Source organism: Paenibacillus monticola (assembly GCF_009664975.1).
Lineage (GTDB): Bacteria > Bacillota > Bacilli > Paenibacillales > Paenibacillaceae > Paenibacillus_AQ > Paenibacillus_AQ monticola.
This window is the reverse complement of record NZ_WJXB01000008.1, coordinates 57,672-173,014: the sequence shown is the minus strand read 5'-3', so window position 1 is coordinate 173,014 and position 115,343 is coordinate 57,672. Positions and strand designations below refer to the sequence as shown.

The 115,343-nt window shown below is 47.3% G+C and carries 101 protein-coding genes and 3 riboswitches (2 of these 104 cut by a window edge); of the genes, 38 read left to right on the top strand and 63 right to left on the bottom strand.

Annotated features, from left to right (window positions below):
* The 8 genes from GJB61_RS20630 to GJB61_RS20595 all read right to left on the bottom strand — a co-directional run.
* Positions 1–660, bottom strand: partial view of a cache domain-containing sensor histidine kinase gene (locus tag GJB61_RS20630; RefSeq protein WP_154120905.1) — the 5' end (the start) only. It extends 1,239 nt beyond the left edge of the window; only the first 660 of its 1,899 coding nucleotides appear in the window; its start codon is at positions 658–660; its stop codon lies off the left edge, out of view.
* A 94-nt stretch (positions 661–754) separates the two neighbouring features.
* Positions 755–2,440, bottom strand: coding sequence for a type 2 periplasmic-binding domain-containing protein (locus tag GJB61_RS20625; RefSeq protein ID WP_154120904.1), 1,686 nt, complete (start codon positions 2,438–2,440; stop codon positions 755–757).
* Between the two features lie 113 nt (positions 2,441–2,553).
* Positions 2,554–3,444 carry a carbohydrate ABC transporter permease gene (locus tag GJB61_RS20620; RefSeq protein ID WP_154120903.1) on the bottom strand — a complete coding sequence of 297 codons (891 nt, stop codon included), beginning with the start codon at positions 3,442–3,444 and terminating at the stop codon, positions 2,554–2,556.
* A gap of 18 nt (positions 3,445–3,462) precedes the next feature.
* Complete coding sequence (locus GJB61_RS20615) at positions 3,463–4,428, bottom strand: ABC transporter permease (RefSeq protein WP_154120961.1); 966 nt, start codon at positions 4,426–4,428, stop codon at positions 3,463–3,465.
* A 210-nt stretch (positions 4,429–4,638) separates the two neighbouring features.
* Positions 4,639–7,881 carry a cellobiose phosphorylase gene (locus tag GJB61_RS20610; protein WP_338115989.1) on the bottom strand — a complete coding sequence of 1,081 codons (3,243 nt, stop codon included), beginning with the start codon at positions 7,879–7,881 and terminating at the stop codon, positions 4,639–4,641.
* Between the two features lie 22 nt (positions 7,882–7,903).
* The gene (locus tag GJB61_RS20605; RefSeq protein ID WP_154120902.1) at positions 7,904–9,244 is read right to left on the bottom strand and encodes a glycoside hydrolase family 30 protein; all 1,341 of its coding nucleotides are present in this window, start codon (positions 9,242–9,244) and stop codon (positions 7,904–7,906) included.
* 416 nt (positions 9,245–9,660) lie between these two features.
* Positions 9,661–10,680 (bottom strand): LacI family DNA-binding transcriptional regulator, encoded by a 1,020-nt coding sequence (locus tag GJB61_RS20600; RefSeq protein ID WP_338115988.1) that lies wholly within the window; start codon positions 10,678–10,680, stop codon positions 9,661–9,663.
* A gap of 48 nt (positions 10,681–10,728) precedes the next feature.
* The gene (locus GJB61_RS20595; protein ID WP_229522112.1) at positions 10,729–11,211 is read right to left on the bottom strand and encodes a hypothetical protein; all 483 of its coding nucleotides are present in this window, start codon (positions 11,209–11,211) and stop codon (positions 10,729–10,731) included.
* Positions 11,212–11,476: 265 nt separating this feature from the next.
* Here GJB61_RS20595 and GJB61_RS20590 point away from each other — a divergent pair, with 265 nt between their 5' ends.
* A complete protein-coding gene (locus GJB61_RS20590; protein WP_154120901.1) occupies positions 11,477–12,268 on the top strand; it encodes an HNH endonuclease in 792 nt (263 codons plus the stop codon).
* A 171-nt stretch (positions 12,269–12,439) separates the two neighbouring features.
* On the opposite strand, the gene GJB61_RS20585 is transcribed toward GJB61_RS20590, so the two are convergent.
* The gene (locus GJB61_RS20585) at positions 12,440–12,634 is read right to left on the bottom strand and encodes a YwbE family protein (RefSeq protein WP_154120900.1); all 195 of its coding nucleotides are present in this window, start codon (positions 12,632–12,634) and stop codon (positions 12,440–12,442) included.
* Between the two features lie 96 nt (positions 12,635–12,730).
* Between GJB61_RS20585 and GJB61_RS20580 the strand changes: the two genes are divergently transcribed.
* A complete protein-coding gene (locus tag GJB61_RS20580) occupies positions 12,731–13,033 on the top strand; it encodes a hypothetical protein (RefSeq protein WP_154120899.1) in 303 nt (100 codons plus the stop codon).
* A gap of 5 nt (positions 13,034–13,038) precedes the next feature.
* Here GJB61_RS20580 and sdaAA read toward each other — a convergent pair whose 3' ends face one another.
* From sdaAA to GJB61_RS20555, 5 genes are all read right to left on the bottom strand, one after another.
* A complete protein-coding gene (gene sdaAA, locus GJB61_RS20575) occupies positions 13,039–13,917 on the bottom strand; it encodes an L-serine ammonia-lyase, iron-sulfur-dependent, subunit alpha (protein ID WP_154120898.1) in 879 nt (292 codons plus the stop codon).
* On the bottom strand, positions 13,914–14,624 hold the full coding sequence (gene sdaAB, locus GJB61_RS20570) for an L-serine ammonia-lyase, iron-sulfur-dependent subunit beta (RefSeq protein WP_154120897.1): 711 nt from the start codon (positions 14,622–14,624) through the stop codon (positions 13,914–13,916). The genes sdaAA and sdaAB overlap by 4 nt, the downstream gene beginning before the upstream one ends.
* Positions 14,625–14,727: 103 nt before the next feature.
* A complete protein-coding gene (locus tag GJB61_RS20565; RefSeq protein ID WP_154120896.1) occupies positions 14,728–15,150 on the bottom strand; it encodes a GNAT family N-acetyltransferase in 423 nt (140 codons plus the stop codon).
* A gap of 16 nt (positions 15,151–15,166) precedes the next feature.
* Entirely contained in the window at positions 15,167–15,751 is a 585-nt protein-coding gene (locus GJB61_RS20560) for a DUF4269 domain-containing protein (protein ID WP_154120895.1), read from the bottom strand.
* A gap of 336 nt (positions 15,752–16,087) precedes the next feature.
* The gene (locus GJB61_RS20555; protein WP_195724418.1) at positions 16,088–16,696 is read right to left on the bottom strand and encodes a TetR/AcrR family transcriptional regulator; all 609 of its coding nucleotides are present in this window, start codon (positions 16,694–16,696) and stop codon (positions 16,088–16,090) included.
* 223 nt (positions 16,697–16,919) lie between these two features.
* Between GJB61_RS20555 and GJB61_RS20550 the strand changes: the two genes are divergently transcribed.
* On the top strand, positions 16,920–17,471 hold the full coding sequence (locus GJB61_RS20550) for a hypothetical protein (protein ID WP_195724417.1): 552 nt from the start codon (positions 16,920–16,922) through the stop codon (positions 17,469–17,471).
* Between the two features lie 6 nt (positions 17,472–17,477).
* Here the strand turns inward: GJB61_RS20550 and GJB61_RS20545 are convergent, their stop codons facing one another.
* The 3 genes from GJB61_RS20545 to GJB61_RS20535 all read right to left on the bottom strand — a co-directional run bounded on the left by GJB61_RS20545 (position 17,478) and on the right by GJB61_RS20535 (position 20,614).
* The gene (locus tag GJB61_RS20545; protein WP_154120892.1) at positions 17,478–19,181 is read right to left on the bottom strand and encodes an NAD(P)H-hydrate dehydratase; all 1,704 of its coding nucleotides are present in this window, start codon (positions 19,179–19,181) and stop codon (positions 17,478–17,480) included.
* Positions 19,182–19,485: 304 nt separating this feature from the next.
* Entirely contained in the window at positions 19,486–20,118 is a 633-nt protein-coding gene (locus tag GJB61_RS20540; protein ID WP_154120891.1) for an NAD(P)-dependent oxidoreductase, read from the bottom strand.
* A 91-nt stretch (positions 20,119–20,209) separates the two neighbouring features.
* The gene (locus GJB61_RS20535) at positions 20,210–20,614 is read right to left on the bottom strand and encodes a GNAT family N-acetyltransferase (RefSeq protein ID WP_154120890.1); all 405 of its coding nucleotides are present in this window, start codon (positions 20,612–20,614) and stop codon (positions 20,210–20,212) included.
* A 224-nt stretch (positions 20,615–20,838) separates the two neighbouring features.
* Here GJB61_RS20535 and GJB61_RS20530 point away from each other — a divergent pair, with 224 nt between their 5' ends.
* Complete coding sequence (locus GJB61_RS20530) at positions 20,839–21,147, top strand: hypothetical protein (RefSeq protein WP_154120889.1); 309 nt, start codon at positions 20,839–20,841, stop codon at positions 21,145–21,147.
* A gap of 100 nt (positions 21,148–21,247) precedes the next feature.
* On the opposite strand, the gene GJB61_RS20525 is transcribed toward GJB61_RS20530, so the two are convergent.
* The 4 genes from GJB61_RS20525 to GJB61_RS20510 all read right to left on the bottom strand — a co-directional run bounded on the left by GJB61_RS20525 (position 21,248) and on the right by GJB61_RS20510 (position 24,525).
* Positions 21,248–21,487, bottom strand: coding sequence for a YezD family protein (locus tag GJB61_RS20525; protein WP_154120888.1), 240 nt, complete (start codon positions 21,485–21,487; stop codon positions 21,248–21,250).
* Between the two features lie 107 nt (positions 21,488–21,594).
* Complete coding sequence (gene cysW / locus GJB61_RS20520) at positions 21,595–22,458, bottom strand: sulfate ABC transporter permease subunit CysW (protein WP_154120887.1); 864 nt, start codon at positions 22,456–22,458, stop codon at positions 21,595–21,597.
* 81 nt (positions 22,459–22,539) lie between these two features.
* Positions 22,540–23,379, bottom strand: coding sequence for a sulfate ABC transporter permease subunit CysT (gene cysT, locus GJB61_RS20515; protein ID WP_154120886.1), 840 nt, complete (start codon positions 23,377–23,379; stop codon positions 22,540–22,542).
* Positions 23,380–23,418: 39 nt separating this feature from the next.
* Complete coding sequence (locus tag GJB61_RS20510) at positions 23,419–24,525, bottom strand: sulfate ABC transporter substrate-binding protein (RefSeq protein ID WP_154120885.1); 1,107 nt, start codon at positions 24,523–24,525, stop codon at positions 23,419–23,421.
* 399 nt (positions 24,526–24,924) lie between these two features.
* Between GJB61_RS20510 and GJB61_RS20505 the strand changes: the two genes are divergently transcribed.
* A complete protein-coding gene (locus tag GJB61_RS20505; RefSeq protein ID WP_195724416.1) occupies positions 24,925–27,219 on the top strand; it encodes an alpha/beta hydrolase family protein in 2,295 nt (764 codons plus the stop codon).
* Positions 27,220–27,310: 91 nt separating this feature from the next.
* Here GJB61_RS20505 and GJB61_RS20500 read toward each other — a convergent pair whose 3' ends face one another.
* Complete coding sequence (locus GJB61_RS20500; protein WP_154120883.1) at positions 27,311–28,360, bottom strand: lactonase family protein; 1,050 nt, start codon at positions 28,358–28,360, stop codon at positions 27,311–27,313.
* Positions 28,361–28,626: 266 nt separating this feature from the next.
* On the opposite strand from GJB61_RS20500, the gene GJB61_RS20495 reads away from it, so the two are divergent.
* Both GJB61_RS20495 and GJB61_RS20490 read left to right on the top strand, forming a co-directional pair.
* Complete coding sequence (locus GJB61_RS20495; RefSeq protein ID WP_154120882.1) at positions 28,627–28,887, top strand: GlsB/YeaQ/YmgE family stress response membrane protein; 261 nt, start codon at positions 28,627–28,629, stop codon at positions 28,885–28,887.
* Between the two features lie 184 nt (positions 28,888–29,071).
* Complete coding sequence (locus GJB61_RS20490) at positions 29,072–29,578, top strand: CcdC family protein (RefSeq protein WP_154120881.1); 507 nt, start codon at positions 29,072–29,074, stop codon at positions 29,576–29,578.
* Between the two features lie 63 nt (positions 29,579–29,641).
* Here GJB61_RS20490 and GJB61_RS32235 read toward each other — a convergent pair whose 3' ends face one another.
* Positions 29,642–29,731: a hypothetical protein gene (locus GJB61_RS32235; RefSeq protein ID WP_267490833.1), complete on the bottom strand. Its 90-nt coding sequence runs from the start codon at positions 29,729–29,731 to the stop codon at positions 29,642–29,644.
* A 180-nt stretch (positions 29,732–29,911) separates the two neighbouring features.
* Between GJB61_RS32235 and GJB61_RS20480 the strand changes: the two genes are divergently transcribed.
* Positions 29,912–30,874: an L-lactate dehydrogenase gene (locus GJB61_RS20480; RefSeq protein WP_154120880.1), complete on the top strand. Its 963-nt coding sequence runs from the start codon at positions 29,912–29,914 to the stop codon at positions 30,872–30,874.
* A 97-nt stretch (positions 30,875–30,971) separates the two neighbouring features.
* On the opposite strand, the gene GJB61_RS20475 is transcribed toward GJB61_RS20480, so the two are convergent.
* Together GJB61_RS20475 and GJB61_RS20470 are read right to left on the bottom strand one after the other, a co-directional pair.
* Complete coding sequence (locus tag GJB61_RS20475) at positions 30,972–32,999, bottom strand: methyl-accepting chemotaxis protein (protein WP_154120879.1); 2,028 nt, start codon at positions 32,997–32,999, stop codon at positions 30,972–30,974.
* A 195-nt stretch (positions 33,000–33,194) separates the two neighbouring features.
* Positions 33,195–35,426, bottom strand: coding sequence for a heavy metal translocating P-type ATPase (locus tag GJB61_RS20470; RefSeq protein WP_154120958.1), 2,232 nt, complete (start codon positions 35,424–35,426; stop codon positions 33,195–33,197).
* Positions 35,427–35,776: 350 nt separating this feature from the next.
* On the opposite strand from GJB61_RS20470, the gene GJB61_RS20465 reads away from it, so the two are divergent.
* The gene (locus GJB61_RS20465) at positions 35,777–36,754 is read left to right on the top strand and encodes a cation diffusion facilitator family transporter (protein ID WP_154120878.1); all 978 of its coding nucleotides are present in this window, start codon (positions 35,777–35,779) and stop codon (positions 36,752–36,754) included.
* A gap of 120 nt (positions 36,755–36,874) precedes the next feature.
* Here GJB61_RS20465 and GJB61_RS20460 read toward each other — a convergent pair whose 3' ends face one another.
* The 8 genes from GJB61_RS20460 to GJB61_RS20425 all read right to left on the bottom strand — a co-directional run bounded on the left by GJB61_RS20460 (position 36,875) and on the right by GJB61_RS20425 (position 43,612).
* Positions 36,875–37,240 (bottom strand): ArsR/SmtB family transcription factor, encoded by a 366-nt coding sequence (locus tag GJB61_RS20460; RefSeq protein ID WP_154120877.1) that lies wholly within the window; start codon positions 37,238–37,240, stop codon positions 36,875–36,877.
* 130 nt (positions 37,241–37,370) lie between these two features.
* A complete protein-coding gene (locus GJB61_RS20455; protein WP_154120876.1) occupies positions 37,371–38,105 on the bottom strand; it encodes an ABC transporter permease in 735 nt (244 codons plus the stop codon).
* 2 nt (positions 38,106–38,107) lie between these two features.
* Entirely contained in the window at positions 38,108–38,824 is a 717-nt protein-coding gene (locus GJB61_RS20450) for an ABC transporter permease (protein WP_154120957.1), read from the bottom strand.
* Complete coding sequence (locus tag GJB61_RS20445) at positions 38,824–39,735, bottom strand: ABC transporter ATP-binding protein (RefSeq protein ID WP_154120956.1); 912 nt, start codon at positions 39,733–39,735, stop codon at positions 38,824–38,826. The genes GJB61_RS20450 and GJB61_RS20445 overlap by 1 nt, the downstream gene beginning before the upstream one ends.
* Before the next feature lie 79 nt (positions 39,736–39,814).
* Positions 39,815–41,239, bottom strand: a complete 1,425-nt coding sequence (locus tag GJB61_RS20440; protein WP_154120875.1) for a sensor histidine kinase — start codon at positions 41,237–41,239, stop codon at positions 39,815–39,817.
* Positions 41,236–41,910, bottom strand: coding sequence for a response regulator transcription factor (locus tag GJB61_RS20435; protein ID WP_154120874.1), 675 nt, complete (start codon positions 41,908–41,910; stop codon positions 41,236–41,238). The genes GJB61_RS20440 and GJB61_RS20435 overlap by 4 nt, the downstream gene beginning before the upstream one ends.
* Positions 41,911–42,005: 95 nt before the next feature.
* Complete coding sequence (locus tag GJB61_RS20430; RefSeq protein WP_154120873.1) at positions 42,006–43,043, bottom strand: EAL domain-containing protein; 1,038 nt, start codon at positions 43,041–43,043, stop codon at positions 42,006–42,008.
* A gap of 128 nt (positions 43,044–43,171) precedes the next feature.
* Positions 43,172–43,612 (bottom strand): pyridoxamine 5'-phosphate oxidase family protein, encoded by a 441-nt coding sequence (locus GJB61_RS20425; protein WP_154120872.1) that lies wholly within the window; start codon positions 43,610–43,612, stop codon positions 43,172–43,174.
* A gap of 159 nt (positions 43,613–43,771) precedes the next feature.
* Here GJB61_RS20425 and GJB61_RS20420 point away from each other — a divergent pair, with 159 nt between their 5' ends.
* Both GJB61_RS20420 and GJB61_RS20415 read left to right on the top strand, forming a co-directional pair.
* The gene (locus GJB61_RS20420; RefSeq protein WP_338115985.1) at positions 43,772–44,959 is read left to right on the top strand and encodes an MFS transporter; all 1,188 of its coding nucleotides are present in this window, start codon (positions 43,772–43,774) and stop codon (positions 44,957–44,959) included.
* A gap of 40 nt (positions 44,960–44,999) precedes the next feature.
* Positions 45,000–46,454 (top strand): hypothetical protein, encoded by a 1,455-nt coding sequence (locus tag GJB61_RS20415; protein ID WP_154120871.1) that lies wholly within the window; start codon positions 45,000–45,002, stop codon positions 46,452–46,454.
* An 18-nt stretch (positions 46,455–46,472) separates the two neighbouring features.
* Here the strand turns inward: GJB61_RS20415 and GJB61_RS20410 are convergent, their stop codons facing one another.
* The gene (locus GJB61_RS20410; RefSeq protein ID WP_154120870.1) at positions 46,473–46,832 is read right to left on the bottom strand and encodes an Hpt domain-containing protein; all 360 of its coding nucleotides are present in this window, start codon (positions 46,830–46,832) and stop codon (positions 46,473–46,475) included.
* Positions 46,833–46,992: 160 nt separating this feature from the next.
* Positions 46,993–47,104: riboswitch (TPP riboswitch) on the top strand.
* Positions 47,105–47,229: 125 nt separating this feature from the next.
* On the opposite strand from GJB61_RS20410, the gene GJB61_RS20405 reads away from it, so the two are divergent.
* The 7 genes from GJB61_RS20405 to GJB61_RS20375 all read left to right on the top strand — a co-directional run bounded on the left by GJB61_RS20405 (position 47,230) and on the right by GJB61_RS20375 (position 55,489).
* A complete protein-coding gene (locus GJB61_RS20405) occupies positions 47,230–48,291 on the top strand; it encodes an ABC transporter substrate-binding protein (RefSeq protein WP_154120869.1) in 1,062 nt (353 codons plus the stop codon).
* A 37-nt stretch (positions 48,292–48,328) separates the two neighbouring features.
* Positions 48,329–48,622: a thiamine-binding protein gene (locus GJB61_RS20400; protein WP_154120868.1), complete on the top strand. Its 294-nt coding sequence runs from the start codon at positions 48,329–48,331 to the stop codon at positions 48,620–48,622.
* A complete protein-coding gene (locus tag GJB61_RS20395) occupies positions 48,619–49,380 on the top strand; it encodes an ABC transporter permease (protein ID WP_338115984.1) in 762 nt (253 codons plus the stop codon). Before GJB61_RS20400 ends, GJB61_RS20395 begins: the two co-directional genes overlap by 4 nt.
* Before the next feature lie 17 nt (positions 49,381–49,397).
* Positions 49,398–50,249, top strand: a complete 852-nt coding sequence (locus GJB61_RS20390) for an ABC transporter ATP-binding protein (RefSeq protein WP_154120867.1) — start codon at positions 49,398–49,400, stop codon at positions 50,247–50,249.
* Positions 50,250–50,408: 159 nt separating this feature from the next.
* Positions 50,409–53,792: an S-layer homology domain-containing protein gene (locus GJB61_RS20385; RefSeq protein ID WP_195724415.1), complete on the top strand. Its 3,384-nt coding sequence runs from the start codon at positions 50,409–50,411 to the stop codon at positions 53,790–53,792.
* Between the two features lie 228 nt (positions 53,793–54,020).
* Positions 54,021–54,515, top strand: a complete 495-nt coding sequence (locus GJB61_RS20380) for an RNA polymerase sigma factor (RefSeq protein ID WP_154120865.1) — start codon at positions 54,021–54,023, stop codon at positions 54,513–54,515.
* A complete protein-coding gene (locus GJB61_RS20375; protein ID WP_154120864.1) occupies positions 54,512–55,489 on the top strand; it encodes a hypothetical protein in 978 nt (325 codons plus the stop codon). The genes GJB61_RS20380 and GJB61_RS20375 overlap by 4 nt, the downstream gene beginning before the upstream one ends.
* Positions 55,490–55,561: 72 nt before the next feature.
* Here the strand turns inward: GJB61_RS20375 and GJB61_RS20370 are convergent, their stop codons facing one another.
* A complete protein-coding gene (locus GJB61_RS20370) occupies positions 55,562–57,547 on the bottom strand; it encodes a GTP-binding protein (protein WP_154120863.1) in 1,986 nt (661 codons plus the stop codon).
* Between the two features lie 384 nt (positions 57,548–57,931).
* On the opposite strand from GJB61_RS20370, the gene GJB61_RS20365 reads away from it, so the two are divergent.
* Positions 57,932–58,945 carry a LacI family DNA-binding transcriptional regulator gene (locus tag GJB61_RS20365; RefSeq protein WP_154120862.1) on the top strand — a complete coding sequence of 338 codons (1,014 nt, stop codon included), beginning with the start codon at positions 57,932–57,934 and terminating at the stop codon, positions 58,943–58,945.
* A gap of 159 nt (positions 58,946–59,104) precedes the next feature.
* Complete coding sequence (locus GJB61_RS20360; RefSeq protein WP_154120861.1) at positions 59,105–60,601, top strand: glycoside hydrolase family 30 protein; 1,497 nt, start codon at positions 59,105–59,107, stop codon at positions 60,599–60,601.
* 133 nt (positions 60,602–60,734) lie between these two features.
* On the opposite strand, the gene GJB61_RS20355 is transcribed toward GJB61_RS20360, so the two are convergent.
* The 12 genes from GJB61_RS20355 to GJB61_RS20305 all read right to left on the bottom strand — a co-directional run bounded on the left by GJB61_RS20355 (position 60,735) and on the right by GJB61_RS20305 (position 74,279).
* Positions 60,735–63,809 (bottom strand): VanZ family protein, encoded by a 3,075-nt coding sequence (locus GJB61_RS20355; protein ID WP_154120860.1) that lies wholly within the window; start codon positions 63,807–63,809, stop codon positions 60,735–60,737.
* A gap of 145 nt (positions 63,810–63,954) precedes the next feature.
* Positions 63,955–65,052: a HAMP domain-containing sensor histidine kinase gene (locus GJB61_RS20350; protein ID WP_154120859.1), complete on the bottom strand. Its 1,098-nt coding sequence runs from the start codon at positions 65,050–65,052 to the stop codon at positions 63,955–63,957.
* Positions 65,045–65,740, bottom strand: a complete 696-nt coding sequence (locus tag GJB61_RS20345; RefSeq protein ID WP_154120858.1) for a response regulator transcription factor — start codon at positions 65,738–65,740, stop codon at positions 65,045–65,047. Before GJB61_RS20345 ends, GJB61_RS20350 begins: the two co-directional genes overlap by 8 nt.
* A 70-nt stretch (positions 65,741–65,810) precedes the next feature.
* Positions 65,811–66,077 (bottom strand): hypothetical protein, encoded by a 267-nt coding sequence (locus GJB61_RS32410; protein WP_338115983.1) that lies wholly within the window; start codon positions 66,075–66,077, stop codon positions 65,811–65,813.
* 21 nt (positions 66,078–66,098) lie between these two features.
* A complete protein-coding gene (locus GJB61_RS20340) occupies positions 66,099–67,115 on the bottom strand; it encodes an ABC transporter substrate-binding protein (RefSeq protein ID WP_338115982.1) in 1,017 nt (338 codons plus the stop codon).
* A 38-nt stretch (positions 67,116–67,153) separates the two neighbouring features.
* Entirely contained in the window at positions 67,154–68,314 is a 1,161-nt protein-coding gene (locus GJB61_RS20335; RefSeq protein ID WP_154120857.1) for an efflux RND transporter periplasmic adaptor subunit, read from the bottom strand.
* Between the two features lie 78 nt (positions 68,315–68,392).
* Positions 68,393–69,250: a carbohydrate ABC transporter permease gene (locus GJB61_RS20330; RefSeq protein ID WP_154120953.1), complete on the bottom strand. Its 858-nt coding sequence runs from the start codon at positions 69,248–69,250 to the stop codon at positions 68,393–68,395.
* 42 nt (positions 69,251–69,292) lie between these two features.
* Positions 69,293–70,159: a carbohydrate ABC transporter permease gene (locus tag GJB61_RS20325; protein WP_154120952.1), complete on the bottom strand. Its 867-nt coding sequence runs from the start codon at positions 70,157–70,159 to the stop codon at positions 69,293–69,295.
* Positions 70,160–70,390: 231 nt separating this feature from the next.
* Positions 70,391–71,137 (bottom strand): oxygen-insensitive NADPH nitroreductase, encoded by a 747-nt coding sequence (gene nfsA, locus GJB61_RS20320; RefSeq protein WP_154120856.1) that lies wholly within the window; start codon positions 71,135–71,137, stop codon positions 70,391–70,393.
* 22 nt (positions 71,138–71,159) lie between these two features.
* Positions 71,160–73,616: a heavy metal translocating P-type ATPase gene (locus tag GJB61_RS20315; protein WP_154120855.1), complete on the bottom strand. Its 2,457-nt coding sequence runs from the start codon at positions 73,614–73,616 to the stop codon at positions 71,160–71,162.
* Positions 73,617–73,732: 116 nt separating this feature from the next.
* Positions 73,733–73,933, bottom strand: a complete 201-nt coding sequence (locus GJB61_RS20310; RefSeq protein ID WP_154120951.1) for a copper ion binding protein — start codon at positions 73,931–73,933, stop codon at positions 73,733–73,735.
* Positions 73,934–73,943: 10 nt separating this feature from the next.
* On the bottom strand, positions 73,944–74,279 hold the full coding sequence (locus tag GJB61_RS20305; protein ID WP_154120854.1) for a metal-sensitive transcriptional regulator: 336 nt from the start codon (positions 74,277–74,279) through the stop codon (positions 73,944–73,946).
* A 180-nt stretch (positions 74,280–74,459) separates the two neighbouring features.
* On the opposite strand from GJB61_RS20305, the gene GJB61_RS20300 reads away from it, so the two are divergent.
* The 9 genes from GJB61_RS20300 to GJB61_RS20260 all read left to right on the top strand — a co-directional run bounded on the left by GJB61_RS20300 (position 74,460) and on the right by GJB61_RS20260 (position 83,848).
* Complete coding sequence (locus GJB61_RS20300; RefSeq protein WP_154120853.1) at positions 74,460–75,047, top strand: DUF5317 domain-containing protein; 588 nt, start codon at positions 74,460–74,462, stop codon at positions 75,045–75,047.
* Between the two features lie 265 nt (positions 75,048–75,312).
* On the top strand, positions 75,313–77,151 hold the full coding sequence (locus tag GJB61_RS20295; protein ID WP_154120852.1) for a bifunctional diguanylate cyclase/phosphohydrolase: 1,839 nt from the start codon (positions 75,313–75,315) through the stop codon (positions 77,149–77,151).
* Between the two features lie 207 nt (positions 77,152–77,358).
* Positions 77,359–78,882 carry an MDR family MFS transporter gene (locus GJB61_RS20290; RefSeq protein WP_154120851.1) on the top strand — a complete coding sequence of 508 codons (1,524 nt, stop codon included), beginning with the start codon at positions 77,359–77,361 and terminating at the stop codon, positions 78,880–78,882.
* A gap of 2 nt (positions 78,883–78,884) precedes the next feature.
* On the top strand, positions 78,885–79,451 hold the full coding sequence (locus tag GJB61_RS20285; RefSeq protein WP_154120850.1) for a PadR family transcriptional regulator: 567 nt from the start codon (positions 78,885–78,887) through the stop codon (positions 79,449–79,451).
* A 91-nt stretch (positions 79,452–79,542) separates the two neighbouring features.
* A complete protein-coding gene (locus GJB61_RS20280) occupies positions 79,543–80,520 on the top strand; it encodes an aldo/keto reductase (RefSeq protein WP_420819761.1) in 978 nt (325 codons plus the stop codon).
* Positions 80,521–80,888: 368 nt separating this feature from the next.
* Positions 80,889–82,046, top strand: coding sequence for a hypothetical protein (locus GJB61_RS20275; RefSeq protein WP_154120848.1), 1,158 nt, complete (start codon positions 80,889–80,891; stop codon positions 82,044–82,046).
* A 1-nt stretch (position 82,047) separates the two neighbouring features.
* A complete protein-coding gene (gene sipW, locus GJB61_RS20270; protein ID WP_154120847.1) occupies positions 82,048–82,635 on the top strand; it encodes a signal peptidase I SipW in 588 nt (195 codons plus the stop codon).
* 88 nt (positions 82,636–82,723) lie between these two features.
* Entirely contained in the window at positions 82,724–83,338 is a 615-nt protein-coding gene (locus GJB61_RS20265; RefSeq protein WP_154120846.1) for a TasA family protein, read from the top strand.
* Positions 83,339–83,518: 180 nt separating this feature from the next.
* Positions 83,519–83,848, top strand: a complete 330-nt coding sequence (locus GJB61_RS20260; protein WP_154120950.1) for a helix-turn-helix domain-containing protein — start codon at positions 83,519–83,521, stop codon at positions 83,846–83,848.
* A gap of 109 nt (positions 83,849–83,957) precedes the next feature.
* On the opposite strand, the gene GJB61_RS20255 is transcribed toward GJB61_RS20260, so the two are convergent.
* Positions 83,958–84,113, bottom strand: a complete 156-nt coding sequence (locus GJB61_RS20255) for an anti-repressor SinI family protein (RefSeq protein WP_229522110.1) — start codon at positions 84,111–84,113, stop codon at positions 83,958–83,960.
* Positions 84,114–84,140: 27 nt separating this feature from the next.
* Positions 84,141–84,225, bottom strand: a riboswitch (cyclic di-GMP riboswitch).
* Between the two features lie 396 nt (positions 84,226–84,621).
* Here GJB61_RS20255 and GJB61_RS20250 point away from each other — a divergent pair.
* Complete coding sequence (locus GJB61_RS20250; RefSeq protein WP_154120845.1) at positions 84,622–87,495, top strand: 2-oxoglutarate dehydrogenase E1 component; 2,874 nt, start codon at positions 84,622–84,624, stop codon at positions 87,493–87,495.
* Between the two features lie 53 nt (positions 87,496–87,548).
* Complete coding sequence (odhB, locus tag GJB61_RS20245; RefSeq protein ID WP_338115981.1) at positions 87,549–88,847, top strand: 2-oxoglutarate dehydrogenase complex dihydrolipoyllysine-residue succinyltransferase; 1,299 nt, start codon at positions 87,549–87,551, stop codon at positions 88,845–88,847.
* A 170-nt stretch (positions 88,848–89,017) separates the two neighbouring features.
* On the opposite strand, the gene GJB61_RS20240 is transcribed toward odhB, so the two are convergent.
* Positions 89,018–91,738, bottom strand: a complete 2,721-nt coding sequence (locus GJB61_RS20240) for a YDG domain-containing protein (protein ID WP_229522131.1) — start codon at positions 91,736–91,738, stop codon at positions 89,018–89,020.
* A 234-nt stretch (positions 91,739–91,972) separates the two neighbouring features.
* Here GJB61_RS20240 and GJB61_RS20235 point away from each other — a divergent pair, with 234 nt between their 5' ends.
* The 3 genes from GJB61_RS20235 (at position 91,973) to GJB61_RS20225 (ending at position 94,245) form a co-directional block, all read left to right on the top strand.
* Positions 91,973–92,701 carry an SDR family oxidoreductase gene (locus GJB61_RS20235; RefSeq protein WP_154120843.1) on the top strand — a complete coding sequence of 243 codons (729 nt, stop codon included), beginning with the start codon at positions 91,973–91,975 and terminating at the stop codon, positions 92,699–92,701.
* A gap of 26 nt (positions 92,702–92,727) precedes the next feature.
* Positions 92,728–93,174: a MerR family transcriptional regulator gene (locus GJB61_RS20230; protein ID WP_154120842.1), complete on the top strand. Its 447-nt coding sequence runs from the start codon at positions 92,728–92,730 to the stop codon at positions 93,172–93,174.
* Positions 93,175–93,267: 93 nt separating this feature from the next.
* The gene (locus tag GJB61_RS20225) at positions 93,268–94,245 is read left to right on the top strand and encodes an aldo/keto reductase (RefSeq protein WP_154120841.1); all 978 of its coding nucleotides are present in this window, start codon (positions 93,268–93,270) and stop codon (positions 94,243–94,245) included.
* A 108-nt stretch (positions 94,246–94,353) separates the two neighbouring features.
* Here the strand turns inward: GJB61_RS20225 and GJB61_RS20220 are convergent, their stop codons facing one another.
* From GJB61_RS20220 to GJB61_RS20195, 6 genes are all read right to left on the bottom strand, one after another.
* Positions 94,354–95,628 (bottom strand): L-lactate MFS transporter, encoded by a 1,275-nt coding sequence (locus tag GJB61_RS20220; protein WP_229522108.1) that lies wholly within the window; start codon positions 95,626–95,628, stop codon positions 94,354–94,356.
* A gap of 123 nt (positions 95,629–95,751) precedes the next feature.
* Entirely contained in the window at positions 95,752–96,480 is a 729-nt protein-coding gene (locus tag GJB61_RS20215) for a LytR/AlgR family response regulator transcription factor (RefSeq protein WP_154120840.1), read from the bottom strand.
* A complete protein-coding gene (locus GJB61_RS20210; protein ID WP_154120839.1) occupies positions 96,477–98,138 on the bottom strand; it encodes a sensor histidine kinase in 1,662 nt (553 codons plus the stop codon). The genes GJB61_RS20215 and GJB61_RS20210 overlap by 4 nt, the downstream gene beginning before the upstream one ends.
* 294 nt (positions 98,139–98,432) lie before the next feature.
* The gene (locus GJB61_RS20205; RefSeq protein WP_229522106.1) at positions 98,433–98,645 is read right to left on the bottom strand and encodes a PDC sensor domain-containing protein; all 213 of its coding nucleotides are present in this window, start codon (positions 98,643–98,645) and stop codon (positions 98,433–98,435) included.
* 135 nt (positions 98,646–98,780) lie between these two features.
* Complete coding sequence (locus GJB61_RS20200) at positions 98,781–98,924, bottom strand: hypothetical protein (protein WP_154120837.1); 144 nt, start codon at positions 98,922–98,924, stop codon at positions 98,781–98,783.
* 74 nt (positions 98,925–98,998) lie between these two features.
* Positions 98,999–100,432: an NAD(P)/FAD-dependent oxidoreductase gene (locus tag GJB61_RS20195; RefSeq protein WP_154120946.1), complete on the bottom strand. Its 1,434-nt coding sequence runs from the start codon at positions 100,430–100,432 to the stop codon at positions 98,999–99,001.
* Positions 100,433–100,501: 69 nt separating this feature from the next.
* Positions 100,502–100,601: riboswitch (purine riboswitch) on the bottom strand.
* A 210-nt stretch (positions 100,602–100,811) separates the two neighbouring features.
* Between GJB61_RS20195 and GJB61_RS20190 the strand changes: the two genes are divergently transcribed.
* Entirely contained in the window at positions 100,812–101,906 is a 1,095-nt protein-coding gene (locus tag GJB61_RS20190; RefSeq protein ID WP_154120836.1) for a GGDEF domain-containing protein, read from the top strand.
* Between the two features lie 106 nt (positions 101,907–102,012).
* On the opposite strand, the gene GJB61_RS20185 is transcribed toward GJB61_RS20190, so the two are convergent.
* Positions 102,013–105,141, bottom strand: a complete 3,129-nt coding sequence (locus tag GJB61_RS20185) for an EAL domain-containing protein (protein ID WP_154120835.1) — start codon at positions 105,139–105,141, stop codon at positions 102,013–102,015.
* Between the two features lie 270 nt (positions 105,142–105,411).
* Here GJB61_RS20185 and GJB61_RS31305 point away from each other — a divergent pair, with 270 nt between their 5' ends.
* On the top strand, positions 105,412–105,555 hold the full coding sequence (locus GJB61_RS31305) for a hypothetical protein (RefSeq protein WP_195724413.1): 144 nt from the start codon (positions 105,412–105,414) through the stop codon (positions 105,553–105,555).
* Between the two features lie 165 nt (positions 105,556–105,720).
* Positions 105,721–108,045, top strand: a complete 2,325-nt coding sequence (locus tag GJB61_RS20180) for a TPM domain-containing protein (RefSeq protein WP_154120834.1) — start codon at positions 105,721–105,723, stop codon at positions 108,043–108,045.
* 4 nt (positions 108,046–108,049) lie between these two features.
* Here GJB61_RS20180 and GJB61_RS20175 read toward each other — a convergent pair whose 3' ends face one another.
* Positions 108,050–108,922 carry a LysR family transcriptional regulator gene (locus GJB61_RS20175; RefSeq protein WP_154120833.1) on the bottom strand — a complete coding sequence of 291 codons (873 nt, stop codon included), beginning with the start codon at positions 108,920–108,922 and terminating at the stop codon, positions 108,050–108,052.
* A 122-nt stretch (positions 108,923–109,044) separates the two neighbouring features.
* Between GJB61_RS20175 and GJB61_RS20170 the strand changes: the two genes are divergently transcribed.
* On the top strand, positions 109,045–109,485 hold the full coding sequence (locus GJB61_RS20170; protein ID WP_154120832.1) for a rhodanese-like domain-containing protein: 441 nt from the start codon (positions 109,045–109,047) through the stop codon (positions 109,483–109,485).
* A gap of 164 nt (positions 109,486–109,649) precedes the next feature.
* Here GJB61_RS20170 and GJB61_RS20165 read toward each other — a convergent pair whose 3' ends face one another.
* The 6 genes from GJB61_RS20165 to GJB61_RS20140 form a co-directional block, all read right to left on the bottom strand.
* Positions 109,650–110,438 carry a formate/nitrite transporter family protein gene (locus tag GJB61_RS20165; protein WP_154120831.1) on the bottom strand — a complete coding sequence of 263 codons (789 nt, stop codon included), beginning with the start codon at positions 110,436–110,438 and terminating at the stop codon, positions 109,650–109,652.
* Positions 110,439–110,763: 325 nt separating this feature from the next.
* Entirely contained in the window at positions 110,764–111,864 is a 1,101-nt protein-coding gene (locus tag GJB61_RS20160) for a toxic anion resistance protein (RefSeq protein ID WP_154120830.1), read from the bottom strand.
* 12 nt (positions 111,865–111,876) lie between these two features.
* On the bottom strand, positions 111,877–112,584 hold the full coding sequence (locus GJB61_RS20155) for a hypothetical protein (RefSeq protein ID WP_338115996.1): 708 nt from the start codon (positions 112,582–112,584) through the stop codon (positions 111,877–111,879).
* A gap of 34 nt (positions 112,585–112,618) precedes the next feature.
* Positions 112,619–113,674: an ATP-grasp domain-containing protein gene (locus GJB61_RS20150; RefSeq protein WP_154120829.1), complete on the bottom strand. Its 1,056-nt coding sequence runs from the start codon at positions 113,672–113,674 to the stop codon at positions 112,619–112,621.
* A complete protein-coding gene (locus GJB61_RS20145; protein WP_154120828.1) occupies positions 113,671–114,504 on the bottom strand; it encodes an HAD family hydrolase in 834 nt (277 codons plus the stop codon). The genes GJB61_RS20150 and GJB61_RS20145 overlap by 4 nt, the downstream gene beginning before the upstream one ends.
* On the bottom strand, positions 114,501–115,343 hold the 3' portion of the coding sequence (locus GJB61_RS20140; RefSeq protein WP_154120827.1) for a cysteine protease StiP family protein. It continues 309 nt past the right edge of the window; the window shows 843 of its 1,152 coding nt (coding positions 310–1,152); its start codon lies off the right edge, out of view; its stop codon occupies positions 114,501–114,503. Before GJB61_RS20140 ends, GJB61_RS20145 begins: the two co-directional genes overlap by 4 nt.

Below are 115,343 nucleotides of genomic sequence, written 5' to 3'. Positions count from 1 at the left end.
CCGCTCCAGCAGCATATCGACTTGAACCATCCCGATGTGGTTATTTGTCGGAACGCTCATTTCACGTAAGAGGGAGACCTTCGGTACAAGCTTCGGAGTCTGTCCGGCGAAACGATTCATCAGCTCAGTGTCATTATTCAGAAAAGACCAGGACAACTGCCCTTTCAGCTTCAGTGCTTTCTGATACCACGGCTCAGTGGATACACGGACCTCACGGAAAAAAATCGGCCAAATCTCATGGACATTGCTGTTCGAATACAAGCGTAAATGTTCAAGGTTAGGATTGTTGTACTGGATGCGCGTCATATTAATAAACACATCGGTATTAAACTCGACCAACTCACTCAAATCTGGCTCTTTCGTATAAGCGAGATATTCCCTCACTTCTTTATCTTCATAAGCCATTTGAACAGCCCGTTCCATCGATTCAATCTGATTATTAATATACAGCTTCTCCATCTGCAGCAGATAGCTGTTTTTATCAATGGCATCACTGACGTACGTATTATTAATAGCTCCATATGAATAAAAGGACACCATTAAACAGGGGCCCAATATAATAAAAATATAAGCGGCAATCAGGCGGCTTTGAAGTGAGCGGCGCCCAAACCAATAGGTGAACGAATCCCATAAACCTGCTGTACGCTTGCCTAATTCCAAATCTATTGTCCACCTCGCTGATAAAACGTCTAAAAATCACCCAAAGCCCGCGGTCAGCGGGCATTTAGGCAATCTAATAGTACATAATTATATATTACATACCAAGCTTTTTCTTGTTTTCTTCATATTTCACTTGTTGGAAGGCTTGGAATTTATCAAGACCAATTTCCTTTTGTTTGTTGATATACTCCGTCCAAATTTTATCAAATTCTGCATCGGAAGGAGCCATCAGCAGCTTAGGAAAGGTTTTGCCGCGCAGTTCTTTAATCTTACTACCGATAATACCTTCTGGAGAGTTACCCAGTGGATCGATTTGGTCAAATTCAGAGTTACTGAATGCTTTTCCTCTCGTCCAATCTTCCAGCTGTTTGTAAGGCTCAACCGATTTAGGGGCCCATTGGTCGGTGATATTTGTATTCTGCATCATCCAGAAAGTGAATGAAGAACCGTATTTCTTATCAAACGCCGAACGGTCTTTATTCATCAGATCAAATACTTCAGGCTTAAATTGATCTTTTCCGTCAATAGTATCATAGCTGACACCTTTTTCACCTAAGAATAGATCTTTATTGCCTTCTTCACTGTTCAGGTAGCTGAGGAACTTGATAGCACGAGCTTTATCCTTTACATCTTTGGAGATCAGGGTTACTGTCCAACCGGAAATACCAGGGCCGTTCAGACGTGGTGCATCCAGGTTAGTGTTAGCAGGTCCATCCACAGCGATATAAATTTTGTTCGGATCTTGCTGATACAGCGTACCTAGCTGTGCTGCGAAGTCAGTACGTTGATATAGCATTGCGAAATATCGGCCTTGAGTAATCTTTTCTTCCATCTGCGGACGTTTGTCGATGAAAATATCCTTAGCAAGCAGTCCGTCTTGGTTGGCTTGGCGGAGTGTCTTCATCCAGCGGATATATTCAGGGTCAGTTTCACGGTTATACAGCTTGCCGTCTTTTTCCCGTGGAATCGCCAAGAAGTTCTGAATGTAACCTTCCAAGGAATCGTTACCGGTTGCGGTAAACTCGTGCAGACCGAGTGGGATTAGCGGTTGACCATTGATATCAGGGAATTTCTCTTTAGCCATCTTGAGAGCGTTCAGGAAACCTTCTGGTGTCCGCATATCAGGACTGCCAATGGCTTCGTACATATCCTTGCGTACAACAAACACTTGGTTCGAAACATAGTTGTCGCCATACTTTTCATAGTCAGCCGGGGAGGAAGAAGAGTTCGGATAGCCATAGACATTACCGTCCTCTTGCGTGTTCCATCCGAGCTTATCAGCATCGGAAACTTTGAAGAAGTACGGATCGTATTCTTCAGCCAGCTTGTTGAGCGGAAGCACCAGATCGCCTTCAATCATTTTCTTGACAGCGTCTTCCCAGAATCCCAGCGTAATGAAATCGGGCATCTTACCTGAAGCAATCAGGGTATTCAGCTTTTCATTCTCATTACCTGCAGGAACGATGAAGTTAAGATTAACACCGGTTTTCTTAGTAACATATTGGGAGGTTGGATCAACGCCCCATTTATTAGGGAACCAAGCAAAATTCAGGTACCAGTCAAACGTAATTGGCGAAGTATCTGATTTCCATCCTGGTTCATCCGCCGATACTGCAGCAGCAGTTGGTTCTGTTGTAGCAGCAACATTTGTTGTATTTCCGTTGTTTGCTGTTGTTTCGTTGTTCTTGTTAGCGTTGCTAGAACATCCTACTGTGGTCAATGTCATAACCAGTGCCAGTAACAGCACCATCATTTTCCCTGGTTTGCGTGTTATGCCCATACTTTCTTGCCCCTTTTCTGATAATTGTTTAGTTATAATTGATAACTCCAGAACCGCTGTAAGGCGGCTGGAGATGTTACCTTGGGTCATGCAGAGCAGAGTTCCTTCGGAACTCAACCTTTAATGGAGCCAATCATCATTCCTTTGACAAAATAACGTTGCAGGAACGGGTAGACGAACACGATTGGAAGTGTAGTAACTACCATTGTGGCCAGTTTGATGGACTGTGAGGTTACCGTTCTGTTCGCGGCGTTGCCCTGCACGGCCACCATCATCTGACTTGAACTGGACTGGGCCACAACACGGAACAGGTACGTCTGAATCGGCTGCAGCGTCTCGCTATTGATATAGATCATCCCTGTAAAATAATCATTCCATTGATATACGCCATGGAATAGCGCAATGGTAGCGATAACAGGCATGGATACCGGCAATATGATCCGCATGAAGATAGTCCAGTCATTTGCCCCGTCAATATGTGCTGCTTCCTCTAAACCCTCGGGAATCTCCCGAAAGAAGGTCATGAAGATAATGAGATCGAAAAAGCTGAACATAACCGGAATAATGTAAACTAGGAAATTCTCCAGAAGATGAAGATCCTTAATTAACAGATAAGTCGGGATGAGTCCACCGCCGAAGAAAAGCGTAACCGTACCCATCAGAATATAAAACTTGCCACCAATCAAATCTTTACGGGAAAGAGCATAGGCAACCATAGCTGTAAAGAATACATGCAGGCCCACACCAAGTAGCGTTTTGGCAACGGTGATCCACATGGACTGCATAATGCCTGGACTGGCGAGCACTGCCTTGTAATTTTCCAGAGTAAACTCGCGTGGCCACCAGTAAATGTTGCCCAGCATGGCGTCTTTGCCATCGTTAAAGGCGTTTATCAATACGTACCAGATGGGGTACAGGGTAAGAAAACATACACACAACATAATGAGATTATTGGCTAGATCGAAGAGGGCTTCGCTCTTCGTTTTGCGGTTTAGAGCAAACATGTGCAGGTCCTCCTTGGCCTAAAACAACGATGTGTCGTTGATTTTTTTGGATACTTGGTTGGCAATCAACAGCAATATGAGAGCGATAACCGATTTGAACAGTCCGACCGCAGCAGAATATGAGAAACGGCCTGAAAGAAGTCCTGTATAGTAAACGTAATAGTCAATTACGTTACTGGCGCTGTCATTAAGCGAGTTGCGCAGAACCAGGATTTGGTCGAAGTTAGAGTTCAGCACACCGCTGACCGAAAGAATAAACAGAATACTGATCGTTGATTTGATCGCCGGCAGAGTAACGAACCACATCTTCTGAAAACGACCAGCTCCGTCAATGGTCGCCGCCTCATACATCTCGGGAGATACTCCCGCAATAGCGGCCAGATAGATGATGGCTGACCAGCCCAGCTCTTTCCAAATATCCGAGGTGATGATGATCGTCCAGAAGTACTTAGGCTCGGCCAAATATGAAATCGGTTGATCAATCATATGAAGAGCCATTAAAATATGGTTAATGATCCCCACATCCGACAGCCATGTAGCTAGAATCCCACCAAGCACAACCCAAGAGAGAAAATGCGGCAAATATGAAATCGTCTGAATAGTTTTCTTGAATCGGATCGAACGAATCTCGTTCAGGAATAGCGCGAATATGATGGGCAGTGGAAATCCGATAACTAACTTGATTAAACTGATTCCCAAGGTGTTTTTGATGACACTTGCTAAATTGTCGTCATCCAGAAACTCCCTAAAATGTGCAAGTCCTACCCATGGGGCCTCCGAAATCGACTTGACGATGTTGTATTCCTTGAAGGCAATAATAATGCCATACATCGGAATGTAGTTGAATATAATCATCCAGACTACGCCTAGTAGAGCCATTGTTTGCAGATGCCTTTGGACGACAAGTCTTTTCCACAGCTTACGGTAAGGGCTCACAACTTCTTTCTGAACCGGCGGTATCCCGAGAGGGGCCATCGTTTCCATGGGTACTGTTGTCATTTCATTTCTTTTGTTTTTCATCTTACGGTCCTCCAGGCTCCAGCTAGATCTCTATTTTTAAAAGCGCTTACAGGGTATAGATCAATTTTATTAGTTTTTGCCCAGGACCGTAAGGTTTCATATTTTGGATAAGGGGTTCCATATTTCGGATTGAGTCACATTCTCTACGAAAAATGGAACCCCCAACTTCATACGTTACGTAAGTACCACCTGAATCTCGGTAATTTCACCGCGCCGCAAAGCCTCCGCATGCTCCCCGCGCAACAATGCCCCGGAGATCTCGATTACTGTTCCCTCCCGATAGACAAGCTGAAGACTCTTAATGACTGTCCCCTGCTCTCCGAAAGTATCCACTCGACGTGGATTATAGTAGGTCACTCCTGTACTTCCAAGGAAGGTGAAGGAAAGATAGCCTTGCTCATCGAATAGCCATCCCGGCAGTGCCGGTGCCAGCGTCAAGGCAAGCTCTCCATCCACGACCGAGAATACCTTCTTACCCGCCATCATTACTCTCCACATACTGAGAAATTCTGCTGTCGATCCGCTCAGCCTAGCGACGAACCCTCTGCCATGCACACCGGGATCAGGATTGCCGCCCGTAGCAATAAAGGATGAATTCTCTAATGTGCTCCGTCCATATACAGCGGGGTCCAGGAACGGAACAAGTGAAGTTGTTAATTCTCCATAAAACTCTTCATATAGTCCGGCCTTCAACAGCTCCAGCAAATATTTGTAGGACATATGCAGGAAGTTTGACTCTCGTTCCAGCCAGCCCGGCGTAAAAGCTCGCATACGGCCAATTTCATTAGATTCCCCGTCAAGGCTGACCGAGGTTTGATACATGGAGGTAGTAGGATCATACAGCTCTGTTTTTTTGATGAAATGGTAGACGCTCTTTGCCTGTTCAGGATCTTTCAGCGTCTTTAGCCAGCGTGTTGGACCTTCCAGGAAATAAGGGAGTGCATAGACTTCAAATGCCTCAACTACAGCCTTAGGTAGTCCATACGCACTGATTACTGGGTTCCCCTCATGATCCTTCACCGGATGAAACTGAGTCGCCTCAAAACGGAAATAGGTCGGAACTAGACCGTTCCCCAATTCAACTGCCTGGCGGATACCCTCGTCCAGCTTGGTAAGGAATTTGGTGAGTACTTCCCGGATAAACCCAAGTGAAATTCCAGACTGCAGGCCGCTGATTCCAAAACGAACCGCTTCCCGGTAAGCCTCACGAGCTGATGCTACAGTATCCCAATAACGGAACTGCGTAAGCTCGTGAGACAGCACGGAAGTAACCGCAAGTTCTACCTGCTCCAGAAATTGGGCCATTTCCACCGGCAGTTCCATGTTTAGTTCCTCATTAGCCTCGTTCTTAAGCACATCCAGCAAAAAGACAACATTCCGCTTCAGTTCAAACGTCTCACTCATCCCTGAGCCAAACAATCCCGGCAGCCCGTTCATGGCATCATTCCAGCCCGGCTTATTGCCCTCCATCTCCACACCTAATCCGTAAGGGTCAAGGGTGGCGAATTTATTGAGCGTCAGAGATAACATCTTCACGAACAGGCTGCTGCGATAAATAGAGCCATGTCCGCCGTCCACGCGCAGCCAGTGGGTATCTCCGGCCTTCCGTTTCAGCTTGTGCAGCTTCTCCTCATCCTCTAGCAGCGCCCCATATTGCCGCACTTTGCCGTCGCTAATGACATACTTCTCACTGCGGGGCTGAACATACGCCGGACTATCGTAAAATGCGTAGTCCTCGTCCCCAAACAGCAGCTCTTGTCTTTTATCTGGAAAAATATCAAGGTAACCCTCTACCAGATCCAGGTTATAGGTCCAGTGATCAGACCAGAAGCCTTCCCCGAAAGCAGCCTCTATGTTCTGCTGGGACATGGAGAGTATGGACGATAAGAACTCCTCTTCACTCACCGTCAAGGCAATGTTATGGTCGGCAATGTAGTTGATCAGTCGTCCTGGTGTAAACTTTCCACGGCACAGTATGTCTAACCCCTCATCATGACCGGGTGCAACCTCCCCAAGCCATTGACCAAGCTGCTCCTTATGATCGGCGGTCACTTCGAAGCTCGTTCCCTGCACACTCAGTGGGTTGTTGCCATCTGCTTGAATCAGGCTGTAAAACATTTTGATATTGAAGCTGCCTACTTTCGGATTAAAAAAAACATCATTGCGCCGGTTCTGATTCATGTCCCGAAAATTCCCGTTGCCTTGCGAATAATATTCCGGTGCGAGCGAGAAGAAGTTATAGTCGCGCTCCATATCGCCGTGCTTGCGTGAGTATAGATGGACGACATAACCGTCTTTGCCATTATCGAATATAAAAGGATATCCTCCGCGCAGGAAGTTATCGAGATAAGACTGCCGGCAGTAGGCATCGAATAAGGCAGAGGAAGTATGGGTAGAAATGTCTGCCGTCAACTCCTCCGTGAGGCTGGCCGCTTCCTGAGCCTTGCGGGTAATATAATCGTCACTGCATAGCTGCTGCGCTTTCCGATTGATTTTGTCGATATCGTTCACATGTCCGATTAGAGTATTCAGGATCAGAGTGGCCCCTGGAGCAAGATTCCGCTCCACACCACTGAACCCGCAAGGCACCTTGTTGACCGGATATTGGGGCAACTTGACAAGCTCCGCAAGCGGCAGTTCCGCGAAACGGTCAGGGTAGGCCAGCGACGTATTGCTGCCAAACACAACCTCAAAATCAACGATTGGTGCAAGTTGTTCCCCTTCTCCGGTAAAGGACAAGTAGAAATGACCATTGGTAATTTCACTGACCTGCGCATCATCATTTGTGCTGGAGCGCAGCTTATAGAACGGAATGCCCTGCTCCAGATTATAGACTTCCATCCAGCTGCGCAGCAGGTTGCCGATATCTTTGTAGCCACTGTTCTCTATCCCGTAAGGCAGAATTTCCGGCAGACCATCGAGTAGCTCGAATTCAACCGCCGTGTCACTGATATTCTCAATCTCCACTCTACGTACCAATGCTGCATAGTCATCATTTGGCAGATTGAAATAATGTACAGTCGTCTTCAATCCATGCCCACCATGAATTTCCTCGATGGTAAGTCCGTTAGGCAGAATCGTCATGATCCGCTTGGCTGCGGAATCGGGACGCGCCGATTGAAAAGGCTCATAGATTTCTGAATCGCCTTTGATTTTGATAAAAGTCCGGAAGCCGGATAAGGCTACATTCTTATAGGAAATATTGGCCGGAGAGAATTCCATGATCGGTGAATTCTTATCCCGTACCCCGAAGCTGCATACTCCTTGTCCCCTGTTCACATAGAAGGTCCACATCGGGATTCCTTTTAATCCGGCCAGCCCGGGCAGAAAGCTGGCGAACGGCTTCCCCTCATGAAATTGTTCCATCACAAATGTTCCTGACTCTTGTTTCCCTGACTCAAAATAATAATTGCTCACGCCTACGCCTCCTTAGAGTTAATTAAAGTGAAATTAGTTGCGTTGTGATCGAATGTGCAGCCAGCTCGCAAGTGGCTATTTCTCCGCCCAGACCCAGGCTCACCGTACGCGCAGCTTCGCCTTCATTCATCAGCACAACAGCTATGCTGCCATCCGGATTGCGGAATGCCGTGGATAGGATTCCTTCCACTCCGGACTCAAGTCCAATCCGTACCGCGCCTGCTGCAATATATTTACTGAAATGCCCAATGTAATAATAAGAACTGTTGTAATGAATCTCGTCGGTTGTCGTATCTGCAATAATAGGCGCATCACAGAGATTCCCCACATGATTGGGTCCTCCAGTCTCATCCAGCACCAGATTCCAGTCCAGATAACCCTCTGTCCAGGCATTGAGATCGCCAATCATGTTCCGGCCGTAACGTTCACCCGTGAACCATTCACCCAATTTGACTCCGCCTTCCTGACAGCCCTCGGTGAACAGCAGATGCTTATCCGGAAACAAGTCATGAACCTTCTCCACCTTGTCGAATTCCTCGCCGCCATACCAGTGAATACCGGTTCCCCACACATACTGTGCAGCTTCAGGATCGGACAAGACCACTGAGGCACGTTCGACCATAATATCGCGGTTATGATCCCAGATCACAATGTTCACATCACTAAGGCCTGCTTCGTGCATAACCGGACCGAGATGATTTTTCACAAAATCCCGTTCCTCCTCAGCACTGTAAATACAGGAGTCCCAGACCTGAACCGCTGCAGGTTCGTTCTGCACGGAGACCGCCCAGATTGGAACTCCTTCCTTGCCATAGGCTTCGATAAATTTGGCATAATAACGCGCCCATAGCCCAGCGTATTCCGGCTTCAATGAGCCTCCGTTATTCATTTCACCGTTAGTCTTCATCCATGCCGGTGGACTCCACGGGGATGCAAGCATCGTAAAGGCTCCACCTTTTACTTCCATGGCATCCTTAATAAGTGGCAACACCCACTTGTAGTCATGGGATATATCAAAGCTAGCCAGCTCCGTGTCGTTATCCTGCACATACGTGTAGTTGCCGAGGGCGAAATCACAGCTATGAATATGGACGCGGCCCATGTTGTAACCCAGTCCATCTACCGGATGGAAGTACCGCTGGATGACTTCAGCCCGCTTCTCCGTGCTCATTCGTGACAAGGTATAGGCCGCCGCTTCCGTAAAAGCACCCCCAAAACCAAGCATCTTCTGAAACTCCAGCTCCGGCTTCAGTTCCACATCAGCTGCCTCGCTCCCAGCTCTTAATTTAAAGGCCAAACCTTCCTTGCGACTCAAACGTTCTCCCGTTTCCTTAGCCGTTACTATAGTGTGAACTATTGTCATTGCATCCATCTCCTTAGATTGATTGATTAATTAGATTGGTAGGATTATTAATTGATTTTAACATCTGTTTAGGTAAATCGAAACCGGTTTCGATTTACCTAAAAAAAAATCACTTCACTTATTGTCCAATTTAGCTGTTAATTATGCTGTTAAATTTCTCGAATCAGTCAATTTTTCCTTTATAACAGCAAATTATGCCGTTATTTTCATCCCATTCTACCTTGTAGGCTGCTATTCGCCGAATTAGAGGCATAAATGCACGTTAATCGATTATTAAGCGATATATACGCCATATTAGCAGCATAAATTCACGTTAATATAAACTCACTTCAGTTGGTGCCTATCGACTCTGTCAAATGCATCAATCAACTCCATTCTAAATTCCATCGCAGTGCACCTCCACATGCCAATGTCTCCTATTCCACACTTCTCGGAGGGGCGCAGGAATCTCTGACAATCAATTCTACAGGAAGCTGTAACGCCTCCATGCCTTCGTGTTCTTTGTCGATGGTGGAGAACAGAAGATCTGCCGCCTGGCTTCCAAGTAGAACCGTATCCTGCCGGATGGTCGTCAAAGCAGGTGTGACATACTTGGCCAGATCGATATCATCATACCCGATGACCGAGATGTCAGTCGGAACGGAAAATCCGCTGTCTTTTGCCGCCATGACTGCCCCTAATGCCAACAAGTCTCCTGAAGCAAAGACTGCAGTTGGTCGGTCTGGTAGCTGAAGAAGCCCTTTCATCGCGCTATAGCCGTTCTCTAAGGAATAATACGGACCAGGTACGATATAAGAGTCGGGCAATTCCAAACCCAATTGCTTCATTGAAGCCTTATAGCCCCGCTCTCGTTCGCTTCCTGGGAACGTGCTCACCCCTCCAGAAATATGAGCGATTTTGCGATGCCCCAAGGAAGCCAGATGATCTACCGCCAGTATCGCACCAGCCATATTGTTGGAACATACCGTATGCGACTTTGGAGTCTCAAAATCCAGAATTACTGTAGGGATAGCGCTGTCCAGCAGTTCTTGGAAATACGGGTCCTCATAATCCGACAAGAAGACAACAACCCCATCGACACCACGAATCCGACAATTCTCCAAATACCCACTCTGCTTGCCCCCGACATCTTTGGAGATAAACATTAAGGCATAACCTTTGGAGACAGCTACCTGCTTAAAGCTCTCAATGACGCTGCTAAAAAAAGGATGTCGAATACCGACTCCCGTGCTCTCGATGAATAATACGCCGATCGTCCATGATTTCTTGGTGGTCAGCGTACGGGCATGGGAGTTCGGAACATACCCCATTTCCTGAGCTGTCCGGATGATATCCTGGCGCGTCTTCTCCCGCACATCAGAGTAATTATTAAAGGCCTTGGATACGGTTGTTGGAGAGTAACCGGTTCTTTTGGCAATATCGTATATAGTAGTCACTCCGATTCACTCCCGTCCAAATGTAAGCCCTTTCTGTTCAATGACATTTTAACTTCTTTCCCCACGGCCGTCCAGCACAAAAAATTTTTGCACAGAGGGTAGCAGCGTAATGGCTTGAATCAGCAGGCCTAAGCATGTATAGAAAACATGAACTATCGATACTGCATTCATCATATAGGTCTGTACCATAATCCAGATAATTTGCCCAAATCCGATATAAAGTGACAAGGCCCATGAACTGTGCAACTCTTTAAAAGGATTCAGCCTATCCGCCCATTTCCACTGCGGTCTTTTGATCAAACTATACAGGATCAACAGAGGCAGCAGACCAAACACGACTAGCAATAGAATGCCAGGAATCAGAAAATCAGGAAATATCGTGCTTTCCAGCACCGAAGAGGGTATACCCATCATATCTCCACTCGGATCGACCAAAAGGGCCAGTCCTCCGCCTATCGCACCCACGCTCAAAAAAGCCTGCAGAATATAAAGAAATGTTACTGTAAACGGCCTTTCTTGTCTGTGTATCATTATAGCATCCTCATTTCCGCATCTTGAATTAGATCTGTTCTTATGGTCATAAAATTGCCTCAAACTAATATTACAAGATTTCCCTCCCGTTGACCGAGATACATATCACAACCTGGTTCTACGATACGGACTTCTGGGGTATTCGGTGTGAATTACTGCTCTTTGCGCTATACTAAAGTTACAATAGGAAAAAGGATTGATTTCATCATCCTAAAAAACGAGGAGATAGGAATGACGCAAATCATGCGCTCTTCCAAATATACTTATGACGGATACCAATCTACCTTTATCTAAAGAGTGCATTTACTGCCATCAGAATAAACCACTATCTGAATTCCGCAGGCGTACAGGCAAACGATCCAAGGGCCAATCACGCCGTGGGGCCTGCCGGGAATGCCGTAAACAACGGGAAACTGCGGAGACAAAAAATCTACCTCAGGTTGCGCCAATAACGCGACTCTCTGATTCCCGCTCCCTGTCCGCAGCACCGCAACCGATATCCGCAGCCGTCCCAGCCCTCCTGTCGGCCAAGCCTGCTGCGGTTAAGGCCCATCAGCACTCTTTGCCGGAACGCTCCAGAGAAGGGAAGTCACTTCCCCCTTCTTCGGTAGCCAAGGCTAAAGCCCGTACACGTGGAGCCGAACAACCGCGGATTCATCCGCACCTGCGTGGCCCGAAACCGGAGCCACAGGATACATCGGCACTGATTCCATCTGCCAAAGGGCTGATTCTGATGCGCGGGCACAGCGATAAGGGCCGCCGATGGCATCAGGAGATTGATTTTGAGCTTGCAGTCACTTTGGTCAACGAACGGGCCGCCGTGGTCATCAACCGCCGTACCATCCGCCGAATCTACAGCAATAAGGATTTTCGTGCGATGATATTGACCAGAGACAACTATACCTGTCATTTCTGCGGATTATACGGAGATACGATTGACCATCTGCTGCCACGTGCCAAAGGTGGACATACTACCCCCGAGAACTGCGTCTGTGCCTGCAATCTGTGCAATCAGACCAAGGCTGACCAATATGTAGAGGAATTTATGGGCCGCTAAGGACCATTCCGCATGACGTCACGGTAAGTATTGAATAGCAATTACAAAGACAATAAGCGCCCTTATCCCAGGTCAATTGATGTTCAAATGAACATCAGCCTGAAACACAGAGCGCTTCTTTGTATTATTATGATATTAAACTTTGTTACGCTATAAATTACTCAGGTCAGTCTATCCGGTAATATTCTTCACTCGTCCAACCTGTCCATCCGTCAAGCGCACCTTGATTCCATGCGGATGCCGGGGTGAATTCGTCAGAATATCCTTGACTGATCCGTGCGTAAGCTTGCCTGTAGGCTGATCCTGCTTCAATACAATATCCACTTCAAGCCCAGCGCGGATATCCGCTCTTACCTGTCCGTTCATGATGTGATCTCCTTTCGTGTTACCCTTGTTATTATATCAAAAGATTGTAAAGAGTTATAATGGAGCCAACTACTATAGATAAGGATGAGGACAGCTATGGCCTTCGGAATTAACAGAGATGAATTAACCCGCTGGAAAAAAGCGGTCTCTGCAGGAGAGATCGCTTTCTTGACTCATTATTGGATTGATCGGCGTTTTCCCGGCATTACTACCGTTACCAAAGTTGGCTGCAGCGACCTGGCCCGGTTGACAAGCTGGTGTGAGCACAATGGCTTGCCAGCCAAATATATTCATAACCGCTCACCATTTCCCCATTTCGACCTAATCGGCCCGCAGCAACCGGAAATTCTCCGACGGGAAGGGTTATGGGAACAGCTGGAGCGCTTCAAAATGCTCTGATTCAATTACTTCTTGCTGCGTAGATCCTTCATGATTTTGCGGCCGGTGGGTGTCTGTGCCAGGCCACCCCCTGCTGTCTCGCGGTGTTTCTCCGGCATCGCTGAACCTACCTCCAGCATCACCTGAATTACTTCATCAGACGGAATAACGCTCCGAACACCAGCTAGCGCCATATCCGCGGCTGCTAATGCAGTCACTGCGCCAAAACCGTTTCTAACGATACAAGGAATCTCGACCAGCCCCCCGACCGGATCACAGATAAGACCCAGCGAGTTCTTCAGCGCCAAACCCACAGCATGTACTGCTTGTGCAGGTGTTCCGCCACGCAGTTCGGTCAGCGCGCCCGCCGCCATTCCAATGGCTGAACCAACTTCGGCCTGACAACCACCTTCAGCACCGGAGACAAATGAATTGTTGGCGATGACATAACCAATCGCACCCGCGGCGAACAAGCCGGATACCATATAGTCGTCACTCCAACCAAAACGCTCCTGACAGCTGAGGAATACACCCGGGATAATCCCGCAGGAACCTGCTGTGGGCGTAGCAATAATACGTCCCATTGATGCATTCACTTCAGATACAGCCAATGCGTAAGCCATCGCTTGACCCGCTGATTCGCCAAGACACGGCTCATTCGCTGTGTTATATGCACCGACACGCTGAGCGTCCATCCCCGTAAGTCCACTACGTGAAGTGGTATCTTCAGTCATGCCCCGATGAACCGCTTCTTTCATCACTCCATAATATTGGCTCATCGTAGCGAACTCCTGTTCACTTGGACGTCCGGATTCTGCACTTTGCTCTTCTAACATCAGAGCTCCGATGCCTAAACCGCGTTCCTCACATAATATGGCCAACTCACTCAATGTTTGAAAATTCATGATGTACTTTCCTTCCCTTTCTCTTCCTGTGTACCTTCATTTAAGTTGACCAGCTTTACTGATTTCACAGCAGGCAAAGCCTCTAAATCATGGATCAGCTCAGGTGTAGCGGATTCGTCCAGCTCAAGCACCGTCAAGGCTGCTCCGCTGCGATTTTTCCGATCCAAAGACATATGTCCGATATTAAAATGGCCTCTGCGCATCACATCCGTAACACTGGCCAGAACACCTAAATAGTCCATATGATCAATCAGAACCGTTGGATACATGCCTGTGAGCTTCACTCCAAAGCCATTGATATCCACGATCTCTATATTGCCGCCACCGATCGATATTCCCGTCAGCGTCAACTCACTTCCCGTATCCCGACCGGTTAAATGCAGGCGAACCGTATTGGGATGAGGAAATAATCCGGTTCCCTGCCGGAAGGAAATTTCCATCCCGGCCTCAGCCGCAAGCTCTAAAGAATCGGGCAGCCGAGGGTCATCAGTAGTGAAGTCCAACAGTCCGCCAGCTATTGCCCGATCTGTACCATGCCCCTGATAGGTAGCCGAGAAAGAACCAAAGAACGTCACTTCTGCCACACTCGGCAGCTCACCCAGCACCTGCCGGGCAGCTCTCCCGATTCGCGCAGCTCCTGCTGTATGCGAACTGGAAGGCCCGACCATTGCCGGACCAATAATTGAGAATACATCTTTAAAACGCATACTCAGGCCTCCCGCGATTAGAATTTGACTCTTCTATTATGCTTTTATATTATACTGCACAAGTTGCTGGACTTCACTGTTACATTCACTGTTATATACTCCACTATATACAGGTGTCTTGGGAATACAGCTCGATTCCATCTCTGTACTGCCAGCCAAGACTTTCCCAGAAGCGGCGCCCCAGCACATTGCTCTCGATAACCATCAGATGGCATTTAGCGATGCCGTTTGCCCGCAGCTTGTCCAGACAACGGGACACCAGTTCACGGCCCACTCCCAATCCACGACTATCACTGCTAACCGCAACATGATACATATAACCTCTGCGCCCATCATGTCCGCAGAGCGCTGTCCCAGCAAGAGTACCATCCTCATGCATGCAGATTTGGCTGAAGCCACGATTGCGTTCCAAATAACCTACGATCTCAGCCCGCGAATCCGCTCCACTGAGCCCCATACCCTCCGTATTCTCCCACAGCTTATAAGCCGCCTCATAATCCTCCGCAACCATGTCTCTGTAAATCATTGCTATTCCTCCACTTTCATGTATTTAAATATGACTTCTTGCATAGAGAATCCAGAGCCTCTAGCTCCAGCTCCCCTAACGCCAACAACGCCTCGTAGGGATCACCGTTCAGGCTCAAAACATGTGCAAAAGCTGGCTCCGTCTTCATACCGCCTGATTTCAGGTCTATAATATGTTCGCGGAATTCATTGCCCAGCAAATCTAATATATGTGCTTCGACAATCATATGCAGGCAGCCATTTTGCTGTCCCGTACCCAGAGGCTGAGCGAATAATTCTATAGGCCATCTACCTGCTCGGAAGTTAATCTTGCAGCGAGGCATTCCATTAACCATTCGCGTTACAATGCAGAAATCATCCATTTTGCCAAAATAGCGGCGGACTGTCGCCGTATACTTCTCTTGATCATAAACCTCGCAAATAATATCCAGATCACTACTCTCTACCTGAAGCCCCAGCGGTACAGTACCCACCAGCATCGGTTCATATTCAGCCAGTACATTCATGATATCCAACTGCAGAAGCAGATCGTAGACCTCCTTCTGCACCGTTGAGCCACGCAGCAAATAGGCAAGATTACGCCAATCTCTAGTTCCCGACATGCTTACCTCCAATAATTAATAATTCCGAAATATCTACCTTCAGCTTAACGCAGTAGAATATGTATAAGTAATTATAATATAAAATAACAGTCGCGTGTGTCCCTCTTAAGTGAATACAAAATGCCCTCATCTTAGCCAAAACGGCAAGTAGAGGGCATTTACTATTTTATTGGCCAACACTATCCAACACTCATTCTTAGGAGTTTTAATACTAGTTTTGAGCTGCCAATGTCTTCTTCAAAGGTTCCTTACGTTTGATGAAAAAGGCTAGAACCAATGCAATAACGGCAGCTCCCACCGTTACCAAACGTTTGTTGAGTCAAACAGACAAAAAAATTAACCTGACCACAAACTCACGTAATGATCAACGATCCGCTCCAGCCATTGGCTATCTGTATCTACATCAAAAAACATTTTGCGGAAAATAATTACGGCGATTTGAGAAGTGAATTGGCTCACCGCGATAGGAAAATCCATAGCCCGGACTTCACCTAGTGCAGCACGATCTGCCAAAAAATTAGCCATTGCCTCTAACGGTTGCAGGGTTAGCTCGTTTATGAGCGACAATTGTTCGTTATTCAATAGATTTTTTTCTCTGAATAATATCTGAAAATATTCTTTGTCATCCATAAATTGCTCAGTCAATCTATGGGCAAACGTCAGGAGAGATTTCCTTAGGGGCATATCCTCACCGAGAAATTCCATGGAACCCATGATTGATTTTATTCTTTTTTCTTGTGCGGCTTGAAGAACGGCGTTGAGAATTTCCAGCTTGCCACCAGGAAAGTGGTGATAGGTCAAAGCTTCGCCCATTCCGAGTCCTTTGTTCAATTCCCGCATGGAAGTTGCGTGATATCCATTCTCCGCGAACAAACGCTTAGCGACATCCAGAATTTGTTGCTTCCTCTCTGCTGCTTGGATGTCCCTGCTTGTTTTCTTTTTCATTTGGGTGACTTGAGACATGAGTACTCCACCCTCTCATAGATTATATTAACAGACCAAACACTCGTTGAATGAATTCAAATCAATAATCTCGAACCTGTCAAGTTTATTTTTTATCCGAGAATTGAAGACATTAGACGCGATAACGGCGCACCCATTTCTAGGCATACGCATAGAAATATACGGAAAGAGGGAACGCAAAGAGGAATATTAAGAACGGAAAACCATGTCAACGGAGGGGATATGGTTACAAGCTGAGAACTACCGGATTCATCTCCAGTCCGGCAGTCACATCCACTCTCCTTGGAAAGGACAGCTGCTTATGAACAAAATGAATGACTACGATATCCCGTCGGTCCGGTTAACAGCTGGCTTATACGCCTTAAGTAAATTGGCCTGTGCCGGATTAAACTTTCTGCTCATTTCTCTGCTTCTGCTTGGATTTCCGCAAAACGACGGTATCCCGAAGGGTTGGCCGATTTCTTTACCGTATGCCATCTACGCCTATGGATTACCTACCGCTCTGGTAGCTGATGCTCTTCTACGCATACTGCGCTCCACTTCCCAGATCCTGGCCCTGTTCATATACGCTGCTGCAGGGTTCGGTGCAGGCTTCTGGCTGGTCGCAGAGCAGGGTGGAGATTCAATGCTGTGGGGTATTGGCGGGATTGCCGGACTTTTGCTGTTCCGGATAGCGCAGCTGGTGGTGGAAAGATTCCCGCTGTTACTCCCTATATTTGCGCTGTTCGTGCCGCTTTTGTGTCTGCTCCTGCTCTGACAGGGGTCAGAGTTCTTCTATAATGTCCCCGGCGATTAAGGACGCCGGATTATGACGCCGATAAGCAGCTCGCTCTCCAGCCAACCCGTGCAGGTATACACCAAAGGCAGCCGCCTGCACGGCTTTTAGCCCCTGAGCCAGCAGTCCGGAAATAACGCCTGTCAGCACATCACCCGCTCCGCCGGTACCCATACCTGGATGACCGGTGGTGTTTACATAAGCTTGACCTTCTGGAGTGGCAATTACGGTATGCGCTCCCTTCAGGACAAGGATAACGCCATGCTCCTGCGCGTAGGCCAACGCGAGGCCGATACGGTCATGCTGCACTTCGGCCGTAGATAATCCCGCAAGCCGGGCCATTTCTCCGGGGTGAGGGGTAAGAATGACTGGCTGGCGCCGGTTATTCCAGCTGCTATAATCCTGCTCCGCCAATATATTCAGAGCATCTGCATCTATAACGAGAGGACAAGCCGTCTCCTCCCACAGTCTGCGGAGCCAGTCATTATCTCCCGTAAACCGGCCGAGGCCTGGACCCACGGCCATAACATCTCGCTCAACACTTAGTTTCAGCAGTTCTGCAGCCGTTCCGGCCTCCCAGCTCCCATCTGGGCTGCTGCCAACTGCCGCCAGCATCAGCTCGGGTGCAGCGCCAATAACAAAAGGCAGCAGCTTCTGCGGCAGCGCCCAAGTCACCAGACCGCAGCCTGAGCGCAGCGCGGCACGGGCAGATAGCAGCCCGGCGCCGCTCATGGGCATTGTGCCCGCCGCCACCAGTACATGCCCATATGTGCCCTTATGGCCTTCGGGCGACCGGCAGCGGGACAGGTCCACATCCAGGCGTGTGCGCAGCACTTCCGGTGTCAGCAGGTAGGTCGTCACGCCCGCTTCCCGAGCCAGGGAAGCAGGGATGCCGATCGACCGAACTACCACATGCCCGGCTGCTGCCGCACCGGGATATTGCAGCAGCCCGCGTTTGAGAAACGCGAGGCATACTGTTACAGACGCATGAATGCACGGCTCATGCGTCTCCCCCGTGTCCGCGTTCAGACCACTAGGGATGTCCGCGGACACAATGGCTTTGCCGCTGCTATTCGCCGCGGCAATCAGCTCCGCATAGGCGCCGCGCGGGGCTCCCGCGGCGCCGGTGCCGAGCAGCGCATCCAGGATGCCGCTGCATTCGGCAAAGTCCAGCCTGTCCCGGCCGTATACTACGGCGGACAGGCCCATGGCTGCAGCGGCATCGCGCTGCAGGGCGGCCTCGCCGGTCAGCGACTCCGGCGGCACTGCATAGACCAGCGTGACGGCGACGCCGGCCTCGCTGAGGTACCTTGCGGCGGCGAGGCCATCGCCGCCGTTGTTGCCTTTGCCGACGAGGATCAGCCAGTGTTCGGCGGCGGCAGAGTCCAAGGTCAGCGCCACATCGTCGCTGACCATGAACCCCTTCCACGCGGCGTCCACTCCGCCGCTTCCACTCGCTTTAGCATGCCCGTCCGCTATGCTATACTCGCCCACTACACTATACCCACCCGCTTCATAGCTTCCAGCCGAAGCGGGTGCTGCGCTTCCTCTCCCCCGCCGCCGGCAGAGGGCGATGATCTCTTCCGCAATAGCCCGACCGGCATTCTCCATCAGCGCAATCGCCGGAATTCCCAGCCGCTCAATCGTCTCGCGGTCCAATTCCCGCATTTGCTGCGCAGTCACCAGATACATGTAGTTCAGCCCCCTTCTACCCTTCTACCCTTCTAGCCTACTTCTAACACCATCTACTCTATACTATCAATCAGCCCGGCAATACGACAAAGACTTCCCCTTAACCGGACTACAGATCCGTTATTCTCGGGAATATGGCCTAATCGGGAGCAGCAGCGGACAGAGAATCCGCTATTCATGAATACAGAGTCTTATTTCACATTTTCAGGTGCAATAACGGAATCTCAGTCCGCCAGCAATGAAAGGAGGCCTATTTCAAGGAAATAACGTCTCCTGTGTCCGTTTAGCTACCCAATCCACATCATTAATACGCAACCGTAAATCGGGTCCGGCTGAAATTCCCTTCTTCCAGCTCGTCAATCATAGCCACTGCAAAATCCTCGACGCTGATGATACTGTCACCGTTCTCATCCAGCACAAGTCGGTCCAATCCGATGCGGAAATGTCCTGTTCGCCGCCCTGACTGGATCAAGGCAGCCGGAGTTGCATACGTATAGTCGAGCTCAGAGCTTCTATAGATCTCATAGGCATCTGCATGCGCAGCGGCCAGTGGTCTAATCTCTTCAGGAAAATCCGGTGTATCCATGAGCCATTCCCCGGATTCTGTCTTGAGGCTACCTGCACCGCCAACAATAAGTAACCGGGCTACTCCCGCTGTCTGCAGGCCTTGTACCAGAGAAGCTGCCGCAGTGAGCAGATCAAGCTCGTGCCCTTTTTCCGGCCCGTAAGCGCTAATCACCTCTTCATGCCCACGGACTGCAGCCGCTACTGAAGCGGGGTCCAAGACATCAACCGTTACAATTTGCAGACGCTCATGCTCTATGATTAAAGACTCTGGTCTGCGCACAGCTGCTGTCACCTGATGTTTTCTTTTCAACGCCTCCTGTACAATCGCTTTCCCAATCGTTCCTGATGCACCTATCACTACAACATCCATCTTCTACTTCCTCACTTTCTCCGATAAGGCCCTTACGCGCCTTTCTGATATTCTTCCCTCTATAGCCTTCAATCATTATTAATCCCTTAACCTAACGCCGTAGGAACATCCCCTGTGATTGCGGCATAACTGGCACAAAACCATATTGCTCATAAAGTTTTGCTGCTTCCCCGTCTGCAATCAAACTTACGTATGCCTTATCAGGTACCGTATCAAGATAAGCAGCTATTTCACGCATAATTATTTTTCCGAGACCACGTCCTTGGTGGGAGGGAGTTACCGCTATATCAGTTATTTGGAAGAAACAACCCCCGTCCCCAACCACACGTCCCATAGCAATAAGTTGATCTTCTTCATATAATGTCACAGCAAAAGAAGAGCGCGGCAGTCCGATCCCGGCTCCCTCCACACTCATTGGACTAAGTCCAGCGTCATGGCGCAGCTTCAAATACTGCTCAATTGAAGGTGCTTCATGGCGGATAACCAGCTTCTCCATACTCTAGATCCCCCTGCTTCTTTCGCTCTCTTGTGCGATTTAGTGACCCTACTGCATACTGTTACCAATATATACGACAGCGTTGCTCACAACAAGGGTAACCAGTGTACCACAACTTTGAAACGACAGCTCTTTTCCTACGTAATACAACTTATGAAATAGTGGATAACAACACTGCCTTATCTATCCATTTACAATAATTCTAATTAGGATGGTGAAGTATAATGTCTCCTTTAGCAAAACTCCTAAAATGGGGAACTTTCGCGTATGAAGCCTTTTTGGCCCTGCCGTTTATCGGTGGACTCTTTGTAGTAGCTAATGGTTGGACCCCGCTTGGCATAGCCTTTTTACTGCATGCTGTTGCTGTTATTGTACTGCTAAAAGAACGTGGACCTTTTATCGGAAATATTCTCGGAATAGTCACTTCAATTGTAGCGCTAATTCCTTTCGTTGGCTGGATTATGCACGGTATCACTGCTATTGTGCTGCTGGTAGAAGGTGTCTCCACCTCACGGCGGACCCCACGCTATTAATCAGAGCGCATACTGCCGCTCACTGAAAAGACCCGCTCCTCAAATTCATTGAGAGTAGCGGGTCTTTTTTGATAACAATTTATAAGTGCAATAGTAGCTTCTATCCTCGTCCTACAGAACGGGAATCGGTCCGCCGGCTTCCGGTCTCTCCACTATAACGTGTATTTGCATTTGGGGTTGCATTTGCATTTCCGTTCTCAAAACGCTTGCGTTCCGTTCGCTCCATCTGGACAATCTGCCCTTCATGCACCACTATATGCAATGAGCCGAATTCCATTTCATCCAGAAGTCCTGCAATCCGCTCCAACCATATCTCATCCACCTTCAGCGGTTTAGCCATTCTCCAGCCTCCCTTTCCCCGGGTCGGGATCATCTCCCGCCGAACTAAATTCCGTAATTACCCAGCTGTATACTAAGAATTAACTTAGCACGGAATCAAAAGTGCTGTCAATGAGCATTTTTGCGTGAGAGCCAGCTTTTAATGATCATCGTCACTAACGCCAGCAGCAGCAATAATGATGCTACGGCAAAAGACGCCGAAAATTGATATTCGTTATACAAAATCTCCACATGCAATGGTAGGGTATTCGTCTCCCCGCGGATATGTCCGGATACGACAGACACCGCACCGAATTCACCCATGGCCCGCGCATTACACAGAATAATACCGTACAATAGGCCCCATTTAATATTGGGCAAGGTTACCCGGAAAAAGACCTGCCAACCGCGTGCCCCCAATGTAATGGCCGCCTCCTCTTCCTGTGTGCCCTGATCCTCCATCAGCGGTATAAGCTCGCGCGCCACAAAAGGAAAGGTCACAAAAAGCGTTGCCAGTACGATCCCCGGAAGCGCAAACACAATCTTGATATCATGGGCGCTCAGCCAGGAACCAAACCAGCCGTGTGCGCCGAACACCAGAACAAAGATAAGTCCGCCAATGACCGGCGATACAGCAAAAGGCAGATCAATTAATGTGATGAGAAAGCCTTTGCCGCGGAAACGAAATTTGGTCACCGCCCAAGCCGCCGTTACCCCAAAAATGGTGTTGAGGGGTACCGTGATCGCTGCAACAAGCAGTGTCAGCCGTAAGGCTGACGCGGCATCGGGATCTGTCAGCGCAGCCACATATACGCCCCAGCCTTTTTTCAATGACTCGGTCAGCACAACGATCAGTGGCAGAGCAATCAGCCAGAACAAGACCAAGCCAGCGGCGACAATCAGCACCCATTTTACAGCAGTGGATTCCCTCGTCGCGGGCGAAGACACACTCTTCTTCAGCCGAGGTACGTTGAGGGGGACAGTGCCCGCCATAATTATTCCTCCCAAAAGTTTTGTTAGCATTGACTTCATGAGTTACTTCGTACAAAACTTGCTTCGTAAGCACACTACATTCTACCGAGACGTTTTACGAGCCCAACGCTGAAGCGAATTGATAACTAGCAGCATAAGAAAAGAAATCAGGAGCAGAAGCAGCGCCACAGCTGTAGCTCCGGCATAATCGTATTGCTCCAGCTTCGACATGATGAGCAGCGGAGCTATCTCCGTCCGCATCGGCATGTTGCCGGAGATGAATACGACAGAGCCAAATTCACCGATACCACGGGCAAAAGCCAGCGCGAAGCCGGTCAGTAGCGGAGGAATCAACTCCGGCAGCACGACCGAACGAAAAGTCCGGAAGCGGCCTGCACCGAGCGTCGCAGAAGCTTCCTCCATATCGCAGTCCAGATCTTCAAGCACAGGCTGAACCGTTCGAACCACAAACGGAATACCGATGAACATCAGAGCGAGTGTAATCCCGAGCGGTGTGAAGGCGACCTTAAGTCCCAGCGGCTCCAGCCAAGAGCCAATCCACCCGTTTGTAGAGTACAGTGCTGTCAGTGAGACACCTGCTACGGCCGTTGGCAGTGCAAACGGAAGATCGATCAGAGCATCGAACATTCTTTTGCCCGGAAACTCGTAGCGCACTAACACCCAGGCCAGCAACAGACCTAGAAAAGCATCTACAAAAGCAGCAGCCCCAGCCGTAGTCAGACTGACACGATAGGAAGCCAGCACCCTTGCATCCGTGGCTACATCCCAGAATTTCACCCAGCTGAGACCCGTCGAATTAAAGAGCAGCGCTGAGAGCGGGATCAGAACAACGAGGCTCAAGTAAAGTACGCTGAAGCCCATCGTGAGCCCAAAGCCAGGCAACACCTTGCGTCGTGCTGCAGCTGTAGTGGTGACATTCATGCCTTATTCATCCTTTCTTGCCTTCGGCTTGCTTGCCGATCAGCTGCCCGGTACATAGATCTTGTCAAAGATCCCGCCGTCATTAAAGTGCTTCTCCTGTGTTTCTTTCCATGTTCCGAACTTATCAGCAAGCGTGAACAGCTTGATATCCGGGAACTTATCCTTGTACTCCGCTTTAACACTTTCCAGTGTAGGACGGTAGTAGTTCTCAGCCGCGATTTTTTGTCCTTCTTCAGAATAAAGATACTTCAGATAAGCTTCTGCAACCTCACGTGTTCCTCTTTTATCCACTACCTTATCCACTACAGCAACCGGAGGTTCAGCCAGAATGCTCTCGGAAGGATTAATAATCTCAAACTTGTCGGGTCCCAACTCTTTTACCGACAGATAAGCTTCATTCTCCCAAGCAATCAGTACATCGCCAATTCCCCGCTCTACAAAAGTTGTTGTTGAACCACGTGCACCAGTATCCAGTACAGGAACATGTGTAAACAATTCTTTTACAAATTCCTGCGCTTTGGCCTCATCGTTATTGTTATGATCCAGTGCATAACCCCAAGCTGCTAGATAATTCCAGCGCGCACCACCTGAAGTCTTAGGATTTGGAGTAATAACCTCTACATCTTTCTTCAATAAATCCGGCCAGTCCTTGATGCCCTTCGGATTGCCTTTGCGTACAAGGAATACGATAGTGGAAGTGTATGGGGAGCTGTTAAGATCAAATTTCTTGGCCCAGCCTTCATTAATAAGTCCTTTTTCTTGCAGTGCATCAATATCATAACCAAGTGCCAGTGTCACTACGTCCGCTTCCAGACCGTCAAGCACGGCTCGGCTCTGCGCACCCGATCCTCCATGCGATTGTTTAATCGTTACCTTCTGGCCGGTTTCCTGCTCCCAATGAGCCGAAAATGCATTGTTATAATTCTCATAAAGTTCGCGAGTAGGGTCATAGGAAACGTTAAGCAGTTCTACCGGATCTTTAGCTGGTGCCTTCGTCGCTTCGGCAGTTGCGGTGGCATTACCAGAATTGGTCGCTGGTGCATCCGTCGCAGCATTTGTATTATTATTGCTGCCGCAAGCAGCGAGCCCTACCGTTAACAGTAATGAAAAGCCAACCAGAAGCCCTTTTTTATTCCTTTTCTTCATTTCGAACCACTCCCCCATGTTTTTGATATTTTATCTAGCAATACCTCCGGTGAATACAATGTTGAGGTTGATTAAAAAAAGAACGGAGGAAGGCCCACTTAGGGTAGGTCAAACCGGTCCCTATAGGACACGTGTCTGCTTAGCCATATTGCGGGCGCTCCTCCGTTCGTACGGTAAGAACATCTAATTAATTATTCCTACCTTTTTAGTAGGTTATAAGGACATAATACTGAAACCCATCTACCCTGTCAAACCTTTTTTTCTTAATGGGCACCGGTATAGTTAAACATGCTGGCAGTTGTTCCTGTAAGACCCACTTGTTATTGATGCTATAAAGTAATATTATTGCTACATCTTAAGGGGAAACGAAATTTAACGCGAATGTCAGGGGAGTCAATTATGGGCATGGATTTGGAGTATGGACCTGCGTATGGTCCAGCACCTGCACCGCTGAGGCCACGGTTGTACAGGCGTATATTGGTAGAGATGGGACGAAGAATTGGAGAAACGTACCGTTATGATACCGCCTTGTGGAGGACAGCACTCTCCGGTCTATGGTTGATCGGGTTTTTAGCTTTTACCGTCTCCATTCTGGGTATACCCACCGGATTCGGAGTAGCGACCGACATCTTGCTGGCTGCAGGTGCCGGGACCATCGTGCTGGCCATTGCCGGCAATGTTGTAGCTATACTGCTGGCATTGACCGGAATGCGCATTCCACGCTTATTTGCGGGTTTTTTGTTGAGCGATATGGGAGTAATTCTACTAATACTCTATTACGCTGATTTAGAGATTGAAGCTGCGGCTGTCATTGCTGTCCTCGTAACTCTGCTAGGCGGTCTGGCCGGTCTGGCGGTGGGTCTCCTGCGTAGCGGAAAGGTAGCACGGCGGGTCACGGGAATAATTCTACTGGTAGCGCTGAGCTTGTTCCCCCTTACTCTAGTAAACGGGGGGCAAGGGAACCCTCTGCAGGGATCGGTGGATACAGATGTTGTACCGCTAAGCGCTGCAGATCCCGGAGTGCCCGGTAATTATAGCTGGCACAGGTTCACCTATGCCAGCGGCAAAGATTTACATCGTACAGAGTACGGCGCAGACGCAAGTCTTATCTCTGCTGAAGTAGATGCCTCTGCTTATATTAAGGATTGGTCAGAGCTACGGACCTTATTCTGGGGCTTCGGTTACAAGTCACTTCCCCTAAACGCACAGGTCTGGATGCCTGAGGGTGAAGGGCCTTACCCGCTTGTCTTAATGGTGCATGGCAATCATATGATGGAGGATTATTCTGAAGGGGGTTATGCTTATCTGGGCGAGCTGTTGGCAAGCCGGGGTTTCATTGCAATATCTCTGGACGAGAACTTCTTAAACTACTCCGCATGGTCCGGTATCCCGGACAATGATTTCAAAGTCCGGACCTGGATGATTCTGAAGCATTTGGAGCAAATCGCAACATTCTCGAAAGAGTCCGGCAATCCTTTTTATCAAAAAATCGATTTCGCACAAACGGCTTTACTCGGGCATAGCCGTGGAGGTCAGGCGGTGGCTATGGCTGCAGATGCTGGTCGCTGGTTCAAAAGTGATCCTGTACTTGCCGCAACGGATGCCTTCCATATTGCTTCAGTCATCGCTTTGGCTCCTACAGACAAGGCGATAGACGGTCAGCAGGCGAGGCTCAATGATGTTAATTACCTGACACTCCAGGGTGCCCGCGATGGGGATGTACATGATTTCTACGGTGACCGGCAATACATTCGTACATCCTATTCACGTAACTCGAATGCTTTTAAGAGCTCGCTCTATATTGCCGATGCTAATCATAGCCAATTTAATAGTGATTGGGGTCTTACGGATCAGGCACTACCTGCGGGTCTGTTTCTAAGCCGCAGCCAGATTATGGACGGCAATGACCAGAGGCAGATCGCCAAAGTTTATGTATCTGCCTTTCTGGAGAGCACACTACATGGAAAGAAAGAATATCAGGACTTATTCCATGATTACCGCAGTGGCCTGCAGTGGCTACCGGAGACCACCTACTATAACCGTTTCCAGAGTGGCGGGTTTCGGCCAATAGTGACCTTTGATGAGGATCGCAACAAAAACACAGCAGGGAATGGAACTGCAGAAGCAACGGGATTACTCTGGACTGAAGAGCTCGCCAAGGACCGCGAATCCAAGAGCAAAGCGACTTACGGTGTCGTTCTGGAGCACACAGCCAAAGAGAGCGAGGTTGCCTCTTATAGCATTACTCTTAAGAGTGGGGTAGTCACTGAACTAAGCCTGGAGGGTGCACAGGGGCTAAGCTTCTCCCTGGCAAACCACGACGCTGACAAGGTAAAAGACAACCAGGAAACTCCGCTATCCCCGGATGTGGAAATTGAGCTGACAGACGAAAAGGGGACCAGTGCACGACTTCCATTGAACGAGTTACGGAAGATTCTACCCCTGCCGCAGACTCAGTTCACCTGGACTCCTTGGTTAGAGGAACGGATGAGCGATGGCAAATACGGCGATCTCTCGGAGGCGATTTTCCAGACTTATGAATTGCCGTTCGAAGAGTTTCAGAAGGAAGAGCCTTCACTAGACCCCGAGAAGCTGACCACAATCACCTTCTATCTCCAAGAGAAAGGTGACAAGATTATGCTCGATGATATTGGATTCTATGATGGAGGAACCGGAACAACAACAGTTAAGTAAACAAACTGCCATTATACAAAGGGCCTCCCCTGCCGCGCTAATCCGCAGCAGAGGAGGCCCTTTGTATTGTTACATACCTTAATTATTCGTCTCACACCGCTGTAATGCAGACCGGAGAAGCTAGCTCCAGTATATTGCCTGTGGGAATCAATCTGCCTGTGTCACCGTCGATAGTGAACGTGGTGATATTGCCGCTATTCTGGTTAGCGGCAAGCAGGAACCCGCCCATGATAGCGAAGTTGCGCGGTGTACGTCCACCAGATTTCTGCCAGTCTGCTGCCTCAAGCAGACCTGTGGAAGCATGAATATGAAACAGGACAATGCTGTCATGTCCCCGGTTTGAAGCATACAGAAAACGTCCGCATGGTGAAATATGAATGTCGGCGGCAGTATCATTGCTACCCGCACTATAGGATTCTGGAAGCGTGCTGATGTGCTGCAATATTGTGAGTTCTCCAAGCTGCTCATCGCTCTCAAATACAGTGACCGTACTGTTCAGCTCATTGATTAGATAGACCCATTGTCCCGAAGGGTGAACAGCCAAATGGCGTGGCCCTGAACCGGGTGGCAGTTTCATCTCATGATGCTTTATCAGCTTGCCTTCTTCAGACTGGTAGAACACAATTTGATCCAGACCCAGATCACAGACGAGTATTCGTCTACCGCTGCTGTCCGGAATCACGGAATGGGGATGCGGCGCCTCTTGGCGGTCTTGGCGAAGCCCCGAACCCTGATGTCTAACCTGGTCAGACATTACTTGAAGTGATCCATCTTCATTCACGGGGAATACATTGACATTTCCTCCCATATAATTGGAGACGAATATGTAATCATCCTTCGGGCTTATCGAAACATAACAAGGAGATCCTCCTTCTGTCTGCTGGCTCCCGAGTGGCGATAACTCTCTGGTGTGGGCGTCAATGGAAAAGGCATGAATCTCACCCTTCTCCTGCTCACTAACCGCATACAATACACTTTTCGTCCTATTTACAGCTAAATATGACGGACTCTCAATACCTGAGATACCTGCCAGATTTCTAATCTCCCCAGAGATCAAATTCAAAGAGCATAAGAGAATGGCCTTCTCTCCTTTAGGCTTATAGGTTCCAACATAAAACAACATTTCATCGTAACGTTCCATGACAGCGACTCCTCCTAGAGTAATTAGCAGCCTTTACAGTTTTGAAAAAAATATACATCAGAGCACAGTGACAAACTGATCTATATTGCCATTATCTGTACATTTTTTCACTATAGCATGTTTGCGTTTGCAATACATCAGTGAATTAAAGTATTCAATCTGGGCAAACTATAAAGATGCCTCCAATTTTTTACACATGATTTAAACTATCTACAAGCGGTTAATAGTAAACATCGAAGATAACATTATTAAGGAGATGAAGTAACATGGGTTTTTTATGGATGTTGATTGTTGGTGGAGTCATTGGCTGGTTGGCGGGTCTGATCATGGGCAGAGATATTCCAGGAGGTGTTATCGGTAATATTATTGCCGGTATTCTGGGTTCATGGCTTGGCGGAATGCTGCTGGGAAGCTGGGGACCTAAAGTAAGTGATTTCTACGTCTTCCCATCTTTGGTCGGAGCTATCGTGCTGATCTTTATTATCAGCCTAATTCTCCGTTCTGTTGGCGGACGCAGCCGTTCATAAACCTGATTATACTATAATAGTTTGTAAAAAATAATTGTAAAGAAGCCCACCAGAGTATGCTCTGGTGGGCTTCTTATATGTGATTACCATTCCAGAGCTATACGCTACCCGTTCAATGTTTTGCCATCGTATTTCTGTTATAATAATGAAACTAGTGACTCAAATCACAGAGAGGTTGTGAATCATGGGCAATATAAACCCCTCGCTTCTACATATCGGCTCCACTCTGGGGGCCGTGTTCATGGCGCTGATGGTTATTGTTATTCGTCTGAAAGCAAGCTCCCGTCCGGTTACCATCCGTAAAATATGGATTCCTCCACTCGGCATGTCGACTGGCTTTGCCATGTTCGTCGTACCTGAAGTAAGGTTTCCCCTATGGTGGGCGGCAATCGCCTTCTTGACCGGCTGGTTCATCTTTGCGTATCCACTGATCCGCAGTACTATCTTTGAGCAACGAGACGGGCAGATCTTCGCTCAGCGCTCCAAGAGCTTCGCCTTTATTCTGCTCGGACTGCTTCTGGTCCGTACGCTGCTACATGAACTTATCAATCAGTATGTTTCCGTTCCGCAGTCCGGAGGACTCTTCTTCATTCTGGCCTTCGGCATGATTGTCCACTGGAGACTGTTCATGTATAGACGTTACAACGTGCTCGCCCCGCCGGAGACTCGTCTTTCTGAGCCACGGGCATAAGTATTCTCTGTTAACGAGTTGATCCACACCTCCTAGCCGGTGGCTCTTTCATGCAGCCACCGGCTATTCCGTATTCATTCTCCCGCGCATATATGGATCTACTGCTACATACAATGTCTTCACCAGTACCTTACCGGCACTCGGAACAGCCAGCTAATCCTCATCCATTCTTTAGGGTTACAATTTTTCGAAGCGATGTCAGGTAACTTACGACCGGATACGTTAGAATATAAGCATACTTAACGTCAGGCTCCCAAAACAGGCTTTGCTGAGAACAGTAAGGACATGTTGCGTGAGGTTTTGTATAACTTTTAGAGAGTGGGGACAAGGCAATTGAAAAGTAAATCAAGAAAAGTGGCGATAGTCGGCTCCGGCATGGTCGGTTCCAGCTGTGCCTATTCCATGGTTAATCAGGCTATTTGCGATGAGATCATGATGATTGACCGCACCTATGACCGGGCCATGGCACAAGCGCTTGACCTCTCGCACTGCATGGATTTCACAGGCACACGGACAAAAGTATATGCTGGCACCTCTAATGATTGCGCCGGCATGGATGTTGTGATCCTGACCGCAGGAGCAAATCCCAAGCCAGGACAGACACGGCTTGATGTTCTGGATGACGCTGCCGTGATTACCAAAGAAATTGTAACCAACATAATGGCTGGCGGCTTTGACGGGATCTTCGTGATCGCCGCTAACCCGGTCGATATTGTCACCTATATGGTATGGAAAATATCCGGTCTGCCCCGTCACCGAATTATCGGCACAGGTACCTCTATCGACTCCTCGCGTCTAAAGACATTGCTGTCTGATGTGTTCTCCATTGATCCCCGCAGCGTTAACGGCTACGCGCTCGGAGAGCACGGCGAATCGCAATTTGTGGCCTGGTCTCATGTAACTATCGGTGGTAAACCAATTCTGCAGATTATGGAGCAGCACCGTGAACGCTTCAGCCAGCTGGATCTGGAGGATATTGCCCGCAAGACGAAGGATGCCGGGTGGGAGATCTTTACACGCAAGGGTTCCACGCATTTTGGCATCGGCAGTGCTCTAGCCTATATCACCCGTTCTATTCTGAATGACGAACATAAGATCATTGCTGTCTCAGCCATTCTCGATGGCGAGTATGGGCTAAGTGAGGTATGTGCAGGTGTTCCCGCTATTATTGGACGTGACGGAATCAAGGAACTGCTGGAACTGAATTTAAGCAGTGAAGAATTCGAGAAATTCAATGCTTCCTGCGGGATCATCCGTACTGGAATCGAGAGCCTACACCTGGAGGATCGAGTATAATATAACTCCTTAACAACAGCAAAAGCCACCGATTCTGCACGTTGATGTGCAGAGCCGGTGGCTTTTTTGAGATATAATAAGGTATTTGTTTCACAATTTATTCTCTGAACTTCTCAATCTCATCCTTTAGCTCAGACATCATATGATTCAATGAATCTGCCGAGGATACAATGTTCTTCATGATTTCTGTCTGCTCCGTGGAAGCGTAGGCTACCGCTTGGGCATTTTCAGCCGAATCCTTGGCGATAGTCAACATATCGGTAACAGAAGCTGTTATTTCTTCTGTCCCTGCGGACATTTCCTCGTTGATAGCCGACACTTCTTGAATCTGTAAAGAAACCTCATGGATAGAAGAACGGATATGTTCGAAAGCAGTACCCACATTTTTCATTTTGTTCATGCCCGCGTCAATTTCAACAATGCTTTTCTTCATGGACTGGCCTGCGCTAGTGGTCGAGGATTGAATTCTTGCGATCAGCTCCACAATATTGACTACAGAGATATTCGTCCGCTCAGCCAACTTCTTCACTTCGTTCGCCACTACCCCAAAGCCCCGACCATGCTCGCCCGCTCGAGCGGCTTCAATCGAAGCATTTAAGGACAGCAGTCCCGTCTGGTTAGCAATCTCCGAAATGACATCTACAATTTGCCCAATCTGTACAGATTGCTCCGTTAACGCCCCGATTAATTCCGCTGTTTGGTTAGCCGTAGTGATGATAATCGTCATTTGTTGCAGCGTAGATTGAATCTCGAGGTAACCGGCCTGTACCTCGGAGTTGACTGTCTCCGCCTGATCAGACACAGCCACCGATGATTCCGCAATTCTCTGCAGGCCAATGGCCAACTCTTCCGTCGCTCTGGCGGATTGCTCAGAACCTTTAAACTGATCCACCATCCCCTGTGCCACCTCTTGAATAACTGTAGCAATCTCTGCTGAGGTGCTAGAAGATAATTGCGCCGATTCCAGCAGCCCTTCCGACGAAGCCGCGACCTGCACAACGGTTGTATCAATCTTGCTGACAATAGCGGATAAAGACTCTATCATATTATTGATATCCTGGCTCATCTGGCCAATCTCATCCTCAGAACGAACCCTTACCCGCTCGCTTAATCTGCCCTCTGTTACCTTTTTCATAACGTTTGAGATAGCCACAATCGGCTTAACAATACGATGGGTAAGGGATAGGGAGATAAGGACGACTAGCACGATAATGCCCAGTAGAAAGAGTATGACTAATCTTTGAGCCGAAGTAACCTTAGCCGTAATTTCGCTCTTTGGCACTGTTATAAGCAGCTTCCAGTCTGTCCCCGTAATTGTCTTAAAGTAGGTTATAACTTCCTGTCCATCCTCACCCTTGTAAGTTTGGGAGCCGCTTTCCTGGCTCAGAATGTTTGTGACAGCCTGCTTCATGCTAGCTTCCTTGGCATAATCTGCAAGCTTTTTGCCAATCCGTTTCGGTTCGGTTGATGTATAATATTCACCCGCGCCTGAGATCACATATCCATATCCGGTTTCAGCTATATGGATGGTCTTGCTCATGTCTGTTAGAATGTCGGGAGTTACTGAAAAAGCAATACCTCCGGCAAATTGATCGTCCTTGTCAACCATCGGAACGATGATCGGGATTATGTATTTTTTGAGTGGCTCCAGATACGTCATCCCTGCAACTACAGGTTTATGCGTTTCTTTGGCTTTTAGAAAATAATCAGCTTTACTGCTATCAGCAGTCATCTTAATCATATTGCTTAAAAGGCCGCTCCTATTGATAACACTGTAGCCTTCAGATTGGGTATCACTGTCATCTAGCACTTTAATTATGGGAAAGATACTCTCCAGCTTATCCGTATCGAATTCCTTATGCTGAGCAACAAGCTCCTCTACCGCGGAGGTCTTCGACTGCAGCCATTCATCAATTCGCGTGGTGTTCATCTCCAGGATCTTCTGCGTCAATTGCTCCGTATCATCTCGTGTAACACCTCCGAAATAATTCAATAGAAATAACGTAGCCGCGAGCAAGGGAACAATGGCAATAGCAAGAATTACAAGTGACCATTTTGTTCGAATGGATGCCGCCTTTCTTTTCCTTACATTCATTTTCATTTTTCCCCAAACGTTTCCACTCATTCCTTAATCCCCCCACCATAAATGGTTTTCATTTACATATGCTGTAAATATATAATCATATATCGGCAGAAATAGACAAATTCTTTTGCTTTATAAACAAAAAATAAGCCTTTAGACCCAATAACTGGGATTCCAAAGACTTATATCGACAGAAAGTGCATATTGATGATAAGGAGGAATAGCCTTTATTTAGGCTTATTTCAGCACCTTTAAAGCCCGAACGCTATTAAGCACCGCAAGTATGGTTACACCTACATCCGAGAAAACGGCCTCCCACATGGTGGCAATTCCAAACGCGCCCAGAACTAGAAAGACGACTTTAACTCCTAGTGCAAAAATAATATTCTGCCAGACGATAGCGCGTGTACGCTTGGCAATCCCAATCGCAACAGCTATCTTAGACGGCTCATCGGTCATAATTACAATATCCGCTGCCTCGATAGCAGCATCTGAGCCCAGTCCACCCATGGCAATCCCGATGTCAGCTCTCGCCAGTACAGGGGTATCATTGATGCCGTCTCCTACAAAAACGATCTTTTCCTTAGCTGATTTCTGGCCTTCCAGTCTTTCGATGGCCTCCACTTTATGCTGTGGCAGAAGCTCTGCATGAACTTCATCTACCCCCAGCTGTTTCCCTACCGCTTCCGCCACCGATGCCGCGTCGCCTGTCAGCATGACCGTTCTGCGAATACCCAGCGCTTTAAGTGCCTGAATGGCTCGGAGTGAATCGTCCTTCACCTCATCGGCGATCACCAGATAACCTCCGTACTGCTTATCAATAGCTATATGAACCACCGTTCCACTCTGCCCCGGCACTTTGTAGGAGATACCCTCCCGTTCCATCAGCCGCGCATTCCCTGCCAGCACAGCTTTACCATCCACCGTAACCGCAATCCCATGACCAGAAATTTCGTTATAGTCCAAAATTCCTTCCTTAGCAATACTCTCACCGTAAGCTGCACGAATCGACTCGGCAATCGGATGATTGGAATGGCTCTCCGCATAGGCGGCAACCCGCAGCAGTTCGCTCTCTGACTTACCTTCTGCTGGATAAATACCCGTTACATTAAACTGACCTTTAGTCAGCGTCCCCGTCTTATCGAAGACTACAACCTTGACATCGTTCAATGCCTCCAGGAAGTTGCTACCTTTGATAAGAATGCCGCTCTTGGAAGCGGCACCGATGCCTCCGAAGAACCCAAGCGGGATCGAAACTACCAGCGCACAAGGGCAGGAAATCACGAGGAACACCAGTGCACGGTAAATCCAATCTGTGAACGTAGCACCACTTATAAATAGTGGCGGAAGAGTAGCCAGCAGCAAAGCTGTGATGACAACCACAGGCGTGTAGCCCCGTGCGAACTTGGTAATGAAATTCTCCGTCTTCGCTTTATTGCTGGAGGCGTTCTGTACCAGCTCCAGTATTTTGGAGACTGCCGATTCACCAAAAGTTTGCGTGACTTCAATGGTGATCACACCGTTGCGGTTGATGAACCCGCTTAACACTGCACTGCCCGGTCCCGCCGAACGCGGCACAGATTCACCGGTAAGCGCCGAAGTATCCATCATGGCACTACCCTGTAGAATAGTTCCGTCAAGCGGCACCTTCTCACCAGGCTTTACCACGATAATGTCTCCAATGCTTACGTCCTCCGGTGAGACCTTCTTCAATTCTTCCCCGATCTTAAGAAAGGCAAATTCAGGGCGGATATCCATCAGCGCCGTGATTGATCTGCGTGATTTATTAACTGCCAGTCCCTGGAACAGCTCTCCGATCTGGTAAAAGAGCATTACGGCAACACCTTCAGGATATTCTCCAATCGCAAAGGCACCGATTGTCGCTACCGCCATCAGGAAATTCTCATCGAACACCTGACCCCGAACGATATTCCGAGCGGCCCGCCAGACTACTTCGCCACCCACGATAAGATAAGCGGCCAGGAAGATCAGCAGTTCTAGTAATCCGCTAAGCTGCAATAGCATTCCGGCAGCAGCCAGAATACCTCCGCCCCCCAGACGCAGCAGGATGCGGCGGGTGTTCCCTTCCCCATGCTCATGACTGTGACCGTGTCCATCAGCATCTGCCTGCTCATGAGTATGACTGTGCTCATCAGCCTCAGGTTGTCCATGCTCATGTCCCTCCGCGTGTGTATGACTGCTGTTAGGAGATGGCTTCTGCTTACCCTTAGCTATAATTTCCTGCAGCTTCACATTAGGTTCCAGTGCCTTGACCGCTCTCTCTGCCTCCAACAAGGCTGATTCCATATACGCTTCTTCTGTCTCCATCGTTAACGTCTTCATGGCGAAATTAACAGAACAAGCTGACACACCTTCAATCTTTTTCACTTTGTCTTCAATCTTCATGGCACAGTTGGCACAATGCAGTCCTTCTAGTGTCCACTGACGTTTCACACTGCCTTGGATCATATTCAAATGACTCAGCTCCTCCGGCTAATCTATATATGAGCACTTATTCATATGTTATCTTTAACCATATTATATTCCCTTAGGTTTCGGAGTGTCAATGTATTGTTAGGAGTAACTGCCACTTTTTTCTGAAACAAGATGCATGGGTTTCGCCGTCCTTCAAAGTCAAATCCAACTTTTAGTTACTGCGGTCCCTTTGCCCGCATGGAATACTGTATTTCATACAACAATATACCTGTAAGCGATTATTCAGCTACAGATTCTTTCGTAAGTGACTTGATATTTCAATTCACACTTGTTAATATTAACATATGAGCACTTATTCATATATAAGAAAAGGGGTACATCTTATGAGCAATCATCAGCACACAGATAGCCATAATCAAACGAACCATTCACAGCCACACTTGCATAAAGATCACGATCATCATGGACATAGCCATTCCGGACATTCCCATGCGCCCAACAATAAAAAGGGTTTACTTATCGCCTTGCTTATCACCGGGGGCATTATGTTCCTCGAATTTTTCGGAGGCCTGTTTACCAATAGTTTGGCCCTACTCTCTGATTCTGGTCATATGCTCAGTGATACCGCTTCGCTTGCGCTCAGTCTGGTCGCCATGATATTCGCGGTGAAGCCGCCTTCCCTGAAGAATTCCTACGGATTTTATAGATTCGAGGTTATGGCTGCATTATTTAACGGTGTCACTTTGTTTGTTATTGCCGGATTTATTATGTGGGAGGCTTATCATCGTTTCTTTGCACCGCCTACAGTAAACAGTGGCTCCATGATGATCATCGCTTCTGTTGGACTGCTTGCCAACCTGATCAGCGCCTGGATGTTAATGCGGAAAAGTGATGTAAAAGAGAACCTCAATATACGCAGCGCCTACCTGCATATTCTGAGTGATGCCTTAGGCTCGGTTGGAGCTATTATTGCCGGACTGATCATGAGTCTATTCTCTTGGTATGCTGCGGATCCGATCATTAGTGTCTTGGTCGCTCTTCTTATCCTGAAGGGAGCTTGGGGAGTCATTAAACAGGCCTTTCACATCCTGATGGAGGGAACTCCTAGTGCTGTTAATACCGATCAAGTCAAAAATACATTAATGCATATTGATGGCGTGATCAATGTTCATGATTTGCATATCTGGACCATCACTTCAGGACTCGATTCTCTCAGCTGCCACCTGCTTATCAAAGACGACATGGACCCTCAGACCATCCTGCAGCAGGCCGTCGCGCTTATGGAGGAGAAGTTCAATATTCAGCATTCCACAATACAAGTTGAAAATTCCCAATTACAGCATGGTGATCTAAAAGTCTAAATCAACCGCTTCCTTCGAGAAATATAAGGATAAGTTTCATCTGAAACCTATAAATTCTTATCTTTTTAAAAAAAAGAGCGCCACATTGGGCGCTCTTTTTTCCTGCTATATTCAGCTAAGCTACTCGTGGCGGATATGTTCATGCGTCTGCAAAAAGATCTGCTCTACATGCGCATCATTTAACGAGTAATACACGGTCTTTCCTTCTTTGCGGCGCTTCACAATCCGCAGATTCCGCAGATAGCGGAGCTGATGGGATACTGCCGATTGCCCCATATCCAGGATCGTAGACAAATCGTGTACACATAGCTCTCGTTGGGATAGGGCGTAGATGAGCCGTACTCTTGTCGGATCACCCAACGCTTTGAACATCTCGGCCATTTTATCCGTTGTCTCCCGTTCAGGCAGGATCAACGCCATAGATTCCGGTTCCAGCTCCGAACCCTTGCATGTATCGTCACATTCTTCTAGTGCTGCTGGCTCCATGCTTCGCCCTCCCCTATAAGCTAATCCGGCTCAACCGGTTGCCATTAACATCATGTTCTTTTAATTATAGAAAGAACTGCTCCGAATGTCCATGGAGAGGGATTCTCACTTAAACATAGACCACTGCAGCTTACACCGCCTTGCGCCAAAAGAAAAATAGACCTGCCACCAAAAATACAATCAGACTGCCGAGTACCACGATCATTAAGCTGTCTAGAGGTAAATTGAAAGCACCAAATCCGTCTTGCCCATTGGGTGTCATGGCCAACGAGGGCTGTACCCAAGGATAATAAGGCCCGTATGTTGCGGAATTCGCGATTAGTATATTGGGTATGGTCAAGCTCACATTCAGTGCCAGCGGCGCGCCAAAGCTGCTCCAGCCTTGAGAAACTGCCAGCTGCAGAGCAGCCAGAGGCAGACAGGCAATCCAGCCGCCAAATACGCTGAACAGCAGGATGGACCAGGGCACCGGAGCAGCGGCGTCGCGAATCCAACCCATTCCGAGTAAGCACACAAGGAACAGCAGCTGTACCACACCTAGCAAAGCGATGATCATAACATATTTGGATAGATATACTTTCATCCTTGTTACAGGAAGGGAAAGCAGCAGCTTCCAGCCTCCATCCTGATGCTCATACCGACAGATCAGCGCTGCGAAAATACCTGAGAGCACCGGCAGAAACAGCAGGCCGTGAACCACAGACATCACAGAGAGCAGCAGCCCCCAAGTGACCTCTTCTCCATCCCGGATGGATAGCGCACCAGGCAGTATGGCAATTGCCGGACTTAAAATCACAAGCAGCCAAATGTACGACTTGGACATCTTCAACCGTTCAGAGGCGCATATTCGCCAAAAGGAACCCATACTCATTCCACATCCTTTCGTGCGAAGTGTACAATACCCGGCAACAGCACCAACAGACCAAGCAGTAAGCCCCCACTGCTGTACAGTACATGATGCGGAGTTCCCCACACCAGATATGGCCAAGACAAGGGAATCCATTCCGCGAGGAACATGGCAAACAATGAGGTGAGCGACAGCGTCAGCCCCAGCGCAACCGGAAATGTCTGATTGCGGAAGGACAAAGAAAGCCATAGCTGCAAGACAATCACCGGGAGTGCTGCCAGATAAGACAACAAACCGATCCGAAACACATCCGCGTACGGAATAAGCTCGCGCTTAAAGCCCAAGGCCAATCCAAGACCAACTGCGCCTGCGGAGAGCAGCAGACAAGAGAAAGCTACAAGTAGCAGACAGAGCAGCAGCTTAGCCATAAATACGGATGTGCGGGAGATGGGCAGAGCCAGAAGCTGCTTCCAGGAGCTCGTCTGATGCTCGATATTTGCTATCAGTGAGCAGACTAGCGTACCGCCCAAATAGAGAGCTACTGGCACAAAGTCAGACAGATTACTCAGCAGCCCCCCCCATAAATCAGCACTATACTGCTTGGTCAGATAATCATAACGAAGTCCGAAGTTCAGTCCCTGCATAGCGACTAATCCGAGAGGACCAAGAAACACCAGAAACCACAGTCCCCTACCGCGAATCTTTAGCCAGTCCGCTGACAGTGCCCGCCAGACCATCATGCTTCCCCTCCCCCAATAACCTGCAGGAAGAAGTCCTCAAGCGATTGTCTATGCTCCTCCACTCGGTAAACAGAGTGGCCATTCTCGACCAATTCCTTCACCAGCAGTGCTACTCTGGCATCGTTCATGCGGGAGAAGATCAGCTTGTCTTCCCGAAGTGCTCCATCATAGCCACAATGTCCGGCCAAATTCAAAGCCACTATGGGATCAGATACATGCAGCCGCATTTCTCCTGCTGCCTGCTGCTGTAGATTAGTGATCGTGTCCTGATAGATCAGTTGCCCTTGCCGGATAATACCTACGGTATCCGCCATTTGTTCAATCTCGCTTAGCAGGTGACTGGATACAAGAACAGTAATTCCCTGCTCCAGCGGCAGCCGCTTAATCAAGCTGCGAATTTCCTGAATGCCTGAAGGGTCAAGGCCGTTGGTCGGCTCGTCGAGAATAAGTAGCTCCGGACTGCCTAGTAGCGCAGCGGCAATGCCTAGCCGCTGCTTCATACCCAGTGAGAAGCCTTTTACCGGTCGCTTCTCTTCACCTGTTAAAGAGACAATATCCAGCACCTCGGGAATTCTTGACTTGGAAACATCAAGGATACGGCGAATAACCTCAAGATTGTCTACAGCGCTCAGATGTCCGTAATAGGACGGCGACTCGACCAACGACCCTATCTTACGCAAGATCTGCAGCTTATTCTTGCGCAAATCCTGGCCGAATATTTCAATGCTGCCCGATGTGGGAGTTATTAGTCCGAGCAGCATACGGATTGTTGTGGTCTTCCCCGCTCCATTCGGCCCCAGAAAGCCATAGATTTCTCCTTTGCTGATATTCAGATTCAAATTCTCCACCGCAGCCCGGCCACGGTATTTCTTCCACAAATCCTTGGTTTCTATAACAGTATTCTTCATGTCCTTCATGTTCTTCACCTCGGTATTCAGCATAACGCTCCAAGGTTAAAACCAAAGTTGCACGAAGTTTAAGTTTTGTTTAAATTTCCTGCTGCTGATTAAAGATCACTATCGAGGTGCCTTGTTGCGTACTGTCCATTGTCCAGTCCAGCTCCATAGCTTTAAGCAGCAAATCCACGATAGTAAGTCCCAATCCTGCCCCCTTGGATGTCGAATCGCTCTCCAGACCCTGGCCATGATCGGCGATCAGAATGACACGTAACCCTGCCCGAACTTCGGTGGAGATCCCCACATAACAACCACTACGTGCATGCCGTACAATATTCTGATACAGATTATCAAGAATACGCCGGAACCAGATCTCATCGACGTTCCAATACAAAGGTTTGTCCGAGAGGTCAATATCGACCTCAAAGCCTTCCTTCTCCCATAGAGGATACCAAGCTGCGGCACTTTCCCGCAGCAACCTGAAGACATCCTTGCGCTCGCGATTCAGGATTACCCGACCACTGTTCAGCAAGTTATAAGAGAGCAGATTCTCAATCAGTACACCAAGATCGGCAATACGCTCATCCATCAGCTTCAGGGATGCTTGTCCCTGAGGCGTTATCTTCTCCTTGGTCAGCACATGCAAATGGCTGCGGATAATGGTCAGCGGTGTACGGAGATCATGGGACAAATCGGATACAAGCCGCTTGCGCAAGCCCTCCTCCTCCGACTCTCTTCTTCGGCTGCTGGCAAGCTCTGCCACCATCGTATTAAAGGCCTCCTCCAAGCGGCCGATTTCATCCGGCTTCCCCGAAGCAATCGCCCCTGGCATTCCGTCCGGACCGATGATGGTCATCGCGGTTTGAAGACGCAGCAGGCGTTTGCGTATGCCAATGAAGAATAACCAGGAGACCACTGCGAAGGCTATAAAAAGCACCAATAATACTAGGCCATACCATATGCTGATACTCTTCCCTAAGACAACGTTCAATACAGCCTCGGGTATCTGCATGACCATGAAACCTTCCCCGGCCTCAGCTTTGTCACCCACAAAAGCAACGATGGTCAAGGGTTCACGCTTCATGCTCTGTTTCATAAAGGCAATCGCCTCAGCCGCCGTCCAGTGAACAGGTAAGGGGCCTCCAACTCCCTGTACTTCCTGAACGGACTGAGCTGGCCCAAGCGTTAGCCGAGTCATCCCTTGACCATCTACCCAGAACACGGTAGCCCTGCTATATTTGCCGCTCAGTTCATGCAGCCGTTGATTGATAACCTCTGGCGGTGCACCTTGCAGCAGCAGCGCTTCATTATGCCATAACTTCTCCAGCTCCTTAATATTGGAATAGAGTGCGGCATCCTTAGGCTGCTCCTCTGCATCCACTCGGTTGAACAAATCATAAACAATAGTGGTTAAGGGCAATACCACCGGAAGGAATAGCAACGCAGCTATAATAATCAGCAAATAACGTGATAGAAGAGAACTACGCAGCTTAGAAAAACGTTCTGCCCCCCTCATGCTCTTACCCGGTACCCGATTCCACGCACAGTTTCAATAATCTGCGGTACCGCGGGGTCAAGCTCCAGCTTTTCGCGTAAATAACGAATATGGACCATCAGTGTCTTATCCCCTTCCATATAGGCTTCACCCCAGACCGCTTCGTAAATCTGCTCCTTAGTCATAATCTGACCGAGATGGCGCAGTAAATAGGAGAAGATCTGGTGCTGCTTGCCTGTAAGCCTAATTTCGTGGCCCGTATCAGCCTGGACAACCCGGTTATCACTCTCGTATACAATAAGATGCTTCAGAGCCAGCGGCTCAGAAACGGCTGTGCCTGCCCGTCTTAGCAGCACCTCGATGCGGGCAGCCAGTTCATCCGGATGAAAGGGCTTCGTCAAATAATCATCGGCGAATTCCAATCCCTGCAGCTTGTCATCAATAGAGCTCCGGGCAGAGAGCATCAGGATTGGAAGCTGGGGATAGGCTCGCTTCAGCCGCTGTCCAACGGTGAATCCATCCAGTCCAGGCAGCATAACATCGAGAATAACCAATTGGCTGTCGGCTGCCGCCTCTAAAGCTCCTTCCCCGCTTTGCAGCCACCGAACCCCATACTCACGTTCACGCAGATCACTGGATACAACATGGCCGATCTCTCGGTCATCCTCAATATACAGCAGAGTAACACTCATTTGACTTCAATCCTTTCCCACTATGTATAAAGCAAAAACCCCCGAAAGCCGCGATAGCAAGCTGGTACTGGGGATGCGATTGTCTTCATATTTTATCAAACACTGTAAATAAAATGGGCCGGTGGCAATTCTTCCGGCTTCCCAAAGAGGTAGCCTTGAGCCAAATCCATACCTATATCGCGGCAAAAAAGAAATTCCTCCCGTCGCTCGATGCCTTCAGCCAGCACTTTGGCACCAAATTCAGCCGCCCGGTCCATAATATTCAGGATCGCACTTTGCTTCACTGCGTCTTCATCGCAGTTACTGATTAATTCACGGTCAATCTTCACATAATCCGGCTTCAAACTGCACATTAACTCTACCGTCGAATAACCAGTCCCTACATCATCAAGCGCAACATGCATTCCCTGACGCCGGTACTCTGCAAAAATCGTGTGCAGGTGAGCAATATCCGCTATATTTTCCGTTTCCACAACCTCAAACACGAAATCCTTTGGATCTTGGTTCAGCCTGTCTATCGCCGCAAAAGTATGGGTAAGACAATATTGCGGATTATAAATCGATGAGGGCAAAAAATTAATAAATCGTTTAATCCCCTTCGGTAAAAGCTTCGCGCTGCACTCAATAGCTGAAACACGCGCGGCCCGGTCTAGGAAACTATGAAATCCCGTCTGACGGGCTATCTCAAACAGCTCATAGGGCTGAAAATAACTTCCGTTCTGCAGCGGCCGCAGCAGAAACTCGAAACCTACGATCTTTTCGGTAACGTTTACAATGGGCTGTAAATAGCTGCAGAAATCATGATTGGAAATAATATTTATCAAATTATCATGGGAGAATCTAACCTCAAGCTGTTCCAAAGATAACCAGCGCTCGTGAAGACCGACACCCTTTTTACCCGTAATGTAAAGAGCCAAGGACACCGTTAACAGTTGCTGCAATTCACCTAGCAATTTCAACAAGCGCATAAGCTTCTCCAAGGATGTATAAGGAATAATTCCTATATTCTTAACACCCGCTATTTCGTATCCCGCAGCTTTTATAGCAGCAGCAAGAGGGATGGAATAGGGTCGTATCCTTAATTCACCTTGGTCTTCCACAGGTTCAATAGCCAAGCAATCCGTACAGCTCATAAGATCCCCCCAGCTCAATGGTTCAGAAAATGGTGGGATCATTATAGCACAAGTAGATAGAAGAAAAAGCCATCCGGACACCTCGCAGGGTTTCGGATAGCTTTTATTTAGGGACAGCCATTAATACGTTACTTGCCGATAGCTCCAGCAGTCGCTTCCCAGACCCCATGCTGTTTATCTTTACCGGCATATTCCATTCGGGTTGGCGTAAGCTCAAGGATCACATAATCAGGATCATCCGGCCCTGTGAACCATTGCTCCAGCTCTTTACTCCATACCTTCGAGCGCAGACCTTCATTCATCGTTACAGCAACGGTAGCCTCAATTTCCAGCACATCCTTGCCGCCCCCTGCTTCATATCCAAGCAGCAAAAAAGCATGGGGATTATCCTGCAGTTCTTCTACCTTATGCGTCTTGCGGCTGGTAGCCAAATAAATATTCAGTCCGTCATGAAACACCGCCATATAACGCACCTTTGGTTTATTACCGGCTTCAATTGTGCCGAAGGAACCGAATTTATTGTCACCAAGTACCTTGATGATTGTCTGCTCCAGCTCTCTGTTATCCATTGACGAGATAGCTCCCTTCTACTATGTGAATATATGTTTATATATTCACGCCTTCAGTTTGGGTTTATCATAAATATGGTGCTTATCATAGTGTGCCCACCGGAACCCTATTGAATCCCGTCATTGTTACATCAATCCAACTTGCAAGGAGATTCATCCGTGAAAAAACTGCTCTGGATCAGCTGTCTTTCTTACTTTGTTATCGGGCTCGCACATGTGGTGCTCGGCTCTATTCTTCCCGTTCTTCTGGAGCATTATGATCAAAATTACAGTGCTGGCGGCCAACTCATCTTCAGCCAATTCTCCGGCTTTCTGGCTGGCGTACTGGTCTCACCTTTTCTGAACCGCCGCTTTGGCAAACGCGGAGGCATTCTCATTGCTACCGGGCTGTTGCTGGTTTCCCAAATTTCCTATGCCTTTCTTCCGCCGTGGGGCTGGATGTACGTCATCGCCGTTGCCGCGGGCTTCGGGTTCGGCATGATCGAAGCCGTCATCGGCACCATTATTATCGCCGCCATTACTGAAGGAACCGCCATAGCCATGAGCAGGCTTGAAGTTCTGTTCGGTGTAGGCGCACTGATTATGCCTCTGATCGCGAGTCCGCTCATTGCTGCTGGATGGTGGAGGCTCTCCTTTCTGATCGTTGCGGCATTCTCGTTAATATCCCTTTTCTTCTGGGGAAGCCGCGCAAGCTTTGGGAAGCTGCAAAGCGTACTGGACGACCGAGCTCCTCGCACCCGCCCAACTAAAGCGTCCAAGCAGTCTTCCCAGGTAGGCAACAAGCTCCCGTATAAAGGAAAACAGTGGGTGCTGCTCGGCATGTTCATCATTTTCTTTTTTCTCTATGTGGGTACTGAGATGAGTCTGGTCAATTTCATGCCGGCGATCTTTATCGCCAAACTGGGGATAAGTGAATCTGCTGCGGCCTTGACTGTAACCTTCTTCTGGCTCGCCATGGCTATCGGAAGGCTGTTTGCCGGTGTCATAGCCGAAAAAATCACCTATCGTGCATACGTTCTCGGCAGTTGCTTTATTACCCTGCTGCTATTTATTCTCTTCCCCTTCTCCGAGCACCGCATCGCCGCGTTCACTATACTCATTCTGCTGGGATTGTTCATGTCTGGCATTTTTTCCATTGCCCTTGTCTTCTCCAGCAAGCTGCTGCCAGGCGCCGAAGAAACGACACCTAGTATCATGATTGCATCCGGCGGAATTGGCGGGGCTATTCTGCCTCTGCTAACAGGCTGGTCGATGGATCATCTGCAAGTGTCCCAGACTGCAGGCATGCTGGCGGTTTTTGCCGCTTTCCTATTTTTGCTTAGCTTTGCCGCTTGGAAATTAGGTTAATATAGAATGTAATTAAATTCTGTATACAAGGGTGGAACGAATGATGGACGAGCTCTCCTCCGAACCTTTATTACATACTGCACTTCTGCAGTTTATTTTCCCCTTCTCCATCAAGCAGGGCGAAGCTATGGCTCTGATTCATCGTTTAGGGAAAGATGGTTTCACTCGTTTTTTTCTGGATCAGAAGGACCTGGAGGATGCTTATTACGGAGATGGCTACAAAGTCTCGCATGAAAAAATGGAGCGAAGCTACTTGCCTTTTGCCGCTCACGTTCTGTTCCCGCGCGAAAAGGATAAGGACTCCTTCCGCCGCTTCTCGCGGGTAAATGCGCTGGAATGCAGACTGGAAATGCCGCAGCAAGCTGTGAATTTCCAGGTACTCTCGACCGATGTATTCATCTGTCCGTTCCAGCTTGGATTCATCACCGTCCGGGTCCGTCTTGAAGAGGATAACATTCCTTTCAGCACCGCTTTAGAATTCGCGGACCGCTTCCGAACGCTGGAGAATGTCTCCATTACAGATGAATGCACAACTATTCATTGCGGGGAAAGAACCTTTAAGCAGACAGAGGATTTTGTCTTCCGAAATCTGGTCGATGGGTTGGAGCCGTTTCTGGACGCCTCCGAGTTAAATGGAGCCTATTTTGAGACGTTGCCTTTTTTCGTGGATGAAAGAATGCTAGTGCAAGCCTTCTACGGCTTTGAGCGCCAGGAGGATAAGGATGAACTTAGTGTGGAGCTGCGCTATCGTGCCTCCCAGTTGGATGGGCTGGATCTGCAGGGCAAACCGTTCATTAGCGCCAGTGATCCCGATTATATTACAGAGTACATCAACAAGCATTCCTATAACCGTTGGGGCCCGGATACCTATTACATAACGAATGAACAGACCTTTTGCTGTCTGAGCCGGGCCACTCCCGAGATCGCTACCCACTTGGCCAATCAAATGTACGGGGAATATTATTATGGTTTGTTGCTCAGTATTTTCCATAAAATCGTTCTGTTGAAGCTGGCTAATCTGCACTCTCGTCTTAGTATCACACGCGATTATAACGAGATTGAAGATTTAATCTTTTTAATCACCAAGTTTTCGGCCAAATATTATTTTTTGGAGCTCATTTCACAATCCCAAGGTCGAGAGATCTTCATCCAGCTGCGTAAAGTATACGGGAATGATGCCTTGTTCGGAGAAGTGAAGCAAACCCTGGATGACCTGTTTCAATACCAGAATAAGTTTCAGGCCAAACGTCGGGATATGCTGCTGATGATTCTAACCGTATTTACGGTAATCAGTGGCATTTACGGTATGAACCAGGTTATTGAAGATTTGAAGAACCCTATCGACTGGAGCAAAATGCTGCAATACTCCCCTTTTGAGTATTTAGCCCTCTTCCTGACCTGCAGCGGTATTCTCGTCAGTCTTATCCTTACGGTTAGAGAGCTGTGGAACGGGAGCAAGAGCCGCCGCAGAAAAAGATTAACCCATGAGGAGTAAGCGATAGTCCACAGTTGTTTATAGCAAACTTAGCAACTGGGAGCAGGCTTCTTTATAAGCTGCACTAACATCAGGCAACAATGCTGCCGCTGCTGCAAGGTTGTCCTGTCTAGCATGAAGTTCAATTCCAGCACATACGGAGGCCAGAACCTGTGCTCCAATGCCCAGACTCCCCGATCTCAGGCTGTGGGCAACTCCGGCGCTTTCGGCAAGATCCTTGTTATCGATCGCTTTCTGCAAGGCCTCTATTCTGAGTGGGGTGTCGCTCGTGAACATATTTAGCAAGGTGCGCAGCAATTCTGACTCTCCGTCCCCATCCAATTCTCGGATACCGGAAATCGTCTCTTCATCGAGTACCGGTATGTGGGCGTCCATCATCCTAATTCCACCTTTCCATGTTCAGCTCTGTTTGTCATTCTGTTGTTATATTATATATCATTCGATCGCTTCAAGATAATTCAAATTGGTGGATGCTGCTAGACAATACAGAAGTGTGCGTCTATAATACACCGTAAGAACGTAGCAACACCCGTAAACTTCATAGAATCAGGGGAGCTGGAATTAGGCTGGCTGAGATTGTATCCCACAAGATACTGACCCTTATACCTGATCTGGATAATGCCAGCGTAGGAATAGCCACTAGTTCGGGTCTCATTGACCTCTACTATCTTGCGCCAAACCAGCGTCCCGATCATCGGGGCGCTTTTTGTTATGGGATATTTCGGAATCAATATGAAGCCGGGTCTTTCGTTACCAGATAAAGGAGAGAAGAAACATGGGAGTCAAAAAAGGACTAACGCTGGGCCTAAGCTGCCTGCTGATCATCGCCATTGCAGGTTGCGGCAGTAATAATGGGAATTCCGGCAACAAGAATGCTACAGGAAGTAACGGTGCTGCTCCTGAAGCAACTGCAGTTGCCACGGATGCACCAAAAGAACTTACCAAGATTAAGATCGCGCTCGACTGGACACCCAATACGAACCATACTGGTCTGTATGCAGCCAAAGATCTTGGATATTACGCCGAAGAAGGTCTGGATGTAGAAATTGTGCAGCCAGGTGCCGCTGGTGCCGATACAATGGTGACCTCCGGTGAGGCAGCCTTTGGCATTGGTGCCCAAGAAAGTCTGACCTTAGCTCGCCTGCAAGGAGTGCCACTCGTCTCTATCGCCGCCATTATCCAGCATAATACTTCCGGATTCGCCGCACCCAAGGATCGCAACATTAAGTCTCCGAAGGATTTTGAAGGTAAAACCTACGGTGGCTGGGGTTCTCCTGCCGAAGAAGCAGCTATGAAAGCAATCATGGACCCGGAAGGCGGGGATGTGAAAAAGGTTAAGCTGGTGAACATCGGGGAAGCCGATTTCTTCACCGCCGTGAAACGTGATATTGATTTCGCCTGGATCTTCTATGCCTGGACCGGCATCGAAGCCGAGCTACGCGGCGAGCCCATAGATATGCTCTACTTGAAGGATTATGCACCGCAATTGGATTATTACACACCTGTACTAACTACAAGTGAGAAAGAGATTGCCGATCAGCCAGAAATAGTGAAGGCATTCCTGAAGGCTACGTCGAAAGGTTATCAATATGCCATTGATAAGCCTGAAGAAGCGGCCGCCATCCTAAGTAAAGCCGTGCCTGATCTGGACCCTAAGCTGGTTCTGGCCAGCCAGAAATGGCTTAGCCCGAAATACCAGGACGATGCCGCCCGTTGGGGTGAGCAGAAGGCTGAAGTGTGGCAGAATTACGCCGACTGGATGTACGGTCTGAAGCTGCTGGATAAGCCGCTGGAAGTCGCCAGCACGTTTACGAATGATTATCTACCCACTGAATAGTGAACGATAAATACAAAACGGAAAGGTTGATACAATCATGGCAAATACACTATTAAGCATTCAGGTTATCCCCAAGACTCCGAACGGTGAGGATTCCATCCCGTATGTAGATACAGCGATTGAGGTTATTCAGAAATCCGGCGTGAAGCATCAGGTGAATCCGCTGGATACCACGATGGAAGGCGAACTTACAGAGCTGCTGGAGATTGTGCGCCAGATGCATGAAGCGTTGGTCGCAGCTGGCAGCCCCAGCATCATTTCACAGATCAAGATTGCCCATAACCCGAATGGCATCAGTATGGAGAAGCTGACGGAGAAATATCGGCCGTGAGATCAACTTGGAAGCAATTATGGCCGCCTCTTGTGGCGGTCATATTCTTGTTAACGGGATGGCAGCTGGCGGTTTCCCTATTCCATGTCGAAGCTTGGATTCTGCCGAGTCCCACGGACATCATTCGTGAGTTCAATGCTAACGCTACTGGGATTTGGGTCCATACTCTGGCTACGCTACGGCTGACCCTGATCGGCTTTCCAATTGGTACCGCGGTAGGTCTTATCATTGCGCTGCTGCTGCATCTGTTGCCTTGGACTAGACGCGCTTTTTATCCGCTGCTGATTCTCAGCCAGAATGTTCCCTCCATTGCGCTTGCACCGCTGCTTGTCATCTGGTTCGGCTTCGGCCTGCTGCCAAAGATAATCTTAATTACTCTGGTCTGCTTCTTCCCGGTAGCTGTGGCTACAATGAGTGGCTTAGCGCAAAGTGACGGGATTATGCTGAATTATATGAAAATGGCCGGTGCAGGCAAGTGGCAAATCTTCACCAAGCTGGAGCTGCCTTCATCGTTGCCATCGCTATTCTCCGGTGTGAAAATATCCGCTACCTATGCGGTAATGGGCGCAGTGGTCGCCGAATGGATTGGTGCAGACAAGGGAATCGGGTATTATATGCTTCTGCAGAAATCAGCCTACCATACGGACCGGATGTTCGTCGCTATTGTTATTATTGTACTGCTTAGTCTGGTGCTCTTTGCGATCATTGCCTTGCTGGAGAAATGGCTAGTCCGCTGGAAGCCGCGCCGCAATTCCTAGAAAGGAGCGTACCTCCAATGTCTGAAGAAACACAGATTCAACACAGCACAACGGAAACCCCAGGCTCTTCTCAAGCAGTGCCTGCGCCACCCGCACTTGAAGTCAAGGGCATCTCCAAAGCCTACACAGAGCGCCGCCGCGTAACGAGCGTGCTGAATAACGTCTCGCTCAAGGTTGAGCAACAGGAATTCGTATCCATCGTTGGACCCTCCGGCTGTGGCAAAAGCACCTTGTTCCACATCATCGGCGGTCTGGAGCAGCCGGATGCCGGAACGATAAGCATGAACGGCAGCCTCGTAACAGGACAGCGCGGCGAGATCAGCTATATGCCGCAGCAGCCTGCGCTGTTTCCCTGGCGGACGATCGAGGATAACGTCCTGATCGCCGGCGAGATCAAAGGCGTGCCGCAGGATCAGGCGCGCGAAGAAGCCCGGCATTGGCTGGCCAAGGTCGGCCTCAGCGGGTTCGAGCGGGCCTACCCTCACATGCTGTCGGGCGGGATGCAGCAGCGGGCCGCGTTCCTGCGGGCCTTATTGGCCCCGCAGGAGCTAATGCTGCTGGACGAGCCGTTCAGCGCACTGGATGCGCTGACGCGCAGCGAAATGCAGCGCTGGCTGCTGGAGCTGTGGGAGGAGAACCGTCGCTCTGTGCTGTTCATTACCCACAACATCGAAGAAGCGCTGCTGCTCTCCAACCGGATCTATGTATTTTCCGGCCGTCCCGGCTCAGTATTACATACGGTGGATATTCCTTTCCCACGGCCGCGCCGTGAGGAAATCACCGATTCACCGGAGTTCCTGCTGCTGAAGCGGCAGCTGTCGCAGTGGATGCGGGAGGAACAGGAGAAGAGCGCTACAACAAAGGGATAAAATAACAAGAACCAGTTTGAACACGGCCGTGTTCGGACTGGTTCTTGTTATTTTTCCATTACTTTGAAATATGTGTAATTAATTGTAGAATACTGTCGCTATAATACACTTATTGTGCAATAATTACGCTGATAGTCGATTCTATAAGGGGGAATGTGTATGAAACGAATATTCACTTATTTGTTATCTTTTTCGATGTCTATTTTGGTAGCGCTTCCAATACTCCCTGCCACTCCTATTTATGCAGCAGCTAATGAGGAAGGACCCATAACTGGTGGGACAAGTCTCGACGCGTATTTATACAATGGAACGTTGTCTGTTTATTATTTGAATCAAGGGGACTGGCTGCTGGAAGGCAGCATCGCCTATGATGAATTTGTCAAAGAACAAGCATTATCTATAACCGGGTTAGATACCAGCCAGTCTGTCTCCATTAAGCTCGTCCAGAACGGTGGCGGCAACGCTCAGCTTGATGTCGTAACGTTAGATGGTCAAGCTCCTGTACAGGTCGCAGGAGCGGGCGGGAAATCATTGGCGAAGGTGTCTAAGCAAGATTTGGACTTAATCAACCTTGAAGCGGAGGGTACGGTCATCACCTTTAACGGGGGAGCAAAAGAAGCAACGCTTACCGTTGCAGCTCGTATCGAGGACATGGAAATCAGTAAAATCCCCTTCCGTTTTCCGTTAATGTCTTCAACTGCGAACGATGCTTTTTACAACTACACCCTAGATTCACAACGCGGGATGATTACACTGGACGGAAAATTAGATGAAGTGGCAGCCATGCCTCCTTTCAGCAAAGAATGGGCCGAACCTGCAACAGGTCACCCCAACAACTATTTATATACCTGGGTGTTCAATGACGATAACTATTTATATGTAACGATGGATGGTGCACCGGACAATACAATGGATGATTGGAAGGATTATGCGAAAGTTTATGTTAATACAGCTAGCGGTTTACAAGACTACAAGCTCTCGATATATGAAACCACTTGGGGAAAATCTTCATTCTCCTATACAGATCATGCAGTTTATGAGCACAAGGTCTATGAGTTCAAGATTCCTTTAACCGAATTCGCTCCCAGCTCCGCTCCCTTAAGAATTGCCTTCGAGTTCTACGGTACCTCGGCTCCTGGAGCGTCGGATGATAGTTATGCTACGCCAATGGATACGGTTCTTACCGTACCGGCACCAGGTGTTTTATCCAATGATGGTACCTATGGAGGAACACGTACGGCTGTCCTAGGAGGATTAACACCCCTACATGGAAACGTAGTCCTGCAGACAGATGGTTCGTTTACTTATACGCCCAACGCTGGTTATGTGGGTGCAGATGCTTTTAAATATCAATTTACAGATTCGTATGGTTACGGAACTTCAAACCAGGCTACGGTCTTGCTCTCAGTGACAGGAGGCAGTATTAGCCCCACAACTGCCAACTTCGATAAGCTGATCACGGCCCAAGCTGATGTGTCGACAACGATGGTACTCAACGACAACACTCTCAACAGTGTTACTAATGGCGGAGACACTCTTGATCCAGGCCTCGACTATACGGTCTCAGATAACATCGTTACAATCAATAAAAGCTACCTTGCCACGCTGTTGATAGGAGTGACGAGCCTGACCTTCAACTTCAGTGGGGGAGGAACTCAAACGTTGGCGATTACGATAAGTGACACGACACCGATTGTTTACGGTACTCCCGTATTACAGACACCTGCAGCCGGCAATGCGCAAGTCAGTCTTGCTTGGAATTCCGTGGATGCTTCGACAGGATACAAAATTCACAAAAGCGAGACTGCCGGGAATTATGGATCTGAAGTGATCACCCTTAGCAGCTCAGATTCCAGCTATATTGCTACAGGCTTAACCAATGGTACGACTTATTATTTTATGATGAAGGCGGTTAATCCCGAAGGAGATAGTGTGGCTTCCAATGAAGTTAGCGCCATGCCTAAGACAGTCCCTGGAGCACCAACAGATCTCGTAGCCACAGCGGGAAATGGACAGGCCAACCTTAGCTTCACCGTCCCTTCAACGGATGGAGGAAGTCCGATTACAAGCTATACCGTTACTTCGTCACCAGATAATATCACAGCTACAGGCTCAACAAACACATTTACAATACCAGGTCTCACCAATGGAACAACCTATACTTTTATAGTTACAGCCCTCAATAGCGCTGGTGAGAGTATCGCCTCTGCAGCCTCTAATGCTGTAACACCACAATCACCATCTAGCGGCAGCAGTAGCAGCGTTATACCACCAGTACCAGTCACTACGAATAACGGAGTTAACGTGCTTGTGAATGGCAAGGTGGAAAATGCAGGAACGGCAGCAACCACTCAAGTAAATAATCAGACGGTAATTACCATTTCCGTGGATTCCAAGAAACTTGAAGACAAGCTCGCCACAGAAGGACAAGAATCCGTCATTACCATTCCATTCCTGACCCAATCCGATGTTGTCATCGGAGAGATCAATGGACAGACCCTCAAGAACATGGAACAAAAACAGGCGATTCTGGAACTTAAAACGGAGAATGCTACCTATAGACTCCCTGCCCAACAGATCAATATTGATGCGATTTCCGCGCAGCTCAGCAAGACTGTAGCCCTTCAAGATATTAAGGTGCAGATCGAAATTGCCACACCATCAGTAGACACCCTGAAGATTGTAGCGGATTCAGCTATTAAAGAGGGATTGACCCTCATGGCCCCTCCTCTCAACTTTACAGTAAGAGGTATTTACGGAAATACCACCACTGAAGTGACCAAGTTCAACGCTTATGTAGAAAGAACAATCGCCCTACCTGACGGAGTAGATCCTAACAAAATTACAACAGGGGTTGTCATCGAACCGGACGGAAGCGTTCGCCACGTACCTACAAAGGTCGTAATCATCGATGGCAAATACTATGCCCAAGTGAATAGCTTAACCAACAGCACGTATTCCATTGTCTGGCATCCTTTGGAGTTCAACGATGTTTCTCAGCACTGGGCAAAGGCTGCTATCAACAATATGGGAGCCAGAATGGTTATGAGTGGCTCTGACAATAATAGGTTTGATCCTGAGCAAGACATTTCACGTGCGGAATTTGTGAGCATCATCGTACGGGGATTAGGATTAAAGTTGGAGAACGGTGCTTCTCCATACACGGATGTATTAGCTTCAGCTGAGTATAGCAGTGCTATTGAGACTGCATACACGTATGGCCTGATCAGTGGATATTCAGATCATTCCTTCCGTCCCTTAGAGAAGATGACTCGCGAACAAGCAATGATGATCCTGTCTAAAGCGATGACGATCACAGATTTAAAAGGAAATTCCCCAATTAAAGCAACCGGAGAATTATGGAGTCCATTTACGGATGCAAATCTGTCCGCAGACTGGGCGAAGAACAGCATTACGGACTGTCTGCAAGCGGGGATCATTTCTGGCAGAAATGGCACACTGCTTGCTCCAAAAGCGAATATCTCTCGAGCAGAGGTTGCAGCGATGGTTCAGCGGCTCTTACAGAAGTCGGGGCTCATTTAGCAAAGTCCTTGATGGATAAAAGGTCCAGAACATAAAAAGAGTGCGATTCTCAGGAGTTCTTCCTGAAATCGCACTCTTTTTTGTGATCTCATTCAGTTCATCCAGTAATGTCTTGATTTCCGTAGCGAACGGGTGGCTATGAATATACCTGCACCACATCTTCCCTGGAACAAAATGTGACCAAATGCCGTCCTTAAGGGTGTTATAGGTAAAGGAGGGCATAGCCTCATGCAGCGACCCATGACCCGGCCGGGCAATCATGTGATGAAAAGTTACGAAGTCTACGCAGATATGCTGTTCCGAATTGCCCTAGTCCATCTGGGCAGCCGCGAGGATGCCGAAGAAGCCACTCAAGACACCTTCATCAAACTAATGGAAAAAGCACCCCCGTTCAAGGATGACGAACATCAGAAGGCATGGCTGATCAGGGTAATTACCAATCATTGCAACAATCTGCTAGGCAGAGGCTGGCGCAAGCGCGTGGTCAGATTGGAGGGCGCAATGCCGGTTACGACCGACAGCCCCGAGGATTTGGCGATCTTGCAGCTCGTGCTGGCGATGCCAGTGAAGTATAGGACTGTTATTCATCTGTATTATTACGAGGATTATCCTGTTCAGGAGATTAGCAAGATTCTGCAAATCAGCGAGTCTGCCGTGAAGATGAGACTTCAGCGGGGGCGGCAGCTGTTAAAACTGGAGCTGGAAGGAGCGGAATCGCAATGAAGGAAGATCAGTTTCGAACATCCTACAAGAAAGCGGTGGATTCAATGAAATCGAGCGAAGAAATGAAAACAGGATTAGTCAGCAAAATGGAGCGGAAGCGTCCCCGCAAAATGGTCATTATAGCGGCAAGCGTTGTGGTCGCCGCCGGGATTGGTCTGGCCTCACCAAGTATTTGGCAACAGTTGAACGGACCGGCAGCCCCGAGACAAGTGGCCCAAGTAAATCCGGACACATCCAACCCGGGGGGCGCAGCTACGGATACTTCCAGCGGTATTGTCATTCCTAAGCTGGAGCTGCCAGATAAGGAATCAGGCGTTAAGGCAGATATGCTCGCCCTAGTCGTATACAAGGGCAATGTCTATACCCAAGCGGCAACCACCATTGACCCGGCCGACGCCGCTGCACTACGCGGGGAGAAGCTGGGCAAGACGACAAGCGGCATCAACGAATGGAGCGGCAAAGATGATTATATCGAGCTATCCTCCAACATCGGTGAAGCGGATATCTATTCCGTAAAAGGATACGACGCTGATTTTCTGGTTATGTCTTATACGGAAATCGACGGCCAGATCTTCGCCGAACTATTCGAGCATACGAATGGCATTACCCTAAGCAGCGGCGCGGACCTGTTCGGCAAGCTGAATCTGGAAGGCCGAATCGCGACCGCCCAATGGGAAAGCTTTGACAGCTGGAACAATGGCAAGCAGCAGTACACACCGCTCACCGGGGGTGAAGCACTAGAAGGCTTCATGACAGCACTCCAAGCGGCCAAACCACTAGCAGCGGAGCCGCTGACCGAGCAAGGCATTTATGACAGTGAAGACCGCAAGATCATCTACTTGCAATTGGAAGACAAGACCCGGGTACAACTGACACTATTTGGTCAGGGACTTGTACGGTATGGAAATGCACCCGTATTCTTCGAGGTCGAGTCCAGCGCGTTTCAAACGCTGTGGAACAGCATGAATCCATAAAAATAAGCGCAGCAGTAAGTTGTAGGGCCATCCTTAGCGGATGGCCCTTTGCTTTTTGTAGAACATATATCATTAGATTTCAATTTGAGGTGAATAGGGTAAACGACCCAGATGCATCTTCGCCTCTGCCTCATCCCAAGCTACCGTATAACCATGTCCCTTGGCACAGAAAATCGAAGAGGAGCTGTATTGCGGATCAGCATCCTTCCTGTAGCCCTTTCGATCGATCACCTCTTGTTCGTTATGACAGCGATCATAACCCCCAAAAGCGAGATGAATCGTACCTTTTCCATGCGTAAAGGAAGTTAGCTCTGTACTGTAGTTCATAAAGGAGGCCACAGGGGCTTTGCCTGAAATGATAGCGTACGATGCAGTGATTTGCGGCGGATCAAATTGTCCAGCTGCCTGCTGGATATCAGATAAGACCCTGCCTATATAGTCGAGTACCACCTTAATCTTATAATGATAAAAAGGCTCAAGCAGCATATTCTCCGCTTTCTCCAACCCTTGTCTTAATGCACGTAAGGTAGCTTCGCGAAAATCACCGCCATGCGTATGCTCATTATGCGCAGCGCCTGTTAACAAGGTAATCCTCATATCTGTAAGCGGCATACCCGCTAATACACCATGATGGTCTTGCTCATAGAGATGAGTCTCTACTAGATTCTGATTGCCTACGCTTAAATCGTTGGCATGACAGGCATTCACGAAAGTAATTCCGCTATTTCGCTCCCCCGGCTCTAGTCGAAGGTGCACCTCGGCATAATGTTTGAGCGGCTCGAAGTGTCCATAGCCATGCACGGTGGACCCAATCGTTTCTTTATATAGAATCTCAGGGCTACCAAAGGATACATCCAATTGAAATCGTTCCTTTACGAGCTGCTCCAGCACTTCAAGTTGAATGAGGCCCATGACGTGGATGTGAATTTCCTGCACGGCTTCTTCCCAGATAACGTTCAATGACGGGTCCTCCGCGTTTAGCACTTGGAAAGCTTTTAGCACATCCTTGACGTTATAGGTAACGGCATAAATAATCTTCGACTTCAAGGTCGGCACCATCTCATAGATCAGCTTGTCCGATAAGCTGCCTAAGCCTTGCCCAGCCTCGGCGGCTGAGAGTCCGGTTACAGCGAACAGATCACCTGCTGATACCTGATCAACCGTATGCGATTTACTCCCATTATAAATGTACATGCGCGTAATCTTTTCCGAAATTGTGGCATCTCCGCTGGCATAACTTAATTCATCACGAACCTTAAGCGTACCGTTTAATGCTTTTATAAAAGTCAATCGCACACCATTACTGTCATGACGAATTTTATAGATACGCCCACCAAAAGGAGCCTGTTCATCATAATCCACAGTCGTTAACAAGTGCAGCTGATCAAGAAATTCTGTAACGCCAATATCCTGCAAAGCAGAACCGCTCGCGCAAGGGAAGAACTGATGTCCCCGAAACTTAGCCTGCAGCGTCTGCAGCCAGAAGGTTTGGTCTTCCGTACCCGCCATGTACTTCTCTAACAATTGCTCGTCACGCTCCGCCATGCTTTCCACCAAGGCTTCCTCAACTTCTCCGCTGCCCAAGCACCCGGTAATCGAACACACATCCTCTGTCAGCTGCGTACGAATCTCCTCAAAAACTCGGTCCACATCCGCGCCAACCCGGTCCGTTTTATTAATGAAAAAGAACGTCGGTACTTTAAGCTTATGCAGCAGCTGCCAGACCGTTTCGGTATGACCCTGGACTCCTTCTACCGCACTGATAATGAGAACAGCATAATCCAGCACTTGGACAGCCCGTTCCATCTCTGGAGAGAAATCGACGTGCCCGGGGGTATCGATCAAATAATAGGTTGCGCCCTTATACGACATGACTGCCTGGTCTGCAAAAACAGTGATGCCTCTTGCCCGTTCTATGTCATGACTATCGAGGTGAGCATCTTTATGATCGACTCTGCCCCGCTCCCGAATGCTATGTGTATGGTACAGCAATTGTTCGGCAAATGTGGTCTTCCCCGCATCCACATGGGCGAACATGCCAATGGTTTTATTATCCATCTTGTCTCCTTGATTTCTAAGTAATAGAATCTTTCTTCCTTCATAATATACCGAAGTGTGAATGAACGGTTGTTTAGGCTTCTTTTTCTCTTGAAAAATTCAGCCGTCTTTGTAAGTCACGAATGGCCTTACAGGATTCGATGATGTTCAAGCTAACAGTGATCTTTCTTAAAATCCATGTGGATGCTTCCCAATCCCTGTCGAACAAGACGCATTTCCAATTCTCCGGCCAGTTTTATTGAGAAACTTGCCAAGTTGATTTGTAGAAAACGTGGTCACCTGCTATATTTTCCATTGTTTTCCTACTAAAGATCGGCTACAATAGTAAAGAAAATGTAAACGATTACATAATGGTTGGCATACTGATTACGGGCGGTGAATAGATTGGATATTAAAATTGTCGATGTGGCCGCACGGGCCGGGGTATCTACAGCCACGGTGTCACGTGTGTTCAACCATAGTGCAGGAGTTACGGCAAAAACCAAGCAGAGAGTGATGCAGGCCATCGAGGAAATGGGCTATCATCCAAATGCCACGGCCAAGAATCTGCGTTCGCAAAAGACATTAACCATTGCCGTCATCGTCCCCGACATTAATGTCGCTTATTTCACCGAGATCATCAAAGGCATAGAGAATATGGCCTATCTCAAAAACTACAAGCTGCTGATCTGTGATGCCGAGAACCAGAAGTCCAAGGAGCTGGACTATCTCAATCTGCTCATGAACCGGACCGTTGACGCTGCCATCCTTATCGCTCCCCTACTCAGCGACGACGAAATTCGGGGCATCAGCGACCAGGGCTATATTGTGGCTGTCATTGGACGCTATCTTGAGCATAAAAGTATCCCCTGCATTTACACGGACAATATCAAGTTCTCGCTTACAGTTATGCGGCATCTCTTCGCTTGTGGCCATCGAGACATTGTCTTTCTCAGTGGGTACGCCGAGTCCATGGACAGTGTTGAGCGACTTGAAGGGTATAAGCAGGCACTTCAGCAGCAAAATCTCCCCTACCGGCCGGAACTCATTGAATCCGGCGACTTCAATGAGCTTGGCGGATACGATGCGATTAATCGACTACTTGGGAGGGGTGTTACCTTCAGCGCCGTATATGCCGCCAACGATGAAATGGCACTCGGAGTCTACAAAGCTTGCCGGGAGCACGGTCTGTCCATCCCTGAACAGGTTGCTGTTGTCGGAGTCGACAACAATCGGATCAGCGAGTATATCTCCCCGGCGATGAGTACAGTCAATCAGCCTAAGTACACCATGGGCATCATGCTTGCCGAGAAATTAATAGACCTGATGAACGACAACGAATTTGCGGATAAACGGACCTTCAAAGTTAATTCAGAACTGCTGATTCGGGCTTCGTCCAGCTTTAAAAGGGAAGTGTAAATATATAAATTTATATTGAACGGTTCCACTTGTCGCAAAATGTAATCGATTACATAAAGGTGGTGTTGCCTGCTAGGACTAGGTTAGCAGCCCCGGTCTTGCATCCTGACGTGAAGCAAAGTGAATGCCTAACCCCATTTTGAAAGGAGTTCTAGATTCATGAGAAAAATATTATTCACTGCCCTGATTGCATCTCTAATCACCGTAAGCGGAAGCATTGCGGCGGGGCCGGTCTCGGCCGCAGGAGAACAGGCCGAGGTCTGGATTTCCACCTCTGATCCAAACACGGAACCTGCTGTCGGGCTCAGCACCAGTGCTCGGCTGACCCGGATCGGCGATAAATCCTTCAGTACCAACGCCAGCAGCGCCGATTACACCATCACGGTCAACGAAGGCGTCTCTTACCAGCAGATGGATGGATTCGGTGTCTCGCTTACCGATTCCTCAACCTGGCTGCTCAACTATAAACTCAATGCCACTAAACGCGCCGAGGTAATGGAGAAGCTCTTTGGTACTAGCGGCATCGGCCTGAGCGTGCTGCGGCAGCCGATGGGCAGCTCGGACTTTGCCTGGTCGGCCTATACGTATGACGACACAGCCGGAGACACCTCACTCAGCCAGTTCACTATAGGCCGCGATTTGTCTTATATCGTGCCCATGGTCAAGGCTGCCATCGCCAAGAATCCGAACATTAAGGTGTTCGCATCCCCTTGGAGCGCTCCCGCCTGGATGAAATACTCGGGCATACTTAACGGTGGCAAGCTTAAGGCTGAGTACTATCAGACCTACGCTGACTATTTCAAAAAATACATTCAAGCCTATCAGGCACAAGGCATTCCCATCTATGCCGTCACCGTGCAGAACGAACCCAAATATGAAACCGGTGCTTATCCGTCTATGGGAATGAATGAGCAGGATGAAACTGGCTTTATCGGCGATTATCTGGGACCTACGCTTAGCAGCGTCGGCATCCATACGAAGATCATCGCTTTTGATCACAACTTCCTGGACTGGGGCTTTCCGAACACCGTTGTCCAGAACCTAAAGAACGCCGGCAAAGCCAATTATATTTCTGGCAGCGCCTTCCATCATTACGACAGTGGGGATGGCTCGACGATGACTTCCATGCACAATGCTCATCCTGACAAGGATATCTGGTTCACCGAGGGTGGATTCGGGACTTGGAATGATCCGCAGAACGGGACTACCCAAGGTTTTGACAACATGATCTCGGAATTCATTAATATTACACGCAACTGGTCCAAATCGATCACCCTGTGGAATGCCGCCTTAGATCAGAAGGATGGTCCCGCACTGCTTGCCGCTTACAACACCAACCGGGGGATGGTCACGATCCAGAACTCCGACAATCGCAACGATAACCCAGAGAATGCGGTCACCTATACCAAGCAATATTATCTGCTCGGCCACTTCAGTAAGTTTGTCGTCCCGGGTGCTTACCGCATTCAGTCCAACAGCAGCAACGATCTGAAGAATGTAGCCTTCAAGAATCCGGATGGCTCCAAGGTTGTTGTGGCCTATAATCCGCAAACCTCGGCTCGAAATGTCAAGATTCAGTGGGGCAGCCAATCGTTCGTAGTGAATGTCCCTGCCAAATCAGTGATGACTTATAAATGGGTCGGCAATCCGTCTTAAGTAATCCAGAGCGTAAAAGCTCGCTCCAAACAAAAAGGAAACGGGTACCGCCCTTTATGGGCGGTACCCGTTTCCTTTAGAAATTGAAGGATAATTTATTACGATAACGTTAATATCACATTAGTATGGTCTGTCACGAATTCGGGATGGCAGTTGTCTGCTGCTGCTTCACTGCTTTATAAGTAAGAGAATAGTTTTGACCTCCCAACAAAATTCTTTCGCCTTTAAACTCATCATAGATGTTCAGACGTACAGAGCCTCCGCGGAGTGTTCTGTACAGGTTGCTGTTAATCGTAGTTGATAATGATTTAAGATTTCCCAAGGAAAGATCAGTACCCAAGGTCAAAATCTTCTCCGTAGCTTGTCCATACGGGTCAATTAGCTCCAGAACAAGCTTATGTTCGTACTCGCCGGCATCGTACAACTCACTTTGGGACAAGTTGTAGCTCATCACTGCGGTTAACGTATCTTCGCCTTCCGATATAGTTGCAGTTGTATTTGTAACGGATAAAGAATAAGGAAATAGCTCAATATCCAGTAGTGACTTCTGTGGAGTGCCTACGGTTTTGTTAAGAGTCAGCCCTACCATATTGATATAAGCTGTTGGTTTAATCCCGGGTGCAGCCAATTTGCCCTCTGCAACACCTTCACCGATACAAAGGATAAGCTGGGAGGTGTCTACGGCAAGTGGAATTTTACTCCAGACTGTTACGAGACTTTTGCCATTTGCGTTCAAGGCAGTGGTGGATTGATTGACTTCAGCTTCGTAATATTGGTTGTCCGGTGTTTTATAGTAGGCAACAAGCTGGGTCTGCTCAAATTTGCGGGATTCTTCACTGTTCATCACCAGTTCGGTATACATAAGGTTGGCACGGGTGCCGCTATAAACGGTGGTTAACCGTTCCAGAACTGCCGCTTTTTTACCCGCAAGTTCAATGTGGAGGGCATCGCCCGCAGCTAATATCCCAATGGTATTGTCCAACTGGCTGGTATTCAAAGTAAGGAAGTTTGTTGTTTCTCCGCCAGACGTACCCTGAAGTAATATCTTCAGTTTATTGAAGCTATATGAATAAGGGACATTGGTTACAATATAAACCGCCGCTGTTTCATTCGGAGTCAGAAGGGTCCGTGTATCTTCTGTTACGATCTGGGATGTGCTGCTGAGATCACTTTCTCCCGCTTTAATAACCCCAGTAAGCACTGGGAGCTGTACAGCGGCTGTTCCGCTGTTGCGAATGCTTATTTTGGTGACAAGCTGATCTTCATCCGACCAGGGCAGACGTTGTACCGAATTAAGCTTCACACCGAAGGTTCCCAGGCTGTTCTCCACCGTGTACTCCATCCCAAGTAAGTTGTTTGTTTGCAGTGAATAGGGAATCTGGTAGTATGCAATGGGAAATACAATCTTGTCAGCCACAGCGGGTTCTGTCATCTGCAACTGCAGAGTTCCTGGACTCAGCTCCAGAGGCACATCAGCGCTGAGATCGATCACTTTTTCTTCTAGAGGTTCTAATTTCAGGTTGGCAAAAGCTTTACTGTTCACCGGAAAGGTATACCCCTCGGCGGCTTTTATGGCCAGCTCGTAGGCTGGCAGAATCACAGATTTATTGCCGGAGTTCTTCACACGGAATTTAAGACTCCACTTAGCCACTCCGTTCTCTGAATATACGGTTGCACTCTTTAGTTGAGTCTCGACCGTGTTGCTGCGGACCGTAATTTTTTTGACAGCGTTACTTGCTACAACGAGATTAGCCGCCGCCGCGGCGGGCAGTTTATAGGTAATAACAGGAAGAGAAATACTTAGAGTGCTGTCCTCCACCGCGAACTGTAGTGACATATTATCGGTTTTCATATATGAAGGGATTTCAGTCAAATAATAAACAATCTTTTTCTCTTGAGGCTGGATCTTGAATCCGCTACTAGCATCGTTCAGGGCCAGTCCAAATACCGAACCTCCAGATGAAGTGAGATAGCCCCTCATTCCTGTATCAGTGAGCATCTTAACTCCTGTGTTTGAAAAGCTGATACCAATCTTGGCATATACTTTTCCGTTAAATTTATAGATTTGTAAGCTTTCGGCTTTGGTTGTTACCGGCAGATTGTTTATAATTATTTTTTTACTCTGCCCTCTGCCTAGGGCTGCCGAATACGCACTTGGAACTATAATCGTGCCCAACCTTTTCTGATAATCCGCACTGCTGAAATCCCAACCATATAGTGAGATTTTGACACCATTGACCTTTGTAGCCTTACCCATGTTCACGAAATAGGTGATGGACTGGCTACTCTTGGCAGCGATGGATTGGATAGTAGCACTATTTGTAAGCGGCCTTCCTTGAATAATAGCTCCACCCGGGGTAGTGACCCTGGAGAAATAATCGAAAAGCTTGACCGGACTGCTACTTCCGTTGTAATAGTTAAGTGTGTATATTAAAATGTTTCCGCTATCCTGTGCAAAAAAGCCAACATCGGTCAGCTTCGCGCTCACGCTACTCTTCAGAGTTATAGGGCCGAGTTTGTCCAGAGTAGACGCTGCTGTGATGGATGAAGTGTCTACGGATGCTGCGTACGCTCTGTATGCTAACGACTGGCTAAGGACCGCTATACTTAGCATTATTGCAGCATACGCCTTTTTTCGTGTATACAAGAAATCCCCTCCTTGAAGTAAAACTACATTCGTTTTCTCATTTGGGGATAATACCAAATCCTTATGAGATCGCGGTTTCTTCATCATCGCAAACGATCTTGAGGCCGCATACCCAACGATTCCACCAGCAGTGTTCAATATGAGATCATCTACATCAAATGTGCCAATACACAATAGCAGTTGTGTAACTTCGAAACATAAGCTTAGCAGTAGAGGGAGCATAAATATCTTTACGAAGGACGCCCCTCTTGATGTGAAAAGCAGAGGTATGAAGAGCCCCAATGGAATAAAGATCAGAATATTGCCAATAAGATTCGTCGATAAAAATGGATGGGAGATGGATAGACTGTGGATCTCTTTTATGATCTCCTTAAATGGAATATAGTTTCCTTGTCGATCGAAGATACGATTAGGCTGGTCGAGAGTACGCTGAAGCTGGTAAAGTAGAACGTGGATGTCAACAGAACCCCACTTAAATAGGATCACCTTGATTAATACATACAGATACACGATAAATCCCGCAGTCAAAATCATTTTCGGCTTACATATATGGGTTCTCACAGGCAACCTCCTTCGAACTCTTTATGTGTATTCACTGTTTCAAAAAAAGCCCCACTTCTTCATCAACTGTCTCCTCCCTCATTCCTTATATCCTCAGAATAGAGAAAACTGTTTAAGAAAAAGCAGGACTAATCTAAAATTTTTCTTAAATATTAGACGCTTGCGGCAGTTGAACCTCAAATAAGGTCCGCACCACACTACTCTCGACCGAAAGGGTCCCCTCATGCTGCTCCACAATATTTCTAGCAATGAACAGGCCCAGACCCGTACTGCCCTCTTGGTGTGTTCGTGCCCGGTCACTCGTATAATACATATCGAAGATATGCGGCAAATCTTCTGGAGTAATATGTCCCCCGTAGTTGATAACCTGAATGATTACATGCCCTGAATCCAGATGGCAATTGATATCTACATACAGTCCTTCCTTCCCGTAACGGGTGGCGTTGGTCAGTAAATTCTCGAATACACGTGCCAACAATTCTCCATCGCCAGAAATGTATAGGTTAGGCGTAATATTGAGCCTGGAAATTAGGTAATTTTTCTCGAACACAGGATACAGTTCCTCATTTAATTGCCTCAGTAGCTCACTAACGTCTATTTGCTTCTTTTCGACAGGCAGCATACCATAGTTTATTCTAGTAATATCGAACAAGCCATCAATCAGCTTCTCCAGACGTTGAGATTTGTTGAAGGCAATCGAGATGAAATGTTTGATTTGCTCCTCTGCCAGCCCTTCATCCGTAAGAATTAAATCTAAATAACCCAATACTGAAGTAAGAGGTGTGCGTAAATCATGAGCCAAATTCACGACCAACTGATCCTTGCTATTCTCGGCTAAATCCCCTTTTTCCACGGCCTCTTGCAGCTTTTCACTCGCCAGATTAAGATCCTCAGCAATGGTTCTGAACTCATCTTTTGAGGAAATAAACACCCGATTCTTAAATTCACCATTGGCAAGATGATGGATTCCCTTGGAGATTTCATTAAAATAGGTAAGATACGGCTTAGTGAACAAAAAGAAAAAAAGAATAGCCAATGGAATGAACAGGATCAGAAAAAAATAAATATCCCCGATATTACTCATAAAGTGACGATACTTGGCCACCGGATCTTCCAGGCGAACACCGGCATAATAGAGCTGCAGGATTCGATAGACCCCATATGTAATCCCACCGGACAAAAGCATACTTAAGCCCAGCAGCAGAATCATCGTGGTCCGAAAGCTTCGGTTGCTCTTATTCATTGAACGTATACCCCACGCCCCAAATGGTCTTGATGAATTTATGCTTATTGATGTCCTCTCCAAGCTTCTTCCGCAGAGTGCGTATATGCACCATAACCGTATTGCCGCTCTCATAGTAAGCTTCGCCCCACACCTGCTGGAAAATATTCTCGGCGCTAAAGACTTGCTTGGAATGACTGGCTAGCAAATAAAGAATGTCAAACTCCTTCGGCGTTAACTTAACAGCCTCACCATATAGAGTAACCGTATGCTGATCAGGAGAAATTATTAATCCACCCGTTTCCAATACGAGTTTATTCAGAGCTGCAGGTTGACTGAACAACAGGGTACGACGCAGCTGAGAATTCACCCGAGCCACCAATTCCATCGGATTAAACGGTTTCACCATATAGTCGTCTGCCCCCATTACCAGGCCTGTAATTTTATCAAGATCCGAGGTTTTGGCACTCAAAAAAATGATGGGCAGATGATACTGCTCCCGTATTTGACGGGTGACCTCGTACCCATCCAGTCCAGGCATCATAATATCCAAAATAGCCAGATCTATCGACTGCGATTGAATAGCCTGCATAGCGGCTTTCCCATCGGCTGCTTTGACAATATGATATCCCTCTTTTTGTAAATGCAAGGCCACCAGATCCGCGATCTCTGGCTCGTCATCTGCTATCAGAATCGTGATAAGCCTCATACTTTTCCCACTCCTATACCCGATTAAAAAAGCAGCGCACAAGGTGGGCTGCTTTTAGTTTCAATCTTTCCTATTCGTTTAAATAGGTTGTCGTCCGGTTCTGGATCAGATTCACCACTTCCTCTACAGACTTTTGTCCGCTAAAGAATGATCTGGACTCATCTCCTAGAATGGAAATCACACTACCGTCCATCTCCGTATAGTTATCCGCTGTACTAATGAGTTGTTTGAACAGCGTAAATTCTTCGTCCGACACCTTAGATACTTTCCCGCTCGGAAGCTTGTAGGTACTACTTGCAACTTGTTCCTGAATGTCGTTCAACTGCTTCTCATTCACAGATTTAAGCAGTGAAAACCCTTATCTTTCTTGTAGGGATTGCACTTCTTCAGATAACAGGAAAGCGATAAACTTCCATGCATCCTCTTTGACTGGCGATTTAGCTTGTATCGCAAACCGAGATGGAGCGATAATCCTCATTCCACCCGTTTGTCCTGGTTTTTGCAGAAGCAACGGATTTGAGAAAAGGGTATGCGGAGCATTTATAAGATCTGCTGGCGATTGCACAACAGTAGAATAGAACAATTGCTTGCCGACCTCTGCCGGTTCTGAAGTCATGACTTTATCATCGTACATCTTTTTGATTTGCTGCATTATTTCGGTGAATAAGGGCGAGTCGAACTTTGCCTGTTTTGCTGCATGATCAACGAAAGCGGTATAATTATCCACGACCATTTCTTGCAGGAGCATTTCCGGCGGGTCATTCGCTAAGGCATAACGGCGTTCATTGCCACTGCCCCCCTCCTTTTGCATAAGTTCCTTCGAGATCTCCTCGAAATCCTGCCATGTCCAGTTCTTCTCATCGATGTTCGTGTTCTTAAGGATGTCGCCATCGCCTACGAACGCTCGCAGGAAGAACCCGGAAGGCATAGCATACATGCCGCCGTTCACTTTCAAAGGTTCCAAAATGTTCATTTGCAAATCACTTTTATTCAGTGTTTTGTCTTGTTCCATGGAATCATCCATGTTCAGGAGAAGATTTTTGCTTACGTAATCATCGATAGGCAGGCTGCTTATCTCAAAAACATCCGCGCTTTTCCCTGATAATATCGCTGCATTCGTCGTTTTTTGGTATTTTTCAAAATCAGTCGAAGTCTGAATTTGCAAATCTATGTCCGGATACTTCGCTTCAAACTTTTTCTCTACCATCTCGTAGAATGCGTTCGACTTTTGCATAGACAAAGTAACGACTGTTTTCCCCTCTTTAACGACCGGTTCCTCCGTGCTTGCCAATTTCCCACTGCCTCCCGAACCGCATGCCGTCATTATCGTCATTAGAATACCCATAAATGTCACCCATAGCCACTTTTTCATCATATGAATTCCTCCTATAATCTTATCGTATAAAGGCTTAGCTACTGCAGACGAACTCGATCTCCATCTTGTAGAGGCTCACTGCTTTCCAGAATAATCAGATCATCCTCATAGAGGTTATCCGCTTGAATCATCATTTCTTTGTCATTTGTTTCACTAGTATGAATTTGGACTTTACGAGCAACAAAGACATTACCTAACGCACCCTGCTGCTGCTCAATTTTATACACAAACTTGCCGTCACGATCCTGATGAACAGCTTCATTGGAAATGAGCAATCCCGCTTGGTCCGAGTTTTTCTCGAGGGCAATTTCTGCCTGCTCACCTCCCTTCAGTTCAGAATTAAAGACCTTTATGCGGAGAGCCTTCTGAGGGACCGTTAGGGTCTTGCCTACCTCTTCACTAGTTGCGCTCTCGAGACGCGGTTCTGCATTCACAATTTCATCAATCGTACCGTCGACCATACGGATCTGTTGTTCTTGGACAGTATGTACCCCAACTTCTATCTTCTCTCCGATAGAAATCCCTAAGCTGGACAACAGCGTTGAATCTGCCAAAATATCCAGTTGATAACCTAGGCTGCTGTTTGAAATAAGAACATCAGGTTCTCCAGCTGAAATTAACCCTTGGACGGCATTCAATTTTGTTATAATGCCATCGAACGGAGCAGTCATTTCCCGTTCGCTAGTTAGATGGTCTCTCAACTCGTTAATTTTACGTTCCTGCGTGGCTAGTCCAAGTTTCCCCGTTTCAATAGCGCGTCTGGCACTCCGAATCTTCAGCTCATCTCCTTCCAGGGTCGACTGGATGAACTGATCTTGAATATTCTGCTGCTCGATTTTCTGCTTATCCAAGTTGGTTATTTCATCCTCCAATTCCCGTTCGGCAGATTTGCTGTCATAGAGGATTAGCTTTTGCCCCTTCTTTACACGTTCTCCTTCTTTCACGAGAAGCTTCCGGACCTTCCAGCCAGCAGCATTTGATAGTTTAGCTTGGGCGATTGACAGCAGTACACCGCTGCCTTCAAATGTAAATACAAGACTTCCGTTAATCGGCTTTTCCGTTCTCACTTTCGGTAAGGTCAGCGACTGCAGCGTGTTGCTGAACAGCGTAAAAAAAATTAACATTCCCATAAAAACAATGAACACGACCTGAATACTTCGTTTGCGCTTACGATCAGCTGATTCTTTCTCTATTTCCATTTCCCGTTTCTCTCCTTCCGAGAACTTTCCGTAGGAAAGTATAATTCGTAAGCATTGTCTGAGTTTTCTTCGCAACATTCACCCTTTGATGCCAGACAACTGTATGCCTTCAATGAAATACGATTCCGCATACAGAAACAGCAGCACCATTGGGGCCATATAAAGCATGGATGCAGCGAAAGCAATCCCCTTCTCACCATTGATTCTGGATAAATAAACCGATAGCGGCTGTTTGAACGGATCGTCCAGAAAAATAAGCGGTTGCTCAACCATGTTCCAATAATCAACAAATAAGAGGATAACAAGTGCGGCCAGACCCGGTTTGATCATCGGAATAATAATCTTGTAGAAAATCCGCAAATGTCCGGCTCCATCAATCTTGGCCGCCTCGATGTAGGAATATGGAATATCCAGCATGAACTGTCTGAGCATAAATACACCAAAAGCTGCGAATATTCCAGGTAAAATAATCGCATTCGGACTATTTAGCAGCCCAAGCTTATCCGCCATAATGTAATTGGGGACTAGCGTTACTTGAAATGGCATAAGCATCGTTAACACATAGATGAGAAATAAGGGATCTCGGCCGCGAAATTTCAGTTTAGAGAACGCATACGCAGCCAGTGCTGCTACGAAGGTCTGTCCTGCGATGATCGGCACTACCAAAAATGCCGAATTCCAGAACATCTTTAAATATCTCGGACTGTCCACCAACACCTTGCCATATTGCTCCAAGGTCACTTGATCCGGCAGCAATTTTAAATTCACATAAGGATCTGCTCTCCCTGCAGCCGCTTCATTCATTTTCCCTATGGGCCCATAATTGATGTTAATTTCCTGTTCTGTCATAAACGAGTTTGTGAAAGTGATCACAATCGGAGATAATAACAGGACCCCAATAACGCCCATGACGATTGTTAACGCGATTTTTTTCATTATTTTCACAACTGTCACAACTGTCACAACTTCCCCCACTCCCTATTCCATGAACTGTCGATGCCGACGTTCAAGTGCAAACAATCCCATAACGATAAGAAGGATGCAGCCAACCATCAGGGTCGCCGCCGCAGTCAGTTTCTGAATATCCAATGACATGAACATATTGTTCATATAGTGCTGCATCATGTATATACTGTCCTGCGGATAATCACCTGCGATCAAATACGTCTCTCGAAATACTTTAAATGAGTTAATGATGGACATGATGACTACAAAGAACATCGTAGATGTTAGATAGACAAGGGTAATACTGCCAAACTGCCGGAAACGTCCTGCACCTTCAATTTGGGCGGTTTCGTAATAATCCTTCGGAATTTGCTGTAGTCCTGCCAAGAACAAGATTACGTTATAGCCGATGTTCTTCCATAAATAAACGACAATAACTACATTTTGGGCTGCATCGGTCTTCATCCAATCCACACGTTCGTATCCAAAGTAGCCCAGCCAAGCGTTCAGAGAGCCATTCCAATCAAACAGTATCTGCCAGATTAGAATAATGGAGGCCACTGGAACGACAAGCGGCAGCACATAGGCAGTCCGCAACCATTTTCGAAGATATATATTTTTATTGAGCAGCATCGCAAAACCTAGCGACAACACAAGCATTAGAGGAACACTAATCGCGCTAAAATAAAAAGTGTTGGATGCCGCCTTTCGAAAGGAATCGCTTGCCAGCAGCTCGCGGTAATTAGCCAGCCCCACAAAATGGCCATCGACAGTACTGTCCATGAAGGAATAGAACACTCCCATGGCAAATGGGATAAGGTAGAACAGCGCAAATCCTACCCCACTTGGTGCGAGAAACATCAATGCTGCTGAAGCATCTTTACGGACCCATTTCTTCATTGTTGTCTTCTTTATCATCCTCAGTTTCCTCCTTCACTTATTTAGAATAGGAAAAACTGTTTAAAAAGAAGCAGGGTAAGTATTAAACTTTCCTTAAATTTCATAATTGGAATTAAACGACGGCATAAAAAAATGCACCCCCTAGAAGGCATTGGATAAACCAAAGGTTTATTCCAATGCCTGTTCTAGGGGATGCACTTCAAATATCCGAACCCTACTTCAACGTTAATATTACTTTTGTAAGAAGCCCTTCTTCAGCAAAAAGTCCTTCATATGCAGCCGGGTCGGCTCCGCCAGCCGTTTTGCCATCAAAGCCGACCATGGAGTACTACTTGCGCCTCCGGTCCGCTCCTTTAAGTAATCCGTAGTTACTTCATCGTAAACCTTGACCTGTTCTACGGTTGTCTCCGCGTTGTAACCGTTACGGTGCAGAACAGCCGGCAATGGAAGGCGTGGACGTTGACCATTTGTTGCAGCAGGATAACCTATACACATCCCGAACAAAGGATACACCAATTCTGGCAGCCCCAGCAGTTCCGATACCTCAGCAATCCGGTTGCGGATACCACCGATATACACAATGCCTAGCCCCAGCGATTCCGCCGCAATAGCAGCATTCTGGGCGGCTAGCGCCACATCAACAGTGGCTACAATGAAATTTTCGGTAGAATCCTCATAAGTAGCAGCGCCCTGCACATAGGGTTGCGAAACCTCACGCAATCGGTAGAGATCAGCACACCAGACCAGAAAAATGGGACATTGCTCAATATAGGGCTGGTTGCCTGCTAAGACAGCAAGCTTTGTCTGCAAGGCGGAATCTGTTACCGCAATGACACTATAGGCCTGAACATTACTGGAGGTAGATGCCATCTGACCTGCTCCAATAATGGCAGCAAGCTGCTCCTCGCTTACAGGTTTGTCCTGAAATTGGCGAACGGAGGTATGTTTCATTAATAGGGAAATCGTCTCGTTATTCATAACATTCACTCCTCAATTAGGATTACAGCTTCACCCGCTGCAGTCGCAACGCATTCAGTACCACAGATACGGAGCTGAACGCCATTGCAGCACCAGCGAGCCACGGAGCCAGAAAACCCAGCGCGGCAATCGGTATCCCAATTGTATTGTAAGCCAGCGCCCAGAACAAATTCTGCTTAATATTGCGCATCGTCTTACGGCTCATTAGAATCGCATCGGGGATACTTTTCAAATCGCCCCGCATGAGTGTAATATCTGCTGCTTCCATCGCTACATCAGTACCGGTACCGATAGCCATACCGGTATCAGCTGTCGCCAGAGCAGGCGCGTCATTGATGCCATCGCCAACCATCGCCACCTTAACACCACCGCGCTGCAGTCTCCGGACTTCCTCGGCCTTGCCTTCGGGCAGGACCTCAGCCAGTACGGTACGTATTCCGGCTTGGTCTGCAATCGCCTGAGCCGTAATCTTATTGTCTCCAGTAATCATCACTACTTCAATGCCCATTTCATGAAGTGAAGCCACTGCTGCCCGCGAAGTCTCTTTAATCGTATCGGCAACGGCGACCACACCGGCGATTACACCCTCAACCGCTACCAGCATTGCCGTCTTCCCTGCCTTTTCCAGCCCCTTCATGATTGCAGTCCACTCCGAAATGTCCATACCGTTCTCTTCCATCATCCGGCGTGTGCCTACATTGATAGCCTGACCGGCTACAACAGCCGAAATTCCCCGTCCTGGCACATTATGAAACTGCTCGGCTTCCGGCAAGACCAAACCTCTGGCAGCAGCACCTGCTACAATGGCCTCAGCGAGTGGATGCTCGGAGAGCTTCTCGGCAGCCGCAGCGATGGACAACAGACGATTCTCACCAATCTCTTTACCCTGTGCTGCAATTCCCGTAGTGATTAATACATCGGTCAATACCGGCTTCCCGTTGGTTACCGTTCCTGTCTTATCCAACACCACAATTTTAATGCCCTGCGCAGCTTCCAGATGCTCTCCGCCCTTGAACAGGATTCCAAGCTCGGCTGCTCGACCGGAACCAGCCATAATTGAGGTTGGAGTAGCCAGTCCTAGCGCACATGGGCAAGCTATAACCAGTACGGCGATCGCTTTCTCCAGGGCATCTGCGAATTGGCCTGGCGCGCCCCAGAAATACCATACAATAAAGGTTACTACAGCAATTCCGACGACAATCGGTACAAAGATACCGGAAATCACATCGGCAATTCGTTGAATCGGTGCTTTAGAGCCTTGAGCTTCCTCTACGACTCTGATGATTTGCGCTAAGGCTGTATCACGGCCTACTTTACGGGCTTTGACCCGCAGCATCCCATTTTTGTTCAGCGTTGCCCCAATCACAGAATCTCCCGGCTTCTTCTCCACGGGGATACTCTCACCGGTCAGCATAGATTCATCGACAGACGATAATCCCTCCACCACATCACCATCCACAGGTATTTTCGTACCTGGCTTAACCAGCACAATATCACCTATAATAACTTCTTCTATTGGAATGCTAATCTCGGTGCCTTCACGGATGACCAAGGCCGTCTTGGCTTGCAGGCCCATCAGGCTTTTGATCGCCTCGGAGGAACGCCCTTTTGCAAGTGCCTCAAACCATTTGCCAAGCAAAATGAGTGTAATCAGAATCGCACTAGTCTCATAGTACATTTCCACCGTATGGTTCATCCCGTTCATCCGTAAGGAATCAAAGGTCAGGTATAGGCTATATAAGTAAGCTGCCGAAGTACCAAGCACGACCAGCACATCCATATTGGCGCTGCCGTTGCGAAGGGCTTTATAGGCGCCCACATAGAACTGCCAGCCGATAATGAACTGCACGGGTGTTGCCAGAGTAAGCTGGAACCACGGATTCATTAACAGCTCCGGCGTAGGAATCCAGGACGTAAAGGAGAAATGCCCCGCCATCGCCCATAATAACGGAAGGGACAACAGAGCAGAGATGATCCACTTATTTCGTTTGCGGAGGATCTCAAGTGCACGCTGATCAACATTTTCCTTACGGTCTTCTTTAAGGGAAGCTTTGTACCCAATGCTGCTTACCTTCTCCATAATCTCCTGCGTATTAATGTTTCCTGGCGTATACTCCACATGAGCGGTCTCCAGAGCCAAATTCACATTCACTACAGCTATGCCAGGCATTCGTCCCAGTACCTTCTCGATTCTTGCCGAACAAGCAGCACAGGTCATACCCGTGATATCAAAGTCTGCCGACTCTCTAAGCGTGTCGTAGCCAAGATCACGAATTTTGACCTCGATTTGCGGCAGTCCGGTTAACTGCGGATCGAAGCTCACCGATGCTTGCTCCAGTGCCAAATTGACATTGGCGCGCGAGACTCCCTCCATCCGGGATAGCCCTTTCTCTATTCGCGTTGCACAAGCAGAGCAGGTCATGCCCGTGATCTGCAGGGTTGTTTGTTTTTGATCTAGTACTGCTGTCTTCTCTGTCATCTCCATACCTCCATATACCCCCAAGGGGTATAATCTATTCTAAAAGAAAAGGCATTGGAGCCACCCTGGGAACCTTTCGGCACTCCCCGCTCCAAGCCTTCGTATTGTGCTTTATCTCAAACTACGTCATACCCTTGTTCTTCAATAGCTTCTTTAATTGCACTTAAGCTTATCTTGTTCTCATCATACTCAACCGCAACCGTCTTAGCCGGCAGATCTACCTTAGCAGCAGCGCCGAGACCACTCACTGCCTTCTCTACTGAACTGACACAATGCCCGCAGGACATTCCTTCTACATTTAATGTAACGTTTGACATCATTATTCCCTCATCTCATTAATTTATTAACCGTAATCAGCAGCTCGTCGATAACCTCATGTTCTCCGGCTTCGATCCGCTCAATGATGCAGCTCTTCATATGTCCTTCAAGCAACAGCCTTCCGACACTATTGAGTGCGGCTTGTACTGCTGCAAGCTGATTAAGTACATCATCACAGTACGTATCTCGTTCAATCATTCCCTTGACCCCACGAATCTGTCCTTCTATCCGATTTAGGCGGGTAGACAACCCATTCTTGAATTCTACCGAATGATGACTTTTCCGTTCTCCGGGTGTATGACAACTGCTATCGCATGATGCAGGAGACAGCTTATCTTCTTTCAACGTTGTATACCTCCTTATATCATCCCTGCAAAACCAAGTTTATCATACCCCCCACGGGTATGTAAAGAAAAAATAATTTTCCATAAAAAGAGGGGTTCTTTTTCCCATAGCGAATTTAGAAAGAATGTATAAGACGGAATATTTATACATTGCTCATCTTGGACAAAGGAAGGTACGAGTATGGTTTACGATGGTATCATTCTTGGCTTAATTATTGGATTCTTTCGGGGTGGTTTAAAACACGGCCTTGTCCAATTCAGCAACATCCGTCTCAAAGCAGGTTGGATATTCCCCTTTCTCTTGGTATTCCAGTTTTTTATGTATTATATTCAAGAGCGGTCGTCCACTGTTGCCGCAGCCAGCGGGTATATTTTCACTGCTGTGTATGCGGTAGGGCTGATTTTTTTATGGTTGAACCGGCATAACAAAGGATTTTGGATGATTATGACAGGTGTGTTCCTTAACTTCTTGGTCATGCTTGTCAACGGAGGAAGAATGCCAGTATCCTTTGAAGCTGCATCTGTCTTGGACCCGATTTATCTCAAGATGCTGCAAAGTGGCGATGTGGTAACGAAGCATTTTTTATTAATTTCTTCGACGCGTCTGCCCTTTCTCGGTGATATTATTCCTCTGTCCAGCCCTTACCCACGTACCCAGGCTATCAGCATTGGGGATGTAGTGATGAATGTGGGAATCTTCCTGTATATCCTGCAAGTTATGGTGCCGGTTAAGCTTAATCCTAACTCTCAGCCTGAAGTACAGGGTTAGACCGCAATTTATAAACGAAGGAGGCGATCACGTGAAAAAGAAATTGGAAGGCATCCGCTACTCTCGTCTTGCGGTCAATGCAATTATTGTAGCTTCCGTTATTATTGCACTTTCTTCGGGTTACAGAATCGGAGGACATTAAATCTAACCCCCAATACCTAGGAGCAGGGTAATTATGCCTGCTCCTTTGTAATATCACTATTCATTTATCCCTAAAACCATTATTATGTACACAGGCACATTTTGTTAGTAAAGAGGGGTAATTATGTCAAAGCTTAGATCGCTTACAGTCTGGTTTAATTCAGGACATATGTATGCATTTATCATAAGTATTTTAGGAATACTTCTGTTCGGGTACATCAACAAATTTGAGTTTTTGCACTATTCTACTTCATCCTGGGTTTGGGTCTATGCCCTTACAGGGGCTAGTTTGATTCTAACCTTCTCCTTAGTTCAACTCCCTCCAGAAGGTAACGAGCAAACCATGGAGTCAGCAGTATATTTAGCTTGTATCTTTGTATTCGGCGGTTCTTATACCTTGACTATTCTCGCATTAAATTGTCTAATCTTCTACTTTTTTGATCGCAGTACAAGCTGGTGGAAGCATCTCACTAATTTTTCAATTTACACGGTTATGATCTGTGTTTCTTCCTTTACGTTTGACGTCCTTGGAGGACTGCCCGGCCCATTGCTAAATGACAAATTAACAGCTTACCTGTTGACGCTCGCCGTTTATTTTGTCAGCAATACCTTCTTAATCGGTCTATATTATTATATTTTATACAAAGGCACTCTCTTTGAGACAATAAAAGACATCCTAAAGGATTCCGTTATCGTTTATCTTTGTACACTGGTTCTTTCTTTGATATCCACTGTGTTAATCGTCCATAATAGCTTCTTGGGTCTTGTACTATTTCTTTGCCTGAGCACACTTCTCTGTTATTCATTCAAAAGACTGTTCGCCATGTACCGCAACATTGAGGAGCGGGCCAACACAGACCAACGGACAGGCTTGTTTAACCATAGCTACTTTGAAGAGATATTGGAACAGGAAATCCAGAAATCGAAGGATTCAGGCACCACGCTATCCCTTGCCATGATTGATCTCGATGACTTCAAGAAATATAATGATCATTTCGGACATCTTCAAGGGGACAAGCTGATCGCTTTTGTCGGTGAGACCCTAAGAAGTGAATCGCTCAAATCTGGCACGATTGCCGCACGTTATGGCGGTGAAGAATTCACACTGCTTATGCCTGATTACGATAGCCAGCAGGCCCGGGCCTACATTGACCTGCTGCGCAAAAAACTGAATAACAGCCGCTTTACAGGGGTTGAGATCTTCCCGCTTGGGTGTCTGGCCTTTTCCGCAGGGGTTGCCTCCTGCAGCAGCGATATTCATGATAAGTCCCAGCTTGTAGATCAAGCGGATCAGGCACTGTATTATTCTAAGAAACAAGGTAAAAATACGGTACATATCTATGGTGCCCATTCCCCGCTGGAACAGGAAATTGATTTTAGCCAGGACGTGCGCGATATTGAGCAACAGCTGAACCTGTTTATGTATAAAGATATGGAAACCTTTCGCCATTCCAAACGGGTCTTCCGGTACGCGATGGATATCAGTGACCTGCTGGAACTGGACACTCTCACCAAACGGCAGTTTACACTAGGAGCGTTAATTCATGACATCGGCAAGTTGGAGATTCCTTGGGGCATCCTTAATAAGAAGGGTAAGCTTGAGCCTGAGGAATGGGAGATGGTCAAATGGCATGTGACCTGGGGCAAGAAAATGGCGCTCACCAATGATAAATATAAAGATTTGGCGCCTTATATCGAGCTGCATCACGAAAGATATGATGGTAAAGGTTATCCTTATGGATTCAAAGGTGAAGAGATTCCGTATCTGTGCCGGATGCTGACAGTTATTGATTCTTTTGATGCTATGACTACAGAACGACCCTACCAACCGACCAAAACAATTGCAGAGGCCATTATTGAGCTACGCGCCTGTGCCGGAAGCCAGTTCGATCCCAAGTTGACGGAACTTTTTATTGGCTATATTGACTCCAGGGAACCACAGCATAGCGAAATTGTCCTCTAATGCAGAAGAAGGAGCCAGTCAGGCTGGTTCCTAATTGCATAGCAATTCCCTCTAAGCCACGGGTTCCCCGGCGGTTTTTTTCTGTGAACTTTCAAAAATAAACTATTGTCACCCTACTCAAATTTGAGTATAATCAAATTCTGCTACAAACAAAAAGGATTCCATTAGATTGATCTCATGGATAATAAGACAAGGAGCCTGCTAAGCATGCATTCTAAAGAAAGTAACTTAAAGCTCGTAGTTGTCGGCCTGCTGCTTGGTATATTGATGTCCGCTATGGACAATACCATTGTAGCTTCAGCTATGGGCACTATCGTCTCCGACCTTGGCGGGCTGGACAAAATCGTCTGGGTCACCTCTGCCTATATGGTAATGGTGATGGCGGGGACTCCCATCTTCGGCAAGCTATCCGATATGTACGGGCGCAAGCGTTTCTTCATGTTCGGACTGATCGTCTTTCTGATTGGCTCTGCCTTATGCGGAACTGCGCAGAGTATTACACAGCTAAGTATTTATCGGGCCATTCAAGGTGTCGGCGGCGGCGCACTGATGCCAATTGCCTTTACCATCGTATTTGATATCTTCCCAGCTGAGAAAAGAGGGAAGCTGACCGGCCTATTCGGTGCTGTCTTCGGGATCTCCAGTGTATTAGGTCCTCTACTCGGAGCCTACATCACCGAATACGTAGGCTGGCAGTGGGTATTCTATATCAACCTGCCACTTGGGATTGTCGCCTTCATCCTGATTGCCATGTCTTACAAAGAATCCATTGAGCACTCCAAACAACGGATTGACTGGGGCGGAGCCTTTACACTTGTAACTTCTGTGATCTGCCTAATGTTTGCACTCGAGCTTGGCGGCAATAAATATGCCTGGGATTCCTCAGTAATTCTTGGCTTGTTCGCAGGCTTTGCAGTATTGCTACTTGCATTCATCTTCATTGAGAGAACGGCGTCTGAACCCATTATCTCATTCGCCATGTTCCGCAAGCGATTGTTCGCCACGAGCAGCGTAGCCAGCTTATTCTATGGCTCCGCGTTTATTGTGGCAACCATTTATATTCCTATCTTTGTCCAGGGTGTGTTTGGCGGATCTGCAACCAACTCCGGGCTTATCCTGATGCCCATGATGATCGGCACGGTGATTGGCAGCCAGGCTGGCGGCTTACTCACTACCAAGACAAGCTTCCGCAACATTATGCTATTGTCTGCTGTCTGCTTTGTAGCCGGAGTATACAGCCTAAGCACATTGACACCCGATACTTCCCGCCTGTTCCTCAATGCCTTTATGGCATTGACCGGATTTGGTGTGGGCTTCTCGTTCTCTGTGTTTAGTATGTCTTCGATTCATAATTTCGAGATGCGCCAGCGCGGCGCAGCTACTTCTACCAGCACCTTTATGCGCTCCCTGGGCATGACTCTGGGTATTACCATATTCGGTATTATTCAGCGTAATAGCTTTACCAGCAGCCTAAGCGATGCCTTTGGTGGTAGTGAACAAGCTGCCTCGTTCGGTGATCCGCGCGCCGCACTGACACCAGACGCAAGGGCACAGATTCCAGCTCCGGTACTTGAGAAAATATCCAGTGCGTTATCCACCTCTATCGCACATACCTTTCTGTGGGCATTGATTCCTGCTGTGCTGGCTCTGATTGTCGTATATCTGATGCCGAAAGATCGTCTTCTCATTCCAAGCAAAGCTCCGCAGACAGCGGCGCAAAAAAGTAGCTGACCATGTCTATAAAGCTGGTTATTCTCGGTCTTCTTCTGGAACGGGACATGCATCCCTATGAAATTACGCTCGTCATGAAAGAACGCTCGATGGATCAGATTACCAAGCTCCAGATGGGTTCACTCTACTATGCCGTGGATAAGCTAGCACAAGAAGACCACATTGAAGCTGTAGAAATCATCCGCAGCAGTGATCGGCCGGATAAGACGATCTACAGGATTACGGACAAAGGTAAAGCTTTATTCGAGCAGCTTATTCTGCAGCAGATTAAAAAAAACGAACCGATCTACCACCCACTCTATATGGCGCTGGCGATGTCCCACCATATCGACCAGAGCAAGGTTGAGAAGCTGCTGGAGGAACGCATCCGGGAATCGGAGCATCAAGTCAATCTGGCTTACCAGGTTTATGAGGAGCATATATCCATTGTCCCCCGTTCAGTACTTCATCTTATGTACGGCAGATACGAACACAGTCTCACTGAGCTAAGGTGGCTGAAACGCCTATACGAGGACGTAGCCGCACGCAAGCAGAGTGACATTGGAACACCCCTGCATTTAGAGGCCTAAGGGCCTCTTTTGTTGTTTAATGAGCATGCTAACGCCCCAAAAGTGTACACTATTCTTGGATCTGCCATTTCATATTCACGGAGGGATATTATTGCTGCGAACGTTACCGCTAAACAAGCGTGGAATTCCAGCCAGCCGCCTAGCCTTAGGCTGTATGGGGCTTGGCGGAGGTTGGGATCACGAGCCAATTACCGCTGAGAACATTAAACAAGGACATGAGGCTGTAGATGCTGCTCTGTCTATTGGCATCAATATGTTCGACCATGCCGATATCTATACCCGCGGCAAAGCCGAGAAGGTATTCGGCCAGATCTTTAAAGAGCGTCCGGGACTTCGTGAGGAAATCATTCTTCAATCCAAATGTGGCATTAAGCTAATGGAGCCAGGTGACAGCTCCAATGTGTTCGACTTCTCAGGCGAGCATATTATAAATAGCCTGGACGGTATTTTGTCACGACTGGGAACGGAATATATCGATATTCTGTTGCTGCACCGCCCCGATCCTTTAATGGACCCGGAAGAAGTAGCCGCTGCGCTGCATAAGCTCAAGGCAGCCGGGAAGGTGCGCCATTTCGGCGTCTCCAACATGAGCGCAGCCCAAATCAAGCTGTTGCAGGCATATTGTGATGAACCTTTTATCGTAAACCAGCTTCATATGAGTCTGGCCAAAATTAGCTGGCTCGATGCTGTCTTAAGCGTCAACCGTGAACAATGGAAAGATATCACTTTTCCGGAAGGTACGATTGAGCATTGCCGCATGGAAAATATCCAGCTGCAAGCCTGGGGCCCGCTCGCCCAAGGTGTATTCAGTGGACGAAGTCTTGAAGATCAACCGGAGAGTGTCGTGAACACGGCGGCTATGGTCAAAGGCCTTGCCGAGGAAAAAGGAACGACACCCGAAGCCATCGTCCTATCCTGGCTAATGACCCATCCCGCAGCAATCCAGCCTGTAATCGGGACAGTAAATCCGCAGCGAATTGTGGCTTGTGCCGATGCACCCAAGCTGGAACTCACTCGTAAGGAATGGTACGACCTGTATGTCAGCTCACGTGGTGAGCGGTTGCCCTAAGTGAACAAAACATCAATAGTCCACATGTAACTGGCTTGCGCCTTGCGCAGTCGGTTATTTTTTTGCCATCAGCCTGACGTTCGTTCTTTATTAAGAATTTATTATTTAAAAGCAAGCGATATTAAAAGATATTCGAAGGAAATATCAGCATTTCGTTCTTTATAACGTACAAATGCGCTTAATTGGCATTTTTCTTTTTTTATTATTAAATGTATGATTCCATTACAGGAATCGTTCTTAATAAAGAACGAAAATAACGAATCGATCTGCAAACAAGATATTGAGGGGAGGGATTTCCTCTGAGACCAAGATCAGCAAGACAAAGACCCAGAAGAAAAAAAATCGCTTTAATCACCTTACAATCAGGCATGGCAATTTCCGTCCTATTTCTACTTACATCGCAACAGATTGGCAGTACTTACGGCGATTTTAATGACACTGTCCAAACCAACAACGTTATCGGCCTTTGTGAAGTCTTTCCAGATTCCATTGAACAACTACTCGTTCAGTTCAATGAACACGTGAATAAGGCCGTAACTTTAAAGGCGTCCCTAAAAAACTACATCTCTTCAGATGGCCTCTCTGGTGTTTCAGGCATAGAGGGCATGTCGCTGGAAGAACTTGAAATTGCGGAGCAAGAAGTCTCTAGGCAAATAGCATCCCTACATTCCAATATTGAAATTGTTAACGAGCAATTGGCTGCCAACAATCAAATTTGGAATGAGATCAACACCGAGCTAAATGCCGCCGCCGCTGTATTGGTCCCAATTGGAGGCTATATCAACAATTTGGCGCCTAATTGTCTGGAAATTAGGGAGAAGCAGTTCTTCAATCAACTGCAGAGCAACCTTAGCCAAAACGAAGAGGTGCTGTCTACATCCTTGAAAGCTTCTGTATATGGAATTATCCAATATCTGACTACGATTAACGATATCAACTCCCCTATTTCATATGGAGTTATCGATGCAGTTTACCAGCAGATGGAAGTGTACACAGGAGATCTGCTGCAGCCCTTTCCGTTCCTGGGTACATTAAACCCGCCAGAAGGTAATATTTCCAGTGAATTGATTTCAACTTATGAGAGTTGGAATACAGAAATGAATAGTTTTAGAGATACTGCCACTTCTGGAATCACCAACCTTGAGAATCAACAGCAGCTTATCAGCCAAACCCGCAGTAAGCGGTTTGAAGAAATCGAGGTAGCCCGTTTGGAGGCACTGGAGAAAGCGAAGAAAGAAGAAGAACAGCTGGCACTGGAGAAAAAGCAGCAGCAAGAGGCCGAAGACAAGGCTAAGGCTGAAGAAGAAGCTAAGCTGGCAGAAACAGCTCCGGAAGAAATTAATGAGCCTGAAGAACCTGCCATTGAACCCGTCAATCCGGAAAGTGCCGAAGACCCAACTATTTCGAAGGATAGTCCCGAGGAAGTACAACCTCAGGAGAAGCCATTAACAGATGCTCCAATACCAGAACCAACTGAGGCGCCGGTAGCTCCTTCGGACCCTCAAAATGACAAAGGTGGAGAATAACATGCGAATCAAAAAAATAATCAGCAACACATTATCTACTATTATGTTTCTAGTTTTTTTCCTGCTGGTGGTTGCCGTCGTCTTATCCAAAGCCTCTGGTGGCGAACCTGCCTTCTTCGGATATCAGATCAAAACCGTACTTTCCGGCTCCATGGAACCTGGTATTCAGACCGGCTCTATTGTCGCCTTAAAACCCAACGGTGATATGAACCGCTTCAAGAAGGGCGATGTCATCACTTATATGAACGAAGATAACATTCTGATTACCCACCGCATTGTAGAAGCGACAGTTAATAGCTCTACAGGTGAAGCTACTTATACTACAAAAGGCGATAACAACGATGCTCCTGATCTGACACCTGTCAATTCTGCAAATGTTATTGCCCAATATACCGGAATAACGGTTCCTTATGTGGGCTATGCCATGAATTTCGCGATCTCCAAAGCCGGCAGTGTGCTGCTGATGATCTTACCCGGCTTGCTGCTCCTGATATACGCACTGTTCACATCTTGGAAGGCAGTGGCTGCGTTGGAGAAAAAGAATAATGTAATTACTCCTGCACCACCCGCAACAGATACGCAGCAATAACCGATTGTCCCCTTCCGCTTACGAACCGGAAGATACAATATATGCAGTTTATACAAATAACCTAAAAAAACTGAGGAGGAATTTTGTTATGGGTATCAAAAAAACACTGGGTCTTGGCGTTGCATCGGCGGCATTAGGTTTATCTTTAATCGGCGGGGGTACTTTCGCTTACTTTAGTGACACTACGTCAAGTACGGCAACCTTTGCAGCAGGTACACTGGATCTGAATTCTGATCCTTCCGTTATCGTGGATATCTCCAACCTGAAGCCTGGCGATACAGTGTTGAAGAATTTCAAGCTCAAAAATGATGGAACCCTTGATATTGGCTCTATTCTACTGAAAACCACTACAGAAGTCACGGATACGCTTGGCGACAACAACGGGGTCGACTTGAATAACTTCATTAAGGTTAAATTCCTTAGAAACAACGACAAGGGAACTGTTCTTTCACCAGAAGATGTAGTATACGAAACAACATTGGCTGCTTTAAAGAGCCAAACACCAGATCTCGTGGATAATACTGGATCATTCCTGGATCAACTCTTTACTGAACCTGACGGTATTAAGGCGCACACAGCTGACAGCTTCTCGGTCAAATTCGAATTTGTGAATACTAATGAAGCTCAGAACTATTTCCAACAGGATAAATTGAAATTGACTTGGGAATTTGTAGCAAAACAAGGCCCTAAAAAAGACTATTAATCCAATAACCTACTAGCTTACCTTATAGCAGCCTATTCTGACTCCCCTATGGAGTAGAATAGGCTGCTTTCTAGCACATTATCAACAAACAAGTAATCACAATCGTCTTTGTCCGTTTTACGGAAATTTGTTATACTATTAACAAAAAGTACGGAGGAGCGTTGTATTGTGCCAGATAATATGGGAGGCCGCATTCACCAGCTCCGACTGGAGAAGAATTTATCCTTATCCGAACTTGCGGACAAGGCCGATGTGGCGAAATCATACTTAAGTAATGTTGAGAGAAATATTCAATCCAACCCCTCTATCCAATTCATTGAAAAAATCGCCGATGCGCTTCAGGTTTCTATTCATGCTCTGCTTTATGGCGAGCCAACGGATGCCGAGGATTCCCCTCTAGATTCAGAATGGTTTCGACTGGTGCAGGAAGCTATGGCCTCAGGTATAAGCAAACGGGAATTCAAGGAATTTCTGGATTATCAGAAATGGCGCTTGGATCAGAAGGATTAATGAACCTTGCCTGCTTGAGGTTGCATCTTCCACACTCTGATCATACAGAAAGAAGCACAGCGACGTGTCGCTGTGCTTCTTTCTGTATGTAACATTTGTTTAAATAACTCTACTGCATAACACGTAAAGCCTTTTCATCGAAAAACCGACGAATTTCTTCAGCCTTGATGCCTGCCTTCTTAGCCGTTAGTAACAAATGTACCCATTCCAGATCCAAATCAACTGTCTGCAGTTCTCCGTTTTTCCCCTGGTTGGACTTATCCAAGAAATCTCCTCCTAAGATTTTGCGTCCCCAGGCAGTCCGGCCATCTTAGTATTCCTACCTTAGATCCGAGACTTTGTGCCCCTGCCTTTCAGCAGGTTTACCCTTTACTGGACCCTTTACATGAAAGGATCTGGCTAGAAACTGATTAAGCTGTTATCCGTAACAACATTACGCAATAACATTATATAATAATTCAGAAGAAAAATGTGTCGACTTCTGGATTATTTTTACTGCGAAAACAGAAAATTAAAACTCCTATTTTGACGGAACCCTGTCCTAAAATCAACATTTCGAATATAGAATTGAAAAAGCCTAGATTTGCTGTAGAATTGTTGGATATGAGCGAACCATACCGCTTTGCGAACGGATTGGACGAAAGTATGAATTGATTACACGCGCTGAAAGTAGCACAATAGGATGAGGAATGAAACCGCAATCATCGCAGCTCCGATCAGCGCCGGCACTAAAGTGACCGGATGTGGAGTTCATCCGTTAGGAGGATGTATTCATGGCAGTTAAAGAGCCCTATAACGAATCCATTTGGAGTAAGTATTACGGACCCAATTTGGGCTATATCCAAGAAAAATATGAACAGTTTGCGAATGATCCATTATCTGTTGAAATTAATTACCGCGAGCTTTTTACAATTTCGGGGCCCCCTCCCCTGGCACCTGCCACCGAGCAGGTACCACCGGCGGTTATTTCGGGCGATCCCGCATGGCTAAAAAAAGCAGTCAGAGCCTCCAAGCTAATCGCCAATATTCGTATATATGGCCATATGGCCGCTGATATTGACCCGCTCGAACGTGATCATAATCCTATGGAGAAATGGCTTAATCCTGCGACTTACGAATTAACCCGTGAGGACCTCATGGCATTGCCTGCCACCTTGATCTGGGAAAATGCACCAGCAGATGTTCTTACCGGCTGGGATGCCGTTCACCGGATGCGCCAAGTCTATACGCAAACTATTGCGTATGAATTCGGGCATGTCCACGATGAACGGGAGCTGAGCTGGCTGAATCGGCAAGCGGAGTCGGCAAGCTCGCCGGCACCCCTGAATAGCACCGAACGCAAGGAACTGCTGCGACGCCTTATTCAGGTAGAGCAATTTGAGACCTTCCTGCATAAAACATTCGTCGGCCAGAAACGCTTCAGTCTGGAAGGCAATGATGCGCTTGTTCCGATGCTGGATGAAATTGTCCGTGCAGCGGCGCATGACGGTGCAGAGAATATCCTGATGGGCATGGCCCATCGCGGACGTCTGAGCGTGCTGGCCCATATTTTGGGCAAGCCTTATGATATTATTTTTTCGGAATTCCACCACTCTCCGAACAAAGAACTATTCCCTTCCGAAGGGTCTATGGGGATTAACTATGGCTGGACTGGAGATGTGAAGTATCATCTTGGTGCCGATCGCGCCGTCCGTGAGGGAGAAACGGTCCGGACTCGTCTGACTCTATCGAATAACCCAAGTCATCTGGAATTCGTCAATCCTGTCGTGGAGGGCTTTACCCGCGCAGCTCAGGAAGACCGCAGTACACCAGGACTGCCAAAGCTAGATACGAATAAAGCCATAGCCGTGCTGATGCACGGGGATGCAGCCTTTCCAGGTGAAGGGATTGTCGCCGAAACGTTGAATATTGGCAAGCTGCAGGGTTATAAGAACGGTGGTACGATCCATATTATCGTTAATAACCGGATTGGCTTTACTACGGAAAGCGAGGACTCTAGGTCCACGCATTACGCCAGTGACCTGGCCAAAGGGTATGAAATTCCAATTGTGCATGTCAATGCCGATGATCCGGAAGCCTGTGTAGCTGCTATTCGGCTGGCAGGTGCATATCGCAGCATGTTTAAGAAGGATTTTGTTATTGATCTCATCGGCTACCGCCGTCACGGCCACAATGAAATGGATGATCCAGAAACCACTCAGCCTATCGTTTATGGCAAGGTGCGTAATCACCCTACGGTTTACAAGATATACGCTGATCGGCTGCAGAATGAAAAGATCGTCACCGCTGAAGATGTTCAGAATATGAACATCGCAGCAGAAAGTGTATTACAACAGGCTTATGATAAAATGAAGGAAGGTAAACAGAAGAACGCAGAAGCGAAGACCTCTGTTCCCCTGCCAGTTGATAGTTCAAGCTCAAGTACGCGTTCCACGGCCGTAGCCCTCAACACGCTGCAGCAGATTAACCGAGAATTGTTGAGCGTTCCTGACGGATTCCAAGTCTATCCAAAGCTGGAGCGGATTCTGCAACGCCGCAAGGATTCACTGAACGATGGAGAAAAGGTCGATTGGGCTCTGGCTGAGACTTTGGCGTTCGCGACCATTCTGCGGGATGGCACACCGATTCGTCTGAGCGGTCAAGATTCACAACGCGGCACTTTCGCTCACCGGCATCTGGTGCTGCATGACAGTGAAACAGGAGCGTTATTAACCCCACTGCATCAGCTAAGTGAATCCCGTGCTTCCTTTGGTGTGTACAACAGCCCATTGTCAGAAGCCTCGGTGCTTGGCTATGAGTACGGATATAATGTATTCGCACCCGAAACCTTCGTCATCTGGGAAGCGCAATACGGCGATTTCGCCAATGCTGCGCAGGTCATTATTGACCAGTTCATTGCTGCCGGTCGTGCCAAATGGACACAGCGCAGCAATCTGGTCATCCTGCTGCCCCATGGCTACGAAGGACAGGGTCCAGAGCACTCCAGTGGTAGACTTGAACGCTACTTGCAGTTATCCGCAGAGGAGAACTGGACCGTCGCCAACCTGACTAGCGCAGCCCAATATTTCCATCTGCTGCGCCGTCAAGCAGCGTTATGTGGACAAGGAAATGCCCGGCCGCTGGTTGTTATGACACCGAAGAGTCTTATTCGTAATCCGCGCAGCACATCTTCCGGAACCGAGCTGGCTTTAGGTCAATTCCAGAACGTACTGCCAGAACCGCTTCTTGGCAAGAAGCCCGGCGAGGTGCAACGTGTAGTTGTGTGCAGCGGCAAGGTTGCCGTTGACCTGCAGACCGAACTTGAGGCTTCCAGTAGCCAAGATTGGTCCTGGCTGCATATCCTCCGGCTGGAGCAGCTCTACCCCTTCCCGGAAAAGGAGCTTAATGCACACTTTAGCTCCTTCCACTCCCTACAGGAAATTGTCTGGGTGCAGGAAGAACCAAAGAATATGGGTGCTTGGAGCTATACAGAGCCCCGACTACGGGCTATAGCTCCAGAGAATACAACTGTTCAGTATATTGGCCGTCCGGAACGCTCCAGCCCGGCCAGCGGTTACGCCGATGTTCATGCTTTTGAACAGCGGAGAATTGTTAGAGAAGCCCTAAAATTAAATTCACAAGTGCAAGCGGCTGTGCCGTCCTCTTAAGCAGGACGGTGTCACGATAGCATAAACTATTCTATTTGGGGAGGTAACGGCCTGTGTCAGAAATTAAAGTACCCGATCTGGGTGAGTCCATTTCCGAAGGAACAATCTACAAATGGTTGGTTAAAGAAGGCGATACCGTCGGACAAGGGGATGTACTCGCGGAGCTTGAAACCGACAAGGTCAATCTAGAGATTAGTGCAGAGGAGGAGGGCATCCTCACCTCCATCCTGCGGCAAGCTGGCGAGAACGTAGCCGTCGGCGAAGCGATCGGCATTATCGGCAGTGGCACTGGCGCGGGCAGCAACAGTGCACCGCAGGCCGCTGAGGGCAGTAAGCCTGAAGCGGCACCTGTTAGCAGTGGTGCAGCGGAGATCGTTAGCTCCGCTGTTGCCGCTGCTGCGCCCGAAGGCGCGGGAGCGGACGCTCCTGTGGCCTCGCCGGGCGCACGGAAGCTTGCACGGGAGCGCGGCATCGACCTCGGCGAGGTTAGCGCCCGTGATCCTATTGGCCGGATTGCTCAGGCCGATGTGAATGGACATGGCGCAGCCGGGCCGGTGGCCGCTGCGCCAACCCCTCCGGCGCCGCAAGGCAAGCCGGAGGCTGTGAAGCCCGCTGCGCCTGCGGGCAAAGCGCCGCAGCCGGAAGACGGCAAGGCCGTCGAGCGCAAGCGCATGTCACGTAGACGGCTGACGATCGCCAGCCGTCTGGTGGAAGCGCAGCAGACCGCGGCCATGCTGACCACCTTCAACGAGGTGGATATGACCGCCATCCTCGACATCCGCAAGCGCCGCAAGGATGCTTTCAAAGAGAAGCATGAAGTCGGACTGGGCTTCATGTCCTTTTTCACCAAGGCAGTAATCGGCGCACTCAAAGCTTATCCGATGCTCAATGCCGAGATCGATGGCGAGGATCTCGTGATCAAGAAATACTATGATATCGGCATTGCCGTAGCTGCCAAAGAAGGCTTGGTTGTACCTGTCGTGCGTGACGCAGACCGGCTGAGCTTCCCACAAATCGAACGGCGGATCGGCGAACTCGCCACCAAGGCCCGGGCCAATACGCTCAGCCTCCCTGAAATCCAAGGCGGCACGTTCACGATCACGAACGGTGGTGTCTTCGGTTCTCTTTTATCGACACCCATCCTAAATACACCGCAGGTCGGCATTCTGGGTATGCATAAGATTCAGCTACGTCCAATTGCTCTCGATGAAGAGAGAATGGCCAACCGCCCGATGATGTATATTGCCCTTTCCTACGATCACCGGATCGTTGACGGCTCCGAAGCGGTAAGCTTCCTCGTCAAAGTGAAGGAACTGCTGGAAGATCCGGAAGCGCTGCTGCTGGAAGGCTAAAGTAGCCGCAGACATAAATAATAAAAATCAGCTTTATCCCAGGAGACCCTAACCGGTCTCCTTTTCACTTTTCTATTTATTCTCCAGACGAATAAATAGAAATAGCCCCGACACAATTCCCACTGTGTCGGGGCTTACTTTAGTCAATACATAACCTTCATTCATAACTATTAGGGTGCTGTAATTTCACCCGTTGTTACCGTATAGCTTGCTGGTGCCACATAATTTGCTGCATCTGCTCCTGATAGGGTGTATACCACAGTTATCATTTTGTTTGTGCCTATGGTTGCATCATTATAGGTTGCCATTGCGCTTACTGTTACATCATCCCCCTGAACCACTCCAACCAATGAACCTGCTGTCACAACTGCTGCTAAAGATCCATCATATCTTTTAGAGAGTGTTAATACCGGAGGGGTAATTTTTAACTGTAATGCTGTTATCATACCAGTACTTACTGTATAGCTAATGGGTGCATTATAATTTCCTGCATCCACTCCTGATAGTGTGTACTCTATGGTAATCGTCTTGTTTGTTCCTACTTCTATATCATTATAATGTGCTGTAATATTTACGGTTACGTCATCTCCATCGATGATTCCAGATACTTCGCCTAATGTCACAGCTGCAATGTCTGTTCCGTCATACACTTTGGATCTGGTTATCTGGTCTCTATCAATTTCACCCGTTGTTACTGTGTAGTTTACTGGTGCAATATAATTTGCTGCATCTGCTCCACTCAGTGTATAAACTACTGTTATTGTTTTATTTGTACCTATTACCGCTGTATCATAATTTGCCACTGCACTCACTGTGACATCTTCCCCGCTAACAACTCCACTTAATAGACCTGCTGTTACGGCTGCTGTTGTAGTTCCATCCTTCATCTTTGCAAGTGTTAATACAGGATCTCCAATAGTTGATTGTGCTACCGTAATGACTCCCGTATTTATTGTATAGTTTGTTGGGGCTTTATAGCTTGCTGCATCTGCTCCGCTAAGTGTATAGACCACTGTTATTGTTTTCCCTGTGCCAAGTGCTGCATTATTGTAGGAGGCCACTGCAGTTACGGTTACTACATCTCCACTAACAACTCCAATTAATGCATTCGCAGTTACATTTGCTGCTGTAGTTCCATCATACATTTTGGTTATTGTCAGCGAGCTTGGAACATCAGTGGTTAACTGTAATCCATTGACTTCTATATCTGCTGAAGCTGCTGAAATATTATTGGAGGAATCTACTGCATACACAACATAAGTGCCTGCTGGCATTCCTGTCGTATTAATAGCTGAGTATACCGCTGCTGTTACTGCTATCTTTTTGCTTAATGAAGCATTAACAGAATCATTTAAGTTTGTCATCGTATTCATTGTTGTGGAAGGAACAACATACAAATATCCACCTTCACTACTTGTACCATAGACATTATCTCCAACGGTTATTGGACCCCCCGTTACACTTGATAATATAGGAGCTGTTGTATCATTATTACCTCCGTCAGTAGGTATTGGATCTGAGGTTGGCACTGGCACTGGCGTTGGCGTTGGCGTTGGTGGAGAACTTGAAGCAGGAACAGCTGTACCTTCTACTTTATCCAGTAGTTTTAAGGGAGGGATCTCAAAAGTGGTTCCCGCTTTAGCGACAGAGCTTAATATTGCTGTTTCAATAGTACCTGTTCCTGTCAGCTTAGCTACAGCATCCAAAACAAGGTTGACAATCTTTGCCTCAGCCCCTAAATTGAGCGTTAGTCCCGTTGCCGTGGACTCCACATGAAATGCTTTAATACTGCCTTCAAGGATATCAACCTGAATATGATCCGCTTTAATGTTTACCTGATCAAAGAACCCAATTAAAGTAACCTTTGAGCCAGCAGATAAATCTTCAGCCAGTGTGATCTGACTTATCCCTACTCCTGTAGCTTCTTTTCTTTGGATGATAGCTGGTGAATGGACGCTAATCTCGCTAAGTGTTGTGGAACCTTCTAATACGATACGAACGATAGCTTCATTTTCCTTGTCGACCCTAAGAATAGTTAAAGTCGTATTGTTGAAATGGATTGAATTCTCTCCTCCAGCTTCAACCTTCGTTACTCCCTTTACCGTTACATTATTAAGAGTTGCGTCCCCACTGCCAATTCCAGTAGCAAATAGTATATCCCCTTCTATAATCAAGTTCTGCAAAATCACTCCTGCTGTGTTAATCACAACATCACCTTTGATCGTTTCTGTACCTGTTGTAGGACCATAGGTTCCGGCGTTGTTAAAATTGTTCGATGTAGCTGGAATAGCTCGGCTTAATGAAACTATCGCTTCAGCTCGAGTAATAGATTTGTTAGGCTTGAAGCTATTGTCTTCTGCGTAGCCCTTCATAATCCCCTTAGCTAGAGCTGAATCAACCGAACCTCTAGCCCATGAGGCAATGGAGCCCGAATCTGTAAAAGAAACTGTTGTGTTCCCTGATGGAGCCACGCCCAATAATCGACCAATGATTACTGCGACTTCTTGTCTGCTAATCTGCTTGTTTGCCCCAAATGTTCCATCTGCATAGCCATTTATATAGCCTGCTTTTTCAGCTTTGGCAACTTCAGCATAAGCCCAATTCGAAGAAGAGATATCCGTGTATGAAATCGTCCCGATTTCGGTAAATCCAAAGGAGCGGTTAATCAAAGCAATAAATTCCGCTCTAGTAATGGTGTTATTGGGTCTAAAGCTGCCATCCTCGTAGCCTTGAATGAATCCTTTGTCGATCCATGCAGACATTTCTCCTTCTGCCCAGTGCCCTTTTATATCGGACGTTGTCGATACCGTGGCACCAAAAGCTACACCAAACGAGGAAAATATCATAATTACTGTTAATAGAGTGGCTACATATTTCTTGAAAGAATTCATCTTCAAATTCATTCCTCCTAATGTCTATTTTATAGGTACTGTTAACTATTGTTAACTACTTCCATCTCATAACTATATAATACTTTATTTCAAATTGAATCTAACTAAAGTTTAGTTTTTTGAAATAAAGATTTGAAAGTCCTAAATTTCATTGCTTGACTTTGAGTACACTCCAAGTAGTAAATTCAATGCAGGTTTCCCCCATATTAGAAATCATGAAGAGGAGTAACAACAATGAAATCAGCCAAAACAGTATTGATTACAGGTGCAAATAAAGGGATTGGTTACGAGACCGCGCGGCAGCTTGGGGCTTTAGGATATATAATCTTGATTGGATCGCGAAATGAGGAAAAAGGCCAGAAGGCTATAGCGGCATTAAAAAAAGAAGGCGTCAATGCCCACTTTATTCAGCTCGACCTGGCAGACCAAGCTACTATTGAAGCTGCCGCCAAACAAATTGAACAGCAGTTCTCCAGTCTGGACATACTAGTGAACAATGCCGGAATATCACTTGGCGCTGGCATTACCCCCAGCCAGTTTAAGCTTTCTGATCTGAGGGAGACATATGAGACGAACTTTTTCGGCACGATTGCTGTTATTCAAGCCATGCTGCCCCTGCTCCAGCAATCTCCAGCTGCTAGAATCGTCAATCTATCGAGCGGTCTTGGCTCATTAACCTATAATAGTGACCCTGAACACGAATTTTCCCGCTTTAACTTACTCGCCTATAACAGCTCCAAAACAGCATTGAACGCGGCAACGATTATATTTGCCAAAGAATTCAAAGATTCGCCACTCAAAATCAATGCTGCAGATCCCGGCTATACAGCCACCGGCTTAAATGGGTTTAGAGGCCTCCGCTCAGTTCAGCAAGCGGCGGGAATTGTCATTCGCCTCGCCACATTAGAGGAAGATGGACCGACAGGAGGATTTTTTGATGAGAATGGCGAAGTGCCTTGGTAACAGCTACACCTAAGGAGGACGATATCATGCAGGAAATTCCGGAGATCATAACCTCTATTAAACAGGCCGCAGAACTAACGGGGTTATCGGAAGATACCATTCGTTATTATGAACGGGTCGGACTCCTGCCTTATGCTGAACGAAAAGCAAATGGGCACAGGCATTATACTAGACACCAGATCCAAGGCATTCTTTTCATCCTGCGGTTAAAGGCAACAGGCATGACTATAGAGGAAATGAAACGTTACCTTAAGCTTTCTGAGCAAGGCATGACTGCTCTACCCCAAAGATACTCCCTACTCGAAGCGCATCATGACCACATTGGGCGTGAAATCGCTAAATTACAGGAAACCCAGAGGATCATTGAATATAAGCTAAAGAACTTTCGCGTGCTTACTGAAGATCCCGATTTGAGCGACCCAGAAAAGCACTTAACCCAAGGTGCTCCTCTTTCGGGTTTTTCCACTGATTAAGATCCATCATTCAAGGGTAATTTATTAAGATGTGCATCAAGAAAATGGTTATTATCTAAATTATTGGAAAATTCGAATTAGAGGCGGCATACAATGAAATATGTTAACTTGGGACGTACAGGCTTGAAAGTAAGTCAGCTTTGCTTGGGAACAATGAATTTTGGTCAAAGCACAGATGAAAAAGAAGCCTTTCGGATCATGGATGCTGCACTGGATGCGGGTGTGAATTTTTTTGATACAGCGAACGGCTACGGTGGCGAGAAGCGTGGGCATACCGAAGAAATTATTGGGAAATGGTTCGCCAAAGGCGGTAATAGACGCGAACGTGTCGTTCTTGCCACCAAAGTATATGGCGATATGCAAGACCCTAACGATGGACCCAATTCGGAGAGTGGACTCTCTGCCTATAAGATCCGGCGACATCTCGAAGGTTCCTTGCGAAGATTGAAGACCGATCATATCGAGCTCTACCAAATGCATCATGTGGATCTAAGCGTGAGCTGGGATGAGTTATGGGAAGTCTTCCAATCCTTTGTGCAAAAAGGAACTGTCGATTATATCGGCTCCAGTAACTTTGCCGGTTGGCACCTTACACTGGCACAAGCCGAAGCGAAAGCGCGGAATCTTCTCGGACTGGTCTCCGAACAACATAAATACAGCTTGTTATGCCGCGAACCGGAGCTTGAAGTATTGCCGGCGGCCAAACATCACGGAATTGGGGTTGTAGCCTGGAGCCCGCTTGCAGGCGGCTTACTAGGGGAGAACGCGCTTAATCCGCAAAAAGGCTCCCGATCTGCTCAAGAAACCAATGCGATCGAAGCTAGACGACCACAATTGGAGCGTTTCGCCGCTCTTTGTTCCGATCTAGGAGAAACCCAATCCAATGTGGCCTTGGCCTGGTTGCTGGCGAACCCGGCGATGACTGCGCCGATCATCGGTCCAAGAACCCAGGAACAACTTGTAAATTCACTAAGAGCTGTTGAGATCGTCTTAGCCGAGGCTACTATGGTTGAGCTAAGCAATATTTTCCCGGGACCCGGCAAGCCAGCACCTGAGGCTTATGCCTGGTAAAAGCGAACACCAAAAGGGACATCCTTTAGCCATTAACATGGCCTTTAGGATGTCCCTTTTTGCTGTGTTCTCTCTATTTCATCAATCAGCCAACATCTATCTATATGGTTAAGCCGTCTGCCCATAAGGCTTCAGGCTGACTCCCTTTTCTTCCTTCTGCTTGTGCATTGGTGCTTTGAGGGAAACCGCGATCAGGCAAGCCAGCAGGCATAAGCAGCCAATGACGATAAAGGTAGGCTTGAATCCTCCCAAGAAAGCGGCGATGAACGAACCGGATAAGGCTCCAATTCCAAAACCCTGATACACAATACCATAGTTCTTGTTATGATTCTTTAGGCCGAAATAGTCACTGACAATCGCCGGAAACACCGTGATGTTACCCCCGAAGCAGAAAGCAATTGCAGCTACACAAGCGAAGAAGAGGCCATAACTCAAGGTTGCGAAGCTCAGTGTCAGCATCGCTATAGCCGTGACGGCAAGCGAAGCACCAACTAGCTTCAAGCGGCTCATTTTATCCGATAACGCTCCAAGAATCAGACGTCCAGCCGTATTGAAAATGGCGATCATGGCTACTGCATTTGCTGCCGTCTGTACATCCAGCCCGGCCAGTTTCACGCCGATATCCTTGACGATCCCGATCAAGTACAAGCCGCTCATACAAGCAGTGAAGAAAATAACGAACAGTAGATAAGCTTCCTTCGTACGCAGCATTTCCTTGACCGTATAGTCCTTTTGCACAGTCGGTACGCCGGATGCAGCAACCGCCGAAGTAACTTGTGCTGCCGGTATCGGAGCTTCTCTGACCAGCAGCGAACCAATGACAATCATCACCATAACGATCATTCCCCAATACAGGAATGTACTCGACACACCCACCGACTCGATCAGGCCGCCGTTAATATATTTAAAGATCAGGCTTCCTGTTCCATAAGCGCCGACGGATACACCGGAGATTAACCCTTTATGCTTCGGAAACCATTTAATGAGATTTGATAGCGAAGTAATGTAAGCAGTACCGTCTGCAAACCCTACAACTACGCCCGCCAACAGGTAGAACATCGGAAGGGAGCTAGCCTGAGAACTGAGTATTAAACCAAGTCCAAGCATAATCCCTGCAACAGCGGTCAGTCTGCGGAGGCCAAACCGATCCTGCAGTTTACCTGCGAACAAGGTAGCAAAGGCTAACGCAAAGCTAGTGATGGAAAAAATTATAGAAACAGAGCTAAGCTCCCACCCGAATTTGGTTACAAGATGGGCATTAAACAGGCTCCATGTGTAGATTGTACCTAGCCCCATTTGCATAATTACTGTACCCAGCACTATAAGCCAGCGTTTCGGGATTTTAGTATCCCTAGTCATTGCCGTAGCCATTGCCGTACTCATGATCCATTCCCTCTTTCTCATCCGTTTGCTGCTAGCATTTCTTTTATAACTTTATTCTAGCGAAACGCAGCAGTTTTGAGAGAAATCTGGAATGAGATGACGGAAATGCAGCATGAACTGCTCCTAGAGACGCATAATCTGCCTGAATTCCTTGACCCGGCTGCGGCTGACCGGCACTTCAAAGTCCAAATCATGCAGCCGCAGCAGATAGGTATTGTTGAACCAGGGAATGATCTCTTTAATCTTGGACAGATTGACGATGTAGGAACGGTGGCAGCGGAAGAAACGATCCTGTGGCAGCCGGCTATGAAAGTCGCTGATGCTAAGTGCCATACTATACTCTTCACCTTTGGTGATCACGCTCGTGGTCTTCTCCTGAGCTGAAGCGTAATAAATTTGATCGGCATCGACGACAATAATCTTTTCGTCCTTCCACAGGTTCACCTTGTCGCTGATCGGAATATGTCCTTCTTCCGTATGTTGGTTGCGGGCCGCATACGCTCCCTCCAGCTTGTGCAGCATCGCTTTGATCCGCAGCTCACTATAGGGCTTAAGAATATAGTCAAAGGCTTCAATCTCGAAAGCCTCTGCAGCATGCTCCTTGTACGCGGTGATGAACACGATATAGGGCTTCACCGCGAACTTGCTAATATTCTGGGCCAGCAGCACACCGTCGATCGAGGGAATATTGATATCCAGAAAAAGCACATCCACCTCTTCTGTCTGCAGATATTTAAGCGCGTCCAGCCCGTCCTCAAACTGGGCGGCAATCTCAATGCCGCTATGCGCCTCTATCAGAAAGGCCAGCTCCTGCCGGGCCAACACTTCATCCTCTACGATTATCGCTCTCATCGGCTCTCCTTTTTAACATCGAAATAGATGTCCGTCCCTTTATCTAACCTGTGGATCGTAAGTCCTTTTCCATAGATCAGCTTCACCCGCTGGTGTACATTAAACAGTCCTATCTTATTCTCCGGCATATTGCCGCTGTAGACCTTCTCTATAGTCTCCTGACTAATGCCGGCTCCGGTATCCTTAATGCCGACCCGTACGGTATCGCCTTGATCTTTTACCGAGATTGTCACGTTCCCCGTTCCCTTCTCCTTGAGGATTCCATGGATAATCGCATTCTCTACAAGCGGCTGAATGATCAGGCTGGGAATACGCACCTGCACCTCGTCGATCTCGTACAGCACTGTAAGACGGTCACCGAAACGTGCTTTTTCAATCTCCACATATTGCCGAACCTGTTGCAGCTCCCGCTTAATATCAATGAATTCGTCCGTCAGCTCCAGATTGTATCTCATATACCCTGATAAATTCACAATCAGCTCTCGTGCTTTATCGGGGTCAATCCGGATGAAGGAGATAATCGCATTCAGTGCATTGAACAGAAAGTGTGGATTAATGCTCGTCTGCAGTGCCTTCAGCTCCGCCTTGTTAGCCATTTCCTTAATGCCCTCCACCCGTGATACTTCCATCAATGTAGAGATAATCTGCGACAATCCAACCGCCATGGCTTGAAGTGAATAGGTGATTTTGTGAGCTTTGGTGTAATAAATCTTCAGCGCTCCCGTCACTTCTCCCTTCTCCTTTAGGGGGATAATGATTAGTGACTTAATCTGTGAATGAAGATAATCCGTATCGTCGTTGCGGATCGTGATCTCGCCACTGGTCAACGTCTCCTTCGTTTCTTCACTAATAATCTCGTTGGCCGTGGCATAATACTCCTCTCCAACACCGATATAAGCAAGAATCAAGCGCGTATCCGTAATCGCCACCGCGTCCGCTCCAATGTCTTCTTTAATAATCTGGCAAATGGTGCGCAGTGACTGTGGATTGATGGTGCGAAAATAGGGCAGTGTCTTGTTGGCAATATCGAGCGCCAGCTTGGATTGTTTAGCGGCTATCCGCTCTTTCTCCCCCTCCACACTCTGCACGAGCATCACGATCATGCCAACACTAAGCTGGCTGATAATCATCGGAAAAGCAATCTTGGATACGATATCCACGCCCAGTGACGTAGGATTAGCCATAACCAAAATTAGCACCATCGTTAACGCCTCACAGCCCATCCCAGCCAGAATACCCGCGATCCAGCGGCGTTCACTAGAGACGCGCCGGTAAATCATACCCGATACTACACCAGCTGTAATACTCGTGATCAGACAGGGCACAGAGGTGACCCCTCCGATATCAATTAGAAAACGGTGCAGCCCTGAAATGATACCCGTTATAAGTCCTACCCATGGACCGAACAGTATCCCCCCGGCCATAATGGCGATGATCCGCACATTAACGAGCGAGCCCTCGACATTAATTCCGCTATACGTCCCGAAGATGGCGAAGGCGCTGAAAATTACCGAACCTATGACAAGCTCCTGAGGAGTGTAAGCCCCTTTTTGAAAAATCTCCTTAAATCGCGGCAGACGCGTCAGTACAAATAGACACATCAATAACAAGGCAGCTCTTTCAAACAGCTGCAGCAGAATCGTAAACGTATATTGCATGGTCACGGCCTCCAAAGGACAATCTATCGGTTCATTATAAGGATCGTTTCTGTTGTTGTCTATGTTCCCCAATCTCTGGGTTTCTGTTACAGAAAGAACATATATTCTTATTATGCGGGGAGGATTTGAACGAATGGAAACTGCCCGTTTGGTTAGTGTAGTCCATGTTTTCCTAATAAGGGGTAACGAGCGCTGATCTCTGCACACGCAATAGAAACGGCTAGCATGTCCTTTCAGGGACGGCCGCCGCTTCCGCGAGAAACGATACTTTATGAAAGAATGGTGAGACTAGTCTTACACCGCTATATCTATGCCAACCACACCCACGATCTCTCCCTGGCGATTCCTGATCGCCCGCAACAGGGTAATGCAAGAGCGCTTCGTAATGGCTGAAACATATGGCTTCGAGACAAATTCGCCTTCATCCATCGCTCCACTCCACCATTCCCGCCGTTTGGCGTTCAGCAGACCTGCCGCAGGTTCAGAGTAAAATAGTCTCAAAAGCACCCTCTATATTCGTCTTAGCTTCGTAGCTGCGTCTCCGCAGGTCTATCTCATATGCATGTGAATAATCTTCCATCTGCTGCAATTCCTCAGTATGTCGGCTGATCTCCTCAAGTGCTCCATGCAGTCAATCCGTTGTCACCACGAAATCAGTCCCAGCAAGACCATAAAGGACACGAATACAAGCTTATGTACCCAGAACATCTCAATCCACACACTGTACAGACCTATAAGCAGTAATAGAACGACTAACAAACCTAGGCTTCGGCGATTCCGTATCATTCACACCCACTCCACTCTGCTGATGTTATATATCCTAACATTATATCAGCAGAGTTTGTGAAATGAAATACTTTCTATTCCATCCGCTCCATCATCGCCCGGGCAATCCATACTCCGGCGGCTCCGGCCTGCGCCAGACCACGAGTAATTCCTGCTCCATCACCGCCGCAGTACAAACCAGCAATTTCCGTCTCGAATTTCTCTGTTAGTTTCGGCCGGGCCGAATAAAATTTGGCTTCTACTCCATAGAACAAAGTGTGTTCAGAGGCGATACCTGGTGTTACTTTTTCCAGGGCCTCTACCATCTCAATCAAACTCTTCATGGTATTGTACGGCAACACCAGCCCAAGGTCGCCCGGAACGGCCTCTTTCAACGTTGGCTCCAGAAACCCTTCACTGATCCGTGTTTCTGTCGAGCGCCGTCCGCGCAGAATGTCACCGTACTTTTGCACAATTACCCCGCCGTTTGACAAATCATTTGCTCTTTTGCAGATCTCCCGAGCGTACTCATTCGGTTTATCAAAAGGCTCTGTAAAGGTATGCGAGACCAGCAAGGCAAAGTTAGTATTCTTAGAACCGAGTGCTGGGTCTTTAAAAGAGTGTCCATTCGCCGCCATGACTCCACTATGGTTCTCCACAACAACATGTCCGGAAGGATTGCTGCAAAAGGTCCGCACACGGGTGCCCACAGAAGTATTGAAGATGAACTTGCCTTCATACAGATGCTCATTGATCTCACGCATAACCACATCTGAGGTTTCCACACGCACACCAACATCCACCTGGTTATTGTACATTTTGAGCCTACGTTTTTTCAGGATCTCAGTCAGCCAAGCTGAACCGTCGCGGCCCGGTGCAATCATCACGAGCGCGGCTTCATGGATATCACCATTCTTGAACGTTATACCCGTAATGCGTTGTGCCCCTTGTTCCTTGACGGTATTAATGTCTTGGACCTCTGTCTTAAACACCATCTCAATACGTGTCTTCAAATACTCATATATAGATTTAAGAATCTCCAGATTCTGTTCTGTACCCAGATGACGTACCTGCGCCCGCAGCAGCTTCAATCCGGCAGCATAACCGCGCTGCTCAATACTACGGATACTTTCAGTGGTAGGGTCAGTAATATTCAATGTAGCTCCATGCTCCAGGTTCACATCGTCAACATAACGGATCAGCTCCAGCACCTTGGATGGAGGTAAATAATCCGTCATCCAGCCACCGAACTCGGTTGTGATATTAAACTTGCCGTCACTGTAAGCTCCTGCTCCCCCAAAGCCGGCAGTGATAGAGCAGGCTGGCATACAGCCAGCAAATTCCTTGCGGCCTGAGGCGGGTGGACACAGTTTGATTTTCTCCTCCAGAATAGGACAATTGCGGCGATAGATATCATGACCCTTGTCTACAAGCAGCACCTTTAAATGTGGCGCCTTACGCGTCAGCTCATAGCAAGCAAAAATTCCAGCCGGACCTGCACCAACTACTATCACATCATATTTACTCATCATATCCTCCTAAAAGTTCTGAAAGCTTCCTATTATAGAACAACAAAAAACCCGACTATTTCATAGGTATGCAAAAAGCACCCTATTCGTAGCCAGGAATTTACGGTTCCCTGTAGAAACCCCCAAACCTTATCATTGAGGATATACGAACAGCATATTTATTTTATGAGCCAATTGAAATTTTATAGAAAATAAACGAATGTGTCAAGTTAATACTCCCTTAATAATTCGTCTTTATATTACATATTCATGAAATACACTATAAATCATCTAATAGGATAGGTGAAATCCGAACATTGTCATTATTACATCCCTTGGAAGGAACTAATGGGATTTTGTCGAATATATAACTATCATCACCGGAAAAGAGGAACATCTTATGTTTACCCTTCCGCAAACTCCTCGCCAGAACTATTGGAACCGTATGCTTCTCAATGCCCATTGGATTGTACTTTTTGTATATTTGGCGAGTAAAATTTTCGTTAGCCTTTCCATGTGGTATACGAGGCCTCAACTGTCGATCGGAAATTATTTTTCCGTTCATGTGCTAGTTCCTGCTTCTTTTATATTTATTCTGAACTTAATTCTGGAATATATATATAGACATAAATCTCAACTCACCGAACTTTCAATTACCGTTGCTAGTCATCTGTTCGCGATCCTGATTATCATGTATATCAGCCCGGAAATTCATGTCAAACCCCTTATTATGCTGCTTCCACTGCTTGTTTCTATGATTTATTTAAAAATTAGCTATTTGCTGGCTTCTACTGCCTTTTGTCTCTTCTATATCATTCTATTGTTCTTTAACACATCAACCTACGATTACACCTTGCGCATAGATAATATCATTATAGCTATTCTTTTTACTGGGACTTCACTGGCTGGATTCGGTATCATCGCCCGCGGTCAAGACCTCATACAGTCTTTGAAAGTTTCGGTGAAATCCGAACAAGATCTGCGGATTCAGAACATCATTATGGATCGTCTATCCAAGATCGACCCCCTCACCGATTTGTACAATCATAAAACCTTCCACGAATATTTAGGTTGGCTAATTGAACACCAGCAGAACAATCCATTTCCGATGCAACTGGGAATTATGGATATTGATAATTTTAAACTGGTAAATGATTTGTATGGGCACCGTATTGGCGATATTGTCCTTAAGCAAGTGGCAGCGATTGTGTTGAAGGAGGTTGGACCTGACGACTTTGCCGCTCGCTATGGCGGAGAGGAATTCGCAATTATTCTGACCGCCAAGACGCTGAAAGAATCCTATGAGATTATGGAGCGAATACGGACGGGGATCGCAGGGATGTCCATAAGTGAAATGGAAGGCAAAACGGTGACAGTGAGCATCGGGATGCATGACTTAGCAGGTACGGATTCCAAGAACTCCATCTTCCAAAAAACGGATGATGCCCTTTACGAAGCGAAGCGGACGGGGAAGAACAAAATAGTGCTTGTCTAAAAAAAATTATTGTCTTTATAAAAACGAGCCTCGGAGACAACTCCGGGGCTCGTTTATTTGGACTTACCTCTTTCCAGCTCTTTCATTCTTGCTTTTAAGCTGAGTTCTATACTCCGTAACGCTTCTCCGGTTTAAGAAAAGGCTCTAATTGACTTACCGGTACGGGTCTGCTGATCAGGTAGCCTTGTATCTTATCGCAACCGGCTTCTTTAAGGAAAGCCAGCTGGCTGACATCTTCTACACCTTCCGCCACGACCTCCAGTCCCATATTATGGCCCAACTGCACAATGGTCTGGACGAAAGATTGACTATAGGCTTTGTCTGCTAATGAATCAATAAAGGTTTTATCCATTTTGAGCGTGGAAATGGGTAGCTGTTGTAAATAGCTGAGTGAAGAATAGCCAGTCCCGAAATCATCCAAAGCGATCCGGATCCCACGTGATTTCAGAAATTCCAGTTTACTTACAATGCTGTCGAAAGATTCCATAAAGATCGACTCCGTGATTTCAAGTTCGAGGCAGTTCGGCATAAGGCCACTAACGGCCAGACTATCCAGCACAACATCGGTAAAGTCGTCCTGCAGCATCTGAATGACTGATATGTTGACCGAAATTTTGTAGCGGCTGCCTACCCGATCATGAATTCCCTTCATCACGTGGCAGGCTTCTCTAAGCACCCATTCCCCAATGTACACAATCAACCTGGAATCTTCGGCTATTTTAATAAATGAAAGCGGCGAAACAAAACCCAGCTCCGAGCTGTTCCAGCGGATCAAAGCCTCAAATCCGGAGATGAATCCGGACTGGATATCTACCTGAGGTTGGTAATACAGTTCAAATTCATTATTGTTCATCGCACTTCGCAAATGTTTTTCAATATTCATCCGCTCATTAAAAGCAGTATGCATCGACTTATCGTAGACTACATATCTGCCCTTACCTTCTTCTTTGGCACGGTACATAGCTACATCGGCATTCTTCAGGATTTCTTCTGTTGTTTCACCGTCCTCCGGATAAAACGAAATACCGATGCTAACCGTGACGTACAAGTTACTTTCTCCGATCAGAAATGACTTTCTGAATGCTCTCATAATATTCTCAGCCAATGTGAACACGGCTTCAGGGTTCTCCTCATCTTTGAGGAAGATCACGAATTCATCACCACCCAAGCGCGACAGCACATCACCTTCACTAACCACAGACTGCAATCTTTCGCTCGCTTTGCGGATCAGAATATCTCCGAATTTATGCCCTAACGTATCGTTAATGTATTTGAAATTGTCTGTATCCACAAACAGCAGCGCTGCCGTACCTCCTGGCCGCCGAAAAAAATTCTCCATGGACTCCAACAAAGATACACGGTTAGGCAAATTACTCAAAGAGTCCACATAGGCCAGGCGGTGCATGTTCTTCTGATTCTCCAGCAGCATATCATATTGTCCCACCAGCTCCTGCTGGGTTGCCGTAAGCTGCTCATACGTAGCTTCAAGCTCCTGATAGCTGTTGTTCAGTTTGAACTCTACCTGCTTGCGTTTGCTGATATCAATCAATGAACCAATGAATAAAAGGATTTTGTCCCTTGGATCAACGATCGCTTTCCCTCTAACCTCAAACCAAATATATTTATTATCCTTAGTACGCATCCGATATTCGGTCTCATAAATAGGAGTAAGACCGTTAAGGTGTTCTTGCCTTGCCTTACGGGAGGAATCTTGGTCATCAGGGTGAATAACACTAAGCACCCCTCCCTCGAACGAGTTGATCTCATCCTCACTATAACCCATGACTTCATACCAACGATCCGACAGGATATAGTGTCCATCCTCCCAATCAAGTTCCCACATATATGCCCCTGAGCCCTCCGAAGCCAGACGAAAGCGGCGTTCACTGATCTGCAGCTTATCGAATTGATCGTGCAGCTCCACTTCCGTCGCCGCCAGCTCTTCATAAGTGGATTCCAGCTCCTGATAACTCCGCTGAAGCTCAAGCTCATTCTGCTTTTGTTCATCAATATCCAGTCCGACTAACACAAAAATCTTCGCCGTCTGCTTGTCTAACCCTTCGATAACGGTGGTCCGGATAGAGTAATGCCGTGCTGCAGGAGCATTATTCGGAAGCTTCAGTTCGACGTTACTGACATAATCCTGCTGAATCGCTCGTTTCAGTAGTTGCCTGAGCTCAGCAGGACTTCCCTCCAGACCTGCGATATCATCTATACTTTTACCCAATACATCTTTCTCCCGTAAACCTGTCATCCTCTCCGCATATTCGTTGAAGCGAACAGTCCTTTTATCTGCTTGGACCGCCCAAACCATACTCCCGGTATGATCTATAACATCTTCAAAAAATTGCTGTTCGGAGTGAATTACCCGCCGCAAGTGATTAATATACATTTTAAGTAAAACTCCACCAAATACCAGAAGACAGAGTCCGATGACTACCCAGGAAATAATGCGGCTGCGTATTAATGATTTATAGTAATCGGAATGTTCCAAAAAATATTGCTGGTGCAATTCTTCAAAAGCTCCAGAACGCTGCAGACGCTCCAGCCGGGCATTAATGTAAGAAACCAGCTCCGGTGAGGACTTATTTACCCCATAGGCAAAGTCCCTCGGGTATAGATCACTCATTTCACGTACAATGTTACCCGTTAATCCCTTATCAACAATCAGGTAATCAACCACATCCTGATTCTCAAATAATAGGTCAATCTCCCCGTTGTCAAGTGCTTTCAGGGCATCCGAAACCGTTGCATATTCTATGTATTGTTTAATTCCTGCCTTGCTGCGCAATACACTTTCCGTATATTGATCTTTGCCTACCCCTATCTTATAGTTGCCTAAAGTGCTCAGGTTCACTGCACTTTTGAATACTTTGCTTTGTCTTGCGTAGACGGATATATAGGTTCTTAGTACAGGCTTCGAGAATAATACCTGCTGCTTTCTTTCTTCGGTAACAGCCATAAGTCCGGTTGTATCAATATCTCCCTGAATCAACCGCTTTTGCACTTCGCCCCATTTACCTGTACTATAATGGAGCATATAATCCTGTTTCTCAAAAATCATACTGGTCAGATCCACATCAAAACCAGTCAAATATCCATTCTGTAAGTATTTGTATGGCGGATAATCCAATTCTGCCTGGTACCTAATATCCTCTTTTTGAGCATGAGCGGCAACAGGAGGTGCAAGTACAAGCACAAGACTAATCAGAAGCAAGAGTTTACACCGCTTCATCGCAAATTCCCCTTTTTTCCAGAAATTCAGATATCAACATTCACACCAATCCTGTATTCGACAAAAAATGGTAGGGTTCCTGCTAGTTCGTCCTTTATTCCATATAAAATGTGCAAATCCCCCTCTTTTCGCCAGTATTTAAAATTGTAACAATTTCAAAGTAAGATCCTTTATTTTTATATTGCTTTTTACCTGTAATATGTGGATAATAGCTATAACGGTTGATAATGATTATCATTATTAGATTGATTAAAAGGAGACTGAACACCCATGAATATAGCCACTACCCGGACCGCATTGCAGGTTGACGATTATCTGGATCTGCTCAATCTTGCCGTTAAAGTTGGAGATTTGAAATGGCAAAAAGAGATTAAATCCAGGTTGCAGTACATTTTATGCCTGCAAATCAGATAATAATTATATACATGACCGCATTCCTTTTTTACGGGGAATGCGGTTTTTTGTTATTCTGTTTTTGGGGCAAAGGGACTTAGCCGCAGTCAAGTATTGTTTAATGATATAGTATAATTAGTAGCATAATATAATGAATAAAAGTCCTAAGGATCGGAGCGTGTCAGCTTGAAGAAATATATAGCGTTGTTCTTGATGCTTAGCCTGCTGTGGATACCCAGTGTATACGCTATAGGTGCTCATACTCAGCAAGGATTAGTTACAGATGAAGCCGGTATGCTTAGTACAGCAGAAATCGCTTCTATTGAAAAGATGGCTACCACAGATCTTTTTACATTTCACGTGCTAACTGTGGATTCTTTAAAAGGAATGGCTTCAAATGAATATGCGAGTGATATCTATGATGCATGGAAACTTTCCACACGAGATATTCTCTTATTGATTTCTGCCGGAGATCAGCAGATCGAACTCCATTTTGATAATCCAGGACTGCAGACTTCATTGAACTCTTGGTCGCAAAATCAGGGTGGGAGCACTGGAAGCTCAGCTATTACCAAGCTGATCGATACTTATTTCATTCCTTATGCCAAAGATGGCGATTTCGCCGGGGGAGTATCCTCCCTAATAATAGCTATACCGTCCGTCGTCAGTTCCCCAGATACTGGTTCTGCTACTGAAAGCCCAGGAGGCAGCAACGCTATTGGCAGCTCGGACAGTGGCACAGCGGATAGTAGTACAACCGACACTGAGAACAGCGGTAAATCCGACAGTGGTACAGCAGGCACTGTGAACGTTAGCTCTTCCGGCCTGTCTCCACTCATCCTTGCAGCTATTGTAATCGGAGCTGTACTACTACTGCTTGTGTTATTCGTAGTTCTGTCAGGACTGCGTCGTCGTAAGCAGCTCAGTGAACAGCAGGAGAAATTATCTGATTTGCTTGTACGAGCTAGCCAGGCTTTGGAAACACTGAAGCCATTCCAGGGAATTGTTCAGGGCAAAACAGGAGAAATGGTTGAGGCGATCTCTAAACGCCTATCTGACCAGCTCATTCAGATCTCCGCAGTCCAGAGCAAAGGCAAGGGCTCCTTACCTCCGCTGTACCAGCTCTCTGCCCTAAAGGCAGCTCTGGAGCAGCTTCAGCAGACCGAACTTTCTTTCCAATCAGCGATTGAAACGGAAGAAAGGAACATCGCTGTCATTAGCGAAGCAGACCGCAACGTCAAACAGCGCATCACAGAGCTGAAAAAGGATGCGCCGGAGATTGACGAACAACTGCAGAGTACGGTTAAGGAAACTGGCTTTGCGCTGCAAGAGATTATAGAAGATATTAAGGAACTCACGGAGGAGACGGCTAAGGCTGATCAATTAGAGCTCTTCGATCCGATTGCGGCACAGGAAGTTACTGAGGATGCACAAGAACTGCAGGAGAAGATTGAGCAGGATCTTCAGGATGTGGATACCTACGAAGATAAGGTGAATGAATTCCCCGGAGTTTTGTCGGCTGCTCGCACCAAAATCGCCGGGATCATTGAACAACATTCATTGCAGAATATGAAAGTTAAACCCTATGACTCTCTAGATCAAGCCAATGCAGAGGCTGCTGCACTAGAGGAACCTCTGCGTAGCGGTGACATGGATGAAGTGCGAAAGATTGCTACACACCTTGATTCCCTTCTGAATGAAGCTGTCGCAATGACGGAACGACAGGCCCTTTTGCGGCAGAATAATCGTAGAGACCTGGAAACTGTCCTGAGCAATTGGAGCCAGCTGAAGCAGCAAAGAGATGGGCTGCAGAGTCGAATTACCGAGGCTCGGGGTTATTTTGTAGAACAGCATATAACCAGTATAGAAGAAGTGTTGGAGGAATGGAGTAGACGCCTGCGTGAGGGTGCCACTGAAGTGCCGCAGCTTGAGACTTGGACCAGTGATGAGCGCGGTGAATATGATAAAGCACGCAGTGGACTTGACCAACTGATGTCCATGCAGGATGAGGCCGGACAACAGTTTAACCATCTCACGAGAAGTTTGGATGAGCTTCAGGAACGGTTGGATAAAGTCACACGACTCTTTTCAGAAGGGCAAATCCGCGTGGATACGGCACAACAGATGCTTCAGAGCCGGGGCTTAACATCAAGAACCCACTTCCAGCTATCCCTTCTGCCGGAATATGCTGAACTGGAGCAGAGGCTGTCTGCCCGTCCGGCTAATCTGGATGAGCTGGAAGCGCTTGGTCAGTCTTTTACTGTGCAGATAGATTCCTTTGTAGATGAAGTAAGCAGGCTTGTCCGTCAACTAGAGGAAGAGGAACGTCAAGCTCAGCTGGCCCTGATGAGAGAAAGACAGCGTAAAGAACAAGCCCGCAAACGTATGTCCTCCGGGCCGCCCTCTTCTGGCGGATTTGGAGGCGGTGGGGGTCGTTCTTCCGGTGGTTCCTCTTGGGGTGGAGGCGGAGGTAAATCAGGGGGGCGTTCTTCCGGCGGCTCCAAGTGGTAAGCCCCTATTGCACTTGCATTTGTTTAATAAAATCACTATAAGCGGGTGGAAGGAAGCGATCCTTGCGGTAAATCAGCTGAATATAGAATCTTTGTTCAGCGCCGGCTATGGGAATGGCTCTTATTGAGCCCTGTCGTCTTTCTTCCTCAATCGCATAGCCCGGTAAGAATGCAGTTCCCCACTGATGCTTCACTGCTTGTTTTATCCCCTCCAGATTTCCGAACTCCATATCAATTCTGGGGGATATGCCGGACTGCTTCAACTCATGCAGTAAATACTGCCTGTAGGTACAAGTATCCTCCGTTAGGATGAGCGGCTCTCCTGCCAACTGCGAGAGTGAAAGTTCAGGCTGAAGTGCTAAGGGATGCTCAGGATGTGTAATAATAAACAATTGCTCCTGCCGTAGCGCCAGTGATACCAGTTCCTCCGATACATAAGGCGTATCGAAGATCAAACCAAAGTCAGCTGATTTCTCTTTTACAGCTGTGATAATCTCTACCTCTGATCCAGGCTGAACACGCAGTTGAATACCTGGATATCGGTCTCTGTAGTGATGCAGGCGATGAGGCAAGTAGTATGCCGCCAAGCTCTCAATCGCACCGATCGCTAGTATACCTTTGTTCCCACCGGAGATAATCCCCTTCACTTCTTCATTCAGTGCCAGCATTTGCCGTGCATAGGGCAGCAGGCTTTTACCAGCAAAAGTAGGCATCATCCCTCGACCCACCCGCTCCAGCAGTATCGCTCCATATACTTCCTCCAGCTTGGCAATCTGTGCGGTTATACTGGACTGGGCATAACCCAGATTTTCTGCCGCCCGGGTATAGCTACCGCAGGTAACCACTTCACAAAAGGTACGCAAATAGGTCAATTCCATCGTAACTTCTCCAATCTATATATCAATAATTTCGATAGTTATCATCCAATACTATAGATAACTGTAATTTACAAGGTGTTATACAATATATTCAGAAACTCAAACTTTTAGGAGGCTCTACGATGAAGATCAAACCTAAAACACAGGTGCTTAGTACACCAGCCGCGCGGCCTGAAGAAGCAGTAGAATATTTCACAGCCAAAGGTCGGTATGAAACCGATATTGCCGATGTCGCATTCGATTTGCAGGAGGGCATTATCGGATTCACAATCATTGATGTCCGTGATGCACAGTCTTATGAGGAAGCCCACCTGCCGGGCGCCTTGTCCCTCCCCTTCGGACAGATTAAACGTTCCACCCTGGTATTTCCTAAAGGAGATGTCCTAGTCCTGTATTGCTGGGGGCCGGCCTGTAACGGAGCAAGCAAAGCGGCTGCAAAACTTGCTGCATTAGGCTATCCGGTTAAGGAGATGATAGGCGGCATTGAATATTGGCGTAAGGAGGGCGGCTCACTGGAAGGTACGCTTGGTGACAAGGCCCCTATCTATTGGAACATGCACTGACTTGATAGTCTCATATTCTCTATAGTCAGGAGATAAATCGAGAAATATATGGATAAGTTATCATGTGAAACCTATAAATTCTTATCTTTTCAAAAAAACCCCGCCCCCTACAGGGGGCGAAGCCTATAACCGTAAGTACTAACTAGTAACCTCTGTTCTTCCACTTAATGCTGCTCATCATCCAAAAAGGGCTTATTCACATAGTAGTACATAACCCCCATCAAGACACCGCCGCCAATTAGATTACCCAGAGTTACAGGCACAAGATTGTGCACTACACCACCCCACGATATGGTTCCGGGATGATCAAGCACCAGCGCGATAGCGAAGGTACACATATTCGCAATACTATGCTCATAACCGGAGATAAAGAAGCAGAATACAAACAAGACCATCGCAAACATCTTGGCTCCGTCGCCTTTCATCGACATCGGAACGAAAAAAGCCAGACAGACTAGCCAGTTACAAAGAATAGCCCGGAAGAACAACTGTATCGCAGGAGCCTCCATCTTATGAGCCACCACATTGAGCAAAAATCCATTTACATTGGAGTCATAAAACAGCCCTGTTAAATAGATCAACAATGCAAAAGCAGCCGCACCGAGAATGTTTCCGATATAGCTGATTACCCACATCCGAACGACTTCGGTCCATTGCATCTTGCGCCTTAATGCGGCATAAGTGAAATAAAACGTATCTCCAGTAAACAGATCACCGCCACCGTATGAGATCAGAATAATAGCTGCACCAAACGTTATCGCAGCCATCGGATAAGTCATCGGTGATTGCTCCATATAGAAGAAGTTGCCTGTCTTGAACGCTACAATTACACCGAATCCGATAAACATACTGGCTAGCATGGCCCTGGCAATATAACGAAATACGCTTTGCCGATAAATCTTCTGTTTCTTGAGAGCCAATCGTTCTACCTGCAGCAACGCCTCGTTCTCCATGTGACCTCCGCTCCAAAAGTGGTATTTTCAACGAGTAGAGCTAATGGGTCAGCCCTTGGGTTATTATACCCAATACACCGTTGGAAATTGCTTGAATCACGAAGTGTCGGAGAACTCATTTAAATTTGAAATAATTGCGTTAGGAGCTGTCATCATTCAGTTCTGCAATAGCTTCTGCTTTCTCACTGCTGGCTACGATGATAAGCACAAGTATCAAGCATCCCAGAGTCATATGCCTATCCTCACCTTCTCCACATGTAGTCTTGTGACAACTTATGTGTGAAAGTGCGGATTTATGAATGAATACTTGCGCAAATAGGATCCCTTAGTTGAGGAAATTGCTCAGTTGATTGTCCGTGCCACCTTGCTTCAGAGCCTCAGGCTGCTGGGCTTCGTTAATCCCTAAACGATTGCTCAGCTGCGTATTGATCGTTGTCATCTTGGATGTATAATCCTGACAGCTCTCAATAATACGGCGGTTGGACTGTTCAGAAGTATCCAATGCACTCAGCAAATCGCCAATGGCCTGATTGACGGCCTCTAAAGACATGGAGGGCTTAGAGAGCAGCTCCGTTGTTTTCTCCGTAGTGGTGCGGAGTAGACGTGCATTTTCTTTGAACTGATCCTCAATTGTCTTATTCGTGGCTTCGACAGCAGAAATAACGTTCTCTTGGTCAGCCAGGGACATCGCAATCATTGCCGATACAGTGATCAGATTAGAGGTTTTATCAATAGCATTGTTTACGGAATCAATCAGCTTGTCGTTATTATCATTGATGATATCTGTGGCAGCAATCGCTTGATTGTAGAGCAGAATCATTTCGGTCATGGACTGGATGCGAACCATTACTTTACGCAGGCCACGCTCCAGATACGTTTTACGCAGCTCATTTTCTGGCTTGGCGATCTCAAGCTCGAACATCTCTTTTAGCTTGTTGCCAAAAGAAATCTTGGTTTGCAGGTTGTAAATTTCCTCCATGGAGCTGCGTTTTAGCTGCCGCATGTTTACGATACTCTCTTCTAGGTTATCTCTGCCGTCCCGCAGACCGGTAATAATAGCGTCAATGTTGGTGCGGACAGATTGATATTTATATACGTAGTTTTTGAGCGGACTCTTGCGCAGAATTTTGCCGAAAAAGCTTACATTTTTACTTTGCTGCAGATTCTCGCATTCATTGCGCAGCTTCATAATCATATTCGGTACTTCGACACGTTTGCCGGACATCAATTCATTGACTGGACGATCCAGCAGCTTGAGGGTTTGTCCCGCTTTTTCCTGCGTCTTTACTCCAAGCTTACCGATCTCATCCATCAAAGAATCCAGTGTAACCGTATCCGTCTTGGCTACCTTCTCAATCAGCTGAGAAGCCTCCTGGACTACTTTCTGCTCGTCCTCTTTTTTCAATTGGATCAACTGCGTGGACATGGGTTTCCCTCCTTATAATTCGGAACTGCTATATCGCTGATGAATCAGTTCCGCCTTCGTCTGAAGTTCCATCAGGTCTTTATGCTCGATCGTCGATGCGATATCCGATATTTTGGTATCGACATCTTTCAGACCATTCAGCAGCATTCTCCGGTTCTTAGTTTTTGCTTCGCCGCCAAGCCGTAGGAACGGATTAATGACACCATTCAGATCCTTTAGGATCAATCTCCGGACCGTATGATTAATCTCAGCATTTCCCAGCTCCTGCAGCAGTGGAATTACACGTTGAAGCCGGGCAAACAATGCCAGCGACTTCTCGACAATTTCATTATCCAACGTATTCTGCTGTCCTTCGGAAATAATCATATCCTCCAGAATACTGAGGTATTCGACCACCGGAGCGAACTCCGGTCCAATCTTGAAGTCAGAGTGCCCCTTATTACCGGACAAGTGACCCACTGGTGCCGTATTCCCAGCAACTGGATTGCTTATCTCCGGAGTGGGCGGCGCCGGTCCTGGAGCGATGGATATCACTTCAGGACCTGCCGGAAGAACCTCTGCTGGCAGGTTGGTTCTTGAGCGCCTGCCCCCCACAAGACCATATGCTGCGCCGGCAACCGGCAACAACAAGGAGAGCATCTCCGGCAAAAAGGCGCTTGTCAGTACAGCAGCTGCATAACCAACCCCGGCGTAAATTACTATTTTAAGTTTAGAAAAAATGGTTCTCACCTCTTGTGAATCTGTTTGGTGTCGCTCAATTCACGGTGTCATGAACAGCTGATTCACCGTTTATTCTCATAATTAACGGTTGTTCCACATGGCTGGCCAATACATTATCTGCGAATCCAGCAGGTTGAACCTCGCCACCGAGCGCGCTTTTGACCGCCAGGTAAGGGAAATTGATGCCAGACAGACAGGATATATGCAAACCTCCGGACATGCGAGGGTTGATCTCAAGCAGTTTGGGAGTTGTACCACTATATTTCATTTGAATATTGAAATTAAAAGGGATTTTATAGGTTTCCGCTACTCGGGCAGCAATCAGCTCGAGCTCCGGAATATGCTCCATCAATCGCAGACGCCCACCTGCCTTGCGGCGTGGCACAGCAGCTAACAGTTTACCATTCTCATCTGCCAGACAATCTATACTATATTCATAACCCTCCAGCAGCTCCATAACCATCAGATCAGGAAAAAAAGCCTCACCGGAAAGAATACGATAAGCCTCATCAAAAGAAATCAACGGCGTCACATGCCCGAATAATTCCTGCAGAGGAATGCGGTCATTGTCAATAATCCGAAAGCCTAAGCCACCCTCAGTTTCAGTGGGCTTAAAGCAGACACGATGGCCTTTAGCTACAAGATCCTGATAGGCAACTTTAAATTGCTCTGCCGTACGAACTACATGATAATCAGGAATGATCATAATTCCTTTGTCCGTAACATTTTCATAGAACCTGCCCTTATCCATAATGCTCTTTAACAGATCAAGATCTCTACAGACCAGAACCTTCGTACCAATGGCATCAAACATAGGCGCATGTAAAGCGATATCCAGCATATGCAGACGTGGAATAAAAATATCGATCTCATTACGGCGGCAAAAATCAACACAGAATTGGACATATTCGATTCCTTTTAGGGCCGGTTCAGTTCCAGCAACGTCAGCGCCTTGCAGCGACATATGCTGGGGATCGGGGTGGGTAGCGAATATTTGGAACGGGATGCCGTCCTCGTTATTCCGGATGAGATTCATGTAATGAAAAGCCACGGAAAACCAGCGATTGAAATATATATTTACCTTTTTCATTGTGGCCCAACTCCCAATGCTGTTAAATTATTATAAATATTGCTTACATACTGCACAATCTCATCTCCGGCAAATACACCCGACCGCTTCGTAAAAAGATACTTTGATTCTACAAGGCCACTCTGCTGTTCCGCAAATATTTCGCCATGACACGGTGCAATACAATAGTCAGCACTATCCAACAGTCCCTTATCCAGCAAGGAATCTCCTGAAGCCACCATTGGCTCCGAATGAACCGTGCGCCGCACATGAATAATAGCATCACTTTTGTTTACAGCCACGGGCACAACGTACAGCTTACGACCTTGTAAGGAGACTTTCCAGCCAAGGCTATACAACCGGTCTGCCAGATGAGTAATCTCATCCATAGGCAGCAGATCACGATGCACAACAAAGGTGTAGAATAACTCATCGCAATACCGTTCGCTAATCATCCACTCTTCACGCACGACAGACCGGACAAGCACTTCAACCTCCTCTGCCGTAGCAGAGCCGCGCTCTACCAGCCTGCCTACAGAGGCTCTCCAGTCCTTATCAATCACCCCGCGGTGCAGAATATTCCCACCGTTACTCGTAATAGCATAATCCGGGATTATTGTTTCCTGAAACAAGTTAATCCGCTTGTATTGCTGAATTGTACGCGTAGTAACTGGCATGAAGATGATACTTGAGGTAAGCTCCTTCAACTGGTCCAGCGTTTGCTTGGAAATGTAAGAAACAGTTCTTCCCTCGATAATCTCGGCTGGAACCAGACCAGGCGAATCCTCCGGAACACCGATTGCACTGAGGGAGTAGATTAACGTACGGTCCAGATCACTGGCGTAGATCATTCACTCTCTCCCTTCAGCGGTTTAATAATTCCGCAGCAGGAATACGTTAGTCCCGGAAACACCTCAACGGGTACGCCCCGATCCTCAGCGAGCAGTAGAATATGCCGTAGATTCGGATTATCCATAGTATCGACAAGAATTTTCCAAGGTACTCTGCGCAGCAGCACCCGAGTCGTTTCTCCTACTCCAGGTTTAACCAGATTAATATCAGCTATACCGAAGGTTTCCTGAATACTCTTAATGTCACGAAGCCCTGCCCAGGTAATCTCTGGTGGAGACTTCAGCATCTCATCGGCAATCTTCAAAGCCTCTTCTGTGACCGAAGGGAAATAAGGACAGATAGCTTCAATAAAAACATTGGATAAATCCGTATCCAGCCAATCCTTATAAAACTTCGCCCCATGGAATTCTTCGGGTCCGATTAGATCATCCCGCAGTACTGTGCGGCTCATCAAACCCGATACCGTAGAGTTCAGGCAGGCACTTGGAATCAGGTAATCCTCTCTTGTCCCAAAGGTTCCAGAGCAATTCCCGGGATCGGCCAACACAGCCAAATCATCATTCAGGCGAATGCCATATTTCTTATCGAGGCTGTTGCAAGCTTCGATTAATACCTGACGGATGGCTCCTTTTCCTGTCCAGCCATCGATAAACTGCAGGTCAGCATCCAGTCCATGCTGTTGCAGCATGTAGAGAATTGCATTCTCATCGATACCTTTGCCTCGGATGATAGAGATGCTATAATGCGGCAAATCTCTTCCGTATCGCTCCGCTATATAACGCTTAATCAGTACACCTATCGGCGTTCCCGCTCTGGCCAAAGAAACGAGTACACAGTT

Excerpts from the sequence above, each read along its gene's own strand:
- GJB61_RS20530 (WP_154120889.1), top strand. The coding sequence starts at position 20,839 with ATGTCTCCTTTAGCAAAACTCCTAAAATGGGGAACTTTCGCGTATGAA.
- GJB61_RS20460 (WP_154120877.1), bottom strand. The coding sequence starts at position 37,240 with ATGGAGCCAGCAGCACTAGAAGAATGTGACGATACATGCAAGGGTTCG.
- GJB61_RS20560 (WP_154120895.1), bottom strand. The coding sequence starts at position 15,751 with ATGTCGGGAACTAGAGATTGGCGTAATCTTGCCTATTTGCTGCGTGGC.
- GJB61_RS20190 (WP_154120836.1), top strand. The coding sequence starts at position 100,812 with ATGTTTACCCTTCCGCAAACTCCTCGCCAGAACTATTGGAACCGTATG.
- GJB61_RS20405 (WP_154120869.1), top strand. The coding sequence starts at position 47,230 with ATGGGAGTCAAAAAAGGACTAACGCTGGGCCTAAGCTGCCTGCTGATC.
- GJB61_RS20425 (WP_154120872.1), bottom strand. The coding sequence starts at position 43,612 with ATGGATAACAGAGAGCTGGAGCAGACAATCATCAAGGTACTTGGTGAC.
- GJB61_RS20465 (WP_154120878.1), top strand. The coding sequence starts at position 35,777 with ATGAGCAATCATCAGCACACAGATAGCCATAATCAAACGAACCATTCA.
- GJB61_RS20590 (WP_154120901.1), top strand. The coding sequence starts at position 11,477 with ATGACGGATACCAATCTACCTTTATCTAAAGAGTGCATTTACTGCCAT.
- GJB61_RS20160 (WP_154120830.1), bottom strand. The coding sequence starts at position 111,864 with ATGTCCACGCAGTTGATCCAATTGAAAAAAGAGGACGAGCAGAAAGTA.
- GJB61_RS20410 (WP_154120870.1), bottom strand. The coding sequence starts at position 46,832 with ATGATGGACGCCCACATACCGGTACTCGATGAAGAGACGATTTCCGGT.
- GJB61_RS20565 (WP_154120896.1), bottom strand. The coding sequence starts at position 15,150 with ATGATTTACAGAGACATGGTTGCGGAGGATTATGAGGCGGCTTATAAG.
- GJB61_RS20615 (WP_154120961.1), bottom strand. The coding sequence starts at position 4,428 with ATGGAAACGATGGCCCCTCTCGGGATACCGCCGGTTCAGAAAGAAGTT.
- GJB61_RS20185 (WP_154120835.1), bottom strand. The coding sequence starts at position 105,141 with ATGAAGCGGTGTAAACTCTTGCTTCTGATTAGTCTTGTGCTTGTACTT.
- GJB61_RS20275 (WP_154120848.1), top strand. The coding sequence starts at position 80,889 with ATGGCAATTTCCGTCCTATTTCTACTTACATCGCAACAGATTGGCAGT.
- GJB61_RS20210 (WP_154120839.1), bottom strand. The coding sequence starts at position 98,138 with ATGCAATATACGTTTACGATTCTGCTGCAGCTGTTTGAAAGAGCTGCC.
- GJB61_RS20200 (WP_154120837.1), bottom strand. The coding sequence starts at position 98,924 with ATGATACGGAATCGCCGAAGCCTAGGTTTGTTAGTCGTTCTATTACTG.
- GJB61_RS20585 (WP_154120900.1), bottom strand. The coding sequence starts at position 12,634 with ATGAACGGACAGGTAAGAGCGGATATCCGCGCTGGGCTTGAAGTGGAT.
- GJB61_RS20400 (WP_154120868.1), top strand. The coding sequence starts at position 48,329 with ATGGCAAATACACTATTAAGCATTCAGGTTATCCCCAAGACTCCGAAC.
- GJB61_RS20240 (WP_229522131.1), bottom strand. The coding sequence starts at position 91,738 with ATGAATTCTTTCAAGAAATATGTAGCCACTCTATTAACAGTAATTATG.
- GJB61_RS20235 (WP_154120843.1), top strand. The coding sequence starts at position 91,973 with ATGAAATCAGCCAAAACAGTATTGATTACAGGTGCAAATAAAGGGATT.
- GJB61_RS20435 (WP_154120874.1), bottom strand. The coding sequence starts at position 41,910 with ATGAGTGTTACTCTGCTGTATATTGAGGATGACCGAGAGATCGGCCAT.
- GJB61_RS31305 (WP_195724413.1), top strand. The coding sequence starts at position 105,412 with ATGAATATAGCCACTACCCGGACCGCATTGCAGGTTGACGATTATCTG.
- sipW (WP_154120847.1), top strand. The coding sequence starts at position 82,048 with ATGCGAATCAAAAAAATAATCAGCAACACATTATCTACTATTATGTTT.
- GJB61_RS20535 (WP_154120890.1), bottom strand. The coding sequence starts at position 20,614 with ATGGAGAAGCTGGTTATCCGCCATGAAGCACCTTCAATTGAGCAGTAT.
- GJB61_RS20580 (WP_154120899.1), top strand. The coding sequence starts at position 12,731 with ATGGCCTTCGGAATTAACAGAGATGAATTAACCCGCTGGAAAAAAGCG.
- GJB61_RS20285 (WP_154120850.1), top strand. The coding sequence starts at position 78,885 with ATGTCTATAAAGCTGGTTATTCTCGGTCTTCTTCTGGAACGGGACATG.
- GJB61_RS20470 (WP_154120958.1), bottom strand. The coding sequence starts at position 35,426 with ATGATCCAAGGCAGTGTGAAACGTCAGTGGACACTAGAAGGACTGCAT.
- GJB61_RS20170 (WP_154120832.1), top strand. The coding sequence starts at position 109,045 with ATGAAGATCAAACCTAAAACACAGGTGCTTAGTACACCAGCCGCGCGG.
- GJB61_RS20475 (WP_154120879.1), bottom strand. The coding sequence starts at position 32,999 with ATGAGTGGAAACGTTTGGGGAAAAATGAAAATGAATGTAAGGAAAAGA.
- GJB61_RS20350 (WP_154120859.1), bottom strand. The coding sequence starts at position 65,052 with ATGAATAAGAGCAACCGAAGCTTTCGGACCACGATGATTCTGCTGCTG.
- GJB61_RS20540 (WP_154120891.1), bottom strand. The coding sequence starts at position 20,118 with ATGGATGTTGTAGTGATAGGTGCATCAGGAACGATTGGGAAAGCGATT.
- GJB61_RS20445 (WP_154120956.1), bottom strand. The coding sequence starts at position 39,735 with ATGAAGAATACTGTTATAGAAACCAAGGATTTGTGGAAGAAATACCGT.
- GJB61_RS20150 (WP_154120829.1), bottom strand. The coding sequence starts at position 113,674 with ATGAAAAAGGTAAATATATATTTCAATCGCTGGTTTTCCGTGGCTTTT.
- GJB61_RS20430 (WP_154120873.1), bottom strand. The coding sequence starts at position 43,043 with ATGAGCTGTACGGATTGCTTGGCTATTGAACCTGTGGAAGACCAAGGT.
- GJB61_RS20380 (WP_154120865.1), top strand. The coding sequence starts at position 54,021 with ATGCAGCGACCCATGACCCGGCCGGGCAATCATGTGATGAAAAGTTAC.
- GJB61_RS20340 (WP_338115982.1), bottom strand. The coding sequence starts at position 67,115 with ATGATGAAAAAGTGGCTATGGGTGACATTTATGGGTATTCTAATGACG.
- GJB61_RS20215 (WP_154120840.1), bottom strand. The coding sequence starts at position 96,480 with ATGAGAGCGATAATCGTAGAGGATGAAGTGTTGGCCCGGCAGGAGCTG.
- GJB61_RS20440 (WP_154120875.1), bottom strand. The coding sequence starts at position 41,239 with ATGAGGGGGGCAGAACGTTTTTCTAAGCTGCGTAGTTCTCTTCTATCA.
- GJB61_RS20500 (WP_154120883.1), bottom strand. The coding sequence starts at position 28,360 with ATGGAACGTTACGATGAAATGTTGTTTTATGTTGGAACCTATAAGCCT.
- GJB61_RS20325 (WP_154120952.1), bottom strand. The coding sequence starts at position 70,159 with ATGAAGAAATGGGTCCGTAAAGATGCTTCAGCAGCATTGATGTTTCTC.
- GJB61_RS20620 (WP_154120903.1), bottom strand. The coding sequence starts at position 3,444 with ATGTTTGCTCTAAACCGCAAAACGAAGAGCGAAGCCCTCTTCGATCTA.
- GJB61_RS20450 (WP_154120957.1), bottom strand. The coding sequence starts at position 38,824 with ATGGTCTGGCGGGCACTGTCAGCGGACTGGCTAAAGATTCGCGGTAGG.
- GJB61_RS20220 (WP_229522108.1), bottom strand. The coding sequence starts at position 95,628 with ATGAGTACGGCAATGGCTACGGCAATGACTAGGGATACTAAAATCCCG.
- GJB61_RS20545 (WP_154120892.1), bottom strand. The coding sequence starts at position 19,181 with ATGTATCTGGTGACTGCGCAGCAAATGCGGGAATTGGACCGCGAGACG.
- cysT (WP_154120886.1), bottom strand. The coding sequence starts at position 23,379 with ATGAATGTCACCACTACAGCTGCAGCACGACGCAAGGTGTTGCCTGGC.
- GJB61_RS20605 (WP_154120902.1), bottom strand. The coding sequence starts at position 9,244 with ATGACAATAGTTCACACTATAGTAACGGCTAAGGAAACGGGAGAACGT.
- GJB61_RS20225 (WP_154120841.1), top strand. The coding sequence starts at position 93,268 with ATGAAATATGTTAACTTGGGACGTACAGGCTTGAAAGTAAGTCAGCTT.
- GJB61_RS20595 (WP_229522112.1), bottom strand. The coding sequence starts at position 11,211 with ATGATACACAGACAAGAAAGGCCGTTTACAGTAACATTTCTTTATATT.
- GJB61_RS20490 (WP_154120881.1), top strand. The coding sequence starts at position 29,072 with ATGGGCAATATAAACCCCTCGCTTCTACATATCGGCTCCACTCTGGGG.
- GJB61_RS20315 (WP_154120855.1), bottom strand. The coding sequence starts at position 73,616 with ATGACAGAGAAGACAGCAGTACTAGATCAAAAACAAACAACCCTGCAG.
- GJB61_RS20345 (WP_154120858.1), bottom strand. The coding sequence starts at position 65,740 with ATGAGGCTTATCACGATTCTGATAGCAGATGACGAGCCAGAGATCGCG.
- GJB61_RS20625 (WP_154120904.1), bottom strand. The coding sequence starts at position 2,440 with ATGGGCATAACACGCAAACCAGGGAAAATGATGGTGCTGTTACTGGCA.
- GJB61_RS20505 (WP_195724416.1), top strand. The coding sequence starts at position 24,925 with ATGGGCATGGATTTGGAGTATGGACCTGCGTATGGTCCAGCACCTGCA.
- GJB61_RS20415 (WP_154120871.1), top strand. The coding sequence starts at position 45,000 with ATGATGGACGAGCTCTCCTCCGAACCTTTATTACATACTGCACTTCTG.
- GJB61_RS20375 (WP_154120864.1), top strand. The coding sequence starts at position 54,512 with ATGAAGGAAGATCAGTTTCGAACATCCTACAAGAAAGCGGTGGATTCA.
- sdaAB (WP_154120897.1), bottom strand. The coding sequence starts at position 14,624 with ATGCGTTTTAAAGATGTATTCTCAATTATTGGTCCGGCAATGGTCGGG.
- GJB61_RS20385 (WP_195724415.1), top strand. The coding sequence starts at position 50,409 with ATGAAACGAATATTCACTTATTTGTTATCTTTTTCGATGTCTATTTTG.
- GJB61_RS20230 (WP_154120842.1), top strand. The coding sequence starts at position 92,728 with ATGCAGGAAATTCCGGAGATCATAACCTCTATTAAACAGGCCGCAGAA.
- GJB61_RS20295 (WP_154120852.1), top strand. The coding sequence starts at position 75,313 with ATGTCAAAGCTTAGATCGCTTACAGTCTGGTTTAATTCAGGACATATG.
- GJB61_RS20165 (WP_154120831.1), bottom strand. The coding sequence starts at position 110,438 with ATGGAGAACGAGGCGTTGCTGCAGGTAGAACGATTGGCTCTCAAGAAA.
- GJB61_RS20310 (WP_154120951.1), bottom strand. The coding sequence starts at position 73,933 with ATGTCAAACGTTACATTAAATGTAGAAGGAATGTCCTGCGGGCATTGT.
- GJB61_RS20300 (WP_154120853.1), top strand. The coding sequence starts at position 74,460 with ATGGTTTACGATGGTATCATTCTTGGCTTAATTATTGGATTCTTTCGG.
- GJB61_RS20335 (WP_154120857.1), bottom strand. The coding sequence starts at position 68,314 with ATGGAAATAGAGAAAGAATCAGCTGATCGTAAGCGCAAACGAAGTATT.
- GJB61_RS20175 (WP_154120833.1), bottom strand. The coding sequence starts at position 108,922 with ATGGAATTGACCTATTTGCGTACCTTTTGTGAAGTGGTTACCTGCGGT.
- nfsA (WP_154120856.1), bottom strand. The coding sequence starts at position 71,137 with ATGAATAACGAGACGATTTCCCTATTAATGAAACATACCTCCGTTCGC.
- GJB61_RS20525 (WP_154120888.1), bottom strand. The coding sequence starts at position 21,487 with ATGGCTAAACCGCTGAAGGTGGATGAGATATGGTTGGAGCGGATTGCA.
- GJB61_RS20265 (WP_154120846.1), top strand. The coding sequence starts at position 82,724 with ATGGGTATCAAAAAAACACTGGGTCTTGGCGTTGCATCGGCGGCATTA.
- GJB61_RS20360 (WP_154120861.1), top strand. The coding sequence starts at position 59,105 with ATGAGAAAAATATTATTCACTGCCCTGATTGCATCTCTAATCACCGTA.
- GJB61_RS20145 (WP_154120828.1), bottom strand. The coding sequence starts at position 114,504 with ATGATCTACGCCAGTGATCTGGACCGTACGTTAATCTACTCCCTCAGT.
- GJB61_RS20550 (WP_195724417.1), top strand. The coding sequence starts at position 16,920 with ATGTCAACGGAGGGGATATGGTTACAAGCTGAGAACTACCGGATTCAT.
- GJB61_RS20510 (WP_154120885.1), bottom strand. The coding sequence starts at position 24,525 with ATGAAGAAAAGGAATAAAAAAGGGCTTCTGGTTGGCTTTTCATTACTG.
- GJB61_RS20370 (WP_154120863.1), bottom strand. The coding sequence starts at position 57,547 with ATGGATAATAAAACCATTGGCATGTTCGCCCATGTGGATGCGGGGAAG.
- sdaAA (WP_154120898.1), bottom strand. The coding sequence starts at position 13,917 with ATGAATTTTCAAACATTGAGTGAGTTGGCCATATTATGTGAGGAACGC.
- GJB61_RS20495 (WP_154120882.1), top strand. The coding sequence starts at position 28,627 with ATGGGTTTTTTATGGATGTTGATTGTTGGTGGAGTCATTGGCTGGTTG.
- GJB61_RS20390 (WP_154120867.1), top strand. The coding sequence starts at position 49,398 with ATGTCTGAAGAAACACAGATTCAACACAGCACAACGGAAACCCCAGGC.
- GJB61_RS20555 (WP_195724418.1), bottom strand. The coding sequence starts at position 16,696 with ATGAAAAAGAAAACAAGCAGGGACATCCAAGCAGCAGAGAGGAAGCAA.
- GJB61_RS20260 (WP_154120950.1), top strand. The coding sequence starts at position 83,519 with ATGGGAGGCCGCATTCACCAGCTCCGACTGGAGAAGAATTTATCCTTA.
- GJB61_RS20195 (WP_154120946.1), bottom strand. The coding sequence starts at position 100,432 with ATGAGTAAATATGATGTGATAGTAGTTGGTGCAGGTCCGGCTGGAATT.
- GJB61_RS20330 (WP_154120953.1), bottom strand. The coding sequence starts at position 69,250 with ATGAAAAAAATCGCGTTAACAATCGTCATGGGCGTTATTGGGGTCCTG.
- GJB61_RS20250 (WP_154120845.1), top strand. The coding sequence starts at position 84,622 with ATGGCAGTTAAAGAGCCCTATAACGAATCCATTTGGAGTAAGTATTAC.
- GJB61_RS20455 (WP_154120876.1), bottom strand. The coding sequence starts at position 38,105 with ATGGGTTCCTTTTGGCGAATATGCGCCTCTGAACGGTTGAAGATGTCC.
- cysW (WP_154120887.1), bottom strand. The coding sequence starts at position 22,458 with ATGGCGGGCACTGTCCCCCTCAACGTACCTCGGCTGAAGAAGAGTGTG.
- GJB61_RS20290 (WP_154120851.1), top strand. The coding sequence starts at position 77,359 with ATGCATTCTAAAGAAAGTAACTTAAAGCTCGTAGTTGTCGGCCTGCTG.